The organism is Ruegeria faecimaris (assembly GCF_900182615.1).
GTDB classification, from domain to species: Bacteria; Pseudomonadota; Alphaproteobacteria; order Rhodobacterales; family Rhodobacteraceae; genus Ruegeria; species Ruegeria faecimaris.
On the sequence record NZ_FXTE01000003.1, the window covers coordinates 56,919 to 172,261 of the forward strand.

The 115,343-nt window shown below is 56.5% G+C and carries 92 protein-coding genes and 1 pseudogene (2 of these 93 cut by a window edge); 55 read left to right on the forward strand and 38 right to left on the reverse strand.

Features of this window, described 5'->3' with window-relative positions:
- From FN806_RS08545 to FN806_RS08580, 8 genes are all read left to right on the forward strand, one after another.
- A protein-coding gene (locus FN806_RS08545; protein WP_142636089.1) for a CocE/NonD family hydrolase crosses the window boundary here: on the forward strand, window positions 1-1,915 show its 3' portion. 62 nt of this gene lie to the left of the window's left edge; only the last 1,915 of its 1,977 coding nucleotides appear in the window; its start codon lies off the left edge, out of view; its stop codon occupies window positions 1,913-1,915.
- A 21-nt stretch (window positions 1,916-1,936) separates the two neighbouring features.
- A complete protein-coding gene (locus FN806_RS08550) occupies window positions 1,937-3,502 on the forward strand; it encodes an ABC transporter substrate-binding protein (protein WP_142636091.1) in 1,566 nt (521 codons plus the stop codon).
- Between the two features lie 86 nt (window positions 3,503-3,588).
- The gene (locus FN806_RS08555) at window positions 3,589-4,527 is read left to right on the forward strand and encodes an ABC transporter permease (RefSeq protein ID WP_142636093.1); all 939 of its coding nucleotides are present in this window, start codon (window positions 3,589-3,591) and stop codon (window positions 4,525-4,527) included.
- Window positions 4,528-4,539: 12 nt separating this feature from the next.
- Window positions 4,540-5,397 carry an ABC transporter permease gene (locus tag FN806_RS08560; protein ID WP_142636095.1) on the forward strand — a complete coding sequence of 286 codons (858 nt, stop codon included), beginning with the start codon at window positions 4,540-4,542 and terminating at the stop codon, window positions 5,395-5,397.
- Window positions 5,394-6,374 carry an ABC transporter ATP-binding protein gene (locus tag FN806_RS08565; protein ID WP_142636097.1) on the forward strand — a complete coding sequence of 327 codons (981 nt, stop codon included), beginning with the start codon at window positions 5,394-5,396 and terminating at the stop codon, window positions 6,372-6,374. Before FN806_RS08560 ends, FN806_RS08565 begins: the two co-directional genes overlap by 4 nt.
- Window positions 6,371-7,294, forward strand: coding sequence for an oligopeptide/dipeptide ABC transporter ATP-binding protein (locus FN806_RS08570; RefSeq protein WP_142636099.1), 924 nt, complete (start codon window positions 6,371-6,373; stop codon window positions 7,292-7,294). Before FN806_RS08565 ends, FN806_RS08570 begins: the two co-directional genes overlap by 4 nt.
- An 11-nt stretch (window positions 7,295-7,305) precedes the next feature.
- Window positions 7,306-8,952 (forward strand): amidohydrolase, encoded by a 1,647-nt coding sequence (locus FN806_RS08575; protein WP_142636101.1) that lies wholly within the window; start codon window positions 7,306-7,308, stop codon window positions 8,950-8,952.
- Entirely contained in the window at window positions 8,949-10,463 is a 1,515-nt protein-coding gene (locus tag FN806_RS08580) for a M81 family metallopeptidase (RefSeq protein WP_142636104.1), read from the forward strand. The genes FN806_RS08575 and FN806_RS08580 overlap by 4 nt, the downstream gene beginning before the upstream one ends.
- A gap of 151 nt (window positions 10,464-10,614) precedes the next feature.
- Here the strand turns inward: FN806_RS08580 and FN806_RS08585 are convergent, their stop codons facing one another.
- Complete coding sequence (locus FN806_RS08585; RefSeq protein ID WP_142636105.1) at window positions 10,615-10,800, reverse strand: hypothetical protein; 186 nt, start codon at window positions 10,798-10,800, stop codon at window positions 10,615-10,617.
- A 195-nt stretch (window positions 10,801-10,995) separates the two neighbouring features.
- On the opposite strand from FN806_RS08585, the gene FN806_RS08590 reads away from it, so the two are divergent.
- From FN806_RS08590 to FN806_RS08610, 5 genes are all read left to right on the forward strand, one after another.
- The gene (locus FN806_RS08590) at window positions 10,996-11,592 is read left to right on the forward strand and encodes an RNA polymerase sigma factor (RefSeq protein ID WP_246097204.1); all 597 of its coding nucleotides are present in this window, start codon (window positions 10,996-10,998) and stop codon (window positions 11,590-11,592) included.
- The gene (locus tag FN806_RS08595) at window positions 11,589-12,329 is read left to right on the forward strand and encodes a hypothetical protein (RefSeq protein WP_142636107.1); all 741 of its coding nucleotides are present in this window, start codon (window positions 11,589-11,591) and stop codon (window positions 12,327-12,329) included. Before FN806_RS08590 ends, FN806_RS08595 begins: the two co-directional genes overlap by 4 nt.
- A gap of 54 nt (window positions 12,330-12,383) precedes the next feature.
- On the forward strand, window positions 12,384-13,460 hold the full coding sequence (locus tag FN806_RS08600; RefSeq protein ID WP_142636109.1) for a helix-turn-helix domain-containing protein: 1,077 nt from the start codon (window positions 12,384-12,386) through the stop codon (window positions 13,458-13,460).
- A gap of 520 nt (window positions 13,461-13,980) precedes the next feature.
- Window positions 13,981-15,375 (forward strand): bifunctional enoyl-CoA hydratase/phosphate acetyltransferase, encoded by a 1,395-nt coding sequence (locus FN806_RS08605; RefSeq protein WP_142636111.1) that lies wholly within the window; start codon window positions 13,981-13,983, stop codon window positions 15,373-15,375.
- Window positions 15,368-16,540 carry an acetate/propionate family kinase gene (locus FN806_RS08610; RefSeq protein ID WP_142636113.1) on the forward strand — a complete coding sequence of 391 codons (1,173 nt, stop codon included), beginning with the start codon at window positions 15,368-15,370 and terminating at the stop codon, window positions 16,538-16,540. Before FN806_RS08605 ends, FN806_RS08610 begins: the two co-directional genes overlap by 8 nt.
- A gap of 3 nt (window positions 16,541-16,543) precedes the next feature.
- On the opposite strand, the gene FN806_RS08615 is transcribed toward FN806_RS08610, so the two are convergent.
- The 7 genes and pseudogenes from FN806_RS08615 to FN806_RS08640 all read right to left on the reverse strand — a co-directional run bounded on the left by FN806_RS08615 (window position 16,544) and on the right by FN806_RS08640 (window position 22,427).
- Window positions 16,544-17,017 (reverse strand): hypothetical protein, encoded by a 474-nt coding sequence (locus tag FN806_RS08615; protein ID WP_142636115.1) that lies wholly within the window; start codon window positions 17,015-17,017, stop codon window positions 16,544-16,546.
- Between the two features lie 9 nt (window positions 17,018-17,026).
- Entirely contained in the window at window positions 17,027-17,296 is a 270-nt protein-coding gene (locus tag FN806_RS08620; RefSeq protein ID WP_142636117.1) for a hypothetical protein, read from the reverse strand.
- Window positions 17,297-17,423: 127 nt separating this feature from the next.
- The gene (locus FN806_RS08625; protein ID WP_142636119.1) at window positions 17,424-18,089 is read right to left on the reverse strand and encodes a D-lyxose/D-mannose family sugar isomerase; all 666 of its coding nucleotides are present in this window, start codon (window positions 18,087-18,089) and stop codon (window positions 17,424-17,426) included.
- Window positions 18,090-18,105: 16 nt separating this feature from the next.
- Window positions 18,106-19,032, reverse strand: a complete 927-nt coding sequence (locus tag FN806_RS08630; RefSeq protein ID WP_142636120.1) for a carbohydrate kinase family protein — start codon at window positions 19,030-19,032, stop codon at window positions 18,106-18,108.
- Between the two features lie 36 nt (window positions 19,033-19,068).
- Window positions 19,069-20,049, reverse strand: coding sequence for a glucokinase (locus FN806_RS20655; protein WP_246097222.1), 981 nt, complete (start codon window positions 20,047-20,049; stop codon window positions 19,069-19,071).
- Window positions 20,050-20,088: 39 nt separating this feature from the next.
- Window positions 20,089-21,393 (reverse strand): annotated as a pseudogene (locus FN806_RS20660) (GH1 family beta-glucosidase); the annotation flags it as partial.
- 2 nt (window positions 21,394-21,395) lie between these two features.
- A complete protein-coding gene (locus FN806_RS08640; RefSeq protein ID WP_142636124.1) occupies window positions 21,396-22,427 on the reverse strand; it encodes a LacI family DNA-binding transcriptional regulator in 1,032 nt (343 codons plus the stop codon).
- Between the two features lie 222 nt (window positions 22,428-22,649).
- On the opposite strand from FN806_RS08640, the gene FN806_RS08645 reads away from it, so the two are divergent.
- From FN806_RS08645 to FN806_RS08710, 14 genes are all read left to right on the forward strand, one after another.
- Window positions 22,650-23,918 carry an ABC transporter substrate-binding protein gene (locus FN806_RS08645; protein WP_142636126.1) on the forward strand — a complete coding sequence of 423 codons (1,269 nt, stop codon included), beginning with the start codon at window positions 22,650-22,652 and terminating at the stop codon, window positions 23,916-23,918.
- Between the two features lie 66 nt (window positions 23,919-23,984).
- Entirely contained in the window at window positions 23,985-24,992 is a 1,008-nt protein-coding gene (locus tag FN806_RS08650) for a carbohydrate ABC transporter permease (RefSeq protein ID WP_142636127.1), read from the forward strand.
- 3 nt (window positions 24,993-24,995) lie between these two features.
- The gene (locus tag FN806_RS08655) at window positions 24,996-26,144 is read left to right on the forward strand and encodes a carbohydrate ABC transporter permease (RefSeq protein ID WP_142636129.1); all 1,149 of its coding nucleotides are present in this window, start codon (window positions 24,996-24,998) and stop codon (window positions 26,142-26,144) included.
- 9 nt (window positions 26,145-26,153) lie between these two features.
- Window positions 26,154-27,809, forward strand: a complete 1,656-nt coding sequence (locus FN806_RS08660) for an alpha-amylase family glycosyl hydrolase (protein WP_142636131.1) — start codon at window positions 26,154-26,156, stop codon at window positions 27,807-27,809.
- Window positions 27,810-27,812: 3 nt separating this feature from the next.
- Window positions 27,813-28,895 (forward strand): ABC transporter ATP-binding protein, encoded by a 1,083-nt coding sequence (locus tag FN806_RS08665; protein WP_142636133.1) that lies wholly within the window; start codon window positions 27,813-27,815, stop codon window positions 28,893-28,895.
- A gap of 84 nt (window positions 28,896-28,979) precedes the next feature.
- Window positions 28,980-29,732 carry a sugar phosphate isomerase/epimerase family protein gene (locus FN806_RS08670; RefSeq protein WP_142636135.1) on the forward strand — a complete coding sequence of 251 codons (753 nt, stop codon included), beginning with the start codon at window positions 28,980-28,982 and terminating at the stop codon, window positions 29,730-29,732.
- A complete protein-coding gene (locus tag FN806_RS08675; RefSeq protein WP_142636137.1) occupies window positions 29,732-30,778 on the forward strand; it encodes a LacI family DNA-binding transcriptional regulator in 1,047 nt (348 codons plus the stop codon). The genes FN806_RS08670 and FN806_RS08675 overlap by 1 nt, the downstream gene beginning before the upstream one ends.
- 22 nt (window positions 30,779-30,800) lie before the next feature.
- Window positions 30,801-31,550 (forward strand): basic amino acid ABC transporter substrate-binding protein, encoded by a 750-nt coding sequence (locus FN806_RS08680; RefSeq protein WP_142636138.1) that lies wholly within the window; start codon window positions 30,801-30,803, stop codon window positions 31,548-31,550.
- A 65-nt stretch (window positions 31,551-31,615) separates the two neighbouring features.
- Window positions 31,616-33,262: an amino acid ABC transporter permease gene (locus FN806_RS08685; protein WP_142636140.1), complete on the forward strand. Its 1,647-nt coding sequence runs from the start codon at window positions 31,616-31,618 to the stop codon at window positions 33,260-33,262.
- Entirely contained in the window at window positions 33,259-35,223 is a 1,965-nt protein-coding gene (locus FN806_RS08690; protein ID WP_221929478.1) for a beta-galactosidase, read from the forward strand. The genes FN806_RS08685 and FN806_RS08690 overlap by 4 nt, the downstream gene beginning before the upstream one ends.
- Before the next feature lie 141 nt (window positions 35,224-35,364).
- Window positions 35,365-36,489, forward strand: a complete 1,125-nt coding sequence (locus tag FN806_RS08695) for an extracellular solute-binding protein (RefSeq protein WP_142636144.1) — start codon at window positions 35,365-35,367, stop codon at window positions 36,487-36,489.
- Between the two features lie 116 nt (window positions 36,490-36,605).
- A complete protein-coding gene (locus FN806_RS08700) occupies window positions 36,606-37,718 on the forward strand; it encodes an ABC transporter ATP-binding protein (protein WP_142636146.1) in 1,113 nt (370 codons plus the stop codon).
- Between the two features lie 12 nt (window positions 37,719-37,730).
- Complete coding sequence (locus FN806_RS08705) at window positions 37,731-38,651, forward strand: ABC transporter permease (RefSeq protein WP_142636148.1); 921 nt, start codon at window positions 37,731-37,733, stop codon at window positions 38,649-38,651.
- Window positions 38,648-39,898 (forward strand): ABC transporter permease, encoded by a 1,251-nt coding sequence (locus FN806_RS08710; protein ID WP_142636150.1) that lies wholly within the window; start codon window positions 38,648-38,650, stop codon window positions 39,896-39,898. The genes FN806_RS08705 and FN806_RS08710 overlap by 4 nt, the downstream gene beginning before the upstream one ends.
- A 27-nt stretch (window positions 39,899-39,925) precedes the next feature.
- Here FN806_RS08710 and FN806_RS08715 read toward each other — a convergent pair whose 3' ends face one another.
- From FN806_RS08715 to FN806_RS08760, 10 genes are all read right to left on the reverse strand, one after another.
- Window positions 39,926-41,845 carry a beta-galactosidase gene (locus tag FN806_RS08715; protein ID WP_142636152.1) on the reverse strand — a complete coding sequence of 640 codons (1,920 nt, stop codon included), beginning with the start codon at window positions 41,843-41,845 and terminating at the stop codon, window positions 39,926-39,928.
- Window positions 41,842-42,702: an SMP-30/gluconolactonase/LRE family protein gene (locus tag FN806_RS08720; RefSeq protein WP_142636154.1), complete on the reverse strand. Its 861-nt coding sequence runs from the start codon at window positions 42,700-42,702 to the stop codon at window positions 41,842-41,844. The genes FN806_RS08715 and FN806_RS08720 overlap by 4 nt, the downstream gene beginning before the upstream one ends.
- Complete coding sequence (locus tag FN806_RS08725; RefSeq protein ID WP_142636156.1) at window positions 42,699-43,304, reverse strand: 2-dehydro-3-deoxy-6-phosphogalactonate aldolase; 606 nt, start codon at window positions 43,302-43,304, stop codon at window positions 42,699-42,701. Before FN806_RS08725 ends, FN806_RS08720 begins: the two co-directional genes overlap by 4 nt.
- Window positions 43,301-44,194 carry a 2-dehydro-3-deoxygalactonokinase gene (locus FN806_RS08730; RefSeq protein ID WP_142636158.1) on the reverse strand — a complete coding sequence of 298 codons (894 nt, stop codon included), beginning with the start codon at window positions 44,192-44,194 and terminating at the stop codon, window positions 43,301-43,303. The genes FN806_RS08725 and FN806_RS08730 overlap by 4 nt, the downstream gene beginning before the upstream one ends.
- A gap of 4 nt (window positions 44,195-44,198) precedes the next feature.
- Window positions 44,199-44,966: an SDR family NAD(P)-dependent oxidoreductase gene (locus FN806_RS08735; protein ID WP_142636160.1), complete on the reverse strand. Its 768-nt coding sequence runs from the start codon at window positions 44,964-44,966 to the stop codon at window positions 44,199-44,201.
- Window positions 44,966-46,675, reverse strand: a complete 1,710-nt coding sequence (locus FN806_RS08740) for an IlvD/Edd family dehydratase (protein WP_142636162.1) — start codon at window positions 46,673-46,675, stop codon at window positions 44,966-44,968. Before FN806_RS08740 ends, FN806_RS08735 begins: the two co-directional genes overlap by 1 nt.
- A gap of 24 nt (window positions 46,676-46,699) precedes the next feature.
- A complete protein-coding gene (melA, locus tag FN806_RS08745) occupies window positions 46,700-48,040 on the reverse strand; it encodes an alpha-glucosidase/alpha-galactosidase (protein WP_142636164.1) in 1,341 nt (446 codons plus the stop codon).
- A 22-nt stretch (window positions 48,041-48,062) separates the two neighbouring features.
- Window positions 48,063-48,911, reverse strand: a complete 849-nt coding sequence (locus tag FN806_RS08750; protein ID WP_142636166.1) for a carbohydrate ABC transporter permease — start codon at window positions 48,909-48,911, stop codon at window positions 48,063-48,065.
- Between the two features lies 1 nt (window position 48,912).
- Window positions 48,913-49,836, reverse strand: a complete 924-nt coding sequence (locus FN806_RS08755) for a carbohydrate ABC transporter permease (RefSeq protein ID WP_142636168.1) — start codon at window positions 49,834-49,836, stop codon at window positions 48,913-48,915.
- Between the two features lie 94 nt (window positions 49,837-49,930).
- Window positions 49,931-51,190 (reverse strand): ABC transporter substrate-binding protein, encoded by a 1,260-nt coding sequence (locus tag FN806_RS08760; protein WP_142636170.1) that lies wholly within the window; start codon window positions 51,188-51,190, stop codon window positions 49,931-49,933.
- A 140-nt stretch (window positions 51,191-51,330) separates the two neighbouring features.
- Here FN806_RS08760 and FN806_RS08765 point away from each other — a divergent pair, with 140 nt between their 5' ends.
- The 15 genes from FN806_RS08765 to FN806_RS08835 all read left to right on the forward strand — a co-directional run bounded on the left by FN806_RS08765 (window position 51,331) and on the right by FN806_RS08835 (window position 71,748).
- Window positions 51,331-52,137: an IclR family transcriptional regulator gene (locus FN806_RS08765; RefSeq protein WP_142636172.1), complete on the forward strand. Its 807-nt coding sequence runs from the start codon at window positions 51,331-51,333 to the stop codon at window positions 52,135-52,137.
- The gene (locus tag FN806_RS08770) at window positions 52,134-53,192 is read left to right on the forward strand and encodes an ABC transporter ATP-binding protein (protein WP_142636174.1); all 1,059 of its coding nucleotides are present in this window, start codon (window positions 52,134-52,136) and stop codon (window positions 53,190-53,192) included. Before FN806_RS08765 ends, FN806_RS08770 begins: the two co-directional genes overlap by 4 nt.
- 159 nt (window positions 53,193-53,351) lie before the next feature.
- Window positions 53,352-54,311: a dihydrodipicolinate synthase family protein gene (locus FN806_RS08775; protein WP_142636176.1), complete on the forward strand. Its 960-nt coding sequence runs from the start codon at window positions 53,352-53,354 to the stop codon at window positions 54,309-54,311.
- Entirely contained in the window at window positions 54,302-55,234 is a 933-nt protein-coding gene (locus FN806_RS08780; RefSeq protein ID WP_142636178.1) for a 4-hydroxyproline epimerase, read from the forward strand. Before FN806_RS08775 ends, FN806_RS08780 begins: the two co-directional genes overlap by 10 nt.
- Window positions 55,231-56,469, forward strand: a complete 1,239-nt coding sequence (locus FN806_RS08785) for an NAD(P)/FAD-dependent oxidoreductase (RefSeq protein ID WP_142636180.1) — start codon at window positions 55,231-55,233, stop codon at window positions 56,467-56,469. Before FN806_RS08780 ends, FN806_RS08785 begins: the two co-directional genes overlap by 4 nt.
- Window positions 56,470-56,480: 11 nt before the next feature.
- Window positions 56,481-57,506 (forward strand): trans-3-hydroxy-L-proline dehydratase, encoded by a 1,026-nt coding sequence (locus tag FN806_RS08790; RefSeq protein WP_142636182.1) that lies wholly within the window; start codon window positions 56,481-56,483, stop codon window positions 57,504-57,506.
- Between the two features lie 220 nt (window positions 57,507-57,726).
- Entirely contained in the window at window positions 57,727-59,943 is a 2,217-nt protein-coding gene (locus FN806_RS08795; protein WP_142636184.1) for an NADP-dependent isocitrate dehydrogenase, read from the forward strand.
- 604 nt (window positions 59,944-60,547) lie between these two features.
- Window positions 60,548-61,870: an alginate O-acetyltransferase AlgX-related protein gene (locus tag FN806_RS08800; RefSeq protein ID WP_185956662.1), complete on the forward strand. Its 1,323-nt coding sequence runs from the start codon at window positions 60,548-60,550 to the stop codon at window positions 61,868-61,870.
- Window positions 61,871-61,924: 54 nt separating this feature from the next.
- A complete protein-coding gene (locus FN806_RS08805; protein ID WP_142636188.1) occupies window positions 61,925-63,490 on the forward strand; it encodes a carbamoyltransferase C-terminal domain-containing protein in 1,566 nt (521 codons plus the stop codon).
- Window positions 63,491-63,780: 290 nt separating this feature from the next.
- Window positions 63,781-65,637 (forward strand): GumC family protein, encoded by a 1,857-nt coding sequence (locus FN806_RS08810; RefSeq protein ID WP_142636190.1) that lies wholly within the window; start codon window positions 63,781-63,783, stop codon window positions 65,635-65,637.
- Window positions 65,638-65,810: 173 nt separating this feature from the next.
- The gene (locus FN806_RS08815; protein WP_142636192.1) at window positions 65,811-67,157 is read left to right on the forward strand and encodes a lipopolysaccharide biosynthesis protein; all 1,347 of its coding nucleotides are present in this window, start codon (window positions 65,811-65,813) and stop codon (window positions 67,155-67,157) included.
- Window positions 67,154-68,431, forward strand: coding sequence for an O-antigen ligase family protein (locus FN806_RS08820; protein WP_142636194.1), 1,278 nt, complete (start codon window positions 67,154-67,156; stop codon window positions 68,429-68,431). The genes FN806_RS08815 and FN806_RS08820 overlap by 4 nt, the downstream gene beginning before the upstream one ends.
- The gene (locus tag FN806_RS08825; protein ID WP_142636196.1) at window positions 68,428-69,639 is read left to right on the forward strand and encodes a polysaccharide biosynthesis/export family protein; all 1,212 of its coding nucleotides are present in this window, start codon (window positions 68,428-68,430) and stop codon (window positions 69,637-69,639) included. The genes FN806_RS08820 and FN806_RS08825 overlap by 4 nt, the downstream gene beginning before the upstream one ends.
- Window positions 69,640-69,714: 75 nt before the next feature.
- Window positions 69,715-70,878 (forward strand): glycosyltransferase family 4 protein, encoded by a 1,164-nt coding sequence (locus FN806_RS08830; protein WP_185956663.1) that lies wholly within the window; start codon window positions 69,715-69,717, stop codon window positions 70,876-70,878.
- A 33-nt stretch (window positions 70,879-70,911) separates the two neighbouring features.
- The gene (locus FN806_RS08835; RefSeq protein WP_142636200.1) at window positions 70,912-71,748 is read left to right on the forward strand and encodes a sulfotransferase family protein; all 837 of its coding nucleotides are present in this window, start codon (window positions 70,912-70,914) and stop codon (window positions 71,746-71,748) included.
- Between the two features lie 24 nt (window positions 71,749-71,772).
- Here FN806_RS08835 and FN806_RS08840 read toward each other — a convergent pair whose 3' ends face one another.
- A complete protein-coding gene (locus FN806_RS08840; protein ID WP_142636202.1) occupies window positions 71,773-73,005 on the reverse strand; it encodes a glycosyltransferase family 4 protein in 1,233 nt (410 codons plus the stop codon).
- A 425-nt stretch (window positions 73,006-73,430) separates the two neighbouring features.
- Between FN806_RS08840 and FN806_RS08845 the strand changes: the two genes are divergently transcribed.
- The 3 genes from FN806_RS08845 (at window position 73,431) to asnB (ending at window position 77,771) form a co-directional block, all read left to right on the forward strand.
- Window positions 73,431-74,594, forward strand: a complete 1,164-nt coding sequence (locus FN806_RS08845; RefSeq protein ID WP_142636204.1) for a DegT/DnrJ/EryC1/StrS family aminotransferase — start codon at window positions 73,431-73,433, stop codon at window positions 74,592-74,594.
- A 93-nt stretch (window positions 74,595-74,687) separates the two neighbouring features.
- Window positions 74,688-75,818: a glycosyltransferase gene (locus tag FN806_RS08850; protein WP_142636206.1), complete on the forward strand. Its 1,131-nt coding sequence runs from the start codon at window positions 74,688-74,690 to the stop codon at window positions 75,816-75,818.
- 3 nt (window positions 75,819-75,821) lie between these two features.
- Window positions 75,822-77,771 carry an asparagine synthase (glutamine-hydrolyzing) gene (gene asnB, locus FN806_RS08855; RefSeq protein ID WP_142636208.1) on the forward strand — a complete coding sequence of 650 codons (1,950 nt, stop codon included), beginning with the start codon at window positions 75,822-75,824 and terminating at the stop codon, window positions 77,769-77,771.
- 31 nt (window positions 77,772-77,802) lie between these two features.
- On the opposite strand, the gene FN806_RS08860 is transcribed toward asnB, so the two are convergent.
- From FN806_RS08860 to FN806_RS08870, 3 genes are read right to left on the reverse strand one after another with little or no spacing between them, the layout of a single operon-like run.
- On the reverse strand, window positions 77,803-78,498 hold the full coding sequence (locus FN806_RS08860; RefSeq protein WP_142636210.1) for a PIG-L deacetylase family protein: 696 nt from the start codon (window positions 78,496-78,498) through the stop codon (window positions 77,803-77,805).
- On the reverse strand, window positions 78,495-79,409 hold the full coding sequence (locus tag FN806_RS08865) for a methionyl-tRNA formyltransferase (RefSeq protein ID WP_142636212.1): 915 nt from the start codon (window positions 79,407-79,409) through the stop codon (window positions 78,495-78,497). The genes FN806_RS08860 and FN806_RS08865 overlap by 4 nt, the downstream gene beginning before the upstream one ends.
- Entirely contained in the window at window positions 79,406-80,011 is a 606-nt protein-coding gene (locus FN806_RS08870) for a sugar transferase (RefSeq protein WP_142636214.1), read from the reverse strand. Before FN806_RS08870 ends, FN806_RS08865 begins: the two co-directional genes overlap by 4 nt.
- 1,020 nt (window positions 80,012-81,031) lie before the next feature.
- Between FN806_RS08870 and FN806_RS08875 the strand changes: the two genes are divergently transcribed.
- The 10 genes from FN806_RS08875 (at window position 81,032) to FN806_RS08920 (ending at window position 92,688) form a co-directional block, all read left to right on the forward strand.
- Window positions 81,032-82,966 carry a polysaccharide biosynthesis protein gene (locus FN806_RS08875; protein ID WP_185956665.1) on the forward strand — a complete coding sequence of 645 codons (1,935 nt, stop codon included), beginning with the start codon at window positions 81,032-81,034 and terminating at the stop codon, window positions 82,964-82,966.
- Window positions 82,967-83,050: 84 nt separating this feature from the next.
- Window positions 83,051-83,473 (forward strand): GtrA family protein, encoded by a 423-nt coding sequence (locus FN806_RS08880; protein WP_142636218.1) that lies wholly within the window; start codon window positions 83,051-83,053, stop codon window positions 83,471-83,473.
- 1 nt (window position 83,474) lies between these two features.
- Window positions 83,475-85,109 (forward strand): hypothetical protein, encoded by a 1,635-nt coding sequence (locus tag FN806_RS08885; RefSeq protein WP_142636220.1) that lies wholly within the window; start codon window positions 83,475-83,477, stop codon window positions 85,107-85,109.
- A gap of 96 nt (window positions 85,110-85,205) precedes the next feature.
- Complete coding sequence (gene rfbF / locus FN806_RS08890; protein ID WP_142636222.1) at window positions 85,206-86,015, forward strand: glucose-1-phosphate cytidylyltransferase; 810 nt, start codon at window positions 85,206-85,208, stop codon at window positions 86,013-86,015.
- An 8-nt stretch (window positions 86,016-86,023) separates the two neighbouring features.
- A complete protein-coding gene (gene rfbG / locus FN806_RS08895) occupies window positions 86,024-87,157 on the forward strand; it encodes a CDP-glucose 4,6-dehydratase (RefSeq protein WP_142636225.1) in 1,134 nt (377 codons plus the stop codon).
- A gap of 24 nt (window positions 87,158-87,181) precedes the next feature.
- The gene (locus FN806_RS08900) at window positions 87,182-88,384 is read left to right on the forward strand and encodes a DegT/DnrJ/EryC1/StrS family aminotransferase (RefSeq protein ID WP_142636227.1); all 1,203 of its coding nucleotides are present in this window, start codon (window positions 87,182-87,184) and stop codon (window positions 88,382-88,384) included.
- Window positions 88,384-89,628 carry a class I SAM-dependent methyltransferase gene (locus FN806_RS08905; RefSeq protein ID WP_142636229.1) on the forward strand — a complete coding sequence of 415 codons (1,245 nt, stop codon included), beginning with the start codon at window positions 88,384-88,386 and terminating at the stop codon, window positions 89,626-89,628. Before FN806_RS08900 ends, FN806_RS08905 begins: the two co-directional genes overlap by 1 nt.
- 10 nt (window positions 89,629-89,638) lie before the next feature.
- Window positions 89,639-90,586 (forward strand): NAD-dependent epimerase/dehydratase family protein, encoded by a 948-nt coding sequence (locus tag FN806_RS08910; protein ID WP_142636231.1) that lies wholly within the window; start codon window positions 89,639-89,641, stop codon window positions 90,584-90,586.
- On the forward strand, window positions 90,547-91,566 hold the full coding sequence (locus FN806_RS08915; RefSeq protein ID WP_185956666.1) for a glycosyltransferase family 2 protein: 1,020 nt from the start codon (window positions 90,547-90,549) through the stop codon (window positions 91,564-91,566). Before FN806_RS08910 ends, FN806_RS08915 begins: the two co-directional genes overlap by 40 nt.
- Window positions 91,567-91,569: 3 nt before the next feature.
- Window positions 91,570-92,688, forward strand: a complete 1,119-nt coding sequence (locus tag FN806_RS08920) for a glycosyltransferase family 4 protein (protein WP_142636233.1) — start codon at window positions 91,570-91,572, stop codon at window positions 92,686-92,688.
- On the opposite strand, the gene FN806_RS08925 is transcribed toward FN806_RS08920, so the two are convergent.
- The 16 genes from FN806_RS08925 to FN806_RS09000 all read right to left on the reverse strand — a co-directional run.
- Window positions 92,663-93,319 carry an HAD family hydrolase gene (locus FN806_RS08925; protein ID WP_142636235.1) on the reverse strand — a complete coding sequence of 219 codons (657 nt, stop codon included), beginning with the start codon at window positions 93,317-93,319 and terminating at the stop codon, window positions 92,663-92,665. The two genes, FN806_RS08920 and FN806_RS08925, sit on opposite strands and share 26 nt — an antisense overlap.
- Complete coding sequence (locus tag FN806_RS08930; RefSeq protein ID WP_221929479.1) at window positions 93,319-94,290, reverse strand: ATP-grasp domain-containing protein; 972 nt, start codon at window positions 94,288-94,290, stop codon at window positions 93,319-93,321. Before FN806_RS08930 ends, FN806_RS08925 begins: the two co-directional genes overlap by 1 nt.
- Before the next feature lie 155 nt (window positions 94,291-94,445).
- Window positions 94,446-97,820: an error-prone DNA polymerase gene (locus FN806_RS08935; RefSeq protein ID WP_142636238.1), complete on the reverse strand. Its 3,375-nt coding sequence runs from the start codon at window positions 97,818-97,820 to the stop codon at window positions 94,446-94,448.
- Window positions 97,817-99,295, reverse strand: coding sequence for a Y-family DNA polymerase (locus FN806_RS08940; RefSeq protein WP_142636239.1), 1,479 nt, complete (start codon window positions 99,293-99,295; stop codon window positions 97,817-97,819). The genes FN806_RS08935 and FN806_RS08940 overlap by 4 nt, the downstream gene beginning before the upstream one ends.
- A 258-nt stretch (window positions 99,296-99,553) precedes the next feature.
- The gene (locus tag FN806_RS08945; RefSeq protein ID WP_142636241.1) at window positions 99,554-100,660 is read right to left on the reverse strand and encodes a transporter substrate-binding domain-containing protein; all 1,107 of its coding nucleotides are present in this window, start codon (window positions 100,658-100,660) and stop codon (window positions 99,554-99,556) included.
- Window positions 100,661-100,704: 44 nt separating this feature from the next.
- Window positions 100,705-101,946, reverse strand: a complete 1,242-nt coding sequence (locus FN806_RS08950) for a transporter substrate-binding domain-containing protein (protein ID WP_142636243.1) — start codon at window positions 101,944-101,946, stop codon at window positions 100,705-100,707.
- A 19-nt stretch (window positions 101,947-101,965) separates the two neighbouring features.
- Complete coding sequence (locus FN806_RS08955) at window positions 101,966-102,754, reverse strand: PP2C family protein-serine/threonine phosphatase (protein ID WP_142636245.1); 789 nt, start codon at window positions 102,752-102,754, stop codon at window positions 101,966-101,968.
- Between the two features lie 3 nt (window positions 102,755-102,757).
- Window positions 102,758-103,729 carry an FHA domain-containing protein gene (locus FN806_RS08960; protein WP_142636247.1) on the reverse strand — a complete coding sequence of 324 codons (972 nt, stop codon included), beginning with the start codon at window positions 103,727-103,729 and terminating at the stop codon, window positions 102,758-102,760.
- 202 nt (window positions 103,730-103,931) lie between these two features.
- Window positions 103,932-106,091, reverse strand: a complete 2,160-nt coding sequence (locus tag FN806_RS08965) for a serine/threonine protein kinase (RefSeq protein WP_142636249.1) — start codon at window positions 106,089-106,091, stop codon at window positions 103,932-103,934.
- Window positions 106,092-106,425: 334 nt separating this feature from the next.
- Complete coding sequence (locus tag FN806_RS08970) at window positions 106,426-107,712, reverse strand: dynamin family protein (RefSeq protein WP_142636251.1); 1,287 nt, start codon at window positions 107,710-107,712, stop codon at window positions 106,426-106,428.
- A complete protein-coding gene (locus FN806_RS08975; protein WP_142636253.1) occupies window positions 107,709-109,751 on the reverse strand; it encodes a dynamin family protein in 2,043 nt (680 codons plus the stop codon). Before FN806_RS08975 ends, FN806_RS08970 begins: the two co-directional genes overlap by 4 nt.
- Before the next feature lie 67 nt (window positions 109,752-109,818).
- Window positions 109,819-110,691, reverse strand: a complete 873-nt coding sequence (locus FN806_RS08980; RefSeq protein ID WP_142636255.1) for a hypothetical protein — start codon at window positions 110,689-110,691, stop codon at window positions 109,819-109,821.
- Between the two features lie 22 nt (window positions 110,692-110,713).
- Window positions 110,714-111,115, reverse strand: a complete 402-nt coding sequence (locus FN806_RS08985; protein WP_142636257.1) for a hypothetical protein — start codon at window positions 111,113-111,115, stop codon at window positions 110,714-110,716.
- A 30-nt stretch (window positions 111,116-111,145) separates the two neighbouring features.
- Window positions 111,146-112,738 (reverse strand): P-loop NTPase family protein, encoded by a 1,593-nt coding sequence (locus tag FN806_RS08990; protein WP_246097205.1) that lies wholly within the window; start codon window positions 112,736-112,738, stop codon window positions 111,146-111,148.
- Window positions 112,739-112,869: 131 nt separating this feature from the next.
- Window positions 112,870-114,882: a dynamin family protein gene (locus tag FN806_RS08995; protein WP_142636261.1), complete on the reverse strand. Its 2,013-nt coding sequence runs from the start codon at window positions 114,880-114,882 to the stop codon at window positions 112,870-112,872.
- Window positions 114,883-114,884: 2 nt separating this feature from the next.
- Window positions 114,885-115,343: the 3' portion of a hypothetical protein gene (locus FN806_RS09000; RefSeq protein ID WP_246097206.1), read on the reverse strand. Its footprint extends 24 nt past the window's final position; 459 of the gene's 483 nt are visible here — the last part of the coding sequence; its start codon lies off the right edge, out of view; its stop codon occupies window positions 114,885-114,887.

A 115,343-nucleotide genomic window follows, 5' to 3' on the forward strand; every position in this document is an offset into this window, starting at 1 on the left:
GCGCCTCTGGTTGCCCGAGACAGGCCCCACACCGGCCATTCTGGAATATCTGCCATATCGCAAACGTGACGGTACCGCGCCCAGAGACGAAACAACACACACGGTTTTTGCAAAGGCGGGCTATGCCTGTATTCGGGTCGACATAGCTGGCACCGGGGACAGCGAAGGGCAATTCGACGACGAGTACTCGGAACAGGAACTGCATGATGGTGAGCAAGTCATAGCCTGGATTGCCGCGCAGGATTGGTGTGACGGCAATGTCGGGATGATTGGGATATCTTGGGGCGGGTTTAATGGTCTGCAGCTGGCCTTCAGGCAACCACCTGCACTGAAAGCCATCGTCAGTGTCGCTTCGACTGTGGATCGATATGCCGATGACATCCATTTCATGGGTGGGTGCCTGCTGAGTGACAACATGAATTGGGGCAGTCAGATGTTTGCCTATCTGACGCGCCCAGCTGATCCAGAGCTTCGAGCAGATTGGCGACAGGACTGGCTTGCCCGACTGCAAAACGTCCCATTCTCTTCTGCAGATTGGCTGCGACATCAGACGCGCGACCCATATTGGAAGCACGGCTCAGTTTGCGAGGATTGGACCGCGATCCAAACCCCTGTCTTGGCGATTACAGGCTGGGCAGATGCTTACGTCAATGCGCCTCCGGCTTTGGCAGCCAACCTGACGGCGCCAACCAAAGCTATCATTGGGCCGTGGGAACACCGCTATCCGCACATCTCAAAGCTTGATCCCGCAGATTTTCATTCCGAAGTCGTCGGATGGTTTGACCGCTGGCTGAAGGGACAACAAAACGGCGCCGAGGACTTGCCTGCCTATCGGACATACATGCAGGAACACTTCAATCCGACTGCGCAAAACGGTCCTCGGAAAGGTCGTTGGATTGCAGAGACGGCATGGCCGTCACCTCATGTCTCAGAACGGGTCTGGCATCTGGTTCCTGGTGGGTTTTCGCGGGACCCGGTGGTTGGCACGGTCGTTGTCACGTCGCCCAACCATGTTGGTGGGGAAGGCGGATATTTCTGTGCGGGCATGCGTATCGACAATGAACTTGCAGGGGATCAGTCCGGTGATGATGCCTTATCGGTCTGTTTTGACAGCTCGCCGCTGCAAGCACCGCTCGAGCTGCTGGGTCGGGCAAAGCTAAAGTTCCAGTTTTCAGTGGATCAGCCTGTTGCCCAGCTTGTCGCGCGGCTGTGTGATGTTTCACCCGAAGGTGTGTCACAGCGGATCAGCTATCGTCCGTTGAACCTGTGTCACTCCCACAGTCATGAGACGCCGCAGGCCCTGCAACCAGGTGAGCTCTACGAGGCTGAAATCACGCTGAACGAATGTGCGCACCATTTGCGCGAGGGCCACGTTTTGCGACTGGCGTTGTCGACGTCTTATTGGCCGATTGTCTGGCCAGCACCTCAATCGGCCACGGTAACTTTACACTTGCTGGATTGTGCTCTTCATCTGCCGGTGCGCGAAGTTGCGCATGAAATTCAAGCCTCTGAACCCGGCCCGGCGCAGGCGTATCCGGTTCTGGCAGCTGAGCAGTTGCGTTTACCTTCAGCGCAATCAGAACGCACGGTGACGGAAAGCGGATGCGTGGTTCTGGAGACGTTTGATGACTATGGTAAAACGCGCGATCCCTACCACGATCTGATTGTTGGTAGCGACGTACGCATGCTTTACCGCATTCACCCCGATGATCCGAAAATCGCGTATTTCGAGACCGCTTGGAGTTTTTCGTTCGAGCGCGAAGAATGGCAGGTCGCCATCACGACCGAGTGCCGCATGAGCTGTGACACCGAGAATTTCTATCTCTACCGCAAACTACGCGCCGCTGAAGGCGCAAATGAAATCGAAGTCCTAACAAGGGAATGGTCCGAAACCGTTCCACGCGGACTTCTCTGACTTAATCTAAGGGAGGATACTATGAAGATCGAATGGACAAAGGCCAATGTTGGTCGCCGGAGGTTTCTGAAAGGTGCAACTGCGCTAGGGGCCGCTACAGCGCTTCCGATGGGGTGGGCGAACCGCGCGTTTGCAGCAGACGACGGTGTTCTGCGGGTGCGGGCTTATGGTGATGCACAGAACATGGATCCAGCACATTCCGTTGGTGTCGTTGAAGAAGAAGTGCATGCCTCCATCTACAACAAGCTGATCCAATACAAGCCGGGCGAGGAATGGGGTTGGCAAATGGATGCGGCAACTATGATCGAGCAGGTTGACCCGACCCATATCAAGTTTGCATTGCGTGACGATATTGGATTCACTAACGGATTTGGCGCGATGACTGCTGAAGACGTCAAATTCAGCATGGAACGGATCGTGGACGACGCGACCGACAGTCCGAATAAGCCCGACCTAGGGCCATTCAGCCATGTTGAAGTGACAGGAGACCGTGAAGGGACAATCGTTCTGAACAGCCCGTTTGCCCCGATCTGGTCGATTGCCCTGCCGTATATTACTGGCAACATCGTCTCCAAGGCAGCGGTCGAAGCCGCCGGTGGCCGGATCGGTGCTGATCCGGTTGCGGAATCCGGCCCGTATCTGCGAGACAGTTGGTCGCCCAAAGAAAAGACCGTTCTAAAGCGCAACCCTGACTGGAAAGGGGATGCCCCCGCTTGGGATACCGTCGAGATCTATCCGATCGATGATGAAAACACGGCCGAGATTGCGTTCGAGGCAGGCGAGTTGGACGTAACTCGCGTGTCGCTGGGCTCAGTTGAGCGGTATCGCGCCGGGGTTCCCAATGGTGGGTCGCTGGTTGAGAAACCCTCGCTTTACTATGTCTGGATGGGAATGAACGTCGAGCATCCAAAGCTGCAAAATCAAAAACTGCGGCAGGCAATTCAGCACGCAGTGGATGTTCCGAGCATCCTGGAGGCAGCATATTTTGGAGCTGCTGAACCGGCTACCGGCATCATCGCACCGGGCCTTGCTGGCCATCGGCCATCTTCGCTTGTACCACCTGAGGCGAACTTCGAGAAAGCCGCGCAGTTGCTCGCGGAATCCGGTGAAACCAATGTCACGCTAACCCTCGATACGTTGAACAAGACGACCTTTACAACAACTGCACAGATTATTCAGGCGACGCTGGCGCAGATCGGAATCACGGTTGAGGTTAACGTTCTGGAATCCGGGGCATTCTGGGCGTCTGGTGACAATGAGAACCTACAGCTTGTTCTGAACCGTTTCTCGATGACGCCTGATCCGTATTATGCGACGTCGTGGTTCACACCAGAACAGATCGGGAAATGGAACTGGGAACGGTTTAACAGCCCGGAATTTAACGAAATCCATGAATCTGCGGCTGCTGAAACGGACATCGCAAAGCGAGCTGAAATGTATCAGCGTGCGCAGGATCTGATGGAAGAAAGCGGTGCTTATCGCTTTATCACTCACGAGGCGACACCGGTTATTCACAGCGCACGCGTCATTCCAGCGCTGCGGCCAGATGGCCTGTCCCTGCTTCGCTATTTTGGCAAGGCGACCTGATCTCCCCAGGTCGACCAGGTGCGGCGGGTGCATAACGCTCGCCGTGCCAACACCAACGCCATCAAGCCAAAAGGAGCCAGTTGGCCATGCTGAAATTCGCAACCCGTCGGTTCGGGCTGTCGCTGCTTATCCTGTTCGTGGCGGTCACCGTCATGTTCCTGATGATCCGCGCCGTGCCAGGCGACCCGGTCCAAATCATGCTCGGTCCACGCGCCACGCCCGAGCTTCAGGCCCAACTCACAGTAGCGTTGGGGCTGGACCAGCCAATCTGGAAACAGCTTTTGATTTTTTACGGAAACCTCTTGCAGGGAGACTTGGGAACCGATGTCTTTTCGGGTCGTTCCGTGACTGACATCGTGTTCCAGCAACTACCATTCACATTGGAACTGATTTTCGCGTCGATCCTGTGGTCAGCTACGCTGGGCATCGCACTCGGCGCCTATGCGGCTGCGCATCCCAATACGTTGATCGACCGGGTTGCCGCCGCAATATCTGTCAGTTTTGTGGCCGCTCCGGCCTTTGTTGTCGCGCTCTTGGCTCTTTTGGTTTTTGCGGTGCATCTACAGTGGTTTCCCGCCATTGGGGCGGGCGAAGGGTTCTGGGACCGTCTCGACCATCTGGTCCTTCCCGCCTTTGCCATTGGCCTCAGCTGGGTTGGTTATATTGCCCGATTGGTACGCGCCTCGATGCTGGAGGTTATGGGTGAAAGCCATGTCCGCACGGCCCGAGCCTTTGGTATCGCCGAACGTCGCGTGGTCATGGTGTACGCGCTGCGGATCGCCATTTTGCCCGTGGTTACCGTGATCGGTGTTGGGATGGGTTTTCTTCTCAGCTCGGCGGTTTTCGCTGAAATCGTCTTTGCCCGACCTGGTTTGGGCAAACTGGTCATCGACAGCATTACGACCCGAAACTACCCGATTGTGATGGGCTCTGTCCTAGTATCAACAGCTTTGTTCGTGGTGTCGACCGCATTGGCCGATCTGATCAATGCGCTGCTTGATCCACGCGCGCGCGCGGCTCATTGAGGAGGCAGGCACATGGAAAAATCTCGTTCCGAAATGGGCCAGATCATCGTCGGCGTTGCGCGCGACCCGCTTGGTCTCATGGGCTTAATCATCGTCGGTGTCATCGTTTTCTGCGCAATCTTTGCGTATTGGATCGTACCCTATGATCCGATTGCGATGGATATCAAATCCCGCTTGCAGGGACCGTCCACAGCACACCTGCTGGGCACAGATCAGTTAGGGCGCGATACGTTTTCGCGGGTCATAGCTGGGGGCCAAGTTGCGCTCAAGGTGGCATTGCCCGCCGTGTTCGGAGCAATGGCGATTGGCCTGACACTGGGCATGATTGCAGGGTATGGGCCGAAATGGCTCGATAATCTTCTAATGCTTTTCTTCGATACCATCCGTTCCTTTCCGACAGTGATCTTCGCGCTGGCTGTTGTGGCCCTGATCGGGCCTAGTCTGCAGACGGTCGTGTTTGTCGTCATGGCGACCTCGATCCCAACCTATGGGCGTGTCGCGCGGACCCAAACGCTGACATTGCGCAATTCCGAATTCATCTTGGCCGAACGGTCGATGGGGGCCAGCATGGCGCGCATTCTGGGTGTGCATATGCTGCCCAACATCATTGGCGTTCTGGCTGTGTTGGCGGCAATGGATATCCCTACAGTCATCGCGCTTGAGGCCGGCCTGTCCTTCCTGGGTCTGGGCGTTAAGCCTCCGACCCCGAGTTGGGGTGCTTTGCTTAAGGATGGCTATTCCCTGATCCGCCAAACTCCTTGGTTGGTTGTTGGCGGAGGCCTGCCGATCATTCTGGCAACGCTTGGCTTCACGTTTCTGGGTGAAAGCCTGCGCGATGTAGTTGACCCGAAACTGAGGAAACAGCGATGACCGAGACACTTCTGGAAATCGACCAGCTTTGCGTCGATTACGAAACAGGCCGTGGCGACCTCAGGGCATTGAGGGACATCACATTCAACGTCAACAAAGGCGAAATCGTTGGCATCGTGGGAGAGTCCGGTTGTGGTAAATCCACATTGATCTCATCCATTCTGCGTTTGACCGCGCCCAATACCCGGTTCCGTGAAGGAGAAATTAGGTTCAAGGGGAAGGATTTGCTGCAAGCTTCTGATCGGCACATGCGGGACCTGCGCGGGGCGGATATATCCATCGTCTTTCAGGATCCGATGCAAACGCACAACCCGGTTCTGACTATCGGTCAGCAGATGCTGGATATTCAGCACCGATCCAGACAGTCCAAGGCTGACAAGTTGGCGCACGCGGCCAAAATGTTGGGCGCTGTTGGCATTCCTGACCCTGAGGCGCGTCTGGCGCAATATCCGCATGAATTCTCTGGCGGGATGCGTCAACGGATCGCCATCGCGATGGCGTTGATGTCCGAACCTGATCTTTTGATTGCGGATGAGCCGACAACTGCACTGGATGCGACACTGGAGGTGCAGATCATTGAGCGCCTGCAAGAGCTGCAGCGCGAGTTTCACTGTGCCATCCTGTTCATCTCGCACCATTTGGGCGTGATCGCAGAACTCTGCGACCGGGTTGTTGTGATGTATGCTGGCGCAGTTGTTGAAAGCGGGGACGTGCGGGAGATTTTTCACAATCCTAAACACCCTTACACACGCCGACTGATCGAATGCGACCCCGGTCACATCAAAGAGCGAGCCCGTGTATTGCCAACCATTCCCGGTGAAGTGCCCGACTTGGCCAACCTGCCGGGGGGCTGCATTTTCAGGGATCGTTGTGATCAGGCCATGGCGCGCTGCGCCACCGAAGTGCCGCCACTGGATCAGTTGAAAGAAGGCCATCACGCTGCGTGCTGGCTGAACCATCAGGAGGTCGCATCATGAGCTTGCTGAACGTTGTGGACCTCAATACCAGCTATGGCCCGGTCAATGTACTGGCGGGTGTCAGCTTTACCGTAGAACCCGGAGAGACTTACGCGCTGGTTGGTGAAAGTGGGTCTGGTAAAACCACGGTCATTCGCGCCATTGCCGGGCTAGCACCTGCGCAAGATGGCTCGGTCACCTTCGAAGGTCAGGAAATTCGGGGTGCACCCGAAAGTGTTATGCGCCCGTTGCGCAAAGACATGGCGATGATGTTTCAAGACCCGGTTGGAAGCCTGTCGCCGCGTCTGACCATCCGCAGTCTGATTACCGAGCCTTACCGCATTCAAGGCATGAAAGACCGTGACATGGACGCCGAAGCCAAGCGCCTGTTGGAAATGGTCAACTTGCCCACGCATTTCGCGGACCGCTATCCTTATCAGCTATCTGGTGGCCAAGCTCGGCGTGTGGGTGTGGCACGTGCACTGGCACTGGAACCCAAATTGATCCTTGCGGATGAGCCCACTGCAGGTCTCGATGTGTCGGTTCAGGGCGAGCTGCTGAACCTGCTCAACGACCTGCGCGAAAGGCTGGGGCTTGCGATGGTGATTATCACGCATAACCTTAGCGTCGTACGCCATGTGGCTGACAGAATGGGCATCATGTATTTGGGCCGATTGGTTGAAGAAGGTACAACCGAGGCCATCTTTAACGAGCCGCGCCATCCCTATACCCGCTGCCTGCTGAGTGCCAACCCAGAGCCGGACCCGGATGCGCGGTTGGAACGGATCGCTCTTAAAGGTGAGCCCCCCAGTTTGCTCAAACGCCCGTCCGGTTGTGAGTTCCGCGAGCGTTGTCCCTTTGCCAAGGATATCTGCACCCAGACTCCGGAATGGGAAGTAAATGGCGGCCACGGGCTGCGTTGTCTGGCCCCGCTGTCGTAGTAGGAAACCCAATGCCAAGCACACTATATTTTAACGGCACAATCCTGACTATGGATGCACAGAACTCCTCTCCAGAGGCTGTTCTGACCGAGGGCAAAAGAATTCAGGCCGTCGGTGCTGAAGCAGATCTGCGCGCACGCATGCCGGCTGACTCACATGAGTATAACCTACAAGGTCGTACACTGATGCCGGCGTTTATCGACCCGCACGGGCATTTCCCGGATCCAGGGTTCATACGGCTGTTCCGTGTCGACTTATCGTCGCCCCCTTTAGGGGACTGCAAGCACATGGCGCAGGCGTTGAACAGGATTCGGGAAAAGGCTGGCGAGACGCCCGAGGGTGAGTGGGTCATGGGCGTGTTGTTTGATAATACTGCCATTCGCGAAGGCCGCATGCCTACGCGGGCTGAGCTGGACGATGTATCACAGCGTCATCCAATCTGGGTTATTCATGCGTCGGGGCACTGTGGCGTGGCCAATTCTGTTGCCCTTCAGAGGCGCGGGTTAACCTGTCAAACACCTGATCCAGAAGGCGGCCGCTTTGGCCGTGATCCTGAAACCGGAGCCCTGACGGGATTGATCGAAGGATTATCGGCCATGGGCGAGATGGGCGATACTGATTTCCTGATCGACCGCGAAAGGTTCTGGCAAGGCTTTGAGGCCTGTCGTGACGAATACCTATCCTATGGTGTGACCTATGCCCAAAACGCCTGGGCGTCGCAAACCATGTTGGAACACTTTGCCAGCCAGCCCGCGGATCTGGATCCGGGAATAGACATTGAGCTCTTACCCGTCGGAAGTCTGGAACCCGAATTGTCCGAGCATTGGATAGGTACGAACTGGCCCGGCAACCCGCATTTCACACTGGGTCCGCGCAAATTGTTCACGGACGGGGCTTTTCAGTTGCAGACCGCGTTTTTGTCTACCCCGTATTTCAAGCCATCCGATCCCTGTCACCCTTGTGGGATGGTTTACACCTCACAAGAACAGCTAGATGCCGACGTCAGAAAACTCCATAGCAAGGGCTTGCAAATGCATTGCCACTGCAATGGTGATGCCGGTGCCGAGATGTTCATAGATGCGGTGGAAAAGGCGCTTATTGCGCATCCCCGCCCAGATCATCGCCACACCATTATCCACGGTCAGGCTCTGCGGGATGATCAGTTGGAGCGTATGGTCCAGCTTGGACTTACCGTCAGCTTTTTTCCGGCTCATATACATTTTTGGGGTGATCGCCACTACGATACGTTCTTGGGGCCGCAGCGCTCCGAGCGGATATCCCCTGCGGCGTCTGCTGAACGGTTTGGCTTGCGATATACAATCCATAATGATGCCTCGGTCACCCCGACGCGTCCGATTCATCTGGCCCACTGTGCGGTAAATCGAAAATCCGTTTCTGGCCGCGTGCTCGGTGAAGATCAGAAGATCAGCGTTCTGTCAGCCTTGCGCGCTCAGACCATCGACGCTGCTTGGCAAGTCTTCAAGGACGAGCAGCGCGGTTCTGTCGAACCGGGCAAAGTTGCTGACTTTGTTGTCCTTTCGCGTAATCCACTGCACGATCCGGACCGCCTGACAGATACGCGGGTGCTTGAAACGATCCGCAATGGCCAAAGTGTTTTTGCTGCACCCCATGCCGAACAAGAAATCGAGCACACATGATGGCGACCAAGCGTATTGCGATCGCGGGTTTTCAGCATGAAACTAATTGCTTTGGTGTGACGCAGGCCGGTCTGCACGAGTTTGAGATGGCCGATTCCTGGCCCAGCATGTTGCACGGTGCGCAGGTGATATCGGAAACGTTTGGCATGAACCTACCTATCGCCGGTTTTGCGAAGGCTGCAGCGGCAGCAGGATTTGAAATCGCACCAACCCTGTGGTGTTCTGCCGAGCCGTCTGCACATGTAACCGATCACGCATTCGAAACAATTTGCGAGATGTTGTTGGATCGAATCCGGGATGTGGGTGACATTGATGGCGTTTATCTCGATCTCCATGGGGCAATGGTCACCGAAAGCCTCGCTGACGGTGAGGGAGAGCTTCTGCGTCGTGTACGTGAAGTTGTGGGCTTCGAAGTGCCAGTGGTCGCAAGTTTGGACCTTCACGCCAACATCTCGGCTGAGATGGTCGACAATGCAGACTATTTGTCTGTTTTTAGAACCTATCCCCACTTGGATATGGCGGAAACGGGTGCACGATGCGTTCCTGTCCTGCAGCGGTTGCTAGCCGGCGAAACGCTCTACAAGGCTTTCCAACCGGTGCCTTACCTCATCCCTCTGCATGCGCAACATACGGGCTCCAAGCCATTCAGCGAGATCTATCAGTTGCCCGAAAGATTTGAGCAGCAGGAAATTCTGGCAGAAATCGCCCTCGGCTTCACCGCTGCGGACTTCTCAGACACAGGCCCATCATGCCTTGCCTACGCGGCCACAGCCCAGAAAGCTGCTGCTGCCGCGGAAGAAGTCGTGCATTTGTTTGTATCTCGCGAAGCCGATCTTGATTGTTCGATGTTGTCTCTGGAGGAAACCGTTTCGATATGTCGCGAGAGGCGGGGAAAACCCATTGTTGTCGCAGATGTCCAGGACAACGCTGGTGCGGGCGGGACATCAGATACTACAGGCTTGCTGGCAGCACTGATTGAGGGCGGGACAAAGAGTGTCTTAATGGGTCTGTTCCATGACCCTGAAAGTGCAAAACAGGCCCATGAGGCCGGAGAAGGTGCACGGATAAAACTTGCGGTCGGTGCAAAGTCCAACTTGGCTGGGCACGTTCCAGTCAAAGCAGAGTTTGAAGTTCTGGCTTTGGGTGATGGCCTTTGTCGCTATACCGGAAAAATGTATGGCGGTGGGGTAGCTACGCTGGGCGAGACAGCTGCCCTACGTTTGGTTGGGCACGAGGCAAGTATTGACCTTGTTGTCACAAGTATACGGAACCAATGTCTTGATCGCGCGCATTTTACTCATATCGGATTAGACCCAACGAACTACGCGGTTATCTGTGTAAAAAGCACCGTACATTTCCGAGCGGACTTCGAACCTATTGCAGGAGATATCTGTTCCGTTTCTTCGCCAGGTGCCTTTCTCTGCAACCTGGAAGAAATCCCCTACACTTGTATCTCCAGAAGGCTGGTTAACACTCGCTGCGCTACCGTTGCCTCAACTGGCACAGGCTAGCGAATTCCGCTGATCTTGCGGGTCCATTATCATCTGTGAAGCGCGCCTTTTGCGGGCTGTGTGGGGTTTTGAGCGAGGCAGTTAACTGCCTCGCATTGTGCCCTTATTCTCGACGGCCAAATTCTAGGAGGTGATTTCGGCCAAGAGAATTTCAGCTCTCTGCCAGCAGACAATAGATAATCATCGTCATCCGCTCGGTTGGAATGTGAAACCAGGCGAACTTCTCAAAGACGGATAACGGATTTTGCGCCAGGACTTCATCCATGGACATGCCCTGATCGACGAGGGGTTTCATCGTGTCCTTGATCGCAAGCATCAAATCGACCGAAGCCTGCATGTCGAACTTGTTATGTACGTGTATCTTCGCGACCTAAACCCATCTCTTTGATCCGGCTGTCTGGATGTAGACTCCGTTCCTAGTGAGGATGTTTCGATCAGAGCCTGCGGATTTCCGATCAGATCACGGGAAATTTCAAAGACCGCATGGTACTTTCCTTTTCAACATAAGTTCCATTTCTTTCCCGCGCAGGGTATGTCAGGCCTGACCCAGCGAACCTGGTTCGTGAAAATGATAGAGGTCGTGAAGCAAACTATGGTCGGTGAATTGAGTTCCGAGCAGGCCGTGCGCGGCGCGATCCAGACGCATTCGAGGCGCGTCTGGCGGTTTGGGCTTGCCCTGTCGGGTGCTTCCGATGTGGCCGATGATCTGTTGCAGGCCACTTGCCTGCGTGCACTTGAACGCCACCACCAGGTGACGTCATTTGAGCGGTTGGACAGTTGGCTGATGACGATCTGCCGTTCAATCTGGTTGAATGAGCTGCGTGCCCGCTCGGTCCGAAAAGCGCAGGCACTGTCGTTGACCCCAGAGTCAGAGCTGATTGCATCCGGACCGGACTCGGAAACGAATATATTCGCCGCCGAAGTGTTTACCCAAGTGATGCAGTTGCCAGAAGCACAGCGAGAAACGGTGATGCTGGTCTATGTCGAAGGCTATAGCTACCGCGAGGCCGCAGCATTGCTGGAGGTGCCAATAGGAACGATCATGAGCAGGCTGTCCAATGCGCGACAAAAACTGAAAGTCGTGATGCAGCATGAGGCGGCAGATGCCGTTCGACGGAGTCGCAAATGAAGTTTTCCGATGAAGTTCTCAAAGCGTATCTGGAAGGCAAAGCGAATGAAGCCGAGGCCCAGGCGATAGAAGCTGCGGTTGCGGCCGAACCCGAGCTTGAGGCGCGCCTGATGGGGCTTGATCCATTCGCACCGGTGGTACAAGCGGTGTTTGAACATGTCCCGGCCGAGATGCCCCGGATGGTTTTGCCTGACCCAAATGCCGAGATACAAACCAGTGGCGGTCCTCTGCGCCTGTTGGCAGTAGCTGCATCTGTCGCGGTGATTTCTGTGTCGGCCACATATTTGGTAACCAGGCCTCAGCCCATGGGGTGGGCTGAGCAGGCGGCGATCTATCAATCACTATATGCGGCGGACACGATCGCGGGGATGGACAGCTCGGAACAGGCGTTGACAACTCAGTTTGATCAGGCCGAGGCACAGCTGGGTCTGTCCTTGAGACGTGACACTCTTGAGGCGTTGCCGGGGATGGAATTGAAGCGTGCGCAGGTGTTGTCCTTCAGGGGCAAACCGTTGGTTCAAGTGGTCTTTGCGAATGAACAGGGCCAGCCTTTTGCCTTCTGTGTCATCCGTCAGGGTGCAGGCGCGCCAAGCAAGGATTTGAAAGAGGCAGTGCTCAGCGGGTTGGCGACGGCCACCTGGTCCAAAGACGGTTATGGCTATATGTTGATTGGTGACAGCGATCAGACTGACCTGGAAAGTAAGCTGGAAATTCTGACCGCAACCTTTGCAAGCTGAGGTCGCGTCAAAAACGCCTTGTGAACCTGCGGAAATACCAGAAATATAGCGGACATGACCACCACACCCGTCATTCCCGATCCGGATGAGGACGAGGACCCCCTCGGCCCGCGCAGTATCTATGATGATGACGACGCTGATGAGGATGATCTGTGGTTCCTGCCACCTGACGAAGAGGCCGTCGAGGATTTCCTGCCGCCCGGTCCAAGGGTCGACCGCAGTCTTTTGTTTGATCCCAGGGACTGGCGTGCGGCGCAGGCAGATCTGTCGTTGGAACTGGCCGACCTGGCAGTTAGTTTTGGCGCCTTGGACGAACGTTTGCGCGCCGGTCCGGATGGGTGGACACACCGGCTGGCGCTGATGGATGTATCCGATTTGGGATGGTGGACCGGAGACCGGATCAGCGTTGATCGGCTGGCGCTTTGGACCGGGCTTCGCATTGGTGCAACCGGGGATGATGTGCAGGCCCTGTACCGCGCGGGTTGGGCCGTACGGCGGCTAACATCCGGCGCCGCGCCATCGGATGGCGGGTGGGAGACCGGCCTGACAGCCTTTTTAGATCGTATTGCTCAGGGGATTGACGAAGTCCCCGAAGCCATCGCCGATCTTGCCGAAGTCATGCGCAATTCCGAGGGGCTGCACCCGGTGACGCAGGCCGCCATCGGTTTTCATGCCTGGCGGGCCCTGTCTCAAGGCATCGGACAGGATACCGAGGCTGCAATCATTGCCGCCCGTCATGCGGCCAAGATGGGGCGGGGCGGGGCTGTGTTCATGCCCTTGGTTCTGTCGGGTCCGGGTGCGTTGAGAGGTGTTGGTGAACCATCAGAAAAGCTTGCTGCCTGGATCAGGGGAACAGGGCAGGCGGTATTGTCCGCCTTGCTGCACCTGGACCGGGTCAGCGCCTGGGAGCAGCGCGCCAGAGAGACCACTGCAGAGTTGAGCGGGCGCACGCCACCAAGACTGATCGATGTGTTTACGGCCTGGCCAATGGTTTCGGCCCCATTGGCGGAAGAGCTGACTAAAGCCTCACGCGCTGCGGTTCAGCGCAACATTGACCGTTTCAGCCGGAGGGGCTTGATCCGCGAGGTGACAGGGCAGGGACGTTACAGAGTTTGGACAGCGGCGCTGTAGTCCAAACAGGGCCATCAGACCAAAATGCCCGGTCTGCCGCATTGAATACTAGCTTCCGCAGGTTTTTGCCTGTGCAGATGTGAATGCCCGTCCCATTTTTGCCCCCGCATTACTGGCTAGTGGGAACAGGTCTGAGGGCGGCAAAGTGTTTGGCCGGGTCGTATATATGTCAAAAGTGGTTCTTAAATCAAAAGTTTAACTCGCAATTTGTGAAAACTATTCTTGGTTGACGGTGTGGATGGCAAGCCACCTCAGGAGCAGTACTCCTTCGAAGGGTCCGGGCAGTGCTGTTGTCGAACAAACCATCATTTTAAATTGGGCTGTTGAAACATTATCCGGCCTATTGCCGTCAGCAGAGGATCGGCTAGAGGTAGGTTAACGTGTTATTGGCGAAGGTATGGATCCGTCATCCGATCTGGAGGATTTGGCGCAGGTCGAATAGTGACCGAGAATGCCCCGCTCCGACCCGCCGCCAATTCCGAGGCATGCCGATGCACCGTCTGAAAAAAGGCCTGACCAAATGAAGATCCAGGAAAACCGAACCTTTTCACAGCTCGAAGTCGGAGACGAAGCCCAGCTGACACGATTGTGCACGGTTGACGATCTTTACGCCTTCGCCTCGGCATCGGGGGATCACAATCCTCTGCATCTGGCGGCCTATGACGGTGACGGCGACGGCCACCCTGAGGCAGTGGCCCCTGCGCTTTGGCCCGCCGGTCTGGTGGCGGCCGTCTTGGGGAATATTTTGCCGGGCGCGGGAACCCAGACCCGCGCGGCCAATCTACGGTTTCACGCGATCGTTCTGGCCGGAGATGAGTTGACAGCAGTTGTTCGGGTTACAGAAAAATCCGACGATGGTGATGTTATCTGTACCGCCGAGGTTCGGCGTGTTGGCGACAGCACCCTGGTCCTGAGCGGAGATGTCCGAGTCACGCCGCCCGCAAAGCATATGGAATTCGATTCGATAGAGGTGCCGGGACTTATCGTACAACGCCACCGCCATTTCGAAGCGTTGCTGGCGAAAGCCAGACCCCTTGACCCGATGCCAACTGCTGTTGTTGCACCTGAAGAGCCAAACTCATTGGGGGGTGCTTTGCTGGGGTATAGCAACAGCATTATCACGCCGATCTTTGTGGGTGATCCCGGCAAAATCGCTGCCGCAGCCGAGGCACTGGGTGCCGATCTGTCCGGATTTGAAATTATCGAGGCCTATGGCCACCAAGCCGCCGCCCATCGCGCGGTTGACCTGGTGGTTGAGGGCAGGGCGCAAACACTGATGAAGGGGCATTTGCACACCGATGACCTGTTGCGCGCGGTTCTGCGCCGCGAAAACGGGTTGAGAACCGGGCGAAGGCTGTCACATATATTCGTTATGGATGTTCCAGGGATGTCGCGTCCGATCATGGTCACTGACGCGGCCGTGAATATTGCCCCTGACCTCGAAACCAAGGCTGATATTGTTCAGAATGCGATCCATCTGGCACATTCCATCGGGATTGAGACCCCAAAGGTAGGCGTGCTTTCAGCCATTGAGACGATCAACCCGCGCATGGCGTCGTCAGTTGATGCCGCCTTGCTGTCGAAGATGGCCGAGCGGGGTCAGATCACTGGAGGGTTGGTTGACGGCCCCTTGGCTATGGACAACGCGGTCGATCTGAATGCGGCACGCACCAAAGGGATTACGTCCGAGGTGGCTGGTGCTGCGGACATTCTTGTCGCCCCAAACATAGAAGCAGGCAATATGGTGGCGAAACAGCTGACATTCATCTCTCATGCCGAGGCGGCAGGGATCGTGGTCGGGGCTGCTGCACCGATTATCCTGACCTCGCGTTCGGATGATGACGACTCGCGTCTGGCGTCCTGCGCGGTGGCGGCGCTTCATGCATATGCAAGTAAAGGCAAACTCCATGGCTGACCATGTTCTGGCACTGAACGCCGGGTCCTCATCACTGAAATTCGCGCTGTACGAACTGGTTGATGACAACCGTCCCAGCATGCGGTGGCGCGGACAAATAGAACGTTTAGGTGATGCACCACGCCTATTGGCCCAGTCGGCAGGCGGCAGATCAGTAGATCGTCCCCTGTCGAGCACCAAAAGCCATGATGAAGCAATCCACGCATTTCTTGAAATGGCGCGGGAATATCTTCCTGACATTCATGTGTGCGCGATAGGTCATCGCGTAGTGCATGGAGGAACAGTCTATTCCGAGCCTGTGCGCGTGGATGACACCGTCATCAACATTTTAGAAGGGTTTATTCCCTTTGCTCCTCTGCATCAGCCCTACAGTCTTGCGGGTATTCGCGCAGCCAGCGCTGCCTTCCCCGGAACAACTCAGGTTGCCTGTTTTGACACGGCGTTTCATCGCACCCATCCGTGGGTAAACGACACCTTTGCCTTGCCGAAAAGCTACTATGACAAAGGCGTTCGCCGCTATGGGTTCCACGGGCTGAGCTATGACTACATTTCGAACAAGCTGAAAGAAACGGCACCGGGTCTGTATGATGGCCGTGTGGTTATCGCCCATCTTGGAAACGGGGCATCCATGTGCGCGGTTTCAGGTGGGCGCGCTGTGGCCTCGACCATGGGGTTCTCGGCGCTTGACGGGTTGCCGATGGGCACGCGCTGCGGTCAGCTGGATCCAGGTGTCGTGCTGTATATGCTGCAGCAGGACGGAATGACCGCAGAAGAGATTGCCGAAATGTTGTACAGAAAATCCGGCCTGCTGGGCCTGTCGGGGATATCATCGGATATGCGCACGTTGCTGGCCGCTGATACGCCCGAAGCCCGAAAGGCAATCGACTATTACGTCTTCCGTATCCGGCGAGAGCTTGGTGCCCTGTCGGCCGCACTTGAAGGGATTGATGCGCTTGTCTTCACCGGTGGCGTTGGTGAGAATGCGGCCCAGATCCGGCAGATGGTTTGTGATGGAATGCGATGGATCGGGATCGAAATGGATCACGCCAGGAATGCCGATGGTGGAACAGTCCTGTCCACGGATTTCAGTCGTGTCCGGATTCTGACGATCCCCACAAATGAGGAGATGGTGATCGCGCGGGCTGCGGTGAATTTTCTGGAATAGGTCTTATTCGTTCGGCGTTTCTTTCCGGCGCCGGGCGTATTTCAGCAGCATGCTCAGCAAGGTCGTGATGGCTTCGGGCGCCAGTACGCCAACCGGGTCGCGGCGAATTCCGGCTACGGTGTTTTGGACCTCGGCCAGGGAATCCCTGATTTCAGATTCAATGTCTTGCAGCGCCATATCCCGAAGTTCGACTGCGGCTGAGGTATCGCCGTGTTGGTTTATCGAATTGGCGAGCAGAACCAGAATCAAAGCAAGTACCAGATTGGTCCCCGCCACAAGTATCGCAGCAACGGGTTTCGACAGGATCGCGGAAAGCCAGAAAAATCCGGCGAGATTCAGCATGATGATCGCCAGGCCCACCGCCACTCCGGCGGCTATGTAAAACCCGGCCCGTTTCACGGAGATCGCAAGCTGTGCGCGTGCGATCAAGCGTTCAGCGCGCAAAATGACTGAGACATTGCGGGATATGCGGCTCATGGGCGTCTCCTAGCGTGACCGGCCAAGCATGTAGCCTAGGGCAAAAATACCGGCGGCAAACAGAATTGATTTTCTGTGCGGCAGATCTTCGAATTCCTCAAGTATATCGTCAAGCTGTGTGGACCAGGATTCGAGGTTATCTGTAAGCCGGTCGGCGATGGTTTCGTGCGGCGGGGCGTCAGCCCCTTTATCTGGCGAAGCGTTTTTTGCCGGTGACTGCTCGGCAAGTTGCCGTCGCAACTCTGCGATCTCTGCTTCAAGCTCGGCTTTTGTCACCATTGCTCAGGCTCCTTCCCGGCGGACCACTATCAGCTTGCCAGTATCGCCCATGGTAGACTGATTTTCCGATTTAGTAAAAGGGGCTTATCGGGTTCAAAGCCGGTGCCAGCGCGCCTATGCGCCAATGTCAATAATCCGCAACCAGCAGGAAATCCGGGATTGTGTCTTCCTCGATTGTCGCAAAGCGAGGGATCGGCTGTTCGAAGACGTTGTCGGTTCGGTCGTCATTGACGGTAGACACTTCGCCAATCAAACAATCGCCTTTTTCCGCCCAGAACGCGTGCCAGATACCCGGCATCAAGGTCACGCTTTGACCGGGCTTTAGCCGCAGCAGTTCGCCAGGTTGAAGCGTCACAGGGCAGTTGTCGCTAGGCACGGTCACAGGGGTATCGCGGTCAATGCCGCCCTGAGGGTCTGAGGCGTAGATTTCCATCACCAGATCGCCACCGCCCCGGTTGATGATATCCTCGGCTTTGACGATGTGCCGGTGCATCGGCGAAAGCTGCTTGTCCCGCGACACCAGCAGTTTCTCGGCATAGAGCATGCCTTGCCCCTTGTTCAGATCGCTGACATCGCCATTGCGTAGGGTGAACAGGAACAGGCCAAGTTCGTCAAACCGACCCTGGCCATAGTCGGTTATGTCCCACCCAAGCCCGCGTTCACGGATACCGGCGGCCTGTTCGCTGCGCATTTTCTCGGGCGACCAATCCGCAAAGGGCGGCAGCACCGCGCCAAAGGAACGGATAAAGGCCTCGGCCTCGGATTTGATTTCGTTGATTTCGGAACGTTTCATCGGCTTCTTCGTTGGGTCAGAGTTCATGGGCCCAGGGCGGGTTTGCCCCGGCGCGCGCGACAGTTACAGCGGCGACTTCCGCCCCTTTCGAAAGGGCTACGCGCAGGGCGTTTGCTGGCAATGTGCGCAATTCGGATTTTGTTAAGTGGCCTGATTGATCTAGGGCGGACAAGACGCCTGCGTTGAAAGTGTCACCGGCGCCAACGGTGTCGACGACCTCGACCTTTTTTACGGGAACAGAAACGTCGGACCCGTCTGCAAGATACCCGATCGCGCCTTCGCTGCCCCGGGTGACGATCACCACCGAAGGTCCTGCCTGCAGCAACAGCGGAACTTTCTCAGCAAGGCTTTCTGGGCCCGGAATGATCCAGTTCAGATCTTCGTCCGAGACCTTGACGATATCCGCTTGCGCAATCATGCGGTTCAGCCGGGTGCGATACCGGGTCTGATCCCGGATGAAATCCGGGCGAATGTTTGGGTCCAACATGACGGCGCGCTCTGATCCAAAGCGGTCAAGCACCGCCGCATAGGCATCTGCGCAAGGCTCGCATGCCAGACTGATCCCGCCCAGATACAGCGCCGAGACCGAGGGCAGATGGGTTGGCATATCCTCTGGCGTCAACATCCGTCCGGCCGAGTTTTCATCGACGAAACTGTAGGCTGCCTGCCCATCCTTGAGCTGTACAAATGCCAATGTAGTCGGGCGGTCCGAGTGGATTACCCGGTCGGAGTCAACATGGCTGGCCTTGAGGGCGGCCATAAGCTGTTGCCCGAACATGTCAGAGGAAAGCCCGGTCAGCAGACCCACCGGCGTATCCAATCGACCCAGGGCAATAGCCGTGTTGAAAATCGCACCGCCAGAATGGGGCACAAACCCCAGTTCGCCCGAGATCGTGGGCGTCTCGATCATATCGATCAGGGCTTCACCACAGCATAGGATCATGCCGGGACCTTTCTGTTTCTGAAACGTGCGGTCAGACTACCGCCTTAGCGCATTTTTACAGAAATTGTTAGCGCCAACAATGCCAAATTCATCCTGTTCCGAGACATACAGGTTCATGGATCGGCGCAACTCGCTGAACCGGCCTCCGGCATTAAAGGCGTCTCGGAAGGCGTCCTTGAACAGCCAGCGGTTCTTTTCGGCCACGCCGCCCACAAGGAACACGCCACCGGCAGGCATCATGACGATCGCCAGATCGCCCATGACCGCGCCTAGATGTGTGGTGAACATATGCGCGGCCTTGACGGCATGGGCATCGGTTCCGTCGCGTGCATCCTGAAGGATATCGCGCGCGGTTCGGGGCTCGGCCTTTGCCCGACCCCCTGCCAGTTCGATGGCCTGATAGAGGATCGGCAAACCCGTACCGCTGAGAAACATTTCCGCCTCAAGTGTCAGGGTGTCGTCAAAAAAACACTCGGGGGCCACCAGCCGCGCGGCGTTGAATATTTCGACCTCGTCCTGACTTCGGGGCGAGAGGCCGATATGGCCGCCTTCGCCGGACACCGTGTGATAGCGGCCATTCGAATATAGCAGCGATCCGACACCTAGCCCGGTTCCAGGCCCGACGACCAGACGAGTGCCGGTCGGCGGATGCTTGGCCCCTTGCAAGACTTCAACATTGTCATGGGAAATTTCGGCAACAGACCACGCAGCGGCAGTGAAGTCGTTGATCACAAAGGTATGTCGGGCGCCCGTTGCCTGAGCGATATCATCCTCTGACAGATCAAGTTGGGCGTTGGTCAGCCTGATTGTACCGTTGCGGACAGGTCCTGCCCCGGCGGCAACCACGGCCCGTGGGTCGGTTCCGATCTCGTCGCGCAGGCTGTGAAAGGCTTCGAGCAATTCGGGCAGCTTGCCGGTGGGGTATTTGTGCAGATCTGTCAGCTCACCATTGGTGATAACGCCAAGCCGCGTATTGGTGCCGCCGATATCGGCCACGAGGTTCCAATGGTCGTGCATGGCCCCAGCCGGTTGCGCCAGCGGCAAGGACACGGTGCCTCCCGTCAGGGCCTTTTGTACTGCGGTGTAGGATGCCTTGGGTGTCCGTTCCATCGTCTGAAAGTCCACGTCCACAAGGCCGAACCGCTTCTCATATCCCAGCGCCCATTCGTAGTTGTCCAGCAGGGACCAGATGAAGTAACCCTTGATCGGCACGCCCTGTGCCAAGGCGTCCTGTACCGCCGATAGATGTTGGTTCAGATAGTCGATCCGGTCGCTATCCTGCTGCCGTTCGGGGCTGGCCATGCCATTTTCCGTCACCAGAATCGGCAGGTCCCCGGTGTAATCCTGCTTGGTGCGGGTCAGAAACCGGGTCAGGGCGGCGGGTTCGATCTCCCACCCCATCTGAGTTTTGGGCAGCGGGCCGGCGATTTCCTGCAGACTGGGCCAGGTGGTCTCCGAAGGCGCAATCAACTTGCGGGTATAGTAGTTCAGACCACACCAATCGACCGGCGTACCGATGATGTCGAAATCATCCTGCCAGCCAGCGGGCAGGTAGGGCTCTAACCCCTCCCGAACGTTGTCTGGATAGGCCTTGTTGAAAACGCCGCCCAGAAAGAACCGGTTGTAGATGCCGTCATACAGATCAGCCGCGCGGCGCGCTTCGGGGCTGTCATCTGCGGGTTCGGCCCATTCCAGGTTGAAAACCGCGCCCAGGTTGGACATGCCAAGGCCCCGCATCGCGTCGATGGCGCTGCCATGGGCCAGAAGGACGTGGTGCATCGCGCGGGCGGTTGCACGGATGTCGCGCAGACCCGGGGCGTGATGGCCTTCGAAATGGCTCAGCCAGCTGACGCACCACGGCTCATTTATGGGGGCGACGCTGTACATCCGATCGCCGATGCGGCCCATGATGACCTCGGTGAAATCGGCGAACCACCCGGCGATATCTCGATTGCGCCAGCCGCCCAGATCGGCCAGAAACGAAGGTAGTTCCCAATGGTAAAGCGTGGCGCAGGGGCGGATACCGCGTTCCAGCAGCGCATCGGCCAGCCGATCATAGTAATCCAGCCCGGCCTCATTCACCTGACCACGGCCTTCGGGCAGAACCCGCGCCCAGCTGGTTGAAAACCGGTAGCAATCAAAGCCGCCATCGCGCACCAGATCCAGATCCTGCGGGAACCGGTTCAGGTGGTCACAGGCCAGATCCCCGTTTTCATTTCGCACAACATTGCCGGGGGTCCTGGCAAAGGTATCCCAATGGGTTTGCCCGGCCCCTCCCTGTGCGTGGCCTTCGATCTGATAGGCCGAGGTTGCGACGCCAAAGAGGAAATCTTTGGGGAAATCAGTGCGGTTGTATTTCATATTCAGAACCTGTTGGGGGCGGGGCCGGTCGAGCCGCCAACTACCAGCTCAGCCTCCAGCAATCTAGTTTTGGCCGGGTCTTCGGGCGCATTTATTCGTTCGATCAGCATTTCGGCAGCTATTTCACCGGCCAACCGAACCGAGGATCGCGTGGCGGTGAAGATCGGTACATCCTGCCCGTTTTTCAGATAGGACAGGTCGTCATCATGGGCGATCACCGAAACATCGCGGCCCATCTGCAGCCCTGCTTCGTTCAATGCCCGCCGAACTCCGATGGCCGAAATCATTGACGAAACCAGGATGGCGGTCGGAGGATTCTTAAGTTGAGCCATATCGCGCGCTTCGTGGTGGCCATATACCTCTGTCATCTCGGCGCTGCGCATCAATTCAGGGTCCGGTGACAGACCGGCTTGATTCAGGGCCTGCAGGTAACCGGCCCGGCGGCGTTGGGCGAAATCCATATCTTCAAGTCCGTTGATAAGGGCGATCCGTCGATGCCCCAGGTCAATCAGAAACTGGGTGGCGCGCATGAACGAGCTTTTGTTGTTCACATCAACCCAGTCATAGGGCGCGTCAATTCCAGTGGATCGTCCGTGCACAATGAAGGGCGCGCCCATGCGATTGAGGACTTCAATCCGCTGCTCGTTCACCTTGGGGCCCTGCAGAACGACACCGTCCACGGCACCACGCTGAAACAGGTCGCGATAGGCGCGTTCAATAGATGTGTCGTCGGCGCTGGTGAACATCATGTCATAGCCGTGTTCAGCATATCTACGAGCAGCCCCGGCGACAAAATCGCCAAAGATTGGGTTCACCATTTCATGCTGGGATGAGCTGGGAATCACGTGCCCGATCACGTGTGATCGACCTGTCGCCAGACCCTTGGCCCGGCTGTTCGGGCGGTACCCGTGTTTTGTTGCGGCGGCCTGAACCCTTGTGCGCGTGGCTTCGCTGACCTCGGGGTATCCGTTCAGCGCACGGCTGACGGTTGTTTGGGACAAACCAAGGATTTCAGAGAGCTGCTTAAGGTTCATATTTGTTCAAAGCGCCTACAAATTACTGCGTATTCCTGTTTTTGCGGGCATTTTCTCTGGTGGTCAACAGATTTCACGAACATCTCGTTTGATATTTATATTTATGGTCCTTCGCAAAGCAATCGTTGACAGGTGGAGGCTGTTAGCGCATAAACTCACTCCAGCCAAAGCGCTTTGGATATTTAAGACCAAAGGCCGAGATATCGTTGGGAGGAGAAATTCATGAAACACTCGCTTTATGCTGGCGTCGCCGCATTTACCCTGATCGGGGGCGTCGCACAGGCCGACAAGGTTACCGTATTCGGCCCGTGGCTGGGGCCGGACCAAGAGAATGTCGAAAAGGTTCTGGATGGGTTCGCGGCGGCGACCGGGCATGAGTACAGCTATGTCGGCTCGGACAGCTTTGAGCAGCAAATCAGAATTGATGCCGAAGCCGGATCGGCTCCCAACGTAGCAGTGTTCCCTCAGCCCGGTCTGGCGTCAGATATGGCCAAGGCAGGTTTCCTGACTCCCCTGAGTGAAGGAACCGCGGATTGGATTCGCGACAACTATGCGGCTGGTCAGTCCTGGGTGGATCTGGGAACCTACCAAGGTCCGGACGGGCAGGATCACCTATATGGCTTCTTCTACAAGGTCGACGTGAAGTCGCTGGTTTGGTTCGTGCCGGAAAACTTCGAAGATGCCGGTTATGAGATTCCGACTACGATGGAAGAGCTCAAGGCGCTGTCCGATCAAATCGTTGCTGATGGCGAAACGCCATGGTGCATCGGGCTGGGTTCCGGCGGAGCGACAGGTTGGCCAGCGACTGACTGGGTTGAAGACATGATGCTGCGCACGTTGCCGCCCGAAGATTATGACGCCTGGGTCGCCAACAAATTGAAATTTAACGATCCTAAGGTTGTCGCCGCGATTGAAGAATTCGGAGCGTTTGCGCGCAACGATGATTACGTGGCCGGCGGAGCCGGCGCGGTTGCAACGACTGACTTCCGTGACAGCCCGAAGGGCATGTTCAGCTCGCCTCCGCAATGCTACATGCACCGTCAGGCTTCGTTCATTCCGGCCTTCTTCCCTGAAGGCACGGTTGTGGGCGAGGATGCCGATTTCTTCTATTTCCCGGCCTATGAAGGTAAGGATCTCGGCAGCCCGGTCCTTGGGGCCGGAACAGTTTGGGCAATCACCAATGACAGCCCGGGCGCGCATGCGCTGATGAAATACCTGGAGACACCCGAGGCGCATGAAGCCTGGATGGCTCTGACCGGGTTCCTGACGCCGCACAAAGGCGTCGATACCTCGGTCTTCTCAGACCCAACGCTGAAGAAGATGAACGACATTCTTCTTGGTGCAACGACGTTCCGGTTTGACGGTTCTGACCTGATGCCGGGCGGCGTGGGTGCAGGCACCTTCTGGACTGGTATGGTCGACTATACGGGCGGAACACCTGCCCAGGACGTCGCCGACGAAATCCAATCCTCGTGGGACGCGCTGGACTAAAGCGTCTGAGATTGGGCAACCCGCTCTGCCGGGTTGCCCGAACCTATCGTCGCAAGGGAGAGCGGCATGCACCCGGCATTTCAAGGCCTGCTGACCATCGCCATCGGCGTGTCAGGTTGCGTGGGCTACTTCTATCTATCCAATCAGTTTCTGGACAAAGTTCTGTTCCCGCCTCGGGGGCCGAATGCTGGCCGGAATATCAACCGCGCGAACATGATCCGGCCTTGGTTGTTTCTGTTCCCAGCGCTGGCTGCTTTGGGCTTGTATCTGGCCTATCCGGTTGTCGAAACCCTACGCCTGTCACTGACTGATCGTGTCCCGGGCGGCGGCTACAAATGGGTCGGGCTGGACAACTATATCCAGATGGCCAAGGAGCCCAAGTTTTGGGAAGCCATGCGCAACAACATGTTATGGCTGATCGTGGTGCCTGCAATGTCGACAGCGTTTGGCCTATTGGTGGCTCAGCTGACCGACCGCATCCGCTGGGGCAACATCGCCAAGTCTCTGATTTTCATGCCGATGGCCATCTCGTTCGTGGGGGCCTCGGTGATCTGGAAGCTGGTCTATGACACCCGTCCGGTTGAGCAGGACCAGATCGGGATGCTGAACGCGCTTTACATCTTTTTCGGAGGGGTCGAGCCGCAGACATGGTTGACCATTCCCTTCTGGAACAGCTTTTTTCTTATGGTTGTGCTGGTCTGGATTCAGACTGGTTTTGCCATGGTCATCCTGTCAGCCGCCCTGCGCGGCATTCCCGAGGAAACCATCGAAGCTGCCATTCTGGATGGGGCCAATCCGTTCCAGATTTTCTTCCGTATCAAGGTGCCGCAGATCAAGACCACCATCCTGGTGGTCTGGACCACGATCACCATCACTGTGCTCAAGGTATTTGACATCGTGTTTGCCATGACAAACGGCCAGTGGGAAACGCAGGTTCTGGCCAATTACATGTATGACAAGCTGTTCCGCACCAATGACTGGGGCGTGGGCTCGGCTTCGGCCATGGTGATCATGCTGCTGGTGGCACCGATCCTTGTCTGGAATGTGCGCAATGCGCGCAAAGAGATGGAGTAGGCCATGAGCGAAATAGCAGGAACCAAACCCGCCCTTCGCTGGGCTGTCCATGCCTCGGTTCTTTTTCTGGTCGTGCTCTGGGTGGTGCCGACGCTGGGGCTGTTGATCTCATCCTTTCGTACTGCCGACCAGATTGCCACAAGCGGCTGGTGGCGGTCGTTGTTCCCATCCGAGCAGAACCTGACCCTGCGCGCTGCAGCACCTGAAACTCAGGTGCTGGAGAATGGCGTTTACGTGATCGAAGGCAACCTGTTCGAGGCGGGCACACAGGCGGCGATCTCAAAATGGGGCACCAGTTCCCGGGCGATTGATGATTTTGTACCCGGTGACACGGCAGAGCTGCGCAAGGGTGGCACGATCACGGTGGATGCCGACGGCAAATACCGGATGGAAAACACCGAAGAATTCACCGGCAGTCGCGGCACGCGCGTCTTTGTGACGGCGGAACTGCCTCCCGAGTTCACCCTGGCCAATTACCACAAGGTCCTGCTTGCTGAAGACAGCACTGACAGTATGGGGCGGGCGTTTTTCAACACGCTGACGGTCACGATACCGGCGACGATCATTCCGATCCTAGTAGCCGCCTTTGCCGCTTATGCGCTGGCTTGGATGGATTTCCCAGGTCGGGCACTGTTAATCGCCGCGGTTGTTGGCCTGTTGGTGGTGCCGCTGCAACTGGCACTGATCCCACTGCTGAAATTTCACCTGAGCATCGGAATTGAGAAAGGCTATCTGGGCGTCTGGATGGCCCATACCGGGTTCGGGATGCCATTGGCCATCTACCTGTTGCGCAACTACATGGCCGGGCTGCCGCGCGATCTGATCGAAAACGCACGTGTAGACGGCGCGACCGAGTTCCAGATCTTTACCAAACTGATCCTGCCACTCAGCTTTCCGGCATTGGCGTCTTTTGCCATCTTCCAATTTCTCTGGACTTGGAATGATCTGTTGGTTGCCAAAGTGTTCCTAATCGATGCGTCCGGCCAGACCACAGTGATGACAAACCGGATTGTCGAGCTGCTTGGAACGCGGGGTGGAAACTGGGAAATCCTTGCCACGGCGGCGTTCGTCTCGATCGCTGTGCCGTTGGCTGTTTTCTTCGCAATGCAAAAATACCTGGTCCGTGGTCTGCTGGCCGGGTCGGTCAAATAGAGGCGTCTGATGAACGTGCAGAACACAGCAGAACTTTCCAATGCAACCAAGGTGGCCGCTGACTGGTGGCGTGGTGGCGTCATCTATCAGATCTATCCGCGCAGCTTTCAGGACAGCAATGGTGACGGGATCGGAGACCTGAAAGGCATCACCCAGCGATTGGGGTACATTGCCTCTCTGGGCGTTGATGCGATCTGGATTTCGCCCTTCTTCAAATCTCCGATGAAGGATTTCGGATATGACGTCAGCGACTATCGCGATGTTGATCCGATGTTCGGCACGATGGAGGATTTTCGGGACCTGCTGGATCACGCCCATGCCCAGGGGTTGAAGGTGATGATTGATCTGGTTCTGTCGCACACGTCAGACCAGCACCCTTGGTTCAGCGAAAGCCGCGCCAGCCGTGAAAACGCCAAATCCGATTGGTATGTCTGGGCCGATCCAAAACCGGACGGTACGCCGCCGAACAACTGGTTGTCGATTTTCGGGGGCTCGGCCTGGCAGTGGGACTCGCGACGTTTGCAGTATTATTTGCACAACTTCCTCACCTCGCAGCCGGATCTGAACTTTCACTGTCCGGATGTGCAAGACGCCTTGCTGGATGTTGCCAGGTTCTGGCTTGATCTGGGTGTCGATGGGTTTCGTCTGGATACAATCAACTTCTATTTCCACGACGAACAGTTGCGAGATAATCCTGCCCTGCCCGTCGATCAGCGCAATGCCTCAATCGCGCCGATGGTAAACCCGTATAACCATCAGGACCACCTGTTCTCCAAAAGCCAGCCCGAGAACATTGCCTTTCTGGAACGCCTGCGGGCCCTGACCGATCAATATGAAGGTCGCGCCTGTCTGGGCGAGGTGGGCGACGCACAGCGCGGGCTTGAGATAATGGGCGAATACACCAGCGGTAATAAGCGCATGCACATGTGCTATGCGTTTGAGTTCCTTGAAAAGCGCGCTTTGACTGCCAGCTATGCACAGCAGGTATTTGATCAGCTCGAGGACAAAGCAGGTGATGCCTGGCCTTGCTGGGCATTTTCGAACCATGACGTGGAACGTCACGCGTCGCGCTGGCGTCTGGACGATGCAGCCGCCAGACAGCATGCAGTTTTGATGATGTGCATGCGCGGCTCGGCCTGCTTGTATCAAGGCGAAGAGTTGGGCCTGCCCGAGGCGGACGTGGCCTTTGACGATCTGCAAGACCCGTATGGCGTCGAATTCTGGCCTGAGTTCAAGGGCCGCGACGGATGCCGGACGCCGATGGTTTGGGCTGCGCAGGATGAACAATCGGGCTTTAGCACCGGCAAGCCTTGGTTGCCTGTCAGTGACCCTCAGGCCGAGCGTGCCGTGGATCGATCAGAGGCTGAGCCCAAGTCCATGCTTCACCACTATCGTCGTGCGATTGCATTCCGCCATGCCCATCCGGCTTTGATGTTGGGGGCGCAAAAGAACATGACGCAGATCGGGACCGTTTTGACCTTCACGCGTGAAGATCAAGCGGAAGAGGTGTTCTGCGCATTTAACCTCGGTACCGAACGTTCCGAAGTAATCTTGCCAGGCTGGAACTGGCGCGTGATCGGAGAAGAGCTGGGTGGCGTCGCGGGAACGGGGACAGTGTCTCTGGGTGCTGCACAATTCTGCCTGCTGTTGAGGGAGAAGGAATAAACCATGTCAGAGCTAAACCTCACAGATGTAGCCAAAACCTATGGCAATGTGGATGTTCTGAAGAACATCAATCTTGAGATTGAGCGGGGCGAGTTGATCGTTTTCGTCGGGCCTTCGGGCTGTGGCAAATCCACCTTGCTGCGCATGGTCGCCGGGTTGGAAAAGATCTCGGGCGGAACGCTCGAGATTGAAGGGCAGGTGATGAACGATGTGCCGCCAGCACAGCGAGGTATCGCGATGGTGTTCCAAAGCTATGCGCTGTACCCGCATATGACCGTTCGCGAAAACATGGCCTTTGCGCTGAAGATAGCCAAAATGCCGGCGGCTGAAGTTGGCGCCGCGGTCGATCGGGCGGCCCGCATCCTACAGCTTGAACCTTATCTGGACCGGTTGCCCAAAGCGCTATCCGGTGGTCAGCGTCAGCGTGTCGCAATCGGGCGCGCCATTGTTCGCGACCCCAAGGTTTACCTGTTCGACGAACCGCTTTCGAACCTGGACGCGGCGCTGCGTGTCGCCACCCGGATCGAAATCGCTCGCCTGAAAGAGGCGATGCCGGACAGCACGATGATCTATGTCACCCATGATCAGGTCGAAGCGATGACATTGGCCAGTCGGATCGTCGTGCTGGCCAACAAGGGGATCGCTCAGGTTGGGACGCCGCTGGAACTATATGAGACGCCCGACAATGAGTTTGTCGCGCAATTCATCGGTTCACCAGCAATGAACCTGCTGCCCGGAGTGATCACTCAAACTGGTGCGCAGACTGTCGTAAAACTGGACGGTGGCGGAAAGGCCGTTTCGGCGATTGCAACCGAGGCCGATGACGAAGGCAAGCAGGTGAAGATTGGCGTGCGACCCGAAGATTTTGTGTCTGTTGACGGCGATCCAATTCTCGAAGGAGTCGTGGACTTTACCGAAGCCCTGGGTGAGGTGACGTTATTATATTTCGCGGTCGAGGATGGGACGGATGCCCTTATTGCCAAGCTTCCGGGCGTTCAGAAGAATATGCGGGGCAAGACCGTGATGGTCTCTGCGAATCCTGACAAGGTTCATTTGTTCCATCAGGGTGTTTCCATGCGGAAATAACCCTTTCCAACACGGTTCTTGACAAGACCCCTGATGCTGTTTCAACTTGATTGAAACGTTTCATTTTGTGGTAGAACCGTGGAAATGCGAGTTTCAGCGCAGTTATACACAGTCCGGCAGGTTGGGGATTTGGCGGCCCAGCTTGACTTGGTGCGTGCCTGCGGGTTCACCGATATTGAAACGGTCGGGTTCCACGATCTTACCCCCAAGCAGGTTACCAATGTGGTTAGACAGGCTGGTTTCACCGTTCGATCGGCCCATTTTGACTGGGAAGAATTTGAAACACGGTTTGATGACATTCTTAGAATGCTTGAAGCTTTGGAATGCTCTGTGGCGGTCATGCCTTGGCTGTCGCCCAAGGCTCGGCCCGACACAGCTGAGGGATGGAAGGCAGTGTCGGGCCGGTTGTCGGAATGGGCTGATGCCTTGTCGGCAAACGGTGTGCGCCTTGCCTATCATAACCACGATTTTGACCTTGTCGATCTTGGGCAGGGCTCGCCATTGGATATGGTCCTGTCGCATGAGGCCATTGGATGGCAGCCGGATATCGGTTGGCTGTATTCGGCGCTTTCTGACCCCGCTGCACTGCTGAGCCGTTATTCCGACCGGATCGTTTCCGTCCATGCTAAAGACGTTGATCCATTGGCCGGACAAGGCGACGAGCGCTGGCGAAATCTGGGGCAGGGGGTTGTGGACTGGCCTCTGGTCCTGCGTGTTCTGGCTGACAGTCCCTGCGCTGACCTTTTTGTGGAACATGATGAAACTGCCGATCACGCGCAAACATTGCAGACGGGACATGACCTGTTGATGCGAATGCGCAGCGTTGAGGTGACATAGTGGCGCGCGCGACGATCAAGTCGATTGCAAAGCAGACGGGGTTTTCTGTCGGAACCGTCTCGAACGCGCTGCGTGGTGCGGAAACCGTCAAGAAAGAAACGCGGCAGCAGATTCAGTTCGCCGCCGAACAGCTTGGATACCGGGTCAATCTGGACGGGCTGAAGCTGCGGACAAAAAAGTCCTATCGCATCGGCGTTCTGGTCAGCGTGTCACCTGATTCAGATGAAGAATGGGAAGGTGTCGAATTCACACGCATTGTCGCGGGTATTTCGCGGGCTTTGAAAGGGTCGCGTTATGAACTTGGCGTTCACAGCGTGGCGGGCCTGCAGGGAACGATGGCGACGCTGAAGGAAATCGTTCAGAACGGATTGGCGGACGGGGTGATATTCTCGGGTACGCGCCACGCCGATCCGCGCATTGCCTATCTGCAACAGAATGGTTTCCCCTTTGTCACCATGGGTATGAGCGACAGCGGCAGATCACATGCCTATGTCGATATCGACAGTCAGGCAGCAGGTCACGATGCAACGCAACGATTGCTAGCCTTGGGGCATAGCCGGATTGCCCTGGTGAACCCGCCGGATGACCTGGTTTATGCGACGCAACGCCGAACGGGCTATGCCCAGGCGTTCAGAGCGTCCGGTCTGACCGTTGACCCGACCCTGATCTTCAGCGGGCCTACGACCGCACGAACGGGGTATAATGCCTTTGAGGCTTTGATGCGGCTATCCGACAGGCCAACCGCGATCATCTGCGCGAACGAAGCCATGACCTTGGGTGTGCTTTCTGCTGCCCATGCGGCGGGTGTTGAGGTCGGTCGCGAACTGACCGTGATCTCGACCGATGATCTGCAACTTAGCCGTTATTTTGTCCCTCCGCCCAGCACCTATTACGTCCCTATTGAGGAAACCAGTCGATTGCTGGGTGAGTATATGCTCAAGGCTTTGGACGGGGTTGACCCGTCCGAAACACAAAAAAAGATCAGGGCCATTTTGATCGAGCGGCAACCTGACACAGTCGCGCCGGAAGCGGCGCTAAACACCTGAACCAACAAAGGAGTAACCGGAGATGTTAAGAAACCTATTTGCCGCCGCCGCCCTGACCGCGCTTGCCGCGCCTGCTGTGTTTGCAGCGGATCTTGAAGGGCGCGTACTTAAGATCGGAACAGATGCCACCTATCCGCCCATGGAGACGGTCGATGAGTCCACGGGTCAGATTGTGGGATTTGATGTCGATGTCATGAATGCGATCTGTGAAAAGGTGAACTGCGTCCCGAATTTCGTAAATACAGCCTGGGATGGGATCTTTGCCGCGCTTCAGCAAGGGGAGTTCGACCTCGTGATCTCGGGCGTCTCGATCACGCCTGAACGCGAAGAAAACATGGATTTTTCCGAGCCTTATATCATTGTAAGTCAGGCGATCCTGCTGCAGGTCGACAATGCTGACATGACGTTGGATGACTTCAAAGCAGGTGGTCAGAAGCTAGCCGCGCAGACTGGCACCACCAATGCCCAGCTGGCCGAAGAACTGGTGGGACGCGAGAATGTCAGCCTGTATGACAATTTCTCTGCTGCGATCCTGGCGTTGCAGAATGCTGACGTACAGGGGGTAATCATTGATGGAACCTCGGCATCGGCATATGAACAGGAATTTGCCGGGGAATTGGCTGTAGGCATCACAGGCCTTCAGTCTGATCCGCTGGGTATTGTGTTTCAGGAAGGTGACGCAACCGTTGACGCCATAAACGAAGGGCTGGCCGCCATTCAGGCTGACGGTACGATGGACGCATTGGTTGCCAAATACTGGGGCACTGATTGAGCCGTTGAAACCCTTTCTGACCCGGCGGGAAAACCTGCCGGGTCACGCATAACCCGAGGGACGCCATGATCCGCCTAAGCTCGATCCGGCCGAGTAATCTTGTTTTGCTCGCCGCTGCCCCGTTCATCATCTACCTGTTTGCCTCATCCTCGAAATATCTGAGGTCATTGGTTGCCATTTTGGGGATTGGTGAAAATGCGGGGCCCATTTTTGTTGGGTTTCTTCTGATACTGGCCGTGGCCATATTGGCCTATCTCTCGGCGCGCCGCATCCGGTTTCAAACCATCGCGCCGAACTGGTTGAGGATTGCGGCGGTTTTGGCAATCCCGGCCTCGGCCGGGTTGGCGATCCTTGGACTTTTCCAGCCTCAGGTGCTGATGCCCTTTGCGGAATCCGTCTTCTTTAATGCGCTCAGCGAAAATACGTCTGAGTTCATTGACCGATCTTCGCAACCTTGGGTCTTGTTTCCCGAGATCGTCGCAAAGGTGCAAATGAGACTACAGGCCCTGCTGGTAGGGTTTGCGATGGTGGTCGCGGTGATCCCTCTGACGGCCCGTTTCCCACGATCCATGAAAGCCTATGTTCAGATTGGACTCGAACTGCTGACCGGTCTGGTTTTGTTTTACCTGTTGTTTCTTGCGCATTGGCAATTTGCGACCGGGATCGCGATAACGTTCCGTGCAGCGATCTTTGCCTATATCTTTGCGGCCATTATGGGTCTGGTCTGGGTCGGTTTGCAGTCCTTCAAGCCCAAAGCTCGGACAACCGTTGTCTATGGGTCCATCAGCCTGACACTATTGGCCGTGTCGGCGTTCTTTTTTATGCAACCAAAGGTGAGCTTTGTTCTGGTTGGCAGTACTGAAGCAAGAATTGCCATTGTTCGGGGTACGCCGCAGGCCCAGGCGGATTTGATCCGGTTCGGAGAGTTCGACGGAGGTGAAGGCCAACAGTATCGCATTCGCAGCGCCCCCGATGCCGCCTCTGCGCTGGATCAGATCACAACCGTCGACAGCGTATCTGGTGCTTTTGTTCCGGCCGGCGTTCATACGCAGGGCTATCCGGTGATCTGGCAATCCAGTTTTCTGCCGGACAAGTTTCGTAACCCGGCGCTGACTTTTGCGGTTTTCGGGTTTTTGCTTCTGACACTGACGGTCGGAGGCGCACAGCATAAGCTACATCCGCTGGCTGTAGGGGCCGAGTTTTTTGTCGATACCATTCGCGGCATTCCAATGCTGGTCATCATCCTCTATATCGGCTTGCCGCTTGCCGGTGCGGTCAAGGATGCGACAGGTGGCGGCATCGACATGACCAACATGACCCGCGGCATCATCGCCATTTCCATAGGGTATTCGGCCTATATGGCCGAGATTTTCCGATCAGGGATCGAGGCCATCCCACGAGGTCAGATCGAAGCAGGCGGCTCGCTTGGGCTGTCCCGCTGGCAGACTGCCCGGCTTATTATCCTGCCCCAGGCATTGCGCATAGTGACGCCACCTTTGGGCAATGAATTTATCGCGATGATCAAGGATACCTCATTGCTGTCCATCCTGTCGGTCCGCGACATGACTCAGCGCATGCGCGAGTTTCAGGCCTCAAGTTTTCTGCCCTTCGCACCATTCAACACAGCGGCGATCCTCTATGTCGTGGTGACGCTTGGTTGCGCTAGTTTCCTCAAATGGATCGAACGCCGCAGCGCACGGGAAAACCGATGAGCAGGCTTGAGCTGGGCGTTTGCTATTACCCCGAGCAATGGGACAAATCGCAGTGGCGCGACGATGCTAAGCGCATGGTCGATATGGGTCTGGATTGGGTTCGGATTGCCGAGTTTACCTGGGGCCTGATCGAGCCGGAAAGAGGCCGGTTCGAATGGGGCTGGCTGGACGAGGTGATCGGCATTCTGGGCGATGCTGGTTTGCGCGTGATGATGTCGACGCCTACGGCTGCACCTCCGAAATGGCTAGTGGATGACTGCCCTGAGATTCTGCCAGTGGGGCCGGATGGCCGGGTGCGTGGGTTCGGGTCGCGCCGACACTATTGTTTTTCCAGCGATATCTACCTGACCGAGGCCCGTCGGATCACCACGGAATATGCCCGTCGATATGGCGAAAATCCATTTGTTCGTGCCTGGCAGATCGACAATGAATATAACGATCACGATACGGTTCTGAGCTATTCCAATGCCGCTCGCACCGGTTTTCGCAGATGGTTGCAAGACCGCTATGGCACGATTGAGGCGCTTAACCGAACATGGGGGACAGTGTTTTGGGGGTCGCTCTATTCCGATTTTGATCAGATCGAACTGCCCATAAGTTTGGTGGCCAGCCCGAACCCGACCCATGCTCTGGATTTTGCCCGCTATTCTTCGGATCGGGTGCGGGATTTCAATCGTGCTCAGGCGGATATTCTGCGCAGGTTTGCGCCGGGCCGCGATATTACCCATAATTTCATGGCAGGCAGCTTTGAGTTCGACCATCACGCTGTTGCGGCGGATCTGGATGTGGTCGGTTTTGACAGCTATCCGCTGGGCAACCTGTTGGGATCGTCACTGTCTGATGAAGACAAACGTCGATACCTGCGAACAGGCGCGCCGGACTATCAGGGGTTTCACTGCGATTTGTATCGCAGCCAGGGCAGGGGCCGAATGTGGGTTCTGGAACAACAGCCCGGCCCGGTGGACTGGGCCGAAAAGAACCCCTCACCAGCGGATGGGATGGTCAGGCTTTGGACGTGGGCCGCTTTTGCCCACGGTGCACAGGCAGTGATGTTCTTCCGATGGCGTCAGGCGAAGTTCGCGCAGGAACAATTCCACACGGCGCTTCTGCGATCGGATGGCAGCCCGGATCAGGCCGCGCTGGAACTGGCGCAGGTTGCAAAAGAGCGTGCTGCCCTGCCGGAAGTCACCCGGCAGAAGGCAGCTGTGGCAATTCTGTTGGATTACGAATCCATCTGGGCTGCAGATATCCTGCCACATGACGACGCATTCCCGAATGCCGGGATTTTCCGGGTTTGGTATGCTGGCCTGCGTGCATTGGGGGTCGATCTGGATTTCGTTGGTCCCGATGATGATCTGACGGGGTATTCATTGATCGTATTGCCGCAAAACATGATCATCTCGCCCGATCTGGCAAAGAGATTGCACCACAGCCAGGCCAAATTGCTGATCGGTGCCCGTGCGGGCAGCAAGACTGTGGACATGTGGACCCCTGAAAATCTCGCTCCCGGAGAGTTGGCCGATCTAGCAGGGATAAAAGTCATACGCGTCGAATCCCTGCCTGATCTGGCGGGTGAATCCGTAAGCCTCGAGAGCACCGGAACCTTTGATTTTAAAGGCTGGCGGGAAGTCATCGAGACCGAAAATCAGGTAATCGCGCATTTCGTAAGTGCTTACAGGGCTGGCAGCCCGGCGATTGTGCAATCGGACCGGGCTATGTATCTGGCGATGATCCCAAACGGGCCGTTGCTACGGGCGATCCTGATTAAAGCGCTGACATGGGCGGGCCTTCCGATACGGGAATGTGGCCCGGACCTTCGTGTTACACAGCGGGGTGACCTCGGCTTTGGGTTCAACTTCGGGGCTGCCGCACAGGTTCTGCCGGATGACGAAAATCGGCAATATATTGTTGGTACTTCAGAAATCCCATCCTATGGTGTCTCAGTCTGGAAGTGGAAGTAAACCAGAGCTTGCGGACATGATTGCAAACTGGACCTATGAATTCTGCAAACTGTCCCTTTTGGACTGACAGCTTTGCAGCAACCCTCTAGCCTGTGATTGCATAACAATAGGACTGAAAGTCCAACTATGGGAGAATCGAATATGGCCGAACGGAAAAACCTTTCCAGACGTACTATCTTGAAGAGCGCAGGGGCGGCAGCACTTGCTGCACCGCTTTACAGCAAAAGCGCGCTGGCGTCCTCGGGTGAGATCAACATCTTGATGTGGTCCGATTACCTGCCACCAGCATTCTTGCAGGAATTCGAAACACTGACCGGAATCAAGGTGAACTATACCGGTATCGGGTCGAACGAAGAAATCATCAACAAGATGAAGGCCACCAAGGGTCAGGGTTTCGACATCGTGTCGCCGACCAATAACCGGTCTTTGCAGTGGGAACCGCTTGAGCTGTTGCAGCCTTTTGACATGAACAAGGTTCCGATTGATCTGGTGAACCCGGCGATGGCCGCGATTGGTACAGATGCCTGGAACTTTGCCGACTCGGGCGTGCACTGGTTGCCGCATATCTGGGGCACCGAAGGCATCGCATATCGGACTGACCTGTGGCTGCCTGAAGGTGATGCACCGTCCTATGGCGATGTCTGGTCCGAGGCAAACGCAGGTAAAACCATGGGCCGCGCGCACTCGATGATGCTGGGCGCAGGCCTGTACATGGAGCGCGCAGGCGAGATGGAGCCCGGTTCCGTCTGGGCCGCTTATGGCGACGAAGATACCATGCGCAAGGTTTGGGGTCAGATCGCAGATTGGTGTATCGAACGTAAGAACCGCATCAAGCTGATCTGGAACGACGCCGACACACAGAAGAACGGTCTGTTGAACGAAGGCGTGATTGTTGGCCAGACATGGGATGGCCCGCCGCTGGCACTTAAATCTGCAGGTGAGCCTGTGCATTATCAGGCTCCGGTTGAAGGGGCGATGGCCTGGGTTGATGGTATGGCAATTCCAACAGGTGCTGCCAATATCGACCAGATTTATGCCTTCATCGACTTTGCCTACCAGGCCAAACCGGCCGGTGTTGCGATCGACAGCCACGGGTACAACTCGCCCGTTCTGGGTGCCGACCAATATTCGGGCGACACCTACAAGAAGAACTTCGCCGAAGCCTATCCGGGCGACTCGCTGGCCAACCTCAACCCGTGGCCGGCCGAAGCGCCTTGGTATGCGGAAACCCGGACCGAGTTCGTCAACAAGTTCAAAAGCGCCTGATAGCTTTTCAAAGAAGTGCCCTCCGCTAAACGCGGGGGGCTCCCAACCCGCACGCCACTGCGTGACGGAACCCATTTGGGTGCGCACCACCAGCGCATCAATCGGAGATACCAAAAATGAGTGCAGGGGTCGGTGTAGATCTTGAAAACCTGTGGATCCGTTTCGGCGATTTTGTCGCGGTGCGGGACGCAAATGTGAACATAAACGGGGGCGATTTCTTTTCGTTCCTGGGACCATCCGGTTGCGGCAAGACAACGATTTTGCGCGCTGTTTCGGGGTTTCTGGACCCCAGCGAGGGTAAGGTTCTGATCGGTGGTAATGACATGCGCGGCATCGGGCCCAACAAGCGCCCGACTGCCCTGATCTTTCAGAACCTCGCGCTGTTCCCCCTGATGAAAGTCTGGGAAAACATCACTTTCTCGATGGAGATCAAAGGCGCCAGCGCGGCCGAGCGCCGCAAGCGGGCCGATGAGCTGTTGGACATGATCGCGTTGCCGGGACAGGGTGACAAGCTGCCCAGCGAACTTTCGGGTGGTCAGCGTCAGCGCGTGGCGATTGCCCGCGCCCTATGTGCCGAACCCGATGTACTGCTGCTGGACGAACCGCTTTCGGCGCTGGACCTGAAGTTGCGCCAGCATATGCGCACCGAGCTGCGCGAGATTCAGAAGCGTGTCGGTATCACCTTTATCTATATCACCCACGACCAGGGCGAAGCGCTGACCATGTCGGACAATATCGCCGTAATGCGTGCAGGAGTGATCGACCAGATTGCCGATGGCAAGACAATTTACAATGACCCCAACACGGCTTTTGCGGCGTCGTTCGTTGGCGAAAACAACGTTTTCCGCGGCAAGATCAAGCAAGTCATGGGAGATGAGGCGCTGATTGCAACCAACCGATCCGGCGATCTGGTCGCACGGATTTCCACTGTAAATCAGGGCAAGCTGAAAGAAGGCGATGACGCGATGATGTTCATTCGCCCCGAGGCGCTGGCGATTGCCCCGGACGGTGCAGTGGGCGACCATTTTGTAACCGCCCGCGTGAACCATGAAGAATTCGAAGGTAACGCCTTCAATATTTTCACCGAAGGCGATGGCGGCAAGGAAATTAAGGTATCGCTGCCCAATCTAGGCCAATCTTTCGATGACCATACCGGGCAGACCATCACGTTGGAATATCAGACCCATAATGCGGTTCTGGTTCCAGCGGGTGAGCTGGCCGCGGAATAAGGGGATAAAAATATGCCCCATTTTCTGAAAGAATTCTTCAACCGCAACGGCACAGGCATGGGATTGATGATACTGGGTTTGGTCCTGTTCTGGACCATCGGCCTGATCATCCTGCCGCAGCTGTCGATGCTGGATTTCTCATTCCGGCCAAACCTGCCCCCGCCCGAGATCGGGGGGCCAAAGGATGTCTATACGCTGGAGAACTACAAATACCTGATCTATGGCCCGGAAGGCGGCAGCCAGGACTATAACGCCGTCGATCTGAGGGTGTTTTTCCGCACCCTTCTGGCCGCGGTATGCGTTACGATTTTCAACCTGATCCTGTGCTATCCGATCGCCTATTATCTGGGTCAGTCCAAGGGCAGTCACATCCGCATCTTTGCGATCATGCTGATCATCCCCTACTGGATCAATGAGATCCTGCGCGCCTTTGCCCTGCGGATCATCTTTGGCGAAACCGGTGTACTGAACACGCTGTTCACTGGGCTGGGGGTCTGGGATATGCCGTTTGATTTCATCCGCAATGACATCGCGCTCTATGCCGGGCTGGGCTATGCCTATATCTTGCTGATGATCTTCCCGATGTATAACGTCATAGAAAGTTTGGATAAAAACCAGATCGAGGCGGCGCGAGATTTGGGAGCCCCCTGGTGGCGTATCCATTGGCGCGTGGTCATTCCCTATGCCAAGCCAGGGATCAGTTCGGGCTGTACTATGGTGTTCATGCTGTCCGCGGGTGCGTTGGCCGCGCCGCAAATTCTGGGCGGGCCGTCCTCCCTGTGGTTCACGCAGCTGATCTATCAGCAATTCAACGACAACAATGACTGGCCGCAGGGTGCCGCCTACGCCATCGTTCTGCTGGTGACCTGTATCTTGTTCGTGCTGGCCGTAATGCGTCTGTTCAAGGTGAATATGGGGGATATCGGGAAATGAATTTGTCCTTCCTCCGTGTAAGCATCTGGGTCTACCTGGTGCTGTTCTTCCTGTACCTTCTGGGTCCGCTGGTGATCATGTCGGTCACGGCCTTCAACTCGTCCGAATTCCCAAGGATGACACCGTGGGAGTGTCTGACCTTCCAGTGGTTTGGCGAATTGTTTCAGGACCAACGTATCCTGAACGGCATCAAGAACTCACTGATCATCGGCGCCGGAACGGTGGTTCTATCGGTGGCGATGGGTCTTGCGGGCGCGCTGATGCTGACGCAGATCTGGCCGAAACTGCGCGCGACCTACTATACGGTCATCATCGCGCCGATCCTGATCCCGGGCGTTGTTCTGGGTATCTCGACACTGGTGTTCTGGGACCGGATCAACCGGATGTTGGGCTTGGGTGCCGACAGTTTCCTGTCAAACGGGATATTCCTGACGGTGATCGGCCAATCCACCTTTATCGCCAGCTATTGCATGCTGGTGCTGGTGGCACGGTTGCAGCGCTATGATATGGCGCTGACCGAGGCCGCGCTGGATCTGGGTGCAACCCATGCTCAGGCGTTCCGCAAGATCATGCTTCCGTTCATGCGTCCGGCGATTGCCAGCGCGGCAGTGCTGGCGTTCTTGGCCTCGTTTGAGAACTACAACACCACCACCTTCACCTTTGGTGAATACCCGACGCTGACCATCGAACTGGCGCAGAAGGTGCGCTATGGCATCACGCCCTCGATCTCGGCGCTGGCCTTCATCATCGTGGCGCTGACGGTGTTCTTTGCCCTGCTGAACGAGGCCAAGCTGAAGCGACAGGAACTGGTGGCTGCTGCACGCAAGAACGCCACGGTGGAGGAACTGGCGGGCAAGATCAAGCTTCCCAGCTTCTTTGCCGGGAACCTTGCTGCGGTTCTGCTGGTTGTCTTTGCGGTTGCCACGATCACTGTGGTCGGAACCGCAACCGCCTACAATCCGGCTCAGTGTGTCGCAGATGTCAAAGAGCAAAAGCGCCTTGAAGCTGATCTGCGTATTCAAGAGCTGCGCAAGCAGCGCGAAGAACAGCGCAAAAAGCGCGAGGCGGAAGCGGCTGAGCAAGAGGGAGAGGGTGCGCAGGAATCGGCCCCGAAACCCTCGAATAACAGCGGTTTCGGCAATGTGTTTGCGCCGAATACTCTGGGTGACGAAGAAGAGGATTCTGGTACTGAAACGCCTTCGGGCAATGGCGGTGCCTTTGATCCCAACAGTTTGCAGGCGAACTAAGCGCCTCGCAGTTTGCGCCCGCCGGGGTTACCCCTCGGCGGGCGTGTCATTTTCCTGAATGAACACATCACAGGCTTCGATCATCCGGCCGTTCCATTCAACCGGCGCCGAATTGTAGTTGATCAGGAATGTATGCCCGGCCGTCTGGCGTCGCCGCAGACCCTGAGGCATCGGATGCAAGGCAATGCCTGTCAGAGCAGCGGCCATGCTGATCACGCGATCCCATAACGTGTCATCCGGGAACCCGGCCAGATACCACATGTGGTCGGTCCCTTTCAGGGCAGGTGTTCCGTCTTGAAATGTCAAAAGGTCCGGGGCCTTTCCTGACAGGCGGTCAACCCAGTGACGGGCTGCGCCGCCACCATCAACTTCCCGGGTCACCTGAGGGGGCAGAGTTTCCACAAGATCGACAGTGCAATCCAGTGCAGTCAGCCCGGGGCGACCAGTTGCGGGTATCTGAAAGTCCAGCGTGATGGCGCCAGAGCGCGGGCCCAGAACAGCCAGTTCACAACCATCGGTCAGGCGTTGTTCCAGATCGGGACCAATGGTCGCCAGACCCGGTGCAAGGATCACCTTATATCCCGCCTTTGGGATGTCCTCCGCAGGCAGGAAATCCACTGACAATCCGGCTCGGCGCAGGGCTTGGTAGGTTGAAAAGACCAGTTTGAAATAGTCGAACCCAGCCCCTTGAGGTTGCGTCGCCCAGGCCCAATCCGAGGCATAGTCGAACAGGATCGCGACATCCGTTCGGGCCTGTGTGATTGCTCCCAGCCCGGCCAGATCATCGGCGGTTTGGCGCGCCTCGGCCAAAGCCGGGGCAGAGCGGTTGTCCGGCATCAGCAGTCCTGCATGCATCTGTTCTTGCGCAAAGGGCGCCTGCCGCCAGCGGAAATAGCTGACCACTTCTGCCCCATGCGCCACGGCCTCAAGCGACCACAGGCGCACCATGCCGGGCAGAGGTGCAGGGTTGTAAGGGGCCCAGTTCACCGGGCCGGGTTGCTGTTCCATCACCCACCAACGCCCGCGCCCCACAGCGCGATACAGATCGTGATGAAAGGCCTGCATGTCAGGATCGCCTTGCTGCAGAAAGGCCGACTTATGCGCCTTATCCGCCTCAAGCCGGTCAGATAGAAACCCGATCGGATAGCTGTCCCATGTGGCGATATCCAAATCGGCACCCACTGCGAAGTGGTCGAAATCCAGCACACGCCCCATGTAATTGTGCAGCAAAGGCGCATCGGTCAGGGGCCGCAGCACTTCGACCTGTGCCCTGTTGAAGGCCACCACCTGATCTGCACTGAACCGCCGGAAGGCCAGAACATGGGCCGGGTTGGGTTCTGTCACTGTCAGGTTCGGCAGTTCGATCTGATCAAACCTGTCATATTCCATTGACCAGAACACATTTCCCCACGCTGCATTCAGGGTTTCAATCGTGCTGTATTGACCTTCCAGCCAGTTTTGAAAGGCGTGTAGGGCGGGTTGGCTATAGCTGACAGTGGTTTCGTGGCAGCCATATTCATTGTCGATCTGCCATGCTGCGACATGCGGGTTGCGCCCATAGCGTTCGCCCATGACACATGCGATCCGAACGCATTCTTCGATATACCCGGTGTGGCTAAAGCAATAATGTCTGCGTGAGCCGAACTTGCGCGGCTGACCCTGCGCATCCACGGCAAGCATGTCCGGGTGTTTGTCCAGCATCCAGCGTGGCGGCGTCGCTGTTGGCGTGCCCAGCACCACTTTCAACCCGGCAGAACCTAAGGTTTCGATTGCGCGATCCAGCCAGTCGAAGTGCAGATCGTCCGACGTGGGCTCCATCCGGCTCCAGCCGAACTCGCCTATCCGCACCCATGTCAGGCCGGTTTCGACCATACGTGCTGCATCGTCCGCCCACATCGCCTCTGGCCAATGTTCGGGGTAATAGCAAACGCCAAGTTCGGGGTTCATAGGATGACTCTGTGCTCTGCCTGACCTTTGCCTGCGTCGGGCGCGGCAAAGGTCATTCCGTTGGTAGGTTGGGTTTCAATCTGTGTCGCATCCAGCCCTTGGCGAGCGGTGGTGCAGAACAGCGTTGTCAGGTCTGGCCCGCCAAAAGCCGGGCACGAGGCATGGGCCGCGTCAAAACCGACCGCCTTCAGGAACCGACCCTCAGGCGAGTAAGCAGCCACGCGGTTGGCGCCCCATTGGGCGATCCAGATATTTCCGCTCGTATCGACCACTGCTCCATCAGGGTTCAGCTGGTCTTTGGTAAGGTCGAGGAACACGGTGCTTTGGCCTTCTGGCCACCCGGTTTCCGGGTCCAAACTCCAGCGCATGACCTGTCTGGTGACCGTGTCGGTGAAATAGGCGCAAGAGCGATCCGGCGCAAAACAGATGGCGTTCGAGATCGTGACATCCGGCACCAGCCGCCGCAGTTCTCCGCGCCAGAACCGATAGATGGACCCAGCGCCGGGTTCGGCGTTCTTGCCCATGGTGCCGATCCAGAAACCGCCCCAGGGATCAGCGCGGCCATCGTTGGAACGGGTGACCGTATCGTCCGCCTCTAGATGGGTGACCAAGCTACGCGCGCCGGTTTTCTGGTCAAAGCGCCACAGCCCGGTCTCGGAAGCCATCAACAGCGTGTCCCTGTCCACCCAGCCCGCTGCTGAAACATTTTCCGGGAACTGCCAGCTTTGCTGATGCCCGTCCTTCTGGGTCATCAGGCGGTTGCCGGTGATGTCGAACCAGAATAGCTGCGCCCGTTCCGGGTGCCACAAAGGCCCTTCGCCCAGATCGCAGGGACGGTCGTCAAACACGACACTCATTGGGCGGCCTTGTCATAGGCCAAGACGATCTTTCGCGCGCGCTCTGCAATGTCGGCAACGGCCATTCCCGGTTTATACAGGGCCGACCCGATCCCGAACCCGTCCGTCCCGGCCTTGAGCCATTCGGCAAAGTTTTCGGGGCCTGCCCCACCGACGGCAAAGACCAGCGCGTCCTTGGGCAGGATCGGGCGTATTGCGGCCAGGCCCGAGGGCCCCGCCATCACGCCCGGAAACAGTTTGAGCCCGGTTGCCCCTGCCCTGAGCGCGCCAAAGGCCTCGGTCGGGGTATAGACGCCTGGCCAGCTTTGTATGCCCAGTTTGATCGTCTGCTGTATCACCTCAGCGTCGAAATTTGGCGAGACAATCAGCTTGCCGCCGACCCCGGCCACCGCATCGACCTGTTCGATGGTCAGGACGGTTCCGGCGCCGATCAATGCGCGATCGCCGAAACGTTCCGCCAGAATGCCGATGCTGGTCAACGGATCGGGTGAGTTCAGGGGCACCTCGATCCGGTCTATGCCCGCGTCGATCAGGGCCTGCCCGACCTCGGCGGCCTCGGTGGGTTGCAGACCGCGCAGAATTGCAATGATAGGACGGCTCATGCGGTTTGCCTCGTCAGATTTCGGGCCTGCAAAAGACCTGCCAATGTAGATTGCGTGCTGTCGGCTATTTCAACAAATGCACCCTGCTGTTTCAGCGCGATGGCATAGATTTCCGAGAGGCTTTGGTCCCCGATAATGGCAATCTGCTGGCCCAACCAATAGGGACGGGACGCGGCCAGTTCCGCTCCGATCAGATATCCCGACAGACGCGCACGTGCGACACCGGAGTCCTGACCCTGCAGCAGATCAGTGGCCCGCAGGCCGAAAAGGCGCGCGGCAAGTTGTTCCGGTCGGGACAGGGCATCCGCCACAGCCTCGGCAAAAGCTGCGTCGTCCCAGCCTTCGCTGACCGTATGTTTCAGGACGGATTGATTGCTGAGCAATCCGAAGATTTCGCCTGTCATGAATGTGCGGAAGCTGACGACTTCATCCGCGCTGACCTGTACCCATTTGGTATGCGTTCCGGGCAGGCAAATGATGCCGTCCCAGTTTGGCCGGTGGGCCAGAAAACCGGCGATCTGTGTCTCTTCTCCGCGCATGACATCGGGGGGGCTTGTTTGCTTTAGCCCGGGTACGACAAAGGCGCGGATACGGGGATCTGTTGCCGGAACGCGGACAGGTGCATCGGGAACAGGAACCGAAGGTACAGCGGAATATGGTGCCTCGACCCAGCCTTGACGCGCACCCACCATACCGCAGGCGACCACATCCATGACCGTATCGCCAAGCCAGCCCTCGATCAGGTCCAGCAGTGCTTTTTGAAACCCATCCCGGGGAATTTGGTCCATGCCGCTTGCGGACTGAGCCTGGTCCAGAATGGTGTCACCTTGCATTGCCCATGCCCGCAGATGAGTTGTTCCCCAATCAACAGCGATCCATTCGATTGTCATGTTCTCATCCTGTTACTACAACACCGCCATCAACGGCCATGCATTGCCCGGTCATGGCGCGACTGGCTTCCGACGCAAGAAACAGGGTCGGTGCGATCATATCCTCGGGCGTCAGGTGGTCCTTTAGGCATTGGCGTTCCAGATGTGCGGACAGATCTTCTGGCGTGGCCCACATGTCCAGCTGTTTCTGTGTCAGAACCCATCCGGGGGCCAGCGCATTAACGCGGATTTTCTGCGGGCCAAGCTCGCGCGCCAACGACCGGGTCATCCCGGTGATCCCGGCATTTGATGTCGTATAGATCGGATAACCGGAATTACCCATCATATAGCTGATCGAGCTGAAATTGATGATTGATCCGCCCTTGTCCTGCATTTGACGTGCGGCTTCTTGGCAGGCAAAGAAATACGCCTTCAGATTCACCTCGATCATCCAGTCCCAGAATTTGGGCGTGGTTTCGTCAAGCGAATGGCGCTTGTCGTTGGCGGCATTGTTGATCAGCACACCAAGGGGGCCATGGGCCTCGGCGGCTTTGGCCATTGAGGCGCGCAGCAGGTCGGTATCTGTCATGTCGCCTTGCAGAAACAGCGGCCCGCGCCCGTGCTTGGCGCGCATCTCATCAACAAAGGCACTGGCGTCGGAGCGCCCGATAAAGGCGACCTGCGCACCCTGCGCCAGAAATCCGTCCGTTAAAGCGGCCCCGACACCAGAACCACCTCCGGTGATAAAGACGGATGCACCGTTCAGGTCGTGGAAAGTGGCGGGTTGGTCCATCAGTGGCTCTCTCTGGTCACAAGGCGGGTGTCTTTGCCGACAAGAAAATCCAGGTCCGCACCCTGATCGGCCTGCAGGACGTGGTCTATGTAAAGCTTGGCATAGCCGCGGGTGTAATGCGGAGCATCCGGTTGCCATGCGGCGCGTCGGGCGTCCAGTTCAACTTGGTCAACCAGCAACTCGAGCGCGCCCTTGCTAGCGGATACACGGATACGGTCACCGGTCTTGACCAGCGCCAGCGTGCCGCCCGCCTGGGCTTCGGGGCTGACATGCAGGATGACAGTGCCAAATGCCGTGCCGGACATCCGTGCGTCCGAGATACGGATCATGTCGCGCACACCGTCCTTCACCAGCTTGGCCGGGATCGGCATATTGCCAACCTCGGGCATGCCGGGATAACCCTTGGGTCCACAGCCTTTCAGCACCAATATAGTCTCGGGCGTCACCGGCAGGTCATCCCTGTCGATATTGGCCTTCATATCTTCGATGCTTTCGAAGACATGGGCCACAGCCTCGGTCTCCAACAGTGCGTCCGTGGCCGCCGAAGGTTTAACAATGGCCCCGTTCGGCGCCAGGTTGCCGCGCAGCACACGCAGGCCTGCGGCAGGTTTCACTGGGTCGTTGAAGGAACGGATCACATCGCGGTTGAAACATTCTGCACCTTCGTAATGGGCCGAAATATCCTTGTTCAGAACCGTTTTGGCAGGTCGTAGGAAGGGTTTGAGTTCGTTTAAAACCACAGGCACGCCACCTGCATAGCAGAAATCCTCCATCAGGTATTGGCCCGAGGGCATACAGTTCACAAGCAGCGGGATATCCGACCCGATCTCAAAATCCTTCAGTGTCAGGTCGATGCCTACACGACCGGCCAAAGCCAGCAGATGCACCACGGCGTTGGTAGAGCCGCCCACGGCAGCATTGGCCAGAATGGCGTTTTCAAAGGCTTCTTTGGTCAGAATGTCCGAGGGTTTGAGGTCTTCATCCACCATCTCGACGATCCGTTTGCCAGTCAGATGCGCCAGCGCCATTCGGCGAGCATCTACGGCGGGCAGCGCGGCGTTGGTGGGCAGGCTCATGCCAATTGCTTCGACCAGGGATGCCATGGTCGACGCGGTGCCCATGGTCATGCAGACACCGGCGCTGCGCGACATGCCGGATTCAGCATTCATGAAATCTTGCAGGGTCATTTCCCCGGCGCGCACGGCTTCGGAAAACTTCCATACATCCGTGCCCGAGCCGATATCCTGTCCGCGATACTTGCCGTTCAGCATCGGGCCGGAACTGATAACGATGGCGGGCAGATCGACCGAGGCGGCTCCCATAAGTTGCCCCGGCGTAGTTTTGTCACAGCCACCCAGCAGAACCACGCCGTCAATCCCATAGGCTCGGATGGATTCTTCGACATCCATGGCCAGTAGGTTGCGAAACAGCATGGCGGTGGGCTTCATCTGGGTTTCACCCAGCGACATGACCGGGAATTCGACCGGGAAGCCGCCAGCCTCCCACACGCCGCGTTTGACGCCTTCGGCCAGATCGCGCAGGCCGGAATTGCACGGCGTCAGTTCGGACCATGTATTGCAGATGCCGATAATGGGACGCCCGTCAAAGGCATGGTCGGGAAAGCCCTGGTTCTTCATCCAGGACCGGTGGATGAAACCATCCTTGTCCAGCTTGCCATACCAATGCTGCGAGCGGCGTTTTTTTGTCATTATTGTCAGCCCTTTAATATTTGGTCATGCCGCTTTGGCCGGTTTGCACCAGCCTGGCAACCAATCCGCATGCGCGATCAAAAGATCGCTAACCAGATTGCGGATCTGTCGCAGGTCGAGCTCGGCGGCTGTGTGTGGGTCCATCATGGCGGCGTGGTATATGTATTCGGGGTTCTGGTCGGTCAGCGCCCGCACGGTCAGTTCCTGCACGTTGATCTGGGTGCGCATCAGCGCAATCAGCTGCGGTGGGATGTCGGTCACGACCGAGGGTTGCACCCCGTTGCTGTCCACCAGGCACGGCGTTTCCACAGCAGCCCCCAAGGGCAGTTGCGGGATCTGGCCGGTATTGGGCAGGTTGCCATAGGCGGTGTAGGGCATATTGGTCACGATGGCGTTCATCAGATCCGCCGCGAATTCGTGGCTGCGGCACACCCCAACCGCACGCCCGTCGGTCAGGGTCTTGGCCTGTTCTTTCCAGTCCTCGACCTGCTCGACGCAGCGGGTGGGATATTCATCCAGCGGGATCGAGAACTGCTCGATCAGATCGTCGCGCCCGTCCTTGATGAACCAGGGCACATATTCGGCCAGATGTTCCGAGCTTTCGGTGCAGAAATAGCCCAGATGCTCCATCACTTCGTACCGGACCTTGTTGGGGCAGCGTGGCATCAAAAGGGGCGGTTTCGGCAGTTGTCCACCGGCATAGCCCTGTCGGAGCGCAGGATAGAGATCGCGGCCCCGATGCTCGAGCTTGAGGAAGAAAGCCACATGGTTGACGCCTGCGACCTTATAGCGAAACTCGTGCTTGGGCAGGTCCAGATCATGGGCCAGTTCCTCGACCGTATTTTGCACCGAATGGCACAGGCCGACATGTTTCAATGTCGGAAACCGTTCGGCCAAAGCCCACGTGTTGATCGCCATCGGGTTCACATATTGCAACAGCGTCGCGTTGGGGCAGAGCTGCATCATGTCCTGGGCCACGTCCCACAGGACCGGAACGGTGCGTAACCCGCGCATGATCCCTCCTACGCCCAGCGTATCGGCGATGGTCTGACGCAGGCCATATTGCTTGGGGATCTCGAAGTCAGTCACTGTGCAGGGGTCATACCCTCCGATCTGAAAGGCGGTAATCACGAAATCCGCCCCCTCCAATGCGGCGCGTCGATCGGTGTGGGTGGTTATGGTGGCCCCCGTGCCGACCGAGCGCACCATGGCGCGGGCCACGGATTCGCTCTCAGCCAGGCGCTGTGTGTCGATATCCATTAAGGCAAAATGGCTGTCGGCCAGGGCGGGGGTCAAAAGGGCATCGCCCACGATATTGCGCATGAAGATCGTGGAACCGGCCCCGATAAAAGTGATTTTGGTCATCAGGCAAACCTTTAGCTTGATGTTATTTCACGGCACCGAGTGTCAGGCCCGCGATAAAATGTTTCTGCATCAGGAAGAACATGGCAACTGGCGGCAGCGCCGCGACAATGGAACCGGCACTCATCAGCTGATAGGCGGCGCGGAACTGCGCGTTAAAGCTGGTGATCCCTGCGGTTACAGGCTGGCTCTCAGCACCTTGCGTCAGCACTACAGCCCAGAAATAGTCGTTCCAGATGAAGGTAAAGATCAGGACACTGAGCGCCGCAATGGCGGGCTTCATCAGCGGCAGCACCACGTACCAGAAGATACGCCATTCACTGATCCCTTCGACCCGCGCCGCCTCGATCAGTTCAAAGGGCAGGGCGCGGATGAAATTCCGCATGAACAGGGTGCAAAACCCGGTCTGGAACGCGATGTGGAACAAGACCAGCCCGGTCTTGGTGTTGTACAAGCCCAGGTCCAGCGTCAGGTCGCGCACGGGCACCATGAGGATTTGGAAAGGCACGAAATTGCCCGCTACGAACAGGAAGAAGATCCAAAGGTTCGATTTGAATTTGTAGATGCCGAGTGCAAACCCCGTCATGCTGCTGAGCGCGACGCACCCGATGACCGTAGGAACGGTGATCAGAAAGGAATTCATCAGATAGCGCGGCATATCCGAATTGAAAAACACCTGCCCATAGTTGAATGCGCCCTCAAAGCTGGACGGCATCCCCCAGTAGTTGGCATTGGTGAAATCCGCGGCGGGTTTGACCGAGAACAGGGCGACGGCCAGCAACGGCCCGAGCCACAAAAGCAAGGCCAGCGGCAGCAACGCCTGATAGGTGATCTGCGCTGCACGAGGTTGTTTTTCGATTGGCTTGGGAAACATCTCAGTGCCCCCTTTCTTCGCGGTACATCGACCACAGGAAATAACCGATGAAACACAGCATGATCAGGAACAGGATCACCGCGATAGCTGCGCCATATCCCATGCGGAATCCGTATTCGGACAAGGCGACCTCGAACATGTAATAGGCCAGCACGCGCGATGATCCGAACGGACCGCCCTGTGTCATGATTGAGATCAGGTCAAAGCTGCGAAGCGCGCCAATGATGGTGACGACAAAGGCAATGAAGGTGGCAGGGCGCAATTGCGGCAGGATGATATGCCACAACATCCGCCAGCTCTTGGCACCGTCCAGCCGCCCGGCTTCGATCTGTTCGGGGTCCACGGCGTTGAGGCCGGTCAGGTACAGGATCATGCAATAGGCGGTTTGTGGCCAGAGGCCAGCAAAGATGATGCCATAGGTGACGAAACGCTCGTCACCCAGCACGTTCACCGGGCCCATGCCAAAGAATCCGAGGAATTCGTTCAGCAGGCCGAATGTGGGATCGTAGAACCATGTGAACACAAGGCCAACGACCACCTGAGAAATCACAAAGGGGAAGAAAAACAGGGATTTATACAGGCGAATGCCCCAGACCGTCTGGTTCAGGAACAGCGCGATGAACAAACCCGCCGGAATCGCCGCCAGATAGAGCAGCAACCAGATCAGGTTGTTTTTGAGCGAGATATAAAAGGCGTCCCGGTCCGACCATTCCCAATACAGGTCTTCATAATTGCGAAAGCCGACATATTCGGCAGCCCCCAGGCCGTCCCATTCGTAAAGCGACAGGTTGAAGGACTGAAAGACCGGAATGATCACATAGACCATAAAGAACAACAGGCCTGGGGCCAAAAATAACCAGGGCGCGATGCGCTGTTGGTTTCGGTGGAACCAGCTTTCTTGTTCGTGGGTATCGACGGCGGTCATGGGCGTCCCCGGTTCTGGTAGGCGGAGTAAGGCGGGTTGATACCCGCCTTACGCAGGTCATGGCTCAGGATTGGCTTTGCCAATCCTGACCGGTTCAGTTGTCGTAGATGCGCTGACGCGCCCGTTCGAGTTTGGCCAGGATTTTGTCCGCATTGTCTGGCTTGACCATGAATTCCTGGAAGCCTTCCATCGACGCCTTGGCCATTTCTGCCGGTGCGTCGCGGTCCCAGAACTGGGCGACTCCGCCCGGGCTGTTTGACGACAGCATGGTAAAGCCCTGCTGCAGGAACTTGTCGGCATCTACCGAGGACTGAGCATTGACCGGCAACTGGCCGAGATTCGAGCCATTGTTGATCTCGGTCTGTTCATCCGCAGACACAACGAAGCGCAGGAATTCACGGGCGGCTTCTTTGTTCGCCGCGTTTGACGGGATGTGGAACGTGTCGGTCGGTGCATCTTCGGCCAGTTCGACATCGGGGTTGATGGCAACAAACTGGTAGAAGTCCAGCTGGTCGTCACTCAGGCCCGCCTCACGCAGCGGCGCCACGGCGAAGTTGCCCATCAGATAAGCCGCCGCATCACCGTTGACCATGAAGGGCAGAGCTTCTTGCCAGCTATAGGTCTGGTGGTTGTCGATGAAGGCACCCATATCGATCAGCTGTTTCCAGTTGGCGAAGGTCTGCTTGACCCGGTCATCCTCCCAGCTGATTTCACCATTGGCCAGCTGGTTGTGGAAGTCATAGCCGTTGGTGCGCATGTTCAGGTAGTCGAACCAGCCACCGGCAGTCCACAGGAACTTGGTGCCGATCGTATAGCAGGCGCGACCGGAATCGACGATCTTTTGGCAATTCGCCAGCTCTTCTTCCCAGGTTGCGGGCTCGGTCAGGCCCAGCTCGTCAAAGATGTCTTTGCGATAATAAACGCCCCACTGATAGTAGGTGTAGGGCACGCCCCACTGTTTGCCGTCGATCGTCATCGCACCTTTGGTTGAGGCCAGATTGTCCGCAATCGCAGGTTCCGCCCACAGGTCCGAGACGTCTTCGAACAGGCCAGCCTCGACATAGGGTTTCATCCGATTCGCCGCGTACCACGTGGCGACATCCGGCGTATCCGCAGTCAAGAAGTTGCGGATCTGGGTTTTGTAGGCCTCGCGGTCGATCACCGTTGTCTCGATGGCCAAATCCGGATGCTGTTGCTGAAATCTGTCGATCATTGCTTCCATCGTGGCCCGGGGTGCCGGGTTCGATGTGTCCAGGAATATCCGCAATTCGCCGGTAAGCTCGGCAGAGGCGGGAACAGCAAGTGCAACGCTCATGGCCAGCGCGGCCGTGGTGCGCTTGTAGATGGAATGCATGGTTTCCTCCCTTAGCTTCCATTTTAGTTCCATATACTGGAACTTAGTTTTATATGTTGAAAACTACACATCGACTCGGTTAGTCTTGTCAAGACCCTCTTGGCTGAGGCCGCAGGTTAATCCGAGGAGACAGAGCGCCCGTGGCAGGTGATGGAACGATAGGGAAAGCATGTGACGTGCTGGATCAGGTGGCCGCGTTTCAGCGGCCAGTTCGCTTTGCGGAACTGCTGGAAAGCAGCCGCTTTCCCAAAGCAACGCTGTATCGGTTTCTGCAATCCCTTACCAATCAGGGGATGTTGTCCTATGACCCGGACAGGCAGACCTATGCGCCGGGTTTGCGGCTGGTTCGACTTGCCCATGCCGCGTGGACGCAAAGCTCACTGGCGCCGATCGCAAGGCCGTTTCTTGATACGCTCAGCGGTGAAACGGGCGAGACTGTGCATCTGGCGCAGCTCGATTCTGGTCAGGTTCTGTATGTCGATAAGCGCAATGCCGCCCAGCCGGTTGAGATGTATTCACAGGCGGGCAAGGTCGGACCGGCCTATTGTACGGGTGTGGGCAAGGCGATGATGGCCTTTCTGGATGAGGCCGAGCTGAACAAGGTGATCTCACAGCAAAGCTTTCACCGGTTTACGGAAAAGACCCTAGCTTCGGAAGCTGCGCTGCGGTCCGATCTGGAACTGATCCGCAGCCGGGGCTACGCCCTGGATGATGAAGAACACGAGACGGGGATCATTTGTGTTGCCTGCCCGATCCGAACGCCGGGCGGGCGGATGCTGGGTGCAGTTTCGGTGACCGGCTCGACTGAGCGGATGAATTTCGACCAGCTCGAGGCTTGGATTCCCCGCGTGCGCCGGGTGGCCGAACAAATCGCGGCCGAAGCTCAGGCCTGGCGGTTCCCTGAAACACGCCCCGATGGCCAGAAGGACAGGATACAAGCGACATGACCGGAGTAACTCTGAACCAAACGATTAAGCGGTATGGCCAGACACAGGTGATTCACGGGATCGACCTCGAAATCGAGGATGGTGAATTCTGTGTCTTTGTCGGCCCATCGGGATGTGGAAAATCCACTTTATTGCGGATGATCGCAGGGCTTGAGGAAACGACCGAGGGCCAGATTTACATCGGGGCGCGTGAGGTGACGCATCAGGACCCGGCGAAACGGGGCGTGGCGATGGTGTTCCAGACCTATGCCCTGTACCCGCATATGACTGTGGCCGAGAATATGGGGTTTGGCCTGCGGATGAACGGCGTGGCAAAAGCCGAGATCGACAGGAAGGTTCAGGAAGCCTCGGGTATCCTGAAGCTGGACCAGTATCTGAAACGCAAACCCAAGGCTCTGTCGGGTGGTCAGCGCCAACGCGTTGCCATCGGGCGTGCGATTGTGCGCGGCCCCGAGGTGTTTCTGTTCGACGAACCTCTGTCCAACCTGGACGCCGAATTGCGCGTTGAGATGCGTGTGGAAATTGCCCGGCTTCACAATGAAATTGGCGCGACCATGATCTATGTGACTCACGATCAGGTCGAGGCGATGACCATGGCCGATAAGATCGTGGTGCTGCGAGATGGTCGGATCGAACAGGTCGGTGCGCCGATGGATCTGTATCGGGATCCAGATAACAAGTTTGTAGCAGGGTTCATTGGCTCGCCTGCCATGAACTTTCTGGATTGCGACATCGTTGATGGTCAGGTGACTCATCCGGCGATCACTCAGCCTCTGCCCGTCCCAGCATCGGTTCCTTTGGGTCTATCTCGGGTCACGCTGGGTATCCGCCCCGAACATATTCAGGTTGATCGGTCGGGCGATACCTGCACCGTTGATCTGACCGAGGCGCTTGGCGGCGTCAGCTATTCCTATTTGCTGACATCGAATGGCGACAAGCTGATCGTTGAAGAGCGCGAAGACGAGCGCAGTAAGCAGGGTACACGCATCGGTATTTCGATCCGCCCGGAACGCACCATGCTGTTTGATCCTGAAACCGGCCTGCGGTTGAGATAATTGCCGTTTAGACAGTCAAAAACACCCGCGTCAGACGAAAGGTCCAACGCGGGCTTTTTGCGTCGAATTATATATGGATTTTGTATCCAATATCCGTTATCGCGTGAAAACGGGCGCCTGACGCCTATCTGGACCCCTGTAACTAGAGGATAGCACCGTATGTCGACCAATGTATTTAGCGGTACGATGCCCGCGCTCATGACCCCTTGCTCGGCGGATAGGCAGCCGGATTTCAACGCACTTGTTCGGAAGGGCAAGCAAATGATCGACGCAGGCATGTCTGCGGTTGTCTATTGCGGATCCATGGGCGACTGGCCGCTTTTGACGGATGCGCAGCGCATGGAAGGGGTGGAACGTCTGGTGGATGCCGGGCTGCCGGTTGTGGTCGGAACCGGGGCAATCAACACCAAATCCGCCGAGGCCCACGCTGCACATGCGCAAAAGGTCGGCGCTGTCGGGTTGATGGTCATTCCCCGGGTTCTGTCCCGCGGGAGCTCATCAACTGCGCAAAAGAACCATTTCAAGGCAATCCTGTCCGCTGCGCCTGACGTGCCGGCAATTATCTACAACAGCCCATATTATGGTTTCGCAACAAAGGCTGATCTGTTCTTTGCCCTGCGCGCCGAACACCCTAACCTCATTGGGTTCAAGGAATTCGGAGGCAAGGACGATCTGCGCTATGCTGCGGAAAACATCACCAGTCAGGATGATGATGTGACGTTGATGGTGGGTGTGGACACCGAGGTTTACCACGGTTTCGTCAACTGTGGTGCAACCGGTTCGATCACCGGGATTGGAACGGCCCTCCCACGTGAGGCGTTGCTGTTGGCTGCGCTTTCTCAAAAGGCCGCGCGGGGCGATGCCGAAGCCCGGTTACGGGCGCAAGAACTGACCGAGGCCATTCAGGTGCTGTCCAGCTTTGATGAGGGTCCGGATCTTGTGCTTTATTACAAGCATCTTCTGGTGTTGAACGGGGAAGAGGAATACCGCCTGCATTTCAATGAAACTGATGCCCTGACAGATGCACAGCGGAATTATTGCGAACAGCAATACGCGTTGTTTGGGGCTTGGTTCGCCGATTGGGTGAAACAAGGTGGGGTGATCGCAGAATGCATGTGATCGACAGCCACACCGGAGGAGAACCGACCCGGGTCATCCTCGATGGCGCACCAGATCTGGGCTCTGGCCCTCTGGCTGAACGCGCCCGGCGGCTGGACACCGAATACAGGGATTTCTATCGTTCGGTCATGCTTGAACCGCGCGGACAACCGGCTATGGTCGCGGCCTTGTTGGTGGAACCGGTTGATCCAACCTGTGTCACCGGCGTGATCTATTTTGATGTCGATGCTGTTTTGGGAATGTGCGGCCACGGAACCATTGGCCTGACCGTGACGCTGGCGCATCTTGGTCGGATCGATGTTGGAATACATCGGATCGAAACGCCAGCCGGAGTTGTCACGGTCGAACTGCACGATGCCAATACTGTCACGGTCACGAATATCGAAAGCCGCCGCGTTCACAGCGACATTTCACTTCATGTGCCCGGTTTCGGTGAGGTTGCAGGGGATGTGGCCTATGGTGGAAACTGGTTCTTTATCGTCGATCCAAGCCCGCTTTCCGTTATTCCGGCCAATATTCGGGAACTGACCGATAGGGCCGTTGCTATCCGCAAAGCCTCGATCGCGCAGGGGGTTGGGGGCGAGCAGGGTGAACCGATTGATCATGTAATCTTTCAGGACGCATCGCCCGAGCACGCGATTCACAGCCGCAACTTTGTTCTGTGCCCGGATGACAATTACGACCGGTCGCCCTGTGGCACCGGCAGCTCTGCTCGGCTGGCCTGTCTGGCCGCTGAGGGTCTATTGGCCCCGGGGCAGGAAATAGTCCAGCAAAGTGTGATCGGCAGCACCTATCGCTTGTCCTATCAGGCTGGGTCCAATGGCGGTGTTATCCCCTCGATCACCGGGCAGGCCTATGTCATGGCGGAGTCGCGGTTGATTTTTGAAGCGGCTGATCCATTCCGTTCGGGGATTGAGGTATGACCCAGCAGATCGTCGTCATCGGAGCTGGTGTGATTGGCATGACCATTGCGCTGGAACTACAGCGCCGGGGTCATGCCGTGTTGGTCCTGGACAAGGAAGGCGTCGCCGCGCAGACCTCGGCCGGAAATGCCGGGGCCTTTGCTTTTTCCGAGGTTGAGCCTCTGGCAACGCCCGGCATCATGAAAAAGGCACCGAAGTGGCTGCTGGACCCGTTGGGGCCGTTGTCGATCCCGCCTGCATATGCATTGCAGATTGCGCCCTGGATGTACCGTTTCTGGCGCGCGAGCCAGCCCGGTCGCTATGCCGAGCTGTTGGCCGCTCAGGCCAGCCTCATGAAAGTGTCCAGCGCCGCGCTTGAACGGTTGATCCCAGCGGTTGACGGCGAGGCGATGATGCAGCGCGACGGTCAGATGCAGCTCTATGAATCCGAGGCCGAATACCGCGCAAGCCTGCCCGCCTGGGAGGTGCGCCGCCAGCATGGTATCGACTTTGAATTGCTGGAAAGCCCTCAGGCGATTGCCGAAAAACAGCCGGGCCTCAGCCCTCGGTTCACTCATGCGGGATTTACGCCCAACTGGTTGAATACCGTTGATCCCAAGAAATGGGTCGAGCGCCTTGCCCAGACCTTTCAAAGCCGGCAAGGTCGGATCGAGCGGCGCGATATTCAGGCGTTGGTGCCACAGCAAAGTGGCATGCGCCTTGAAACGGCGGAAGGGCCCGTGGACGCGGCGAAAGTGGTCGTGGCTGCTGGCGCATGGTCTCATCACATCGCTAGAACTCTTGGTGACCGGTTCCCGCTTGAAACCGAGCGTGGATACAACACGACCCTGCCCGAAGGTGCATTTGATCTGCGGATGCACTTGTCCTTCTCGCGGCATGGGTTCGTTGCCAGCCGGATCAACAATGGCGTCAGGATCGGCGGCGCGGTCGAGTTGGGCGGTCTGAACCTCGCCCCCAATTTCAAACGAGCCGACACGTTATTGCACAAAGCCGAAGAGTTTCTACCCGGCCTCAAGACCGAAGGAGGCACGCAATGGATGGGGTTCCGGCCGTCGATGCCTGACAGCATCCCGGTCATCGGTGTTTCTCCAAATGCGTCTTGCGTGTTCTATGCGTTCGGCCATGGGCATCTTGGGCTGACCCAATCCGCAGGCACGGCCGAGCTTGTTGGGGCCATGGTTGACCGTCAGGCCCCCCCGATATCGCCAGCCCCCTTTGCTGCTGGCCGGTTCTGAGGGAGGGGGTCGTGCGCAGCATCAAAACCCTCCACGTCATTTCTGCCCATGCCGAGGGCGAGGTTGGCGACGTCATCGTCGGCGGTGTTCTTCCGCCACCCGGTGATACCTTGTGGGAGCAGCGGTCGTTCATCGCCCGCGACCAGTCCCTGCGCAACTTTGTCCTGAATGAACCGCGCGGGGGTGTATTTCGTCATGTAAACCTGTTGGTGCCGCCCAAACATCCGAAGGCAGATGCCGGGTTCATTATCATGGAGCCCGAAGACACACCGCCCATGTCTGGTTCAAACTCGATCTGTGTGGCCACCGTGCTGCTGGATAGCGGGATCATTCCGATGCAGGAACCGGTTACACATCTAACGCTTGAGGCGCCGGGCGGGCTGGTCTCGGTGCGCGCCGAATGCCGGAATGGCAAGGCCGAGCGCATATTTGTGCAGAACCTGCCCAGTTTTGTAGACCGGCTCGCCGTTCCGCTTGAAGTGCCGGGCCTTGGCGCCCTGACCGTGGACACGGCCTATGGGGGCGACAGTTTCGTGGTCGTCGATGCAGCGGCGCTTGGGTTCGACATTGTACAAGACGAAGCACGCGACATTGCGCGGCTGGGTGTAGCGATCACCAATGCGGCCAACGAACAAATTGGTTTTACGCATCCCGAAAACCCGGACTGGAATCACATTTCATTCTGCGCTTTTTGTGGCCCGACCGAGCGGGTCGCAAATGGCCTGCGCGGAAAATCCGCTGTGGCGATCCAGCCGGGCAAAGTTGATCGGTCCCCTACCGGTACCGCAGTTTCTGCCCGCATGGCCTTGATGGCCGCCAAGGGAGAAATGGCAGTCGGGCAAACTTTCCAGGCGGTTTCGATCATCGGCTCGTCTTTCACCGGACAGATCGTCGAGGCCACAACGATCGGGGGGCGTGCCGCGATCATTCCCGAGATCAGTGGCCGCGGATGGATTACCGGTACACATCAACACATGCTTGACCCGGACGATCCCTGGCCGGGCGGATATAAGCTCAGCGATACTTGGGGCGTCTGAATTTTGCCCATTGGCAAGCAGTTTTGATGATTTTCCGCAAACCGTGTCAAAATGCGCGGTCTCTGGCGATTGATCCCAAGCCAAACGTCATTTAAGGGAGGCCCTGTCAATACAGAGTCATCCCGGGACGGCAGTCTTGTAACGTCCCTTACGTGCCACATCGACGTGGCCCCAACTCTTGGATCGCACGCCCCGAAAGGCTTAAAAAAGGTAAAAGAATATGGCAGATAAATCGAACTTCGACATATTGTATACCATTGTAGACGAAGCGCCCGAACTGGCCAGCGCCTCATTCCTGCCCATCATTCGCAAGTTTGCATCCGCCGCTGGTGTCAGCGTAGGAACCAAGGATATTTCACTTGCTGGGCGGATTATTTCGACCTTCCCCGAAAAGCTGACAGATGCGCAGCGCATCACCGATGATCTGGCCGCATTGGGTGAGTTGGTGAAGACACCCGATGCCAATGTGATCAAGCTGCCCAACATCTCGGCCTCGGTGCCGCAGCTGGTGGCCGCCGTCGAAGAGCTGCAAGCACAGGGTTATGACATCCCGAGCTATCCCGAAGAACCTGCGACTGATGAAGAAAAAGCGATCCGCGCGCGGTATGATGCCATCAAGGGTTCTGCTGTGAACCCGGTTCTGCGCGAAGGTAACAGCGACCGTCGCGCCGCGCGCGCCGTCAAGAATTATGCCCAGAAGAACCCGCATTCGATGGGTACATGGGCCGCTGACAGCAAGACTAAAGTCTCGTCCATGTCCGGCAATGATTTCTACGCGAACGAGAAATCGGCCACCATCACTGCGGCGCAAGCCGGTGACGCCAAAATCGAATTTGTCGGACAAGACGGCAGTACTACGGTTCTGAAAGACGGCTGGCCGCTGGCCGAGGGCACCGTTGCCGATGCGACCTTCATGTCCGTCAATGCGCTGTCGTCTTTCCTGGCCGAGGCCATCGAAGACACCAAAAAAGACGGCACCATGTTCTCGCTTCACCTGAAGGCCACAATGATGAAGGTCAGCGACCCGATCATCTTCGGCTATGCGGTCAAGGCGTGGCTTGCCCCGGTATTCGAGGCCTATGGCGCTGAACTGGATGCGCTGGGTGTGAACCCGAACTCGGGTCTGGGCGATCTGCTGGAGCGGGTTGCAGGCAACGCCGATATCATGGCCGCCATTGACGCGATCAAGGGCGACCGCCCGTCCATGTATATGGTTGACAGCGACAAGGGTATCACCAACCTGCACGTGCCGTCTGATGTGATCATCGACGCCTCGATGCCTGCCGTGATCCGTGCTGGTGGCAAGGGTTGGGACGAAACCGGGTCCAAGGGTGACACCAACTGTGTGATCCCCGACCGCTGCTATGCGTCTATTTATGATGAATCCGTCAAATTCTTCAAAGCCAATGGCGCGCTGAACCCAGCCACCGTCGGAGCTGTGGCCAATGTGGGTCTGATGGCACAGAAAGCCGAAGAATACGGCAGCCACCCGACAACATTCCAGGCGCCTGCGAATGGGACCATTCGCATCGTGCTGGCCAATGGTGAGACGTTGCACGAGCATGCGGTTGAAAAGGGCGATATCTGGCGTGCCTGCACCGTGAAGAAGGCTCCGATTGAGAACTGGATTCAACTGGCGATGGACCGTCAGCGTCTGACCGGGTCCGAGGCGATCTTCTGGCTGGACGCAAACCGGGCCCATGATGCCGAACTGATCAAATCCGTCCAACCCGCACTGGAAGCTGCTGGCGTGGCGGACAAGTTCCAAATCCTGGCACCGCGTGAGGCGACCCGCCAGTCGTTGGAGACCATCACCGCCGGTAACGACAGCATCGCCATCACCGGCAACGTGCTGCGTGACTATCTGACCGACCTGTTCCCGATCCTTGAGTTGGGCACCTCGGCCAAGATGCTGTCGATCGTCAAGCTGATGCAGGGCGGCGGATTGTTCGAAACCGGCGCGGGTGGCTCTGCCCCGAAACACGTGCAGCAGCTGGTCGAGGAAAACCACCTGCGCTGGGACTCGATGGGTGAGTTCTGCGCGCTTGGCGAGTCTTTGAATTTCCTGGCCGACAGCAAAGGCAACGCCAAAGCCGGAGTTCTTGGCGCCGCTGCCGAGGCCGCAACGCAGGGCATTCTGGACAACAACAAGTCGCCCAGCCGCAAAGTCGGGCAGCCGGATAACCGCGACAGCCACTATTGGTTCGCGCGCTATTGGGCCGAGGCGCTGGCCGCGCAATCCGATGATGCTGATCTGGCCGCCGAGTTCGCGCCGATTGCTGCAGAGTTGGCCGCGAAAGAACAGCAGATCCTATCCGAACTGGCCAACGCGCAAGGGGCAGCGGCAGATCTGGGTGGTTACTATCACACCAACCCGACCAAGACTGCAGCAGTCATGCGCCCGAGCGCGACACTCAATGGTATCATTGACGGGTAATCCAGGTGCCCTGTCCTGATTTGGGCAGGGTTCTGAACCTGACGTAAAAACTAAAAAGGGACCGACCCCCAAAGTCAGTCCCTTTTTGAGCGAGTGGGGAGGCCGAAGCCTCTCCGGTGTAGTTGCGTTAACTGTAACAAAACCCTGCTGGCTGGATATTAGGGGTTTCCCGTATATTCATCCGTCTGCTGTGCCGCTGACGATACACCCGCCAAAATCATTGTCCTCCGGCGACGGAAAGGACTATGTCGCCGTACTGAATTCGGAAACAATAGGCCGTACAAGGACGGATTATGCGCGCAATGTGATAGCGCCGTGCGCCCACTAGGCGTTGAAAGAGCGGGTGATTTGCTTTTCGGCATAACGGTGGTAAAAAAATCTGGTTTTTGTTTTGTATTCGAGTGTTGTGTGCTGTGTGTATTTATCCTGTTGTTTTTGAGCGTTTTTCATATTCCAGAGGGTCAGGCGATACGTCTGCTTCCTGCGCTTTTCAGGCCGCCGCAGAAAAGCTTGCCGATGATACGCAAATCGGTTCAACTGAATTCGCCCGGTTTCGCCGTTAATGACGGCAAATGTCGATATCGGTCGAAAGGGACCAGATGGAATGACTGAAAAAACCCGCAGTTCGCGTTTCGGGTCAATCCTATGTCTGGTCGCCGCTCTCTATTTCTTTGGGGTCGTCGCATACGCGCTGATGAATTCAGCGGAATTTGCCAATGGAACCGCGCGGCTGATCCGGTACATTCTGGCCCCGGGCGCGATTGGGCTGGTGCTGGCCTTATGCGCGGTCTTTTTATCAGACGAAGGCAGGCTGACAGTTGGCGTGAGCGCTGTTTCCCTGTTGGCGGCTCTGTTCGCATTCGAGGCCTATCTGACAATCAAGATAATCCCCGGGCGTCTGGGGCTGGTCGGGTTTGTCGGCGATGACGTAAGCGTCGAAGAATACAAGGAAAACCTGCCGCCCGGCAGGACGATGAAACATGTGAACGATGAGTTGGATACTCAGCTGCTGGAATCTGCGTATCTGGCACCGATGCCGGGTGACAAGATGCTGCTGTGCTCGGTGCTGGGCGAGCCGGTGACCTACACGCCTGATCGTCTGGGGTTCCGTAACCCCCCTTCGGTCTTTGAAAACGATGTGAATGTGATGCTGCTGGGCGACTCGTTTTCCGAAGGCTTTTGCCTGAGAGAAGGTGAGCATCTGGCGGATAAGCTGCGTCAGGACATTCCAAGCCTGCTTAACACCGGTCACAGGGGCATTGGCCCGCTGTATCAGCTGGCGGTTTTGGGTCGGTACGGACCAGAGTTTCAGCCCGATCTTACGATCTTTTCATTCTTTGCGGGCAATGACTGGCGCAATCTGGAACGAGAGCTTGAGAAGCCGTGGCTGCGCGAAGCACTCGACCCGGCTGTAGATTTTGGCCCGATCGAGCATCCGGATCAGTCGGAATTAACCGCTCCGGTGATATCCGGATGGTGGGCAGAGACCACTTTATCCTGGGGCGACTACCTGCGGGCGCAACGGGTGTTCAGGAACTTTCTGGCATTGCAGAAAACGGCCGAGATTCTTGGGATTCACTATCCCAAAGCGACCGATGAGAACCCGGTATTTGCGGATGTTCTGATCCGGGCAAAGCAGATAACATCACAATGGGATGGTGAGATCGTCATCGTGTATGTGCCGACGGTCAGTCGCTATATGGGTCTGGTCGCCCAGCCCTTTATCCACGACCCGCTGCGAGTATTGGTGAAAGATGCGGCTGCGCAGGCCGGGCTGGACGTGATAGACTTAACGGATGTTATCGAAATGCAAGAGGATCCGGCATCGTATTATGCGCCGGATTCTCATTTCAACGAAGCAGGCGCAGAACTGGCCGCTCGGGCAATTACAGAGGGGCTGCGCCAACGCAATTTGATAGAACAGTAACGAATTGGTGTGTTTTGCCAGGGCCGCGCAACAGGCGCGGTATTGAGGTGTGAAATGAAGATTTTGTCATTCAAGTCGGGTCACGACGGTACGGTTGCGGGTATTGATGCCCAAAACGGTAACCTGCTGTTTTCCTATGAATCCGAGAAAGACAGTTTTCCCCGCAACACGTCAGTCACACCGGATACATTTATCGACTCTGGCCTGTGGTTCCGGGACTTGCCTGATATCCTGGCCCTTAGCGGCTGGTCAACGACCGGAACACAACATGTGACGACCTCGGGGGCAGGATATTTCGGCATTGGCGAAGGTGCTCAGACCGTGGGGAAACGAACTTTTTTTGGCAAAGAGATCGACTTTTTCTCATCGACCCATGAAAGGGCACATATTTGGGGCGCTTATGGGATGTCTCCGTTTCGTCAGGGTGAACCTTGTTATGTGTTGGTTTGGGAAGACACGCTTGGCGATTTCTACAAGATTGATGAAGATCTAAAGCTGTCTCATGTTGGTCGGGTGATGACCGGGCCAGGTGCCCGATATTCATTCCTGAGCGCACTGGTTGATCCCGATTATCCCGTGCTTTCGCGTGAACAACGGCGTGAGGATCCCGGGAGGATGATGGCGGCATGTGCCTATGCAGAGCCCGGTTCACATGACGCGGATGAACATGCGCTGATAGATTATCTTTTGTCAGATCAACCATTGGCCGAAATTCTGCGCAAGGATCGGTTGACCGATTCCCCGTTTTTCAATGTCGGAATGCACAGCCAGCAGTTCAGTAATCTTGCACAGAAACTCTCGGATGCGATTTTTTCACGGTTCCTTGCCTTTGCCAAACAGAACCTGACAGAGGGTTATCCGCTGGTGATTGCCGGCGGATGTGGATTGAACTGCGATTGGAACACCAAGTGGCAGAATTGCGGCTTGTTCCGAGATGTATTTGTACCACCTTGCAGCAGTGATTCCGGCTGCGCCATAGGAACTGCGGTTGATGCCATGCGCCACTATACGGGCCAGGCAAAGCTGGATTGGACGGTTTATTCCGGACAGTCCTTTGTGGATGATAAAATCGACAGTAGCGGCATGCGGGTCAGCGAGCTACGTCTGAACGATGTCGCGGATGCGTTGATGTCCGGTGAGATCATCGGTTGGGCCAGAGGGAACTGTGAAATCGGTCCGCGCGCATTGGGCAACCGCTCGATTCTGGCGGCCCCGTTCCGGGCCGAAACCCGCGTGCGCCTGAACAGGGCTAAAAACCGGCCGGATACAAGCCCCGTGGCCCCATCCTGCCTTGAGGAAGATGTCAGCCAACATTTTGAGTGGGAAAACTCCGCGCCTTATATGTTGCATCTGCAGAAGGTGACCAATCAGAACCTGGCCGCGATCACGCATGTAGACGGGACAGCAAGGGTCCAAACAGTCCGCCGGGATCAGAATGCTTTCTTTTACGACCTGCTGAACGCATTCAAGTCGGCTTCGGGCACGGGTGTATTGTGCAATACGTCACTGAACTTTCGCGGAGCGGGGTTCATAAACAAAACCAGTGATCTGCATCACTATGCAAGATCGGCAAAGCTGGACGGCTTTGTCGCAGGAAACACGTTTTACAGGTTTAACTAGTAATATTGGCGCGCTTGCGGTGTCGCCGCACTTTTGGAGGTTAAGTACTTTGTCGTATGAATCAGGTCTGCAAAACTTTGAAAGACGCCGCCTCTTAGCTTCTGCAACAGCAAGGATTCCGGCCTATTGTCTCTTGTGTGGAAACATTGAGCAAATAACGACAAGAAAACTCGGAAAAATGGCCAAGCTGTCCAATCAATAGGATAAGAATTCGTTCGAACATGGGCGCAGCATCAAAGATTTGTATTTCAGGCGACGGTGATCTTGGTCGCTACAAGGGACGATAGAGAATGGATCAAAACCATATCGCAAACCAATTTGGCCAGCAGCGTCTGGATGGCATATGGCGGATGATTTACCGTCATCTGAAGTTGATCCTCGGAGTGACCGCAGCTGTGATCGTCGGCACGTTTATGGTCGTCAATCAACTGGACCCAAGATACAAATCCCGCGCCGAAATCGTTCTCACATCTCTGGATATGCGCGTCCGCGCCGACAGTGTCGAACTTGAATCCTACGAGCTGACCCGCACTTTGATTGAAACCGAAATCGACATCCTGCGGTCACGGGAGTTTGCGGCAGAGGTCGCCCTGGCGCTGGACCTGTTCGAGAATGAGGCTTTTGCCGGGGCGCAAAACCCCGCAAATCCGCAATCCATATCCGTTATCCGCAATCGTGTAATCGACAATACACTGTCGACATATAACGTACTTCGGCAAGGAGAGAGCCTTGCGATTGAGATCATCTCAACAGCCGAAGACCCGCAGCTGGCAGCCGATATTGCCAATACTGTTGCAGAAACCTTTATCCTTCGCCTGCAGCAGCGGCGGCAGCAAGGTCTTTCATCTTCCATTTCTTTTCTTAAGGACCGCGTAAATGAACTGGGTGACGAACTGACCCGTGACGAACTTCAGATGGCGGCCTTTATTCTTGAAGAAAATCTGGCGGATGAATCCGTGCCGGGTAGGCTTCGGTCGGAACTTGCGCGGCTGAACTCGCAAAAAGATGTGCATGAGATCAACGGAGCCAGCAGCGAAGAGGTCGACAAAATTGCTGACCAGATTGCCGTTGTTGAACAGGCATTGCGCAGCCGGACCGGTTCGGAAATTGCATTGCTGCGGATGGAACGCGCGCTAGAGCTTCTTCGGATCCGGTACCAGACGACGATTGAAAAGCTGAATGATTTCGAAACCCAACAACAGTTTCTTGGCCAGGCGGTTCAGCAGGTTTCGGTTGCTCATGCGCCGACTTCGGCATTCTGGCCGAATACCAAAGTCGCCGTCGCAGTCAGCGCGATTGTCGGGTTCTCTCTGGCATTTGTGATCGCCCTTTTGATGGAGGGCAGCAACACGCGGATCGTCAACGAAAACCAGATCGAACAGCAAACCGATCTGACCAATCTGGGTTTCCTGCCGGATACGGTGATGGATTCGGACACGGATGGTCAGCAGGAGTTGTTGCGCTTTATCCGTGATCAGGGCCGCTCGCCTTATGTCGAGGCGCTGCGCAGTGTTTTGACGATGTGGTTTAACACAAATGATGACGGCAGCATCGTCATGGTTACCTCTGGTGTTCCTGGAGAAGGCAAGACCGTGGTTGCGGTTTCGCTGGCCCTAGTGGCGGGTACAGATGGGATGCGCGTTCTATTGTTGGATATGGATAACCACCGTTGCCGTGCCTCAAAAACACTGGGTCTTAACGGGGCGGCCCCGGTCGAAATCGAGGACGCGCTTAGCGGTGCCGTGCAACCCAGCCAGATTTATGTCGATGGCGAACGGGTACCGGGGGTTTCGTCGATCAGTCTGAACCTGCGTCCAAAAATATCCCGCAAGCAGTTGATGCAGCAACTTGGCGAATACGGGCGCATGTTGCGCAATCAGTACGATCTTGTGTTGGTCGATACGCCGCCGACATTGGTCATTGATGACACGATCCGACTTGGGCCGCTTGTCGACGGTACGTTCTTGGTGGTGCGCTGGGGGCAGACCACCGAAAAAATTCTCAAGGATGCAATCGAAAAGCTGCGGATGAGCAATATCAAGATTTCCGGTACGATCATGAATGGTGTGAACATGCGGAAGCAAAGGCAATATGGGTATGGTGCCTATACATATCATTACTCGGATGAGCCTGGGAAAAGCAGCTGATTACGGTTCGCAGACCCTTGTAGGATTTGTTAGATTGGTGATTGGGTATTGGTTTTTATTTGCGAATATGAGGGCACAGCGCCCGCGACGCTTTTGCGGCGTGGTCCAATGACCGGCAGCCGCCAAGGGGTGGAATTGGCCGGTCGTTTGTGCGGCGGGCGGGTGGGTCAGACATGACCTCTCAGCCCGGCGCAACCTCAATCCCGACTGCTGTGCTTCGGCGTTTACTGCGCAATCTGAAATGGATCTTTTCCTCTCAGATAGCAGTCGCTTTGCTGGGCCTTGTGTTTCTGCCGGTGGCCGCCCGCGCACTTGGGGCCGCAGGCTTGGGGGTAATGGCAATAGGCGAGGCCTATGCGCGGATCGTTTCCCGATTCCTTCATCTTGAGCCCTGGCAGGCGGTGATTAGATATGGAAGCACTGCGCTGGAGGAAGAAGACCGCGAACGATTTCGCCGACTTGTCGGGCTGTCGGTCCTGATTGACGTGGTTGGGGGCGTATTGGCCGCCGGCGCTGCGATCGCATTCGCACCGATCATCGCCGGATGGCTGGGGCTGGATCAGGATCTTGCATGGGTGCTGCCGGTCGCATCGCTGGGAATTCTGGTTTCGCTGAGGCCAACCGGGTTGGCTTTGTTGCGGTCCTTCGACCGGTTCGATCTGTTGGCCAAACTGGATATTTTTGCAGCGTCTGTGCGGATGGTGCTGGGGGTGATTGCCTGGCAACTGGGGTTTGGGCTGCCTGGCTTTGTCGCGATATTTGTTGCTGTCAGCCTTTTAGACGGCGTTCTGGCCTTTGCCGCGGGGCTGCGAGAAATGTCGCGGAATGGCTATGGCCGTCCGATGCTTGGAATAAAACAAACTCTGGGTGAAAATTCCGGGTTTCTGCGCTTTGTTTGGAACAGCAATCTCTCTGTCATCTTGCGTCAGACCACGCAGCGCCTGGACGTGATCATATTGGGTGTTCTGATTTCACCGACGATGGTGGGATATTACCATATCGCGAAACGGTGCGGCGAAGCTGCACTGCGTCTTGGACGACCGCTAAGCCAGGCGATCTATCCCGAGTTCACCCGGTTTGCCGCCCGAAATGAATTTGACCGTTTGCAAAAAATGCTAACGGGTCTCAGCGCCGGGTTCTGGGGGGTAATTGCCCTTGTCTTGATTCCAGTAATCTTGATGCTGGAACCGATCGTTACTGCGATTTTTGGCGTGGATTATGCCCCCGCAGTACCGGTCGTACGCGTGCAGGCAATCGCGGTTGGTATTTATCTTGGTGGGATACTGCTGAACCCTGCACTGCTGAGCCTGGGGCAAGACCGGGCTTTGGTTCGGATCGGTTTGTTGAACACTATTTTGTTTCTGATCCTCATTGCACCGTTGGTTTCTGTTTTGGGCGTGGTCGGTGCCGCTGTGGCGCATGTGCTGTGTAATTCCGTCTGGCTAGGGCTGTGTGTGTTACACTTGCGGCGTACATTGCTGAACCCTGCATTACACGGAAAGGAGCAGGTGCGCCCATGAGACCTGCATCGGCCCAATCAGTTTCCTTTGGCAAGCCGACCAATGGAATCGGCTATTTGCCAAGCGTAGACATGGCAGCTCTCTATTTCCTGATGGCGGCTGTAGCCCTGGCGCCGATGAACTATCTCAGAGTGGATTTCGTCTATTTCACCCTCTCGGATTTCTTCTTTGTGCTGGCTGGGTTTGTCATGCTGGCAACTGGCCAGCTGCCGGTTAAGATATTCGGGCCCGCAAGCGGGTTCTGGTACAGTTCGTTCCTGTTTTTCACAGGGGGCCTGACCATAGGTTCGTTGATCAACGGAGATCCGACCGAGCTGCTGACCGTGTTTGTTCAGTACTTCTTTTCTTTGATTGTGCTGCCAATCCTGATCGGCAATCGAAGCTTTGATCAGATCGTCCTTCTGATGAAGGCATTTATTATTGGTATGGGCATTGTTGTGCTGTTTGGCATCTATGCAATCAATTTCATGGAAGACCCGACACACCGGTTTGTATCCGCCAATGGTCGCATGCTTTCGCTGGTCGAGCGGGCAAATGAATGCGCGCTCATGCTGGCGATGGCCATCGTTTTCCTGCTTAGCCTGATCCTGCAGAAGCAAAGCAGCCGCATCTGGGGGCTGATCGTGCTGCCAATCCTGTTTTACGGCGTCATTCTGACCGGTTCGAATTCTGGTCTGATCGTGACCATAGTGGGGACTGTCGCCATTATCCTCAGCAGCGGGTCCCCGCGTCATGTTGTGATCCTGATCGCCAGCACGTTGATTGCGGTTTTGGTGGTCCTGAACTTTGGTGAGCTTTTCTTGCCCGAGGTCTTTCGCGAACGAGTTCTGAATGCCGTTCTTGCAGGTGACATTAGCCAGGCGGGCACGTTCTCGGACCGGCTATTCCTGCTGCAAGAGGCCTTCGAGGTATCCCGTGGCACTTTGTTGATCGGGCTGGGTGCAAACCAGTACAGCCTGGCCAGCGAACAGGGAATCGTGGTTCATTCGGCCTATTTGCTGACTCTGTCCGAAGGTGGCTTGATTTCTCTGCTCGGTATGGTCGGCTTTATTTTGGCCAGCATATACTTGGCCTGGATGGCCATTTCTGTCGGCCGCTCGCCATCGGTCGGGGCACTGACCATCGTTGCCATGCTGATGTATGTCGTGCTGCTTGCCGGGGCGACGACCTTTTATGCCCGGTTCTGGAACGTACCCTTTGTCCTTGCCATTGCGCTTAGCGTGTCGCGCCTGCCGGTGTTAGGACCAACGAATACACTTAGGAGATTGTCGTGAAATTATTGCAAAAACTGATGCTTTCTGTGATCGCGGCTTCGGCTTGTTTTATCGGTGCGCTTCAGGCCGAGGAATATGTTCTGGCACCGCAGGACAAGATCAATTTGCGTGCGATGCGTTGGGATCCGGTGGTTGCGTCTTTTGTGAACTGGCAAGGCGTTTCCGGTGAATATGCGCTTTCTTCGGGAGGAATGCTGATGGTGCCTCTGGCCGGTCAGGTTCATGCTGAAGGGCGAACGACCGAAGAACTGGTACTGCTGCTGGAAACTCAGATGCGCACTCGCGTGGGGATGGCAGAACCGCCTCATCTGGCGATCGAAGTCATCGGCCATCTGCCTGTATACATATTGGGGGATGTCCAGATTCCAGGCTCGTACCCCTATCGGCCACAACTGACCGCGCAGCAGGCGATGGCGCTTGCGGGCGGGGAATACCGGTTGCCGTTGCAAAATGACGTAGGAACGAACTTTACCGGGTTGCGGGTTCAGGGTGAAGTTCAGTTGTACAATGAACAGATCGAAGCTTTGCAAGCCGAACAACGCCGACTGCTGGCTGATCTGTCAACACTAACCCCGGACGGTGGTGATGCCAAAATTGAACCCCCGCAAGGTCTGCAGGGGGAGATTCTGCAAGCGGATCAACAGGCCCGGGAAGGGCAGGGTGAACGCATCATCCAACTACAGGAAACCCTCAAAGATCAGATCGATAGCCTCGAACGGCAGCTGGAATTGCGCGCAAATCAGATCGGGATCACGCGCAAAGATCTGGATGATGCTTTGGCACTACAGAAAAAGGGCCTTACGGTCAGTTCCCGCGTGTCATCTCTGTCCAACTCGCTGAACGACCTGGAAAGCAAAAGCGTGGATATCGAGATCGCTCTGGGCTTGGCCCGGCAACAGCTGAACCGCGCGCAACGCGATGAGCTGGAGTTGCTTGATACCGCGCGCTCGAATGCGCTGGTGCGGCTGAATCTGGTGCAGATCGAACTTGAGGATTTGCAGACCCGGCTGGGCACCGCGAAAATCCTGCAGGCCGAGCTGGCAGCGCTTGGCGTTGTTGAAGAGGTTGATGCGGTCGAAGAGATCGTGATCGTATACTCGGTCACCCGCGCGGCCGGAGGAGCCGCAACGGCGATTTCGGGTGACACTGTCTTGTCCCCCGGGGATACGCTTTCGGTTTCTCGAACCTTCGTCACGCAAACACAATAGATTTCAGTTCAATGATTTATGGTTCAGCGCTCGGTTCTGATGTCCGGCGCTGAGCCAAAAAGGCGGCAGGCCAGAATGAAAAAGATACGCGTTTTATTTCCCTTTGCAGGTTGGGCAGATCTGGGCGGCAGTCATGTTTCCGCGCTCAAACTTGCGTCCTGTCTGGATCGGGATCAGTTTGAACCATTGGTCCTTTGCCACAACGAAGCTGGGTCGGTTGGGCAGTATGCTCAATCGCTGGGTCTGAATGTCGAAGTTTTGCAGGGCCCCAGGCTTATGGGCCCTCCAAACAACAAAACGGATGCAGATGTTGGCTTTCCGGAATACTGGACCCGGACCTACGGCCAGCTCGTCCGGTTTTTGCGGGACAAAAAGCCAGATATCGTCCACACAAATGAGGGCCGATTGCATGTGAATTGGGTGTTTCCGGCCAGGCGGTTGGGGATCAAGCATATCTGGCACCACAGGCAGGATCCACGCGCGGTAGGCGTTAACTATGTCGCGCCGGTGTTTTCGAACCGTATCCTAAGCGTGTCGTATTTTTCGAAACCCTCGCGTCCGATACGCTCGGTTGACAAAAAGTTTCAGGTCATCCGCAGCCCCTTCGACCTGAGCATTCAGCGCCCGGATCCAGACGCGGCGCGTCGGATGATCCTGAACGAAATCGGTGCGCCGGAAAATGCAGTTCTCTTGGGATATTTTGGCCATCTGGAACCGCGAAAACGGCCGGTTCATTTTGTCCAAAGCCTTGTGGCCATTCAGAAACAGTTTGGGGACAGGCCGGTACATGGCCTGCTGTTTGGCAAAGTACTCAATCCCGATGACGGGTTGGACTCAGGCTCCATGGACGTGGCCCGAGAACAGGGGATGGGCGCGCAGATTCATATGATGGGTTTTCGGCAGGATGTTGAAAAGTGCATGGTCGCCATGGATGCCACCCTTGTGCCGGCCTTGAACGAGCCATTTGGACGCACCTTGATCGAGGCCATGCACCTTGGGCTGCCCGTTGTGGCCACACGGCACGGCGGCAATGTCGAGGCAATCGATCATGGCAAAACCGGTTTTCTGGTAGATCCGCAGGACCCCGAGGCCTTTGTTGAGCCGGTCGTCTCTCTGATTGAGGGCCCGAGCCTGAGACAGCAGGTAACACAGGCTGCATACCAATATGTGCAGGATAATTTTGGGTTGGATAAACACGTGGCCGAAGTGTCCGACGTGTACCGAGAATTGGTTTCGTAATCCGGATGCGAAATGTAAGGTTTTGGGGGTAAAATGGGTTTGCCGAACGAACGAAAAATAGATTTCCTGATTTTCGGTGCTGCGAAATGTGCGACCACTTGGTTGCAGAATTCATTGACGGCTACACCGCAAATTTTCATGCCGGATCCCGAGCTGCACTATTTCTCGGATCATTATGACCGGGGGGCGGTCTGGTATCGCGATCAATACGAGGGATATTCAGACCAGAGTATCGTAGGCGAAAAATGCAATACCTATCTGACACATCCAGAGGCGGCCAAAAGGATTGCCCGTGACTATCCTGATGTCAGGTTGATCCTGCAGATGCGCGATCCGGTTCGAAGGGCCTATTCCGACTACTGTATGCTGTATCGCCGGGGCACTGTTGGGGACGACATTCATCGGTATCTGGACCCTGACAAGGCTGGTGATGAAAGGTTCCTGCACAATGGTAGATATGCCTATCACCTGCGCCGTTTCTACGATCTGTTTCCGACCGATCAGATTCTGTTGCTGGCCTACGAAAACACGATCTCACAACCGGTTGAAACCTTACGCCGTGTTGCCGATCACATCGGTTATTCCGGCGTCGTGGAGCCGCCACTAGAAGAGCGGGTCAAAAACAAAAATACGCCAATCGTGCCCTTGCCTCTGAGGCGGGTTCTGGCGCCGCTTCGACCGTTGCTTGACCCGATCCGGCATACGGGGCCGTTAAAGGCCATTCGCAGAGCGGTGGCGCGGCAGGTGGAATACCCTGAATTGCCCGATGCTTTGGCGCATAAAATGGCCGATTTCTACAGGCCAGACGTTGCCGAGCTTGATGCGATTGATCCGGGTCTCAGCCGCGGGTGGCGCAGTTTCTCGGATTAGACGTCAGCTTAGAATGGGTGTGGATCAGTCGGTGGCAGTCGAGGGCAGCGTGGTATCGCTGTCGATCAGCCCCATTTTCCGTAGCAGGATCGTGTTGATCCGCGCGACGTCAAACTCTTGCTCGGCACGCGCCCGCGCGGCCTGACCCATGGATTCGATTAGGCTCCGGTCTTCAACGAATTTTCTCATCGCATCCGCCAGCCCCTCTGGATTGCGTTTGGGGACGATAAACCCGTTTTCCCCGTCGCTGATCGCATCGGCGCATCCCGGGGCATCGGTCGTAATGACGGCGCGCCCTGTCGACATCGCCTCAAGAATGGCGCGGGGGATGCCCTCACGATAGACGGTGGGCAATACGAAGACCGAACATTCCTTGAGAAATGGCCGAACATCCTTGGTTTCGCCTAGATACTCGATATGCCCCTGCTGGCCCCATTCTTCGAGCTGCTGTGCGTTTACCGAGTCCGGGTTGTCGTCCAGCGGGCCCAAAAGCTGACAGCGAACTTCAGGGAATTGTTCCCTAAGCTGCCGGGCGGCCTCGGCATATTCGAACACGCCCTTGTCACGCAGCAAACGTGCGATCATCAGGAACACGGGTGGATCCGTAGGCTGATGGGATTTTGCGTATCTGGCGAGATTGACACCGGAACCGGGCACAATCGACAGCGCGGCCTGAGGTGCCAGCAAACGTCTGCTGCGAAACTCCTCGGCGTCGACCGAGTTGTAAACCAGAACTTCGTCGGCACCTTTCAATCCGATGCGGTAAAGGCCTGTCGCCACCGCTCTCAACACTTTTCGGCGCAGGGTCAGTTCGGCATCCGCAAATACATAACCTAAACCGGTACACATCGCGAACCGCCGGCGAACGCCGGTCACCCGCGCCGCAAGGCCGCTGAAGATGATCGGCTTCATCGTATAGGCAAAGACGATATCGGGCCGTATTTCCCGGCAGATCCCGATCAGCGTGAACAGGGTGGACATATCCTGAAATGGATTTAACCCCGCGCGCGCCATGGGGATTTGCCGAAATGTCACGCCGATCTCGGCAAGGGCTGCTTCGGTCGCCGCATCGTTTTCTGGTGCGCAAGCAAGTACGTCTGCGCGTTCAGCAAGCTCTTTCAGCAGGTCATAACGAAAATTGGTCAAAGAGGTCGTAAGATTGCCGACAAACAGAACTTTTGGACGTCCGCCAGTTGTCGAACCTCGTTCGGCAGGTACGGCTTGGGCACCGGAAGCGGTGTCGGGAAAATCACTCATCAAAGAAACATTTCAAACTTTAAAAACCAAGGTTGAGGCGATGCTGATCCATGTCGCCGAAGCTGTCAACGGCGCTGTCACCAGAGCCGATTGTTGCCTATTTTTCACCTCTGACTGTCTGCGGCCTGATTGTTGAAAAATCACGCCGTTAAGTGACCTGGAACCTTGCATAAGCAATCGATTCAGGTCAGGTTTTGCCTGCCGCGGCACAAAAAGATATTTCCGAACCTGCGGAGTTTGTTTCCAATTCAGGCGCTTGCCGCCAAAAATTTGTTAATTGTTGAGTTTGCCTGACCATCCTCGGATGGGTTGGCGTGAGGTAAAGAAATGATCCGGAAATCCTGCTGTCTAAATTTGAGCAATAATAGGCTTGGCCCATCTTCCATCGGCTATCCTCTGGCCGCTTATCTGAAGGGAAACAGCTGATGCCCAAATGGCCATTCTTCGAAGAAGATGAAATTGATGCTGTCAGCGCAGTGCTAAGATCCGGTTGCGTGAATGCCTGGACCGGCCCCGATGTCAAAGAATTCGAACGTGAATACAGCGCCTATACCGGCGCGCAGCATGCGATCGCCATGGCAAATGGCACGGTCACTCTGGACGCCGCGCTGCTGGCGTTGAACATCCGACCCGGAGACGAGGTTATCGTCACACCGCGTAGCTTTATCGCGTCTGCCAGTTCGATCCTTCTGGCCGGTGGCAAGCCGGTATTTGCAGATGTGGATCGTGACAGCCAGAACATCACCGCAGAAACGATTGCACCGGTTCTGACCGACAGAACCGTGGGGATTATCGCGGTCCATCTGGCCGGGTGGCCATCGGATATGGCGGGTCTCATGGATCTGGCGCGCAGCCGCGACCTCTGGGTGATCGAGGACTGTGCGCAGGCGCATGGTGCCATGATCGGTGACCAGCACGTGGGAACCTTTGGCACCTGCGGCTCGTATTCTTTCTGTCAGGATAAAATCATCACAACCGGCGGCGAAGGCGGAATGCTGATCACCAATGATGATGAGCTGTGGTCCAAGGTCTGGAGCTATAAGGATCACGGTAAAAACTATGAACAGGTGTTTAACAAAAGCCACCCTCCGGGGTTTCGCTGGCTACATAGTGGCCAGCCGGGCACCAATCTGCGGATGACCGGGCTTTCCGCCGCCATCGGGCGCATTCAGCTGGCGAAATTGGACGGGTGGCGCGCCCATAGAACCAGAAATGCCGAGATTTTGGCGGGAGCTCTATCCGGATGCGCTGCGTTTCGGGTATCTGTTCCACCTGCCGGGCTGACACACGCCTATTACCGGTTTTATGCGTTCATAAGACCTGAGAATCTGGCCTCGGGTTGGAGCAGGGATCGCATCATAGCTGAGATTTCTGAGGCGGGTTTCCCCGTGTTCTCGGGCAGTTGTTCTGAAATATATAGAGAAGAGATGTTCGCACGCCTTGGTGTTGGCCCGGTTGATCCCTTGCCGGTGGCGAAAGAGCTTGGTGAAACCAGCCTTGCTTTTCTGGTTGATCCGACCTGGTCGAATCAAGACATTGTCGGACTGGCCGAATTTGTACGCGAAATCGGAGATCGGGCGCGTGCATAGGCAGTTCACACCGCCGCATCCAGGGGCGTGTCTGAAGGTTCCGACCCGGCATGTGCCGCCGGATCAGGTTAGTGAGTTTCGGGTGTTGAACGGATGATCATGCATGTCATCACCGATTTTTCCGGTCAGGGCGGGGCCCAGGCGATGCTGGCTCGGCTGGTTGCCAAATCCGGGGATCGGGTATTGGTGGTGTCGCTGACGGAGGTTTCGGACAGGATCAAAAGCCAATGTGCAAATCCAAACGCCGTTCTGATCGGATTGAATGCCAGATCACTGTCGTCCATGCCCCGCGCGATATTGCAGATATCGCGTCTTATCCGTCAGTATAAACCGCAGGTGGTTCTGTGCTGGATGTACCATGCGATGGTCATCGGGCTGATTGCCAGCTGGATATCAGGTCGAAAGGTGCCAATTTACTGGACGGTGAGGCAGGCTTTGGACGATACCAGCTCATTCACGCGCAGCACGCGGATTGCCGTTGATCTGTGTCGGCGTTTGTCGGGCAGGTGTGCAGGGATCATTTATAACTCGCAACGCGCATTGGATCAGCACGCGAAGAACGGGTTTGCTGCTGCGCGGTCTTGCGTCATTCCGAACGGTCTGGTCATGCCGCAAGTGAAATTGGTGCGGAACGATCCGCCCAGGGTTTTCGGGATTGCGGCGCGGTTTCATCCACAGAAGGATCACGAAACCCTTTTTCAGGCTCTGTCCCTGGCGCTGCTGTCAGTCCCCGATCTGCGCATCATCGCGGCCGGAGAGAATATGTCGCCTGAAAACTCCGAAGTACAATCATTGCTGGCGCGCTATAACCTGACTGCCGACAATGTAGAGCTGTGCGGCGACCTGCATGATATGGCTGCATTCTACAAACGGATTGATGCGCTGGTGCTTTCATCCCGAACCGAAGGGTTTCCGAATGTCATTGTCGAAGCGATGAGCTATGGCCACCCCGTTGTGTCGACGGATGTGGGTGATGCGGTGGTGATCATTCGCGACTGCGGATTGATCGTACCGCCCCGCAACGCGGAATTGCTGGCAGACGCTTTGGTCCATGCCGCAAATTGGTCGGCCCCAGAGTATCTGGAAAAAAGAGAAAAAGCCCGGGCGATTGTGGCCAGTACCTACCAGCTTGACCGCATTGCCGCGCAGTATCGGAACATTTTGGAGAGCGGCAGTCTTGATCCCGATAAGATTGCCTCTCAGCCAGAACAGAAGGGGATCTGAGCGATGTGTGGCATCACCGGATTTATCAACTTTGGCACCGTTGATCGGTCTCAGGCCTCATCCGTCCTTGGCAGGATGTGTCAATCGATTGAACACCGTGGCCCGGATGGAACCGGGTTGTTTGTGGACCCGGATCAGGGTGTGGCCCTGGGGCATCTGCGTCTGGCCATTATTGATCTGTCGGAAACCGGGGTCCAGCCGATGGATTCCGCAGATGGTCGGTTCACCATTGTGTTCAATGGAGAGATCTATGGCTATCTGGAACTGCGTCAGGAATTGCAGGATCTGGGCATAAGCTTCAGGGGCACGTCCGATACCGAAGTTTTGCTGGCGGCGATGCAGCTTTGGGGTATCCGCAAGACACTGGACCGCGTCCACGGGATGTTTGCCATTGCCGTGTTTGACCGGAAAACCCAAAGCGTGACACTGGCGCGCGACCGGATTGGCAAAAAACCTCTCTATCTGGGCCTGGCCGGGAAAACCGTTCTGTTTGGGTCCGAATTGAAGTCACTGCGCGCGCATCCGGAATTTGGACCGGCAGAGGTGGACCGCGCAGCCTTAGGATCGTTTCTTCGGTTGGGATATATTCCTGCGCCGCGCACGATTTACCCAAATGTCCTGAAACTACCTGCGGGCTCTATGGTCGAGATCAAACTTGACACCCCACCGGCCTCGTTGGATGCGCTTCTGCAAGGGATCGAGCGGTTTTGGGATATCGAGGCCGTAGTCACCGAGGCGCGCGCAAACCCCTATCCTGACGATAAAACGGCCATAGCTGAAATCGAATCCGAACTGCTGCGCGCGGTGGGCGAGCGGATGGTTGCGGATGTGCCGGTTGGGACCTTCCTGTCGGGTGGCATCGACTCGTCGCTGATCACCGCGATGATGCAAGAGCAATCCAGCAGGAAGGTTCCCAGCTTTACCGTACGCTTTGAGGACGAAGACACCAACGAAGCCGACCATGCAAAAGCCATCGCCGAGTATCTTGGGACGGATTACCACGAGGTGACGGCGACGCCGGAAATGGCGTTTCAAGCCATCGAAGGCTTGCCGCAGGTGTTTGACGAACCTTTCGCCGACCCGTCGCAACTACCAACCCTGCTGGTTTCGCAACTGGCGCGCCAGCAGCTTAAAGTCGTCATGTCCGGCGACGGCGGTGACGAGTCGTTTGGTGGCTATGCCCGATATGTTCGGATGCAGGCCTTTGAGCGCCTGAAGGGCAAGATGCCCGACCTGGCAATTCAAGCCCTGTCGCAGGCGCCGCAATCGGTTCTTGCCGCTCTGGTGCCAGTCCTAAGGCCATTCGCCCCGCGCAGCATGCGCGATGATCTGAGCGCCGACCGTCTGGCCAAGCTTGCGCCGGTTCTGCAGGGACGAGAGTTCCAGTGCCGCTATCAGGCCCAGTTTTCGATCTGGTCCTCCGGTATGCTTGGAAAGTCCGGCATCCCGCTGGGCAATGAGATCGGAACGCATGATTTGCCCGCAGGGTTGAGCCAGTTGGACAGCATGATGTTGTTGGATTCGCTCTATTATTTGCCGGATGATATTCTGGTGAAGGCCGACCGCACTTCGATGTCGGTGGGCCTTGAGATGCGCGCGCCGTTGTTGGACTACCGCGTTGTCACCGCCGCCTGGCGCTCTTCGGCATCGCTTCGGTGCGATGGGAAGGTTGGCAAGGTGGCATTGCGCGAGCTTTTGAAAAAGCGGGTCCCGCAATCGCTGTACGACCGGCCCAAACGCGGGTTTGGTATACCGCTCAACGCTTGGCTGCGCGGGCCCCTAAAGTCCCGTGTTTCCAGCATTCTTCTGGATGGGAACGGGCTTGAGGGTTTCGTGGACAAGGCAGCGCTGGAAAAATGCTGGGCCGAGCACCAATCAGGCAAACGCAACTGGGGTGCTCAGCTGTGGACGGTCTTTATGTTCCAACTATGGTCCGAAGCGTGGATGCGCTGATCACAGCTTGGCGATTTTGCGACCAGGTCAGTCAGATAACTGACCTGACCAAGACAAAGCCCTCAGCCGCGGCCCGGTGAACCGTCGCGCCACGCAATGTTGCCAACGCTTTCAAGCTCTGAACCGAACGCTCGTGCGGGGGCTGTTTGACCTGGCTTGCAAATAGCTGGAAGGCTTCCAGTTTACGCTCCAATGTATCCGAAATGTCCACAAACATGTTCGGCACGAATGGCGGCGTCAGATATGGCGCGTTCCAATTTGTCTCGGAAAGCGTCTCATAGGCCGCGATCGTCGTCGGGTATTTGTCCTGATAAGGTCGGCTTGCCACCAAAGTCGAAAGGAAACTCAACTGGTGGTCCAGATGGATGTCGCCGGGATGCGGCGCCAGGATGACACTTGGGTCGAGATCGCGGATCAGTGTTCCCAGACCTGCGTTCAGGTCACCATGGGGGTGCTCAGCCAGTTCAGCGGCAGGGAAATCCAACCAATGCGTATGCGTCACACCAAGATGCTCATGTGCGGCCCTGGCTTCGGCCTGTACATTGGCGATCTGTTCCGTGCTGAACCGGGGCGACCGACCCGTTGTGACAATCGCGATATGGACTGCGCGACCTGCATCTGCCAGTCGTGCGATGGTGCCGCCAGCCCCAAGGACTTCATCATCCGGGTGCGGAGCAACCACAAGTACCGGTCCGTCCTGTCCGTCAAAAGGTGTCAGCGCTGTCATTCGGAATTCCTGAGCTTTGAGTGCAGATCGGGCGGCGCATCGGCGCCGGTCCAGTTTATGATGTCCAGACATTTCCCATCCCCACAGGCGACCGTAAACCGGTTTCCTTCGATGGCCTGTATCTGACCAGGCAGGCCGATATAGTAGCCCTGCAGGGCGGTGTTCTGTACACCCAGCAGGACCAACTTCTCACCGGATGCAGAATACGTGTAAGCGCCGGGATAGGGCGGCCCGACTGCGCGTATCAACCGGTTAATCTCTGCCGCCGGTCTGGTCCAGTCGATCAGGCCGTCCTCGGGCCGCCGCCGCGCACAAAGGCTGATCCCGGTTTCCGGTTGCGGCGCCGCCGGGATGTCACCTTCGGAGATTTGTGTCAAAAGCTGAGGCAGCAGCTGCGTCAGGGCCTGAAGCGCCCGGTCATACAGCTCGCGCGCTGTTACCGTGTCGGGATCGACCGCATATCGAGCTTGCGCCGCAATCGGGCCGTCATCGGCCCCTTCGCCAAGCCAGAACAATGACGCGCCTACATCGGTTTCGCCCAATATGACAGTCCAGGGGATCACACCGCGTCCGCGCAGACGGGGCAGTGCGGATGGGTGAAACCCGACGCATCCGATCTTTGCCTGGGCTCGAAATTCCGGCCCGCATATCTGAGACCACCCGATGACCAGTATCAGATCAGGTTTTACGGCTTGAATGGTTTTGATTGTTCCGGCCGAGTCACTTTTGGCCGTATAGTGGACAGGAATATCATACCGATCTGCAGTGGGTTTGAGATCTGCAAAATCAGAGTGCCGGTGGGACAAGTCCGGCGGTAGTGTCACCACCAAATCCGGTACAAACCCTCGGGCACATATGGCGGATAAGGCGACATGCGATCCTTCGACCGCCCCCACAAATACCGTCTTCATGCAGGTGTCTCCTTTCGGCTGTCCAGCCAGTTGTCTGCGGCCTGAATTCGGTCAGGGCGTTTATGCTCTCCGGCCAAGGCTACCATAATGGTTTCGAACAATATCTTCAGATCAAGCGACAGTGACCGGTGCGCGACATACCATAGATCCAGCTTTAGCTTCTCGTCATTTGAAAGCGCGGTATTGCCGCTGACCTGAGCCCACCCTGTCAGACCGGGCCGAACCGTGCAGCGCACCCGCCCATTGTCTCCAAACTCTTCGATGGTTTCGGGAAGCAGGGGACGGGGGCCAACAAGGGCCATATCTCCGCGCAAGATGATCACAAGCTGGGGCATCTCATCCAGCCTTACGCGGCGCAGAAGCTTGGTGGTTTTTGTCTGACGTTCCGAATCTGGCAGCAAAGCCCCGCTTTGATCGCGTGTGTCGGACATTGTTCTCAGCTTCCAGATGCGAAAGACGCGCCCGTTGCAGCCTGCCCGCCGTTGGCCAAAAAACAAAGGTCGCCCGACCGAAAACAGCACAATCACACAACCCGCCAGAAAAAAGGGCAGCGCGATCGTGCCCGCGATCAGGCAACACAGTATTTCGAGAAATCTGTTCATATTCAAACCCAAGAACTGTAGCTGAAAACTACGAATATCAAACCAAGAACCAACATCTCTCCGGATCATCCTGTTGGCCGGATCCAAGTTCCGGCGCACTGATACGAAGTCTGGGCTGAGTTGATCCCAAATCGATTCTCGATTCAAGCGGCAGAGCTGACCGGCACCCTGACTATGCGGAAATTTTTCCAAGCATGCGCCAAGTTCACAAAGCCTTTGTCAGGAAAACCGGCCTGCGACTCATTAGAGGATTGGCCGAAAGGAGTTGTCATCTTTGTTGCGTCTTGGTTCACAATGCCCCGATAGGGGCTTATTGTGGATCGATTGGGCAATATTGAGACCCGGACAGCGGCCCCCGAAGATTTCATCGGATTGAGAAAATGACTGTAATTTTCCCCGTGAGATTAGCATTTCTCTTGTTTACGCTAGGTCAATCGGCGCTCAAGTCAGCCGAAACAGGGAGGAAATTCTGCAACCCTCAGCAAAATATCAGTCAAAGAGTACTTCAGAAAACGCTGCAATTCGTTAATGAAGTGTGAAGAAATTACTTTTGAGGGCGCGGAAACGTATGTTAGCGTTGAAGGAGATTGAAGAAATTGCGCTAACCGGCGAACCAGAGGAACAATTTTGTTACTTGCGCGAATTATTATTATTAACGAGTGAAGTGAGTGTGTTCAACTTGGGCGATTGAGACAAGCTCAAGTGAAGGGGGCAAAACAAAGATACGGGTACAAGGCTTTCGGTTGATCATCTGATCGCGAGCCTTTGGTTTATATAGGACAGCTGAAAGCGGTCTGTGAGTGATCAGTTGGGAGCTGTGGCAATGTTTTGATGCTGCAGGACCCTGTTGGGTAACGATGTACGAGTAATTCTCGACCGGAATTGAGCCGGTGATGAGATAAAGGGGTGAGGTAAATGGTTTCGGGTTTTCATTGCTGGCAAACGCAGATTGTTAGTGAGTTGCGTGCCAATCATCGATTAGTCTTTGGAGACATTGTTGCTTCGTCTTTCTCAGCCGTAGTGGCAATCAATCTTGCGAATGGTGGAACGGTAGCGCAACAGATGGCGCCAGCCATGTTCCCGCTGATGCTCTTGTCCAGCCTGATTGGACTGGCGGTTTTCCCGCTTGCGGGCATGTACCGGCGCCACACACGCTCGACATCACTGCGAGACATTCGTCTGATCCTGCGGGGATCGACAATGTTGGTCCTGTGCCTCATGGCTGCCAGTGCAGTTTTCGAAGTGACCAAGGCTGTACCCTTCGCGGCCTTCATTATTCAGCTTGGCTTGATGATCCTTCTGCTCAGTGCCCTGCGTGTAGTTGCCCGTAGCCGTGAGCTGAATCGCCAGAATGCGCGGTTGATGGCCGAACATCAGGACAAGGTTCCGGTGCTTTTGGTTGGCACGGGTGCAAGTTGTGATCTATTTGTCAGGTCTTTGCGGAATACGCATTCCAAGTATCAGCCGGTGGGCATTATTGACGATGCGCGCAATACCATGGGGCTGTATTTCCACGATGTTCAGATTATCGGATCTCTTCTGGATGCCGATCGCGTGGTCGAGCGGCTTAAAGCCTGGGATCATTTGCCCAGACGCTTGTTCCTGACCGAACCGATCACGCATTTTGAAAGTGACGGCATCCGCAAGCTGACCAGCTGGTGTGAATCCAACGGTATCGCTGTCTCACGCGTGCCGGGTCTTGGGGAAGAAGGCCAGGATGCGGCCAACGGTTGTATTATCAACCCGGAGGAAATTCTCGAGCGGCCACAAAAAGCTGTCGAACGCTCGATGTTGCGCGAGATGTTCCGTGGGCGCCGCGTATTGGTGACCGGTGCCGGTGGTTCGATCGGTAGCGAACTGGCACGTCAGATAGCCTCTTTCGATCCGGCGGAACTGGTGATGATCGACCATTGCGAGTTCAACGCCTATTCCATCGACATGGATTTGTCGCAGAACTTTCCAGATGTTCCCCGGCGGATGTATATCGCAAGCATTCGCAATGCGTCGCGTGTGAATGACATCTTTGAACGTCATCGCCCCGAGCTGGTATTCAATGCCGCAGCGCTGAAGCATGTTCCGATGGTTGAGATGAATCCCTGCGAGGGCGTTTTGACCAATGTGATCGGAACCCGTAACGTCGCGGATGCGGCCCGGAACTATGGTGCCATCGCGATGGTACAGGTTTCCACGGACAAGGCTGTAAACACCACCAATGTGATGGGTGCAACCAAGCGCGTTGCTGAGTTCTACGTTCAGGCGCAGGACCGTGTAACCAACGGAACCGAGGAAGAAACCCGGTTCTTCTCGGTGCGGTTTGGCAATGTTCTGGGGTCGTCGGGCTCGCTGATCCCGCTGTTTCAACGTCAAATCTCGAACGGTGGTCCGCTGACCGTGACTGATCCCCGGATGGAACGGTACTTCATGACCATCCGTGAGGCCGTGCAACTGACTCTGGTTGCGGCCGCAAGCGGGTTGAAAATGGAAAGCAGCCACGGAGAGATTTTCGTTCTGGATATGGGTCGGCCGGTCAAGATCGTGGATTTGGCTGAACGGATGATCCGCCTTGCCGGGCTAAAGCCTTATGAGGATATCGACATCGAATTCATTGGAATTCGTCCAGGCGAAAAGCTGTTCGAGGAATTGTTTGATGCGTCTGAGAAGCGCCACGAATGTGGCATTCCGGGCGTCGGATCCGCGCGGCCCGAGGGCATTCCCGTCGCCCGCCTGCGCGCCATGATCCGGAAACTGGAACAGGCTGCGGCAGAAGGTGACGAACTGGCAGCCAAGCGCCTGCTGAAAGAGCTCGTGCCTGGGTATGGTGCAAATGGCCTGCGTCCGGTTCCGATCTCGGAGTTTTCATCCAAGCCCATTTTCAAAAGCGCTGGCACAAACGCAGCAAATGCGGTCAGTCAGTCTGAAGGAGAAAACCCGGAACTGCTGCCCGCTGGCAGCTGATTTAGCATTGTTTTTTCTGGTGTCGGTTATTTTGCCGAATTTGGTTTCTGTGTTTAATATTTCCGCCGAAAGGGCCAACATTTGATGGCGAGGCTTAATATACGCTCGGCTTTTGCGCCGTCAGAAGAACGTGCGCAGGTGGTACGGTTTCTCTGGGCCGGCCTGATAAACACGGCGTTTGGCTATAGCGTGTTTGCCCTTTTGATTTTTGCGGGCATGCATCCACAGCTTGCGCTTCTGCTTCAGTTTATTTTGGGTGTGATCTGGAATTTTTGTATCCACGCCCGGTTTGTCTTTGGCGTGCAGGGGTACCGCCGTTTCCCGCTATATGCGATGTCTTATGTCGTGCTGTATTTTGTGAATGCGCTGCTTTTGCGCGGTTTGATGCAGGTTGGGCTTGATCCCTATCTGGCACAGGCGGTCGCGTTGGGGCCCGTTGTCATATTGTCTTACCTCATGATTTCGCGTGCGCTTGGCCGGGGTCAGGCAATGGATCGGAGGGGCTGAGATGAGCGATGCGAGAATATCAAGCTTTAAGGGCACCACCCCGTCAAGTACGCGCATGGGTGCTATGCTCGGGATCGTGACCGCTGGTCTGGGGCTTGTGTTGCTGATTGCCGGTTTGTTCGGCCGCCTGATGACCTATGATCTGCGCCGGGATGAGCTGATGTTCGTCCCTCCGGCGCGTTTGCTCGGAGAGTGGGAGCTTTATTCGGACTTCTTCTACAATCACGTCCCTTATTCGGCGTGGTATTACCTTGGGTCCGGCATTCTGTTCGATGAGTTTGGCCTGTTGGGGTCCGCTCGGATCGGCCTGTTTCTGGCCTGGCTTGGATTGATCGCGGCGACTGGCTGGGTAACGCTGCGCTTGTCGGGATCACCGGTTCTCGCTGTCTTTTCAATTATCGGCATTGTGACATGCGAGCTGTTTCTGACCGGTGCCGGTATGGCCGCAACCAACAATCTGTTGCCACTGCCATTTGCGGTCATCGGGCTTGGCCTGTTTTTGATCGAGACGTCAAAGCCCGCGCCGCGATTTTTGACGCTGGTCCTATCGGGCGTCGCATTGTCTATTGCGGCGGGGATGAAGGTCAGTGCGGTACTTTTTATTCCGCCGATTGCTCTTGCCGCATTCTTGTTGCCTGCGGATGTTTCGATGGCACGACGACTGAAAGCCGTGGTCCTGCCGCTGCTGATCGGAGGGTTGATCGCGGCCTTGCCCCTGTTTGCCTTCCTGCTCGCTGATCCGGGCGTCTTTCTGGCGCATGTCTTGGGGTTTCACACCGGACCACATGTCGCCTATTGGGAGGCCAACGCCGCAACAGAACCGGGGCTGGCCCTGAGATTGTCGGGCAAGTTGATGCTGGCCCATTCGGCATGGGTGGCCGGAGTGGGCCTGGTGATGGTTATGGCCATTCTGTCCGTGCTTTGGATTATCCTGCGTGGTGGTGCGCGTGTCGACGAAATGCAGCCCTCGCAACTGCGGCATGGTGGTGTTGTTCTGGCGATCATTATCCTGACTGCCTCAATGGCTTTTGTCCCAACGCCCGGTTTTCCGCAATATTATATCCAGCCTCTGGTCTGTCTGCCTCTGCTGCTCGCGGTTCTGTTTCGTCGGCTTGACCCGCCACGGCGGCACGAGGCAGTGCCTGTGCTTGCGGCAGGTATTGTCTTGATGGTCATCCTGGGACTCCCGCGTATCGGGATGGGCCTGGTCTCGCTGACAGAGCCTTCGAAGTTCACCTCGGCCCGTTTTGCCGGTTCCGGTGCTGTCCTTCGGGATGCGGTGGCAGGCAGTGCACTGCCTGATGGTCCGGTCGCGACTTTGCTGCCGATCTATCCGCTTGAGGCGGGCCTGAGCGTTTATCCAGAATTTGCAACGGGGCCATTCGCTTACCGAATTGCACCCTTCACGGATCCGGAACTTGCCGGCAAATACGTGATGGCAGGCGCCAACGACTTACCGGCCCTGTTTGCAGATAACCCGCCTTCGGCTTTCCTGCTTGGATACGATTCCGTTCTGGAAGCCCCATTGTTGAGCTATGCGCGGGCAAACAACTACCGCCCAGTCGAATTATCAGGTCTGAACAACCGCTACGGCCAAGGTGTGGTATACTTGAAAGCTGCAGGGGCTGAACAATGACCAGTGCCTGCGCGACTCAACCTGCCTATATTTTTCCTGGGCGGGCCCATTCACATGACCATCAATTCTATTGATCGAATAAAGGAAGGATAGACAATGAAAACGGTACTTCTGGCTGGTGGACTAGGCTCGCGTCTGGCCGAAGAAACGGTTTCCATTCCCAAGCCCATGGTTGAAGTGGGCGGGCGTCCGATCATCGCACGCGTGATGGATATCTACAGCCATTTCGGACATCGTGATTTTGTTGTGGCTGCCGGGTACAAAGCATTGCTGCTGAAGCAGTTCTTTGCCAATTATCACCTGATCGCCAACAATATATCGGTATCGTTGGACACTGGGGAATTGCAACTGGTCCCTTCTGCTCCGGGCGGGTGGAATGTGTCAGTGGTCGACACCGGTGCGCATACCATGACCAGTGGTCGTATCCGTCGGCTCAAGGATTGGCTGACTCCTGATGAGCCGTTCATGTGCACCTATTCGGACGGCGTGGGAAATATCGACATCAATGCACTGATTGATTTCCACAAATCACACGGCAAGCTGGCGACCGTAACTGCGGTTCAGCCCCCGGCGCGGTTTGGTAACATCGAGCTCAAGGGCGACAGGGTTGACGCCTTCACAGAAAAGGTCCGCAATCGCGAAACCTGGATCAATGGCGGCTTCTTCGTCTTCGAGCCGGGCGTCTTGGACTATATGGTTGATGACAATGAGCCGCTGGAGCAGACCCCGCTGACCCAGATGGCCCGCGACGGAGAGCTGATGGCCTATCGCCACGATGGGTTTTGGCATCCGATGGACACTCTGCGCGACAGGAATACGCTGGACGGTCTGTGCGAAGGTGAAACGCCGCCCTGGCTTAATTTCAACGAAGGTTCGGGCAAGAGCTACCCAGCTCTGGCGATATGAGGTGAACCGTGAGCGGGCAGGTTAATTCCCAGTTTGACGGCGTTTTTGCCGGCCGCCGTGTTCTTGTGACCGGGCATACCGGATTCAAGGGCGGGTGGATATGTGCCTGGCTGCGGCGTCTGGGTGCAGAGGTCACCGGCCTGTCACTGCCGGCCGAAAAGGGGCACAGCTTCTTTGACGCCTGCGGTGTTGACGGGCTGACCGACAGCCGGATCGCGGATATCCGCGATCGTCAGGCGGTGCTGGATACGCTGTCAGGCGTGGACGCTGAAATCGTGTTCCACATGGCTGCACAGCCTTTGGTGCGCCGGTCTTACAGGGATCCTGCCGAAACCTTTGCGACCAATGTATCTGGAACGGCCCATGTTCTGGATGCCGCTTTGGGGATGCGCTCGTTGAAGGCGGTGGTCGTTGTCACCAGTGACAAATGTTACGACAACAAGGAATGGACCTGGGGCTATCGCGAAAACGATCCGATGGGCGGCAGGGACCCGTATAGCGCCTCGAAAGGCTGTACTGAGCTTGTGGCGCAATCTTATGGTCATTCCTTCTTTTCATCAGCGGATGGGCCGCAACTGGCAACAGTCCGGGCCGGGAATGTATTCGGCGGGGGCGACTGGGGCGAAGACCGGCTGATCCCCGACGTGATCCGCGCATCCGAGGCGGGCGAACCGGTGGTTATCCGCAACCCGCTCAGCGTGCGCCCCTGGCAGCATGTTCTTGAACCGCTGTCGGGCTATCTGGCCTTGGCCGCGCGAATGTATCGGGATGGGCAAAGCTTTGCTGGCGCCTGGAATTTTGGCCCTGATGTGTCGGGGACGGTGGATGTCCGGCAGTTGGCAACCTTGATGCAGGATGCCTGGGGCGACGGGGCCCCGCAGTTTTCGATGGCGTCTGCTGAACAGACATCTGCCGCGCCGCATGAGGCAGGTATTCTTCGACTGGACAGCACTAAGGCGCAAACGGGATTGGGTTGGCGTCCGCAACTGACATTGCCCGAAGCCGTTCGCCTGACAGTAGACTGGTACAAGGCCCATGCCGCCGGTGCGGAGATGGGTGGGATCACAAACAATCAGATCGGGTTCTACAGTGACCTGATGTCTTCACGGGATTTCGACCGGGCTCCGGTCGCCGCGCAATAGCGAGTTATTGAGGAGAAAAGAATAATGCGAGTGAATTACGGTCAAACCGTGCATGGCCAGGAAGAGATCGACGCGGTTGTCGAAGTTCTGAAAACGTCCACCCAGATGGGCCCCAAAGTGCGCGAGATGCAGGAAAAAGTGGCTGCTTTGTTTTCCAAACGCCACGGCATCATGGTGAACTCGGGGTCATCGGCGAACTATCTCGCGGTCGAGATTCTGGACTTGCCAAAGGGCAGCGAAGTTATCACTCCGGCCCTGACTTTTGCCACGACGGTTGCTCCGCTTGTCCGTCAGGGCCTGATCCCGACCTTTGTGGATGCCGCGGTCGGGACCTATAATATCGACGTAGACGCGATCGAACGCATGATTACGCCAAATACATCTGCCGTCATGATCCCGTCACTGATCGGAAACCTGCCAGATTGGCGCCGTATCCGCGAGCTGGCCGATGCGCATGGTCTGAAGGTAATTGAAGACAGCGCTGACACGCTGGGCGCAACCATCGACGGTACAAGCACGGGCGTCTATTCCGACGTCTCTACCACCAGCTTTTACGGCAGCCACGTCATCAATGGCGCCGGGAATGGCGGCATGTTGTGCGTGAATGACGAAGAGCTTGGCCGCAAGGCGCTTTTGCTGAGGTCCTGGGGGCGGTCGTCCTCGCTGTTTGTGGAATCCGAGGCCATCGAGAACCGGTTCAACGTCAAACTGGACGGGATCGAGTATGATGCCAAATTTCTGTTCGAGGATCTTGGCTATAACGTTGAACCTTCGGAAATCAGCGCGGCATTCGGGTTGGTGCAGCTGAGCAAACTGGACAACAACATCCGCGTGCGCGAAGAGGCCTTCGCTGCTCATCGCGCCTTTTTTGCCCGCTATGAAGACTGGTTCATCCTGCCTGAACAACTGCCGAACTCGCGCACCGGGTGGCTGGCCTTCCCGCTGACATTGCGCGAAGGTGCCCCATTCACGCGGCGCGAGATGCAGATATTCCTTGAGACTTCAGACATTCAAACTCGGCCTGTCTTTACCGGAAACATTCTGCGTCAGCCTGCCATGAAGCAAGTAGAATACCGAGCAGATCCCGCGGGCTATCCCAATTCCGATGCGGTTATGCGCGGGGGTATCCTGCTGGCTTGTCACCATGGTCTGATACAAGCGCAAATCGATTATATGCATGCAAAATTTGAAGAATTTGCATTGAAATTCCAAGGAGCACTGGTCTGATGAACGATCAAAGCATCAATACGTCTGTTCGCACGACCTGCCGTACCTGCCGGTCTACCAACCTTATGCTTGTGCTGCCGATGGGCGATCACCCGCCCGCCAATATGTTCGCACGGCCCGAGCAAAAGGATGTTCCGCAACCGGCTTTCCCGCTGAATACTCAGGCCTGTTTGGATTGTGGCTTGATCCAGGTTGCAGATCAGGTGCCTGCTGATTTCTTTACGGACTATCTTTATGTCCCGTCCGGTGCGGCAACAATGCACACGCATTTCGCCGAACTCGCCTCGGTCGCGGTAGAGCGTGCGCAAGGTGGGTTGATCATTGATATCGGTTGTAATGACGGGCTGATGCTGTCCCATGCCAACGATCAGGGCGGGCGCACATTGGGCATCGACCCGGCGGCCAACCTTGCCAAGATTGCCGGCGAACGGGGCGTTCGGGTCCATGTGGACTTTTTCAACCGCGCCACTGCGCAGCAGATTCGTGAAACCGAAGGGCCGGCCAGCGTCATCACGACGACCAATACCTTCAACCATATAGACGATCTGCACGGCTTTACCGAAGGTGTTCTGGACCTCTTGACAGATGACGGCGTCTTCATCATCGAAGTGCCTTGGGGCAAGATGATCCTCGAGACCAACGAGTTCGACAATGTCTATCACGAACATGTCTCTGAACTGAGCCTTCTGTCCGTCGTCAAGCTGGGCCAGTCCGTTGGGCTCGATGTAGTGGATGTCACAAAACTGCCGGTTCATGGCGGTTCGATGCGCGTGTTCATGCAACCCGCCGCGCTGAACAAAACCCCGGCGCCGATTGTTGCTGATATGCTGGCTGACGAAGATGCCGCGGGCATGACCAACAAAGAGGCATACGAAGCATTTGCCGAGCGTGTTCACGCGATGCAGGAAAGCCTTGTTTCCATGCTGGCCGACCTCAAGGCATCGGGTAAAACGATCGCTGGCTACGGCGCGCCCGCCAAGGGCAACACGTTGCTGAACTATTTTGATATCGGCACGGAAACGCTGGATTTTCTGGTTGATCGGAACACGTTAAAGCAGGGCCTGTATTCGCCCGGTAAGCTTATTCCTGTTCTGGCACCCGAAGCGGTCATGGAACGCAAACCTGATTACCTGCTGGTTTTGGCTTGGAATTTCTTTGATGAAATCCGCGAGCAGATGGCTGATTTCGAAGCCGCTGGCGGCAAGTTCATCGTGCCTTTGCCAATGCCAGTAGTTATTCCCTGAAGGGAAAACAATGACGCGCGTACTGATCACCGGAGCCAGCGGATTCATCGGCTCTCATCTGGCTCGGGCCTGTTTGGTCCGGGGCGATGAGGTCGCTGTGCTTACGCGGCCGGGTTCCTCTCTGGACCGTTTGCAAGGTGCTTCGGGAATCCGCGTTTTCACTGATGGTTATTCGGATGTTGCCGCGATCAAACGCGTCGCGAATGCGTTCCGACCCCAGGTAGTTCTGCACACCGCCGCGCAGACAAAATTTGCCGAGACTGATGACCTGGCAGATCTGAATGCCAGTATTTTGCAAAATCTCTCGACGCTGGTTGCGATCCTGTCCGCTTTGGCCATCTGTGATCAGCCGCCCGATGCGTTTGTGCGCACCGGATCCATTGCGGAATATGGTGATATCAAGCTGCCCTATGTCGAAACTTCGCGAGAGAACCCGCGAAATTCCTATGGCGCCTCTCTGGTGGCCGGAACGCAATATATTGAAATGGCTCAGCCCCGGCTGCCGTTCAAGGCTGTTACGGCTCGGTTGGCGCTGACCTATGGTCCCGGACAGTCAGAAGATTTCTTCATACCCCATGCCATTGGCCGCCTGTTGCGGAAAGCCCCGGTTTTCCTTCATCGTCCACATGATCGGCGTGATCTGATACATATTGACGACATAGTCGAAGCGCTGCTTCTGATTGCTGACGCGCCGGACAAGGCGGGGTCGGTCATTAATGTTGTCACCGGCGATGCTCCGGATATGGCCGCGGTCGCAAGAGAGTTGCAGGTGTTGACCGGAGCAGCTCCGGATATGGTTTCCTCTGCGCCGCCGAAGTATGACCCGATATTGTTGGTTTCGGATCCTTCACAGATGGCGGAACGTTATGGCTGGTCGGCAAAAATCGCTTTGCGTGAAGGCCTTGAAAGGACGGTTCAATGGACAAAACAGTCACAACAAGCGGAGATGAACGCGTGACTTTGGTTTCAATCCTGATCCCCGCTTTGAACGAAGAAGATAACGTTCGCACGGCCTATGAACGTGTGACCAAAGTGTTTGACGATCTGCCCTCTTATGAGCCCGAGATCATTTTCACTGACAACCATTCCACGGATCGTACATTTGAAATCCTGTCGGATATTGCTGCTGCTGATCCCCGTGTCCGGGTTATCCGGTTTGCCCGCAATATGGGATATCAGTCATCAGTTCTGACGGCCTATCGATCCGCAAACGGGGCCTGTTCGATCCAACTGGATTGCGACATGCAGGACCCGCCCGAGCTGATCCCGCAGATGCTGGATACCTGGCGGCAGGGATATCACGTGGTTTACGGCATTCGCCGTAGCCTGCCGGACGGACCCATCGTCGCTGCCGCGCGGCGCGGCTTTTATGCGTTGATCGACATGATCAGCAATGATGATTTGCCGAGAAATGCGGGCGAGTTTCGGCTGACTGACCGGCGTATTCTGGACGAGCTGCGCCGGGTCGATGATCGCTCTCCTTATGTTCGCGGGTTAATCAGTGGGATGGGTTTCCGCCAGATCGGCTTTGAATATGATCGCAATGCGCGCACCGCTGGCGAGTCGAAATTTCCGTTTCGGGCCATGCTGTCGCTTGCTGTCGACGGGTTGATCAACCACTCGCTTCTGCCCTTGCGCCTTGCCTCGATGATCAGTCTGACGGTTGGCACAGGGACGTTTTTGCTGATGATCGGATATGTGATCGGCAAGCTGTTCTTTGGCCAGAACTGGCCGGGCGGTTTTGCCACGACCACCATCCTGTTGCTGCTGTCGATGACCTTGAATGCGATGTTCCTGGGAATAATGGGCGAATATATTGGGCGGATTTTCCTGCAGTCCAAAGACTTGAACCGACCCATTGTCGAACAAGAGTTGAACCGTCCGGAAACTCTGGATCTGGTACAGCAAGCTGATCGTGTAAAAAGCGCCGCTGAGTGAAAAATGAAACTATTATTGGTGCAAGCTGGGTTCGGAGCAGGCGGTGCGGAAAAGATAGCCGCAATGATCGCCGCGCATCGGATCTCGGCCGGGGACGAGGTTCACGTCGCCGGGATGGCGACAGAGGATTCTGGTTCCTACTTCGCCTATCCTGAGTGCGCGCATTTGCACATGATTCAGCCGCTAAAGATTTCGCGGCGACTGACGCAGGCACGGCGCTACTTGCATATTCGCAAGGTCATCCGGGCTGTGCGTCCCGATCTGATCATCTCGTTTCTGACCAAGGTGAATGTGCTGACCATGTTGGCCGCGCGTGGAACCGGGGTGCCGGTTGTAATTTCCGAGCGGAACAATCCACTGGTCCAAAGCGGAAATCCCATGTGGCTGAAAGCGGTGAACAGGCTTGCGCGGGGGGCGTCCGGAATTGTCATGCAGACCGAACGTGCGCGTTTGGATTTGCCTGCGGACCTGATCCCAAAGGCCAGTGTAATCCCCAATCCATGTGCTCCGCTGGGGGGGATCCACATCGGGTCCGGACAGACCCGGCTTGTGGCTGTCGGGCGTTTGGATCGTCAAAAGGGGTTCGATATGCTGCTGCGGGCAATGCCCGAAGTGCTGCGCGACAACCCAGACATCCGGTTGACGATCTTTGGCGAGGGCCCAGAGCGCGACGCGTTGGAACAGCAGATCTCTGCTGCGAATTTATCGGATGTAGTATCATTGCCCGGCGCCAGCCCAAAACCCGGAGACTGGATGCAAGACGCGGATATTCTTGTATTCCCGTCTCGCTTTGAAGGGTTCCCGAATGTAGTTGCCGAGGCCACGGTCACAGGTCTGCCGGTCATATCGTTCGATTGCGCCTATGGGCCACGGGAATTGATCCGCGACAGGGAAAACGGATTGCTTGTTCCGGCCGAGGATGTTGCCGGTCTGACCAAGGCGATTTTCAGCCTGTCAAAGGATGATGCCTTACTGCATAAAATGCGTCAGAATGCGCGCCATAACAGGGAATGGCTGGAACCGCAGCACGTCCTGTCGGACTGGGATTCTTTGATTGCCAATGTGCAAATCGGAGTTGCTGCCAAAGCCGGCACGGCTAAAGGTCTGACAGAACTTCTGTAAGCTGGTCTAAGCTGGTGACCGTGGCATATGCGGTATGCTGGGTACTGGGTGGAATAGGATCATGAACCGCTCCGGGCCGGAGGATTTGAACCGTCCGCCAGCCTCGGGCATTCGGGGTGATAAAATCCTTGGCCGGATTGTCCGCGACATAGACCATTCTGCGCGGGTTTTGCGCGGCCAATTCCATCTCTTCATAGGCGCGGGGATGCGGTTTCCCGTAGCCATCCGGCCAGGCGCCGGTCGGGCGGATATGCGCAATAAAGCGGTCCAGATCCAGCGCGGCGATCTTGTTGCGCTGCATCTTTTCGGGCCCGTCGGTGATCAACCCCATCGGCTGATCTGCGTTTGTCAAAAACCGCTCGGCGTCTTCGCACAGCGAAATGAGGGGCGGGTGTGATCGGTATTTGCTGATCAGGTCCTGTATGAAAGAATCGGTCGCATCAAGGCCGGTCTGCGCGCAAGCCACATTGAATATGCGTCGTCTTTCCCCCTCATTGTACGCGGCCTGACACCGTTGTCCGAACCCTTCAGTGCCGGTTTTTTCGTGGACCCAACCGTTCAGCCAGTTATAGCCGCTAAAGGCAAAATCTCGCTCCAGATACAGGGTGTCGTCCAGATCAAATACCAGCATCAGCCCTGATACACCGCACTGTCATATCGCATCATTTTCACACCATCGCGCCAGTTGTTATTGGCGGTTGACGGTAATTCGGCAACCTCTTCCAAAAGCCACTGTGCGAACTGTGCGCCCGCATGATCGGCCAGAGGGTAGCCACCCCCGAAACGCGCATTGATCTCAAGCACTGCGGGGCCATGTTCTGGGTCATCGATGATCTGAAAACAGGCGACACCGCGCAGATCGGGCAGGGCCTGTGCAATGCCTTCGGCGATGGTTTGCAGATCATTGCGTCGCCTGGTTTCACCCTTTTCAACCTCACCGGCGCGAATTTGAATGCGCAGATGCGGGATCACAGTGCAGAGCTGACCCGAGGCATCTACAAACATGTTGATTGTGTATTCCGGTCCGTTCAGCTTGTCCTGAAAGATCATCGGTTCGGGGAATTCAGAGGGGACATCAGCGAGGGTTTCGAATACATCCAGCCCCCGGCTTGCACTGCCGCCACTTGGCTTTGCAAAGATGGGCCAACTGATGTCCTGTGGCCGCTCTAGCAATTCCTGATGATCCAATGTGCGCGGAACAGGAACCCCGGCTTCGGACAGTTTCTGGATTGTCAGGCGCTTGTCCCGGACAACCTCAATCACGTTCACCGGCGAGACATGGACTCGCGCGCCCAGATTGGCAAAGGCGGGCGCGGCCTGTGCCAGGGGCATCAGTTCCGGGTCGATTGTGGGGATCACCAAGCTGACTCCGTGTTGACGCACAATCTCGAGGATCGAGGTTGCATAGTCGGGGCTGTCACATCGCGGCACGGCGGCGGCGTGATCGGCAAGCGCGCAAGCCGCGCTTTCATCTGGGTTCAGGTCGCAGGCGATGATGGTCAGGTCAACATCCAGACGTTCCGCAGCCGCCCTGAAGCATTGCAGCAGGCCAACACGGCGACCCGCCGACGTAATCAGGATTGCCAGACATTTTCGCGCCATCGAAAACTCACCAATTCATAAACAATTATACGTGCTTAACCTAGCACAGGGTGTCTTGCCCTGTGAACGGGGTAGGGGTGAGTTTGCCTCAATATTGTTTTGAGTTGCGGCAATCCGACAGTGCGGACCCTGCCAGAGATATGCAGCAGTGCGGTTCAATGAAAATCCCGGCTTGGAAACAGCCGCTTTGCCTGATCCCGTGGGTGCATTGCCCTGGCAGGATAGCGGGATTTCTTCGGTGTATCATCAGTGCGGGACCCTTCGGTGCTTAGGACCTCTGGTTGCGGGTGCCCCAATTCGGAAAGCTTATGTGACATGTCCTGAACGTCCTGGGCGATCAGGTGCACGATAATCCCTTCACGCTGCAGATACCCTGTGATCCGCAGCAGGCGCCCGCCCATCACGGCCCGGCGGAAACGCTCATAAACCTTGGGCCAGACCACCACATTGCTGACCCCGGTTTCATCCTCTAGCGTCAGGAAAATTATGCCCGACGCCGTGCCCGGCCGCTGACGGGTGATAACCAGACCACAAACGCTGTGCCGCCCCAGGGGCACCTCTAGCAAGGCGACATGTGTGGTCAGCCCTGGCAGAGAGGGGCGCAGCAGTTCCATCGGGTGGGCCCGCAGGGTCAGGCGGGTGGCAACATAATCCTCGACCACCTCTTCGCCCAGCTGCATGGCGGGCAGGTTGACCGGGGGTTCGTGAACCGTTTCCCCGTCAATCGGATCATTGAACAAGGGCAGAGGTTTGGGGCTTTGAATGGCTTTGACCTGCCAGAGTGCATCGCGCCGGGTCAGCCCCATATCGGAAAAAGCGTCTGCCTCGGCCAAGCGCGTCAGTACATCAGGCCGCAGCCCCGCACGCAGCCACAGCGCCTCTGGATCCTGATATCCATTGCCGCGGGCGGCCTCAATCCAGCCGGCGTCTTCTTCCCTGAACCCCTTGATCTGGCGGAATCCCAGCCGCAGCGCCAGCGCGCCATCGGGGCGGCGTTCCAGTATATTGTCCCACTCGGAATGATTGACGCAGATGGGGCGGATTTCGACCCCATGCTCGCGGGCGTCGCGCACGATCTGAGCGGGCGCGTAAAACCCCATGGGTTGAGAGTTCAAAAGCGCGCAGGCAAAGATCGCCGGGTGATGGCGTTTCAGCCAGGCGGAGACATAGGCAAGCATGGCAAAGGCCGCCGCATGGCTTTCCGGGAACCCGTAATCGGCAAAGCCTTCGATCTGGGAAAAACACTGCTCGGCCACTTTGATGTCATAGCCGTTGCCCAGCATCCCATTGATGAATTTATCCCGGAATGTGCCGATTGTGCCCATTCGCCGGAACGTAGCCAATGAGCGGCGCAGATGGTCGGCCTCTTCCGCCGTGAATCCGGCCCCGACCACGGCAATCTGCATGGCCTGTTCCTGAAACAGGGGGACGCCCAATGTGCGCGCTGTCACCTGTTCCAGTTCCGGGCCAAAGGGTTCGGGGTTTTCCAGCCCATTGCGTCGCCGGATATAGGGCTTCACCATATCCCCTTGAATGGGGCCAGGGCGCACAATAGCAACTTCGATTATCAGGTCATAAAGCTCGCGGGGGCGCATCCGGGGCAGGAAATTCATCTGCGCCCGACTTTCGACCTGAAAGACGCCGATCGCATCCGCCCGGCAGAGCATGTCATATGTGGCGGTGTCGTCCTGAGGCACCTTGGCGATGCTCAGGGTCTGGCCTTCATGCTGTTGCAGCAGGCTAAAGGATTTGCGCAGACAACTGAGCATACCAAGCCCCAGCACATCGACTTTCAGGATGTTCAGAGCATCAATGTCATCTTTGTCCCAGCAGATGACGGTGCGGTTTTCCATTGCGGCATTTTCAATCGGGCAAAGCTCGTCCAGGCGTCCTTTGGTGATCACAAAACCACCAACATGCTGGGACAGATGGCGGGGAAAGCCGATGATTTCGCCAATCAGATGAATGGTTTGCATGAGGCGCCGGTCGCTGAGGTCCAGCCCCAGCTCGCGAATACGGTCCAGATCAACGCCGCCATTGCTCATGCCCCAGATCTGGCTCGACAGCCCAGCGGTTACATCCTGCGACAGCCCCATGACCTTGCCCACCTCGCGAATGGCTGCACGGGTGCGGAAATGGATGACAGTTGCGCAAAGACCAGCACGTTCGCGGCCATATTTCTCGTAAATCCACTGGATCACCTCTTCACGCCGCTCATGCTCGAAATCGACATCAATATCCGGCGGCTCGCCCCGGTATCTGGATACGAACCGTTCAAAGACCATGGCGATCTGGTCGGGGCTGACATCCGTGATGCCCAAGAGGTAACAGAGCACCGAATTGGCCGCGGACCCGCGCCCCTGACACAGAATGCCCTGCGACCGGGCATATTGTACGATGTCATGTACAGTCAGGAAATAAGCGGGAAACTGCAGATCCGCGACCACCGCCAGTTCCTTGCGCATCAGCCCGACCACCGTGTCGGGCGGCCCTTCGGGGTACCGGCGCTGCAACCCTTCGTGTGCCAGACGTTCCAGACGCGTTTGCGGATGTTCCCCGCTTGCAATCTCATCGGGGTATTCATACGAAAGCTCCGCCAGATCAAAGCTGCACCTGTCGGCAATCTCCATCGTGCGCCGCAAGGCGCTGGGGTGATGGCGGAACAGCCGGACCAGATCCTGGCCGGATTTGAGGCGGCGTTCGGCATTGGGCAATGCGCGGGTGCCGATCTGATCAATCGTGATGTTTTCACGCATGCAGGTCAGGATATCGGCCAGTTGCTTGCGGTGGGCGCGGTGCATCAGCACATCCCCGACCGCCACCATGGGGGCGCAGCTTTTCTGCGCCAGTTGGGCGCATTCGGCCAGATAGGTCTGATCGCTGCCGTCATAGCGTGGCACTGCACCCAGAAAAACATGATTGGGAAATCGTCGCCGCACGGTTTGAATATCCGATGCGGCCTCTGACAGGGTGGTCTGGGGCAGGGCGATCAGGATCATGCCCTTGCAGGCCGTCAGCATGTCTTGCGTATAGAGCTCGCAATCACCCTTATCCGCACGCCGCTTGCCCAACGTCAGCAGGCGGGCCAAGCGTTTGTAGGCTGCCAGATCACAGGGCAACGCCACCCAATCTACCGCACTGTCGCGCAGCAGCAGCCGGCAGCCGGTAATCAGTTTAGGCAGAACAGTGCAGTCCGGTTTCGGAAGCGCCTGCCTGTGGCCAACCTCTTGCCGGGAAGAGGCATCAACACGATGTTCGGATCTGATTTGAAGGGGCTGTTTGGTCTGCCGCTTAAGCTCTCGCAGTGCCGACCATGCGCGCACAACCCCTGCCAATGAATTGTGATCCGTGATGGCTATTGCCGACAATCCCAGCTCGGCGGCGCGCAGGACGAGCTCTTCGGGGTGGGAGGCCCCGGTCAGAAAGGTGAAATTCGTGGTGACGCACAGTTCGGCATACCCCAGCCCCTGTGCATGGGGTTTTGGCATGTGGCGATGCAGGGCGTCTATCGGGCGGTTTGCGGCGATCATGCGAACTCTCCCTGTACAAACCAGCCCGGATTCTGAGGCGTGTAAAACAGCCAGAGCCTGCGCCCCTGCGTGGTTTCCACTCGCCAGTAATCCCGCAGACCGGACCGCCAGCTTTCATCCTGATGCCACCACTCGGGCGCGATGCGTTCGGGGCCCGTGGCATGGCCGGTTGTCAGGGACATACGTCTCCAGCGGAACCGCGCGGGCGGATGCGGGCCGGTTGCCGCAATAGGTTCGGGTGGAAACAGGTAGAGCGGGCGTGGGTTCAGGATGCTCCAGCCGCTGGAGGGGTTGGAATAGGCGGCGGCCGCGATGATGAAACTGTGTTCGGGAATATGGCTGTCCGCAGGTAGGAAACGCTGTATGTTTTCAAGCCCGACCCGGGTGCCCAGCCGGGTGATCAGGTCATCCAGCCGGCTCTTGCTGTGGTCCGACACATGGCTGATTTGTTGTACTGGCAGCGCTTCAACCCCGGTGGCCTCCAACCGCATTTGATCAATGCCAAAACCGGCATCTATTTCCCCCAAACCGCGTTCGAACAAAGACAGGATACGCTGAGGATCGCGCAGAGGTCGGGCCAGACGCAGTTCAACCTGCTGGCAGTCCTGGTCCACCCGACGCAATGTCATGCAAAGTTTCCGGGCGCCCATCTCTTGCGCCTTCAGCTTGGTGCAGAGCTGGGCCAACAGCCGTTCGGTACCAGCCATCACGTCCGACAGTAATCCGATGGAGTCCGGCAGGGTCATGCGCACCGCGTAATGGGGGGGATCGGACAGCGGCGTGATTGCTTCGGGTTGCGCGCCCAGAGCCTGATCCAGCCTGAGCAGCAGACCGGGACCAAAACGCCGTGTCAGCGGTGCGCGCGGTGCTGCCGCCAATGTACCAATTTTGCGCAGGCCCATGCGCTGTAAGGCGACCGAGGTCTTCTCATCCAGACGCAAGGCCGCCACCGGCAGCGACTTTAGGGCCGTCAGCATATTGCCAGAGGCTGCGACCCCCTCGTTATAACGGGCAAGCGCCCAAGCCGCACCGCGCGTATCCCCCAACCCGATCTGCACCCAGAGCCCTGCGCGCGCAAACCGTCCGCGCATATCAGCCAACATCGCCTCTTCGCCGCCAAAGAGATGGGCTGACCCGGTGACGTCAAGCACCAGCCCATCCTCGCCTTCCATCCCCACCCAGGGGCAATAGCGCGTTGCCCAGCGACGCAGGATGTGCAGGAAACGCATATCGGCCTGAGGATCGGCTGTGCAGCTTTGCAAAGCGGGGCAAAAGGCGCGCGCATCCGCATAGGACATGCCCTGATGCAGCCCCTGTTCCGCAGCCTGAGCGTTCAGACAATAAATACGATTGGCATTCTGTTGTTTGAGCGTCAGGACAAAGGGCCCATTCACCAGGCGTCGACGCAGAACCCGGTCGCTTGCCAACCGAGGAAACCACAATGAAACGACGCGACGCTGCATTCCATCGAACATGCCAGATACCAATATGTTCTTGATTTGTTCTTTTTATGCTTCCGCTTTTACAGAGTCGAGTCTTTTGGATCAAACGCCGGCAGATAGTACCACCGGGACTAAGTTGTTTCGGCTTCGAAGGGAAGGTCGGCCCTTTTAGGCATCAAACCGCGGCAGCCATTATTCGGACTCTCATTCCTGTCGCAAAAATCTTTGGATCTTGAAAAAAGACAGGGCCGGTCCAAAGACCGGCCCTGCGACTGTTCATATGTATCGGTATTAGTTTGACGCGGCGTTCAGCTTTTCGTTCTGTTCACGCAGCGTGTCCGAAATGATCGCGTACCATTCGCCGGATTCACGCATTTCGTTCAGGCCCTTGTTGACCATAGCGATGTATTCGCGTGCAAACGGGTTGGTGCGGTGCGCAAGGAAGCTCATCGAGGACAGCGTGGAAACATAGGGGTTTTCTACGATATCTTCCGAGGTCAGGCCCATGTCCTTCATGGTTGCAGCGAAAAGATCGACCTCGAACGCGGCCACATCGGCTGAGCCGGTCAAAACGGCATCCAGACACTCGCGGGCCGAGCTGGGGTGAACCAACGTCAGGTTATCGGAATTCAAGCCGACTTCTTCAAGTACAACCATGCTCCAGCCGTCCATACGACACAAGGTTGCACCTTTGAGGTCTTCGAAGGCCGTCGCTTGTGAGTATTCGCTTTCCGGCAGAGTGAAGAAGCCGCCGACGATGTCATAGACCGGAACCGAAGCAACAAACTCGTTGCACCGGGATTCAGTCGCTGCAGACCACTCATAGGTGTGGTTTGTACAATCTGGAACTGTCCAGGCGATCGAGATGTCGAATGCGCCGAGCGGCAAGAGAGTTTCCAAATGCGAAGTCCAATCGTCGACAAAGCTGACCGAGAAATCTCGGCTGTTGCCGGCACGCTGAAGACTTGTGGTCGCCAGGCGGGTCATGATCCCACCACCACTCAGACTTTCGGTTGTGAATGGCTCCCATCCGTTGCCCGCTACCAACTTGATTGGCGGGGCGTAGACGTTCGAACGTTTCACACTGGCCGCACGCTTTTCTTCTGCTGCGATCAGTTCCTGTGCTGACTGGCCATTCGGCAGACTACCGTCTTCACAGGGCAGGGACAGAACCAATCCAGGCGCCAGCGCGTTTGGGTTGGTGATGATGTTGCGGTTGGCGTTGAAGATCGGCTGATAGTTCGAGGTGCCATAAGCCGCGATGGCGATGGTCGCCATCGTGTCACCATCCGCGACGGTATAGTTGCTACAGGCTTCCTGTGCTGCGGCAGCTCCGGCGCTCAGGGCGGTGACGGCGGTGGCCGAAATCACGACTTTCTTCAGGTTAAATTTATACATGTCCACTTCCTCCAGACTTTTTTGAGTTTAGGCCAATAAGGGCCTTAGCCATTTTCCATTTGATAACGCAGAGCGGTTGAGACGATGTCGCGCCACTCTCCTGATTGCTGCATGATCGCCAGACCCTGATTAAGCGTTTCAAGGATCGCTTCTCCATCAGGATTATCCTTGTGAGTCATGATGTTAAGAGACTTGATCGCTGCCAAGTTGGGGTTTTCTACAATGCGATGCTCGTAACCCAGCCGACCGATTGCCTCGACGGCCAGATGGGCCTCAATTGCGGCGATGTCGGCGGTTCCATCCATCAATGCATGGAAACATTCATCCGGCGAAACCGGGCGCAGCATCGTGATCGCGGGCTCGTACAGCCCCACCGCGTCCATATGCGACAGGGACCAGCCCTCGGGTCGGCAGATGGTTGCACCGGCAAAGTCCGCATATGTCAGGGTCTCTTCATAGCCCGAACCTTCGCGAGCAAAGAACGTGTCCACAACTTCATAGAACGGGTTCGAGAAATTGTAGGTTTCACAACGTGAACGGTCATTTTCAGACAGTGCATCTGCGTCGTCACAATCTGGACGCGACCACGGGAAGGTTGCGTCAAATGCCAGCGTCGGCATCAACAGATCCAGATGTGAAGACCAGTCATTGACGAACTGGATCTTGTAGGACTGTTCCGGCGCTGCGCGCAACATCGCGGTTTCAACAAGATTTGTATATAGACCACGATGCGGCAGAGCTTCATCCGTGAACGGGGAATAGTTGCCGCCAGTGATCAAAATCAACTGACGGTCCCGGATTTCAGGACGTTCACCGGTACCTGCATTGCGGATTAGGGCAGCACCTTCAGCACGCGCGGCCTCGATCTCATCCTTGGCCGCAGCCTTGGCGGCGATGACCGCCTCTGCTTTGGCTTCGGCCACGCGGGACTCGGCTTCGGCGATAGCTTTGGCAGCGCGATCTTCCGCAGCCTTGACAAGTTCGGCGGCCATTTCGGCGGCCATTGCTTCGGCCTCTGTCTGCGGCACGGCAGCTGCGCGCCCGATATCTTCCAAACACGGCAGGGTCAAAACGTCGCCGACGCGGATGACATTGGGATTATTTCCGATTACATCGCGGTTTGCCTCGAAGATGATCCGAAAATCTTCGGTCGAATAGACTGCGATGGTCAGTTCCCGCAGGCTGTCGCCTCGCTGGATTTCATAGGTTGAGCATGCTTCTTGTGCCGAAGCAGCGCCCGTCGCGGCAGCTAGTGCCAGGCTGGATATGATCAGATGGAGTTTCATTGGTCCGGTTGCTTTGCCTCTAGTCGTTTCTTCTGAGTTTGATGACGCCAATCGACGTATTGTCTTGATCCGGGTCGTTCCTGGTTCTCAGTGCCCGCAACAGCGCATCCGCAATATCTTGAGCCAGCGCATCCTCGTTTTCCTCAAGAATTGCCTGAATTTCTGTGTTGCTCAGATATTGCAGACCATCACTTCCCACGATCAGCACATCCGCGGTGCTAAGACCCAATGGTTCTTCCGGGCAATCGACCTTGGGAATTGCGGCGCCCATTATCACCGAAGTCAGTTGGTTTCGGTCGGGGTGAGACGACGCCTGGTCTGGCGTAAGGGTACCTGCAGCAACCTGAGCATCAATCATCGGAGCCATCGAATGGTCTTCGTTGATTTGGCTGAGAGTACGGTCGCGATAGAGATATAGGGGGCTGTCGCCAATCGAAATCCAGAAGACGCGATTATCCAGCAGCAAAACTCCCAACATGGTTGATCCCATGTTGAAATCTTCACCCTGCTCCTCGCAGTAGGTCGAAATCGCGGCATTTGCCTGCATGGCTGCCAAGGGTAAGGCGTCGATCAGCGCTGTCTCAGCCGGAGCGTCTGCTTCAAGTTCGGTATCCAGTGCATCGCGCCAGGCTTTGACCACCAGCTCAGATGCCACTTCTCCTGCCGCATGCCCACCCATTCCGTCCGCAACGATGACATAGCCCGCATCCGCCGCGTCGAACATACGCGACGCGACCGCGTCTTCCTGCGTGTCGCGCTGACCCTGATCCAGGATCAGCGCAAGATCATATGCCGGGGTCGCCAGCATCAATTAAGCATCCCGCCAATCAAAGCCGTCATCGCAGAAGGCTGCAAAACGGATTGAGGTTTCACTGATCCGGATAAGATCGCCAGTGGAGAGTGGAACCGTGCTGAGAACGGGTTTGCCGTTCAGGCGCACCAGATTGGCCTTGCCGCCATGGCCCAAATAGCATTTGCGGTCTTCCGGGTCATAGGCAATTACAGCATGGTTGCTGCGGGAAATCCCAGTGTCGCCAAAGTCCAGCTGGATCGCCTGATCATCATTACGCCCAATCTGCATCAGGCCTTCTGTCAGCGTAACGCTGGAACCGCGGCCGGGGCCGGAAGTTACAACAAGCCATCCTACCGGGAATGTCGCCTGCGCTGCCTCGGTCTTGGCCATAGCCACCGGCTCGGCTGATTCCATCAGGTCCTGAACATGCGTATCCGCGCGCTCGAAGCCCAGGAAGGTGGTTTTCACACGGCTGCGTCTGTCTTCTTTTGCCGCAGGAGCAGGCTGAGGTTGTGCCTCGACCTTTGGGGCAGAAGGCGCTTCTGGTTCCGGATCAACTGTCTCGACGACTACGTCTACGACCGGTTCTTCCATCGCCATTTCAGGCGCGGGATCTTCAATCGTGGCTGTCAGTTCTTCGGTTGACACATGCAGTGTCACAACCGGTTCGTCGTCCTTTGGGTCGGCATCAACTGTAACCTCGGTGGCGCTTTGCACTTCGGCGACCACTTCCTCGACGATAATCTCATCGGCAGTGGCTTGTTCTGCTTCGGAGAACTCCGGCATCTTGTCTTCGGGTAATAGTTCTTCGCTTTCATCGTAGCTATCAGCGGTAGTGTTGCCGCCTGCCAGTGCATTACGAAGTGCGTTGAAATCCGCAATCGGTTCAGCGTTATCAGACTCAGGTGCCGCGACCTCCTCGGTTTCGGTCTCTTGAGGTTTGCCGGCACCTTCGAGAAGCCGGCTAAGGGGGCTTTTATATTTAAACATGGTGTCGACACCTTTGTTTCTTGGCACAGGATCTACGTCCCATGGGGCTGCTACTCACCTCTGCACGTTCGGTACACAGGCACTGATGATTGGGAACAAAAAACTCATTTACCTTCTGCGACGGGCCGGTCCCCGTCAGAGTGATGGCTTTCGCTTCACTCTCAGCAAACACACACAGGCAGATCACAATCAGACCGGATCATTACTCCTGTACCAGGGGCATAACCGCACCCGTTTCAGTACCGTTGCGCAGAACTTTAAAGCGGGCTTCGGACTGGTTTTCAGAAACAAGGAGCTGCAAAAGCGCGTCCAGCCCTTCAGGGTTGGTAATGTTCTGACCGGTATGATTTTCCGAGATCAGCACATCGCCTTTGCGCAGGCTACCTGCTGCGGGCGCGTCTGGTGCAGTGTCAACAACAGTTGCCCAGCCGTTTCCATTGCTGTTTCTGATAGTGAACACATAACCATTCTCGAGACCCAACATGCGAATGGCGGGCAGGGCCAGCAATCCGTTCTGCGCACGGGTTTTTCCGAGTTCCCGATAACGGGCAGTGATGCGGATATACCCATCCGGATCGACCTTCAGGTCATCCAAAATCTGGGCGGCAAAACTTGCATCTGCCTGGACCGGCACTCCGTTCACAGTATAAATTGACGCCCCATGCTGCACCCATTCTCCGATCACGGAAGTATCCAGCGTGGGGTCAATGCCGGTCACGACAACGACGCTGCCAGTCGAGGCGCGGCGTTTCGAGGTCTGGAACGGTATTTCCACATCCCAATGAGAATACGCAATCTGCGTTTCTGCCGGTTGGCCAGCAGCAGCGCTGATTTCTACCGGGTCAGCAGCAACTGGGGCTGCCTCGACAGGTAGCGCTTCGGCGTTTTGCGCCGTGAGGGTATCCGTCTGCTCAACAGGTTCTACGCTTGCGACTTCTTGTTCTGGTGCTTCAGCTTCCGCAGCGGCCGGTTCTGCCGTTTCCACGACCTCTTCCGCAGCGGCCGGTGCCGCCGTTTCCACGGCTTCTTCCGGCTGTTCCGAGGCTGGTGCCTCTGTCTCGGTCACTTGGACCGGCGCTGCTGTCGGTTCGGGGGTTTCTTCGCTGCCACTGAACAAAACGAATCCGCCTGCAGCCAAGGCAACCACCACCGCAGCAGCGCCTGCGATGACTTTACCGCTGCCGCCTGATCCGTTCTTGACGATCGTATCGACCGCAACCGCGGCCTCTTCTTTTTGTGCAAACTTGGCCAGATCGCCCTCAGACTTATCCTCATTACCCAGGGCAATGTCAGGGTTCCCAGCCAACAAGGCAGTCACCACCGCCTCGGCATTTTCACTTTCGGCTTTGATCCGGGCTTGCTCTTCGACTTCGTCCTTACGGTCCATCGCTACGATGACCGAGACCGGACGATAGGCGAACGAGTCAAACATGACGCCGGGACCACGGAACATCCGCAGCCAATCCAGGGCCGTTTGCAGACGATCTGTTGCGTGAACTTCCATCGCTTTGTCGATCGCTTCAAGGAACCCATCGGGATAGTCGCTGTACTGACCTGCGAGGGGCGTATAGGGATCATCCTGGCCATTGTTGAAGGCATTCAGTCGGGTTTGCCCGTCGATCGGACGTTCGCCACTGATGGCGTGATAAAGCGTCGCCGCGAGAACATAGAGGTCGCTGCTGGGTCCCTGATCTGCGCCGCGTACATAGAATTCGTGCGGGGAATAGCCGTCTTTGATAACCCGCAAAGTCAACAGGGCAGCTGATTGATTGGCTGCCTGTTCCCGCGCGGCACCAAAGTCGATGAGGACCGGGTCTCCGTTTTGGTCAATCAGAATATTGTCCGGTGAGATATCGCGATGCAGCATTCCGCTTTGGTGGATGAACGAAACGGCCGACAGCATTTTCTCGGTGACTTGGACAATGAAATCCGGGCCAGCGTCGTTTTCGGGGTTCTCGGAATAATCCAGAAGATCGCAACCCCGGATCAGGTCCATAGCGATATACGCCGTGTCGTTGTCTTCAAAGACCTGATGTACGTCAACGATATTGGGATGAACCAGTCGGGCGTGATTGCGCGCTTCCTGAATGAACAGGTCGATGATCGCGCGCAGATCTTCTTTGTGGTCGGGATTGATGGGTTCAACCGCGTCACCATTCCGACGGCACAGAGCGCCCGGATAGCACTCTTTGATCACGACATCGCGCTCTAGGCTGTCGCGGGCCAGGTAGGTAATCCCAAACCCGCCATTGCTGAGGAAACGAAGAATCTCATACTGCCCGCGCAACAGCTTTGCGCCAGGTTCAAGTCCTTCAATCTTAGGTTCGTCGTGCGTTGCACCGACAGCCTGGTTATGGCTCATTTCATTCCGCCCGTTCTAATCGTTTTGCGGCAAAAAACCTGGGCAAATAGCCCGCAAACACACAACCAAAAACAACCGCAGGACACTCAAGTCGGTTAGACGATTCAAATTTGACTTTATTGGGGCCGCCTGATGGCTTCACTAAGGATCGTTTTTGCGATTGATCTATATGTGGTGTGTATTTGACAGTTTATACTACATATAGAAATATATTGTGATAAAATCGAAAGCTAAAAACAAAATCTTAAGGATTGGTCTACAAATTCGAAACAATAGATTCGTAGGAATCGCTTCTACGATTCGCGGAATTGCCGCTCAGCTTTGAGCGGAAATTTCAGGTTCCGGTCTTTGGCTGTGCCGATTCAACCCGGCTGCCGGCCCAAGCAAGGTTGTCACTCAGCTGTGCCAGGATGCTAATCGCATCCTTCAGTGGCGCAACGCCGCTTTCGAACTGAAGCAAAAGCAACAAGTCCGTGGCCTTTTCGAACTCACCCGGAATCCAATCCGCCGTCGGGTCAATCTCGCCATCGTTTTCCAGGCGCTCGGCGAAATCCTCAACGATTTCCTGACAGCTTTGCAGGAAAGCCGCAGGCTCCATATTTGAGGTTTCCCGCAGGTCCTCATAGATACTGGCAATTGCGGCAAGCCAGTCTTCCAGGATCGGATTGTCGATAGGGGGTAGCACGTTTTCCAGCGTAGCCTGCATAGAGGGCGCGTCGAGGGCGGCTATGTTCGGCACCTGAACGTCAATCGATTTCAGATAGGGCAGAAAGTGCTGTTCCAGATCTTCGCGCGCCGAACTCAGGTCTGCCTGTCGCCGGTTCGAAGCAATATCAAGCACCTGTTCGGCCAGCCCCTGTCCACCGCAGGTTTCCCAAAGGGCGAAATCCGGTTCTGGCTCTTGCGCCATGGCACGGACAGCCACTGGGGTGCCGATCGGCACAACCGAGCGGAACATATTGCGCTTTTCTTTGTTCAAGCGGGCCAACACCCGGTCAAGCGCGTCGCGTACCGGAGGCAAATCTGTATGTGTCACAGCCAATATGCTGTTTGCTCGCAACTCTTCCGGAACCTTAGCCCAAAGATGGCGTTCCGTTTCGCGCCATGCATTTGTGCCGTTGGTGCACCAGATTGCGCAATCCACAAATTTGAGCAGATCGAGCGTCGGTTTATAGGTATCATCCAAAGCGCCTGACCCAGGCAGATCGTAGAGCGATATCTCTTGCAGGGCAGGGGTGTTCAATCCAACAGAGATAAAGTCGGGTTCGTCTTTGGCGGCTTTTTCAAGTGCAATTCCAGAATAGACCTTAGGTTCACGGTCCCACCACCCGACAGTTGTTTCGGGGGTTTCGGAATATGCCACAATAACGAGCGGCAGTTTCAGATGCTGCGGCCCGGTAGGCAGAATATCTGCCCCGGCCAACATGTTGGCCAGGCTGGATTTTCCCGCCCCAAATTCTCCGGCGAATCCAATATTGACCGCGTTTGACAAGCGTTCGGCATGCGCCAAAGCACGGGCGCGCATATCTTCGAGCGCCACGTCGCTCGGCAGGCTTTCGGTCGCGGTCAGAAAGCGCTCGAGCTGCCTCACTTCCTTGTCGGTTCCGGGAAATTCGATCATTCCGCTGCCTCTGCTAGTCTTTCATCTGTTTGATGCTGGCTGAATAGGGTGCCCAGTTCGTCAGAAATATGTTGTGCGTGGTTGAAGGCGGCTTGCGCCTCGGCCCGGGCATTTGTTTCGCCGGTTCCGGCACGATGTTCAAGGTGTGTGGCGAGCAGGGCCAGATAATGGTCCAGCACGGTATTAAGCCGCTCGGTCAAATCACCGCGGGCGGTATCCACCAGATCATCTCCGATCATCTCAAACTCCTGAACGATCATGCGTTCGGCACGGGACACGACACTTTTACGCGAAATCAGCCGGGACAACCAGTTTACCCGAAGTTCAACAGTGATGCCACGGGTCAAAGCGGACGTGTCCGGACGGAACCAGCGAACTGCGCTGGTGTTCATCCGATTGTCGGTTGCGTCCTGCCAGCCGGGCAGAGCCCGCAGCGTGGCATTGCTTTGCATGTCGATTGCGTAGAGCTCGCTCAGCATTCTTTGGCGGACAACTTGGGTGGCCCCCTGAACAAGTTCGCGCATGCGGTCGCGCAGCGGCGTAAAATTCAGCTCGGTTTCTCCGGTTTTCGACAACAGCGGAGAATCTCCGTTCGGGCCGCGAACAACGCCCGACACGGCCTCGGCCACGGTGTCATCCATTACGCCTCTCAGGTTGGCCAGGACGTCATCCATTTCGTCAATGATCTTGGTGGTCTTGTCGCTGACCGAGTTCCGCAGATCGGCCAATATCCTGTTGTTTTCACCAGCGTCTTCTGCCGAGGTTGTGGTGTCGTTCTCGATCGCGCGCAGATGCGCTTTGGACCGGTCCAATTCACCTTGGGCAAAGCTGTTGAGATGCTGCCAGGCCATACGCAGTTGTTCATCGCGCGGGCCTTCTGTCAGCGCTCGGGTCACATGCCGGCGCAGATCGGGCAACCCGGAGGCGATCATAGCGGCAAAGCGCAAAACACCTTCGCGGCTGATCGGGCCGGGGCCTTGTTTGATCTCTTCGACACCGTCCAGATATTGCTTCATCTGATCGGGGTGCGCGCGCAGCCAGGCCAGGACATCGTCGTGATTGATACCGGCTTCGTCACCGGTCAGGGCGTAATGCGCCCATTGGGCACTGCCGGTCAGAACGTCAATGTTCGAGTTCCCAAGTGCCTTTTCAAGCCCGTCCAAAACATCGGCCCGCACCTTGAAGGCATCTTCGGCACCATTTCCCAATTCGTCCACGCGATTGATAAAAACCACGATCTGGCCCAACTCCAGCGCTTGCATTAGGCGGAACAGTTTCAAGTCCGCCCGAGAAAGCGCCTGATGCGCCGACAGGACAACCACAAAGAAGTCGGACTCTTTGAGGTATTGGCGAGAGATCTCTTCGCGGATCAACAGAGGGTCATTTACGCCGGGTGTATCGGTGACCGTAAGCGGAAATGGGAAATGTCCGATGTCAAAATAGACCTCGGCCTTTCGGGTGATGTCGCTGTAAAGGCCCCGGTCCGATGCCGGATCATGTGTCCCACCCTCGGTCGGGTCATCGCCTGCGCAAACATAACGTGCCAAATCATCCGAATTCAGGTCTTCCAGATCATGATGTTGGCCCAGCAGCTGTTCATAGCTATCGCCCAGCCGAAGCTTGGCGCGGGTCTTCATTGCGTCGACCTGTTCTTCGATCATCTCGCGCTTATAACTGTCCTCGTCATCGGGGAACATGTTGCGCAGCTCTTCGCCTTCGGCAATCAGGGACTGCCACTGACGGTTGTCGAAGAAATGGAACTCGGCACCTTGCGCCCGGCCCGACGGGTGGCCGAAATGCATATCAGTGATTACGGTTGTCCAAGGGTTCACATCCGACGGCAGATATTCGGCCTGTCCGGTAAAACCATTGATCAGTCGGGATTTGCCGGCCTTGATCTGACCAACAAAAGCAATCGAGGGCTTCAGGTTCGAAAGATCACCAATGATCCGAGAGATAAACTGCCCGGTTTCGCCATTGCTGACGCCTTTCATCTCGTTGGCTATACGAAGTAACTCGCGACGATTATTCTCACTCATAACACATACCCTGACTACTTTATTTCACGGATCGAATTCGTTGAAAAATTGAACTGTTGGCACCGGATCATTTTTCCGATCCCGTAACTGATTTCCAAAGGTTTACGACGGCTCCCAGTTTGCGCGCTTCATGAATGGCCAGCGCAAATTGTGACCCGTCATGCAGAACGGCAAGCGCATCCCCTTTGCCCCCTGAAGGCCGCATTACAATCAGCTGAGGATGATCCAGCGCGGTGGCGGCGTCACCGTCCCACCCAACAAGATCCTGTGCAAACTGACGAAGCAGATCCTGATCGGCGTGCATGGGTTGCCCGACGTCGCATACTCCTTCGAGCCGCGAGATGGCTGCACCGTCCACGGAAACTTCGGCGCGTCCCAATGCGAACCGTTCAGCGCCATCAAAAAACGCGCTGGCAATGGTTCCTGCTGTCGCCCCGGCGGCGGACGCTGGAATATCTGTTTCTTGCGGGGCAGGCGTGTCGGGAACCAAAGAAACGACCGTCTCGGGCGGCAGCTCGATAGTGCCGCAAGCCTTTGCAATCTCGCTGAAAGTCACACCGACATCATCAACCTCAAGCGCCGTGTCCGGCTGCAGAGAAAGCAACTCCAACGGGGCAGGGGCTGCTGCAATATCGGACACCAATTCGGCCAAGCGAGTCGCAAGCTCTTCACGCGGAGTAGTTTCAAAATCCGGTATCATGCCCGAGCGGACCCGGAAAACATCAGTTACCCGCGAGCTGTTGACCTCCATTGCCAGACAATCGCCATTGGCCGCGGTAAATTCCAGCCGACGCGGCAAAATGGTTCCGCGAATTGTACGCAGGATCTTTTCACGACGAATCTCAGTCGTCTCAGCAGCTAATGTAACCGTCGGATTCAAACGGGCGACCGACAACCGCCCGATGTCTTCGAGCATGTCCAGTATGTCAGTATCCATCATGCCGTGACCCCCTCTGGTCCCGTTATACAGCGGCCGTAACCGGCCCTAGGCTTATGTGCGATTTAGTAAGCGCCAGCCCCACATTGGCACTGTCGCGACAGATGTAGCAGACCACATGGTCCGGGTAGTCCGGGGTCCGCAGGAAAATATTCAGCCGATCCTTTGAAAACACTGCGATTTCGCCAAACCCAGGATTTTCCGTATCGTCGGCGTCGGTCGAACGCAGCAGATTCTCAAACGCGATCACACCGCGCCCCTGAAAAAGGTTGGCCACCGCAATGGCCAGAGTATCCAAGGCTTCGGCACTTTCCGAGTCTGTGACATGGGTGCCTAGCAACATACCTGTCTTCATGTCGACATACCCGGCTGCTATGCAGTCGGGTATGGTCGCCATCGCATCGTTTAATGCTGTTTCGATAGACATCAGTTGCCCTGTCTCCTAGGTTTCTCACGGCTAAAGTACATGTCGTTCAACACCCGTGTCTTCAGAGGTATTGGCCATGGGCCTTACCGCGTTATCTGATTTTCGCGCATTGTGGTCGGCCGTGATTTGGTCAAACTCCTCAAGAAATGCTTGAAATACCTTCTTCAACGCTTCTGGGTTGGTGGGCATGTCTTCGCCATCCGTGACCTCGCGCCACATCGCCGCCGCGCTAAGCGGGGTGTCGACGGACACGTTTACAATGTCTTCAAACGAGCCCGCGATTTCCGGTCTGCTCTCTGGCATGGCGACAACCTGAGTGTTCATCAGGCCATTGGTTTCCGGCTCTGGTTCGAACTCATCCTCGGCATCATCCGATTGTTCAGCCATCAACGCTGTGATCGAGGATACGGAAAGTTCGACCGGGGTTTCTTCCGGCTCTGCCTGAGCGGTCTCTTCGGGCTCCGGAACATCTGTAAGCTGGTCCTCCAAAGAGGCCATGAATGTGTCAGCTTCGTCTTCGTCACTGAACAGGTTTTCTTCTTCAGCAACTTCGGCTTCCGCAGAAAGTGGCTGAACTTCAACAATGTCAGTTTCATCAATGACGGATACGGCCTGTGGGTCTGTTTCATCATCCTCGGTAGGAGCAACGGACAGATCGGCAACGTCCGAGTCCTCGGGAGTGGTCTCCCGGAAGAACGCCCGCAATTCGTCTTCTTTTTCTTCTTTTACGATCTCGGCGCCCGAGGTCATGTCGGCGCGCAGACGTTCGGCCTCTTGTGGGTCAATGCGCGGGGCACGTTCAACCTCATCAGGGCGCAGTTCGACCCGGGCAGGGCGCACGGGGAATTGTGTCACCACCTCGGGCTCTGTTCCCTCATGCAGCGGGTTTACCAGCTTCAGCGGAGCGGTTCCCTGTACATTCGAGAAATTGCGCCGCGGGCGCAGCGGGTGTACCTGAGGAGCATCGGACAAGCTGGTGTCAATTTGATAACGCGCCAGCTGATGAGCGCGGCTGTCCATGATCAGTTCTGTGATTTCCAGGAAGCTGTCGACCATCTTGCCACCGCCACTGCGGGTCCACAATTCGGCGTCCCCACTTTTGTCGCGGGCCATGATGGCATCACGGGCTGAAAACAGGATCGAACGGTTGAACAGGTGACCTGCTTCGCGGTTCACACGACGAAGGACCTTTTGGCGATCCTTGACATCCAAAACGTCTGCACGTGTGACCAGCAGCAATGAATTATGTTGCAACCGTTCGGGCAGGGAAACCCAGGTTGCCCGTTCCGTTTCGCGCCATGCCTGCGTGGCGTGCGTACACCAAATAACGCCATTTGCCTGACCGACAGCCCGTCGCCAGACATCAGTAGAAATCTTGGGGTCGGAAATACCCGGAGTGTCAATCAGGTCGACGGCTTCAAGAATGTCGGATTCCAGAAATATGCGAATAAACTGGGCATCATTCACCCCGACTTGTTCCAGCTGGTCCAGGTTGATGTTTTCGCGAGTTCCGTCAGGGCGTTGTACATAGGCCGACCTTCTACCCCAACTGAACCAAACTGGTGGCAGCTGTGTGGCTGTAACCTGTGTAGGCAGTGCCTCCGAGCGCAGCAGAAAGTTCATCAAGGTTGATTTGCCGGCGCTGAATTCCCCCATAAGTGCGAAAACAGGTTTCCTGCGGGACCATTTCTCAATGCGGTCCCATGCTTTTGAAGAGACGAAGCGGGTTTGTGAATCTTTTGCCATATCGCTACTTATGCTGCCTCGTTACTAAGATCTTTCAGGATATCGCCGAGGATATCGTCGCGGGATTTCTGAGGGGCCAGCCCCTCCATCAGCGCTGCACTGCGACCGGGGTCCTTTTCGGCCGAGGCCGAAATGTTCAACAGAGTCTCCTTTTGCTCGCGCATAAAGTCGGAAAGGGCGGCGCGGACATTTTCAAGAACTGCTGCAATCTGGTTTTCTTCGATATCCTTGGTGATCGAATTCGCCTCTGATGTGATCAGGCGCGTATAATCCGCCGCATAGGCCTCGAAACCATTGCGGCGTTGCCACCAGCGGCGCCACCATGTACTTTGCAAGTCCAGGGCAATCGTGCGTCCGATACCCAGTGGAGGTGGTACCCGCGGGACGATTGGTGCCTCGATGCTGAACTCTCCCAGATGGTTGCCCAGCAGGCTTTGATACAACGCTTCGATGTCAGCGGCTGCCGCTGAATACAACGCACCAACTTCTTTGCGCATCGACCGGGCAAAGCTAAAATAGGCCGCTTTTTGCAAGGTCCGCAGCCCGGCAGGATCGTACTGCCACGTTCCTTGCTCGCCATTTTGCTCAAGATGCGCGATCAGAGAATCGGTGGCACGTTTGACAAAGTTGGCTTCGGCCGAGTTTAGACGCTCAAGCACTTTCGCGCGCAAGGAAGCAGTAAGCTCAGCGGCCTTCTTTTCATATTCTGCGTTGACCTCGGCCACGGCGTCTTCGGGTGCTACCCCGTTCAGCTCTCGCACGATCCCTTCGCTGTCGGATAGTTTTTTGGCCACGGCGGTCGCCCGGATCTGACTGGCGATGTTACGCGCCCGGTGGCGTACACGGTCCAGAAGTCGAGTTCCTGCGCCTTCGGCAATGCGTTCATTCATCGCCAGCAATAGGTCGGGCAAACCGGACAACGCCCAAATCTTGTCCAGTGACGGGGCTTGATCGCCAAACCCGGCCGCCAGATAGAACGTGTTAAGGGCTTTCCGGGATTCCTCAGACAGAATATCGGGATTGCCAGTTATCGCGGCCTCGGCCCACAGAGCGCTGCCGAACACGACACTTGCCTTGGTGTCGATATTGTTCTGTTTCAGCGTGTCCAGAATCCGATCCCGAATCTCAGGAACCTGGGTGACCGGATCTGCAAGTTCGTCAATTCGGTTAACGAACAGGATAATCTGACGATTTTCGAACTGAGCGATGATCCGCATCAGCGCCATGTCCATTGTGGTCAGAGCCTGACTGGCTGCAAGAACCACAATGCAGACTTCGGACCCGCGCAGGCTGCGCAGGGTGATCTGTTCACGCACCATAAACGTATCGTTTACACCCGGTGTGTCGCACAGCTTGAGGGAAATTGGGTACTGGGGGATGTCCATGTACAGCTCAGCCGACTTTGTCACATCCGCAAAACGACCGGTCTTGGGGTTGATGTCCGGGTCGTCTTCATCACCCAGACACACATACCTTTGGATCAGTTCCTCATCGAAATAGTCGTATTGATGGCTTTGCCCCAGAATCAAGTCGAAATGCTTACCCAGTCGTTCCTCGGACTTAGCTTTCATTTCGCCGATCTGACGGCGGATATCGTCCATTTCATCGTCGGCGCCGGCCCGATTGGCCAGCTCTCCCAGCCGGCCGCCGCCAACCATCAGATTGTCCCATTCCTCTTGTTCGAAGAAAGTGAACCGGGATTTTGTATCACCCTGGGTTCTGGTGTTGATGTTCAGCGTGGTAACCACAGAGGTCCAGGGGTTCACATCCGAAGGCAGCAGGGCAGGGCGTGCGGACAGAATGTTCACAAGCGAAGATTTTCCCGCCTTGACCTGACCGACCAGCGTGACGCTGGCAGTGAAATTCTCCATGCGTGTCTTGAGCGTCGCAAGACGTGCCGAGGAGCGCGCGTCCGCCACCTCTGTCAGTTGGTCAATCTGTGTCGTCAATGCCGACATGGCCGAAGTCATTGGGGTCAGCGCTTCGTTTCCAACAGACAAAAGATGATCGTTACGCGCCATGGTTAGCCTCCGGTTCCTGTAGCGGCGATATGAGGTTCGATCTGCCCGTGAGGTGCGCTGGTCAGCGTATCGATCCGGGCGATCAGGTTCAGGGCGTTGCCCAAAATTGCGGCTTCGGCGCTTGGTGTGATCGATTCATATGCGCGGGCATCGGCCAGCACTTCGATCGAGCTGAAGCAGTCGCTATTTTCCAGGCACGCAACACTGCGCCCTGTTGGGAAACCCTGGGATTTGACCTCGGGCAGAGGCATTCGAGAATTGGCAAGCAAATAATGCCCGCCAGAATGCGTGCGCAGCGAGATGCCAAACCCGGTATTCGGGTGTTCGCGATTCAGGGTTTTGAGTTCACCAAGAAAACTTTCGCGTGCAAGACCAATCGCGTCTTGCTCGGCAGATGCAGAGTTCATCATGTTGGTCACGGTAAAGACCCTTGTACTGGAGTTGAGCGAACGAACTGGTAA

Coding starts and splice junctions, on each gene's coding strand:
- FN806_RS08805 (WP_142636188.1), top strand. CDS start 61,925: ATGAAGATTTTGTCATTCAAGTCGGGTCACGACGGTACGGTTGCGGGT.
- FN806_RS08970 (WP_142636251.1), bottom strand. CDS start 107,712: ATGATCGAATTTCCCGGAACCGACAAGGAAGTGAGGCAGCTCGAGCGC.
- FN806_RS08640 (WP_142636124.1), bottom strand. CDS start 22,427: ATGAACCTTAAGCAGCTCTCTGAAATCCTTGGTTTGTCCCAAACAACC.
- FN806_RS08905 (WP_142636229.1), top strand. CDS start 88,384: ATGAACGATCAAAGCATCAATACGTCTGTTCGCACGACCTGCCGTACC.
- FN806_RS08570 (WP_142636099.1), top strand. CDS start 6,371: ATGAGCTTGCTGAACGTTGTGGACCTCAATACCAGCTATGGCCCGGTC.
- FN806_RS08575 (WP_142636101.1), top strand. CDS start 7,306: ATGCCAAGCACACTATATTTTAACGGCACAATCCTGACTATGGATGCA.
- FN806_RS08840 (WP_142636202.1), bottom strand. CDS start 73,005: ATGAGTGATTTTCCCGACACCGCTTCCGGTGCCCAAGCCGTACCTGCC.
- FN806_RS08940 (WP_142636239.1), bottom strand. CDS start 99,295: ATGTTCGATGGAATGCAGCGTCGCGTCGTTTCATTGTGGTTTCCTCGG.
- FN806_RS08580 (WP_142636104.1), top strand. CDS start 8,949: ATGATGGCGACCAAGCGTATTGCGATCGCGGGTTTTCAGCATGAAACT.
- FN806_RS08955 (WP_142636245.1), bottom strand. CDS start 102,754: ATGCTGGCGACCCCGGCATATGATCTTGCGCTGATCCTGGATCAGGGT.
- FN806_RS08975 (WP_142636253.1), bottom strand. CDS start 109,751: ATGAGTGAGAATAATCGTCGCGAGTTACTTCGTATAGCCAACGAGATG.
- FN806_RS08835 (WP_142636200.1), top strand. CDS start 70,912: ATGGGTTTGCCGAACGAACGAAAAATAGATTTCCTGATTTTCGGTGCT.
- FN806_RS08590 (WP_246097204.1), top strand. CDS start 10,996: ATGTCAGGCCTGACCCAGCGAACCTGGTTCGTGAAAATGATAGAGGTC.
- FN806_RS08770 (WP_142636174.1), top strand. CDS start 52,134: ATGACCGGAGTAACTCTGAACCAAACGATTAAGCGGTATGGCCAGACA.
- FN806_RS08565 (WP_142636097.1), top strand. CDS start 5,394: ATGACCGAGACACTTCTGGAAATCGACCAGCTTTGCGTCGATTACGAA.
- FN806_RS08665 (WP_142636133.1), top strand. CDS start 27,813: ATGTCAGAGCTAAACCTCACAGATGTAGCCAAAACCTATGGCAATGTG.
- FN806_RS08810 (WP_142636190.1), top strand. CDS start 63,781: ATGGATCAAAACCATATCGCAAACCAATTTGGCCAGCAGCGTCTGGAT.
- FN806_RS08730 (WP_142636158.1), bottom strand. CDS start 44,194: ATGACAATCGAATGGATCGCTGTTGATTGGGGAACAACTCATCTGCGG.
- FN806_RS08870 (WP_142636214.1), bottom strand. CDS start 80,011: ATGAACAGATTTCTCGAAATACTGTGTTGCCTGATCGCGGGCACGATC.
- asnB (WP_142636208.1), top strand. CDS start 75,822: ATGTGTGGCATCACCGGATTTATCAACTTTGGCACCGTTGATCGGTCT.
- FN806_RS08845 (WP_142636204.1), top strand. CDS start 73,431: ATGCCCAAATGGCCATTCTTCGAAGAAGATGAAATTGATGCTGTCAGC.
- FN806_RS08780 (WP_142636178.1), top strand. CDS start 54,302: ATGCATGTGATCGACAGCCACACCGGAGGAGAACCGACCCGGGTCATC.
- FN806_RS08695 (WP_142636144.1), top strand. CDS start 35,365: ATGGCCGAACGGAAAAACCTTTCCAGACGTACTATCTTGAAGAGCGCA.
- FN806_RS08860 (WP_142636210.1), bottom strand. CDS start 78,498: ATGACAGCGCTGACACCTTTTGACGGACAGGACGGACCGGTACTTGTG.
- FN806_RS08700 (WP_142636146.1), top strand. CDS start 36,606: ATGAGTGCAGGGGTCGGTGTAGATCTTGAAAACCTGTGGATCCGTTTC.
- FN806_RS08800 (WP_185956662.1), top strand. CDS start 60,548: ATGACTGAAAAAACCCGCAGTTCGCGTTTCGGGTCAATCCTATGTCTG.
- FN806_RS08720 (WP_142636154.1), bottom strand. CDS start 42,702: ATGAGTGTCGTGTTTGACGACCGTCCCTGCGATCTGGGCGAAGGGCCT.
- FN806_RS08990 (WP_246097205.1), bottom strand. CDS start 112,738: ATGAACTTTCTGCTGCGCTCGGAGGCACTGCCTACACAGGTTACAGCC.
- FN806_RS08935 (WP_142636238.1), bottom strand. CDS start 97,820: ATGATCGCCGCAAACCGCCCGATAGACGCCCTGCATCGCCACATGCCA.
- FN806_RS08750 (WP_142636166.1), bottom strand. CDS start 48,911: ATGTTTCCCAAGCCAATCGAAAAACAACCTCGTGCAGCGCAGATCACC.
- FN806_RS08650 (WP_142636127.1), top strand. CDS start 23,985: ATGCACCCGGCATTTCAAGGCCTGCTGACCATCGCCATCGGCGTGTCA.
- FN806_RS08685 (WP_142636140.1), top strand. CDS start 31,616: ATGATCCGCCTAAGCTCGATCCGGCCGAGTAATCTTGTTTTGCTCGCC.
- FN806_RS08715 (WP_142636152.1), bottom strand. CDS start 41,845: ATGAACCCCGAACTTGGCGTTTGCTATTACCCCGAACATTGGCCAGAG.
- FN806_RS08550 (WP_142636091.1), top strand. CDS start 1,937: ATGAAGATCGAATGGACAAAGGCCAATGTTGGTCGCCGGAGGTTTCTG.
- FN806_RS08585 (WP_142636105.1), bottom strand. CDS start 10,800: ATGCAGGCTTCGGTCGATTTGATGCTTGCGATCAAGGACACGATGAAA.
- FN806_RS08660 (WP_142636131.1), top strand. CDS start 26,154: ATGAACGTGCAGAACACAGCAGAACTTTCCAATGCAACCAAGGTGGCC.
- FN806_RS08670 (WP_142636135.1), top strand. CDS start 28,980: ATGCGAGTTTCAGCGCAGTTATACACAGTCCGGCAGGTTGGGGATTTG.
- rfbF (WP_142636222.1), top strand. CDS start 85,206: ATGAAAACGGTACTTCTGGCTGGTGGACTAGGCTCGCGTCTGGCCGAA.
- FN806_RS08725 (WP_142636156.1), bottom strand. CDS start 43,304: ATGAGCCGTCCTATCATTGCAATTCTGCGCGGTCTGCAACCCACCGAG.
- FN806_RS08735 (WP_142636160.1), bottom strand. CDS start 44,966: ATGGACCAACCCGCCACTTTCCACGACCTGAACGGTGCATCCGTCTTT.
- FN806_RS08655 (WP_142636129.1), top strand. CDS start 24,996: ATGAGCGAAATAGCAGGAACCAAACCCGCCCTTCGCTGGGCTGTCCAT.
- FN806_RS08740 (WP_142636162.1), bottom strand. CDS start 46,675: ATGACAAAAAAACGCCGCTCGCAGCATTGGTATGGCAAGCTGGACAAG.
- FN806_RS08595 (WP_142636107.1), top strand. CDS start 11,589: ATGAAGTTTTCCGATGAAGTTCTCAAAGCGTATCTGGAAGGCAAAGCG.
- FN806_RS08910 (WP_142636231.1), top strand. CDS start 89,639: ATGACGCGCGTACTGATCACCGGAGCCAGCGGATTCATCGGCTCTCAT.
- FN806_RS08900 (WP_142636227.1), top strand. CDS start 87,182: ATGCGAGTGAATTACGGTCAAACCGTGCATGGCCAGGAAGAGATCGAC.
- FN806_RS08820 (WP_142636194.1), top strand. CDS start 67,154: ATGAGACCTGCATCGGCCCAATCAGTTTCCTTTGGCAAGCCGACCAAT.
- FN806_RS08690 (WP_221929478.1), top strand. CDS start 33,259: ATGAGCAGGCTTGAGCTGGGCGTTTGCTATTACCCCGAGCAATGGGAC.
- FN806_RS08775 (WP_142636176.1), top strand. CDS start 53,352: ATGTCGACCAATGTATTTAGCGGTACGATGCCCGCGCTCATGACCCCT.
- FN806_RS08830 (WP_185956663.1), top strand. CDS start 69,715: ATGAAAAAGATACGCGTTTTATTTCCCTTTGCAGGTTGGGCAGATCTG.
- FN806_RS08615 (WP_142636115.1), bottom strand. CDS start 17,017: ATGAGCCGCATATCCCGCAATGTCTCAGTCATTTTGCGCGCTGAACGC.
- FN806_RS08865 (WP_142636212.1), bottom strand. CDS start 79,409: ATGAAGACGGTATTTGTGGGGGCGGTCGAAGGATCGCATGTCGCCTTA.
- FN806_RS08645 (WP_142636126.1), top strand. CDS start 22,650: ATGAAACACTCGCTTTATGCTGGCGTCGCCGCATTTACCCTGATCGGG.
- FN806_RS08815 (WP_142636192.1), top strand. CDS start 65,811: ATGACCTCTCAGCCCGGCGCAACCTCAATCCCGACTGCTGTGCTTCGG.
- FN806_RS08710 (WP_142636150.1), top strand. CDS start 38,648: ATGAATTTGTCCTTCCTCCGTGTAAGCATCTGGGTCTACCTGGTGCTG.
- FN806_RS08960 (WP_142636247.1), bottom strand. CDS start 103,729: ATGTTTAAATATAAAAGCCCCCTTAGCCGGCTTCTCGAAGGTGCCGGC.
- FN806_RS08630 (WP_142636120.1), bottom strand. CDS start 19,032: ATGATCCTATGCTGTGGTGAAGCCCTGATCGATATGATCGAGACGCCC.
- FN806_RS08610 (WP_142636113.1), top strand. CDS start 15,368: ATGGCTGACCATGTTCTGGCACTGAACGCCGGGTCCTCATCACTGAAA.
- FN806_RS08755 (WP_142636168.1), bottom strand. CDS start 49,836: ATGACCGCCGTCGATACCCACGAACAAGAAAGCTGGTTCCACCGAAAC.
- FN806_RS08945 (WP_142636241.1), bottom strand. CDS start 100,660: ATGTATAAATTTAACCTGAAGAAAGTCGTGATTTCGGCCACCGCCGTC.
- FN806_RS08885 (WP_142636220.1), top strand. CDS start 83,475: ATGAGCGATGCGAGAATATCAAGCTTTAAGGGCACCACCCCGTCAAGT.
- FN806_RS08980 (WP_142636255.1), bottom strand. CDS start 110,691: ATGATGGATACTGACATACTGGACATGCTCGAAGACATCGGGCGGTTG.
- FN806_RS08950 (WP_142636243.1), bottom strand. CDS start 101,946: ATGAAACTCCATCTGATCATATCCAGCCTGGCACTAGCTGCCGCGACG.
- FN806_RS08760 (WP_142636170.1), bottom strand. CDS start 51,190: ATGCATTCCATCTACAAGCGCACCACGGCCGCGCTGGCCATGAGCGTT.
- FN806_RS08605 (WP_142636111.1), top strand. CDS start 13,981: ATGAAGATCCAGGAAAACCGAACCTTTTCACAGCTCGAAGTCGGAGAC.
- FN806_RS08985 (WP_142636257.1), bottom strand. CDS start 111,115: ATGTCTATCGAAACAGCATTAAACGATGCGATGGCGACCATACCCGAC.
- FN806_RS20655 (WP_246097222.1), bottom strand. CDS start 20,049: ATGCACGACCATTGGAACCTCGTGGCCGATATCGGCGGCACCAATACG.
- FN806_RS08620 (WP_142636117.1), bottom strand. CDS start 17,296: ATGGTGACAAAAGCCGAGCTTGAAGCAGAGATCGCAGAGTTGCGACGG.
- FN806_RS08600 (WP_142636109.1), top strand. CDS start 12,384: ATGACCACCACACCCGTCATTCCCGATCCGGATGAGGACGAGGACCCC.
- FN806_RS08795 (WP_142636184.1), top strand. CDS start 57,727: ATGGCAGATAAATCGAACTTCGACATATTGTATACCATTGTAGACGAA.
- FN806_RS08920 (WP_142636233.1), top strand. CDS start 91,570: ATGAAACTATTATTGGTGCAAGCTGGGTTCGGAGCAGGCGGTGCGGAA.
- FN806_RS08925 (WP_142636235.1), bottom strand. CDS start 93,319: ATGCTGGTATTTGATCTGGACGACACCCTGTATCTGGAGCGAGATTTT.
- FN806_RS08555 (WP_142636093.1), top strand. CDS start 3,589: ATGCTGAAATTCGCAACCCGTCGGTTCGGGCTGTCGCTGCTTATCCTG.
- FN806_RS08915 (WP_185956666.1), top strand. CDS start 90,547: ATGGACAAAACAGTCACAACAAGCGGAGATGAACGCGTGACTTTGGTT.
- FN806_RS08680 (WP_142636138.1), top strand. CDS start 30,801: ATGTTAAGAAACCTATTTGCCGCCGCCGCCCTGACCGCGCTTGCCGCG.
- FN806_RS08930 (WP_221929479.1), bottom strand. CDS start 94,290: ATGGCGCGAAAATGTCTGGCAATCCTGATTACGTCGGCGGGTCGCCGT.
- FN806_RS08705 (WP_142636148.1), top strand. CDS start 37,731: ATGCCCCATTTTCTGAAAGAATTCTTCAACCGCAACGGCACAGGCATG.
- FN806_RS08785 (WP_142636180.1), top strand. CDS start 55,231: ATGACCCAGCAGATCGTCGTCATCGGAGCTGGTGTGATTGGCATGACC.
- FN806_RS08560 (WP_142636095.1), top strand. CDS start 4,540: ATGGAAAAATCTCGTTCCGAAATGGGCCAGATCATCGTCGGCGTTGCG.
- FN806_RS08625 (WP_142636119.1), bottom strand. CDS start 18,089: ATGAAACGTTCCGAAATCAACGAAATCAAATCCGAGGCCGAGGCCTTT.
- FN806_RS08965 (WP_142636249.1), bottom strand. CDS start 106,091: ATGAGCCATAACCAGGCTGTCGGTGCAACGCACGACGAACCTAAGATT.
- melA (WP_142636164.1), bottom strand. CDS start 48,040: ATGACCAAAATCACTTTTATCGGGGCCGGTTCCACGATCTTCATGCGC.
- FN806_RS08880 (WP_142636218.1), top strand. CDS start 83,051: ATGGCGAGGCTTAATATACGCTCGGCTTTTGCGCCGTCAGAAGAACGT.
- FN806_RS08850 (WP_142636206.1), top strand. CDS start 74,688: ATGATCATGCATGTCATCACCGATTTTTCCGGTCAGGGCGGGGCCCAG.
- FN806_RS08995 (WP_142636261.1), bottom strand. CDS start 114,882: ATGGCGCGTAACGATCATCTTTTGTCTGTTGGAAACGAAGCGCTGACC.